At 60.8% G+C, this 114849-nt stretch carries 103 protein-coding genes, 1 tRNA gene, 2 pseudogenes and 1 riboswitch (2 of these 107 running past the window's edge); of the genes and pseudogenes, 43 read left to right on the top strand and 63 right to left on the bottom strand.

Going from position 1 to position 114849, the window contains the following annotated elements; translation table 11 throughout:
• Both RPE78_RS07440 and RPE78_RS07435 read right to left on the bottom strand, forming a co-directional pair.
• A protein-coding gene (locus tag RPE78_RS07440; RefSeq protein WP_406720198.1) for an MBL fold metallo-hydrolase crosses the window boundary here: on the bottom strand, positions 1 to 626 show its 5' portion. Its footprint begins 430 nt before the window's first position; only the first 626 of its 1056 coding nucleotides appear in the window; its start codon is at positions 624 to 626; its stop codon lies off the left edge, out of view.
• The gene (locus RPE78_RS07435; protein WP_406721630.1) at positions 623 to 2347 is read right to left on the bottom strand and encodes an acyl-CoA dehydrogenase family protein; all 1725 of its coding nucleotides are present in this window, start codon (positions 2345 to 2347) and stop codon (positions 623 to 625) included. The genes RPE78_RS07440 and RPE78_RS07435 overlap by 4 nt, the downstream gene beginning before the upstream one ends.
• A gap of 135 nt (positions 2348 to 2482) precedes the next feature.
• On the opposite strand from RPE78_RS07435, the gene RPE78_RS07430 reads away from it, so the two are divergent.
• Positions 2483 to 3445, top strand: coding sequence for an L-threonylcarbamoyladenylate synthase (locus tag RPE78_RS07430; RefSeq protein WP_406720197.1), 963 nt, complete (start codon positions 2483 to 2485; stop codon positions 3443 to 3445).
• A gap of 39 nt (positions 3446 to 3484) precedes the next feature.
• Here RPE78_RS07430 and RPE78_RS07425 read toward each other — a convergent pair whose 3' ends face one another.
• Positions 3485 to 4045: a YqgE/AlgH family protein gene (locus tag RPE78_RS07425; protein WP_339108864.1), complete on the bottom strand. Its 561-nt coding sequence runs from the start codon at positions 4043 to 4045 to the stop codon at positions 3485 to 3487.
• Between the two features lie 190 nt (positions 4046 to 4235).
• Between RPE78_RS07425 and RPE78_RS07420 the strand changes: the two genes are divergently transcribed.
• The gene (locus tag RPE78_RS07420) at positions 4236 to 5153 is read left to right on the top strand and encodes a protein-disulfide reductase DsbD domain-containing protein (protein WP_406720196.1); all 918 of its coding nucleotides are present in this window, start codon (positions 4236 to 4238) and stop codon (positions 5151 to 5153) included.
• On the opposite strand, the gene RPE78_RS07415 is transcribed toward RPE78_RS07420, so the two are convergent.
• From RPE78_RS07415 to RPE78_RS07405, 3 genes are all read right to left on the bottom strand, one after another.
• Entirely contained in the window at positions 5154 to 8459 is a 3306-nt protein-coding gene (locus tag RPE78_RS07415) for an efflux RND transporter permease subunit (RefSeq protein ID WP_339108862.1), read from the bottom strand.
• A gap of 1 nt (position 8460) precedes the next feature.
• Complete coding sequence (locus RPE78_RS07410) at positions 8461 to 9903, bottom strand: HlyD family efflux transporter periplasmic adaptor subunit (RefSeq protein WP_339108861.1); 1443 nt, start codon at positions 9901 to 9903, stop codon at positions 8461 to 8463.
• A gap of 100 nt (positions 9904 to 10003) precedes the next feature.
• The gene (locus tag RPE78_RS07405; RefSeq protein WP_406720195.1) at positions 10004 to 10858 is read right to left on the bottom strand and encodes a uracil-DNA glycosylase family protein; all 855 of its coding nucleotides are present in this window, start codon (positions 10856 to 10858) and stop codon (positions 10004 to 10006) included.
• Between the two features lie 146 nt (positions 10859 to 11004).
• Between RPE78_RS07405 and RPE78_RS07400 the strand changes: the two genes are divergently transcribed.
• On the top strand, positions 11005 to 11850 hold the full coding sequence (locus RPE78_RS07400) for a prephenate dehydratase (RefSeq protein ID WP_339108859.1): 846 nt from the start codon (positions 11005 to 11007) through the stop codon (positions 11848 to 11850).
• Between the two features lie 205 nt (positions 11851 to 12055).
• Here RPE78_RS07400 and RPE78_RS07395 read toward each other — a convergent pair whose 3' ends face one another.
• Together RPE78_RS07395 and nudC are read right to left on the bottom strand one after the other, a co-directional pair.
• A complete protein-coding gene (locus RPE78_RS07395) occupies positions 12056 to 12529 on the bottom strand; it encodes an SRPBCC family protein (RefSeq protein ID WP_339108858.1) in 474 nt (157 codons plus the stop codon).
• A 69-nt stretch (positions 12530 to 12598) separates the two neighbouring features.
• Positions 12599 to 13558 carry an NAD(+) diphosphatase gene (nudC, locus tag RPE78_RS07390; protein WP_406720194.1) on the bottom strand — a complete coding sequence of 320 codons (960 nt, stop codon included), beginning with the start codon at positions 13556 to 13558 and terminating at the stop codon, positions 12599 to 12601.
• Between the two features lie 196 nt (positions 13559 to 13754).
• Between nudC and RPE78_RS07385 the strand changes: the two genes are divergently transcribed.
• Complete coding sequence (locus RPE78_RS07385) at positions 13755 to 15689, top strand: bifunctional 2',3'-cyclic-nucleotide 2'-phosphodiesterase/3'-nucleotidase (protein WP_406720193.1); 1935 nt, start codon at positions 13755 to 13757, stop codon at positions 15687 to 15689.
• Positions 15690 to 15728: 39 nt separating this feature from the next.
• On the opposite strand, the gene RPE78_RS07380 is transcribed toward RPE78_RS07385, so the two are convergent.
• The 4 genes from RPE78_RS07380 to serB all read right to left on the bottom strand — a co-directional run bounded on the left by RPE78_RS07380 (position 15729) and on the right by serB (position 18695).
• On the bottom strand, positions 15729 to 16085 hold the full coding sequence (locus tag RPE78_RS07380) for a hypothetical protein (protein WP_339108855.1): 357 nt from the start codon (positions 16083 to 16085) through the stop codon (positions 15729 to 15731).
• A 12-nt stretch (positions 16086 to 16097) separates the two neighbouring features.
• Complete coding sequence (locus tag RPE78_RS07375) at positions 16098 to 16874, bottom strand: DUF6478 family protein (protein ID WP_406720192.1); 777 nt, start codon at positions 16872 to 16874, stop codon at positions 16098 to 16100.
• Between the two features lie 181 nt (positions 16875 to 17055).
• Entirely contained in the window at positions 17056 to 17706 is a 651-nt protein-coding gene (locus RPE78_RS07370; RefSeq protein ID WP_406720191.1) for a hypothetical protein, read from the bottom strand.
• 116 nt (positions 17707 to 17822) lie between these two features.
• The gene (gene serB / locus RPE78_RS07365) at positions 17823 to 18695 is read right to left on the bottom strand and encodes a phosphoserine phosphatase SerB (protein ID WP_406720190.1); all 873 of its coding nucleotides are present in this window, start codon (positions 18693 to 18695) and stop codon (positions 17823 to 17825) included.
• Between the two features lie 574 nt (positions 18696 to 19269).
• Here serB and RPE78_RS07360 point away from each other — a divergent pair.
• The 4 genes from RPE78_RS07360 (at position 19270) to RPE78_RS07345 (ending at position 25423) form a co-directional block, all read left to right on the top strand.
• Positions 19270 to 20415 carry a phosphoserine transaminase gene (locus RPE78_RS07360; RefSeq protein ID WP_339108851.1) on the top strand — a complete coding sequence of 382 codons (1146 nt, stop codon included), beginning with the start codon at positions 19270 to 19272 and terminating at the stop codon, positions 20413 to 20415.
• Positions 20416 to 20500: 85 nt separating this feature from the next.
• Positions 20501 to 22096 carry a phosphoglycerate dehydrogenase gene (serA, locus tag RPE78_RS07355; RefSeq protein WP_339108850.1) on the top strand — a complete coding sequence of 532 codons (1596 nt, stop codon included), beginning with the start codon at positions 20501 to 20503 and terminating at the stop codon, positions 22094 to 22096.
• A 72-nt stretch (positions 22097 to 22168) separates the two neighbouring features.
• Entirely contained in the window at positions 22169 to 22921 is a 753-nt protein-coding gene (locus RPE78_RS07350) for a metallophosphoesterase (RefSeq protein ID WP_339108849.1), read from the top strand.
• A gap of 285 nt (positions 22922 to 23206) precedes the next feature.
• Positions 23207 to 25423: a response regulator gene (locus RPE78_RS07345; protein ID WP_406720189.1), complete on the top strand. Its 2217-nt coding sequence runs from the start codon at positions 23207 to 23209 to the stop codon at positions 25421 to 25423.
• Here RPE78_RS07345 and recQ read toward each other — a convergent pair.
• Complete coding sequence (gene recQ / locus RPE78_RS07340; RefSeq protein ID WP_406720188.1) at positions 25420 to 27477, bottom strand: DNA helicase RecQ; 2058 nt, start codon at positions 27475 to 27477, stop codon at positions 25420 to 25422. The two genes, RPE78_RS07345 and recQ, sit on opposite strands and share 4 nt — an antisense overlap.
• A 4-nt stretch (positions 27478 to 27481) precedes the next feature.
• The gene (locus RPE78_RS07335; RefSeq protein ID WP_339108846.1) at positions 27482 to 27775 is read right to left on the bottom strand and encodes a YggT family protein; all 294 of its coding nucleotides are present in this window, start codon (positions 27773 to 27775) and stop codon (positions 27482 to 27484) included.
• Between the two features lie 173 nt (positions 27776 to 27948).
• Here RPE78_RS07335 and RPE78_RS07330 point away from each other — a divergent pair, with 173 nt between their 5' ends.
• The 7 genes from RPE78_RS07330 to dxs all read left to right on the top strand — a co-directional run bounded on the left by RPE78_RS07330 (position 27949) and on the right by dxs (position 35285).
• Entirely contained in the window at positions 27949 to 29298 is a 1350-nt protein-coding gene (locus tag RPE78_RS07330) for an MFS transporter (protein WP_406720187.1), read from the top strand.
• 23 nt (positions 29299 to 29321) lie between these two features.
• Positions 29322 to 30218 carry a penicillin-insensitive murein endopeptidase gene (gene mepA, locus RPE78_RS07325; RefSeq protein ID WP_406721629.1) on the top strand — a complete coding sequence of 299 codons (897 nt, stop codon included), beginning with the start codon at positions 29322 to 29324 and terminating at the stop codon, positions 30216 to 30218.
• A complete protein-coding gene (locus RPE78_RS07320) occupies positions 30215 to 31105 on the top strand; it encodes an esterase-like activity of phytase family protein (protein WP_406720186.1) in 891 nt (296 codons plus the stop codon). Before mepA ends, RPE78_RS07320 begins: the two co-directional genes overlap by 4 nt.
• Before the next feature lie 108 nt (positions 31106 to 31213).
• Positions 31214 to 31834 carry a queuosine precursor transporter gene (locus RPE78_RS07315; protein WP_406720185.1) on the top strand — a complete coding sequence of 207 codons (621 nt, stop codon included), beginning with the start codon at positions 31214 to 31216 and terminating at the stop codon, positions 31832 to 31834.
• 387 nt (positions 31835 to 32221) lie between these two features.
• A complete protein-coding gene (locus RPE78_RS07310; protein ID WP_339108843.1) occupies positions 32222 to 32470 on the top strand; it encodes an exodeoxyribonuclease VII small subunit in 249 nt (82 codons plus the stop codon).
• Positions 32471 to 33337: a polyprenyl synthetase family protein gene (locus RPE78_RS07305; protein WP_339108842.1), complete on the top strand. Its 867-nt coding sequence runs from the start codon at positions 32471 to 32473 to the stop codon at positions 33335 to 33337.
• A 19-nt stretch (positions 33338 to 33356) separates the two neighbouring features.
• On the top strand, positions 33357 to 35285 hold the full coding sequence (gene dxs, locus RPE78_RS07300) for a 1-deoxy-D-xylulose-5-phosphate synthase (protein WP_406720184.1): 1929 nt from the start codon (positions 33357 to 33359) through the stop codon (positions 35283 to 35285).
• Between the two features lie 35 nt (positions 35286 to 35320).
• Here dxs and RPE78_RS07295 read toward each other — a convergent pair whose 3' ends face one another.
• The 4 genes from RPE78_RS07295 to mbfA form a co-directional block, all read right to left on the bottom strand.
• Complete coding sequence (locus RPE78_RS07295; protein WP_406720183.1) at positions 35321 to 35938, bottom strand: HAD family hydrolase; 618 nt, start codon at positions 35936 to 35938, stop codon at positions 35321 to 35323.
• Positions 35935 to 36765, bottom strand: a complete 831-nt coding sequence (gene fghA / locus RPE78_RS07290) for an S-formylglutathione hydrolase (protein WP_406720182.1) — start codon at positions 36763 to 36765, stop codon at positions 35935 to 35937. The genes RPE78_RS07295 and fghA overlap by 4 nt, the downstream gene beginning before the upstream one ends.
• Before the next feature lie 11 nt (positions 36766 to 36776).
• Positions 36777 to 37691, bottom strand: a complete 915-nt coding sequence (locus tag RPE78_RS07285) for an AEC family transporter (protein ID WP_406720181.1) — start codon at positions 37689 to 37691, stop codon at positions 36777 to 36779.
• 63 nt (positions 37692 to 37754) lie between these two features.
• Positions 37755 to 38732 (bottom strand): iron exporter MbfA, encoded by a 978-nt coding sequence (gene mbfA / locus RPE78_RS07280; protein WP_339108837.1) that lies wholly within the window; start codon positions 38730 to 38732, stop codon positions 37755 to 37757.
• 151 nt (positions 38733 to 38883) lie between these two features.
• Here mbfA and RPE78_RS07275 point away from each other — a divergent pair, with 151 nt between their 5' ends.
• Positions 38884 to 39564, top strand: coding sequence for a hypothetical protein (locus RPE78_RS07275; RefSeq protein ID WP_339108835.1), 681 nt, complete (start codon positions 38884 to 38886; stop codon positions 39562 to 39564).
• Between the two features lie 13 nt (positions 39565 to 39577).
• On the opposite strand, the gene RPE78_RS07270 is transcribed toward RPE78_RS07275, so the two are convergent.
• Entirely contained in the window at positions 39578 to 40501 is a 924-nt protein-coding gene (locus tag RPE78_RS07270; RefSeq protein ID WP_406720180.1) for a rhodanese-related sulfurtransferase, read from the bottom strand.
• Positions 40502 to 40636: 135 nt separating this feature from the next.
• On the opposite strand from RPE78_RS07270, the gene pncA reads away from it, so the two are divergent.
• The 3 genes from pncA (at position 40637) to RPE78_RS07255 (ending at position 43346) form a co-directional block, all read left to right on the top strand.
• Positions 40637 to 41230, top strand: a complete 594-nt coding sequence (gene pncA / locus RPE78_RS07265; RefSeq protein WP_406720179.1) for a bifunctional nicotinamidase/pyrazinamidase — start codon at positions 40637 to 40639, stop codon at positions 41228 to 41230.
• Positions 41231 to 41297: 67 nt separating this feature from the next.
• Entirely contained in the window at positions 41298 to 42605 is a 1308-nt protein-coding gene (gene pncB, locus RPE78_RS07260) for a nicotinate phosphoribosyltransferase (RefSeq protein WP_339108832.1), read from the top strand.
• Between the two features lie 76 nt (positions 42606 to 42681).
• Positions 42682 to 42824, top strand: a riboswitch (FMN riboswitch).
• A gap of 75 nt (positions 42825 to 42899) precedes the next feature.
• Positions 42900 to 43346 (top strand): 6,7-dimethyl-8-ribityllumazine synthase, encoded by a 447-nt coding sequence (locus RPE78_RS07255; RefSeq protein ID WP_406720178.1) that lies wholly within the window; start codon positions 42900 to 42902, stop codon positions 43344 to 43346.
• 124 nt (positions 43347 to 43470) lie between these two features.
• On the opposite strand, the gene RPE78_RS07250 is transcribed toward RPE78_RS07255, so the two are convergent.
• The 4 genes from RPE78_RS07250 to arfB are packed head-to-tail and all read right to left on the bottom strand — an operon-like array spanning position 43471 to position 46366.
• Positions 43471 to 44958, bottom strand: a complete 1488-nt coding sequence (locus tag RPE78_RS07250) for an inorganic phosphate transporter (RefSeq protein ID WP_339108830.1) — start codon at positions 44956 to 44958, stop codon at positions 43471 to 43473.
• A gap of 59 nt (positions 44959 to 45017) precedes the next feature.
• Positions 45018 to 45479 (bottom strand): NUDIX hydrolase, encoded by a 462-nt coding sequence (locus tag RPE78_RS07245; RefSeq protein ID WP_406720177.1) that lies wholly within the window; start codon positions 45477 to 45479, stop codon positions 45018 to 45020.
• 43 nt (positions 45480 to 45522) lie between these two features.
• Entirely contained in the window at positions 45523 to 45951 is a 429-nt protein-coding gene (locus RPE78_RS07240; RefSeq protein WP_406720176.1) for a hypothetical protein, read from the bottom strand.
• Complete coding sequence (gene arfB / locus RPE78_RS07235) at positions 45944 to 46366, bottom strand: alternative ribosome rescue aminoacyl-tRNA hydrolase ArfB (RefSeq protein WP_406720175.1); 423 nt, start codon at positions 46364 to 46366, stop codon at positions 45944 to 45946. Before arfB ends, RPE78_RS07240 begins: the two co-directional genes overlap by 8 nt.
• A 181-nt stretch (positions 46367 to 46547) precedes the next feature.
• Between arfB and RPE78_RS07230 the strand changes: the two genes are divergently transcribed.
• The 4 genes from RPE78_RS07230 to RPE78_RS07215 all read left to right on the top strand — a co-directional run bounded on the left by RPE78_RS07230 (position 46548) and on the right by RPE78_RS07215 (position 51250).
• Entirely contained in the window at positions 46548 to 47258 is a 711-nt protein-coding gene (locus tag RPE78_RS07230; RefSeq protein WP_339108826.1) for a type 1 glutamine amidotransferase, read from the top strand.
• Positions 47255 to 48607 (top strand): glutamine synthetase family protein, encoded by a 1353-nt coding sequence (locus RPE78_RS07225; RefSeq protein ID WP_406720174.1) that lies wholly within the window; start codon positions 47255 to 47257, stop codon positions 48605 to 48607. The genes RPE78_RS07230 and RPE78_RS07225 overlap by 4 nt, the downstream gene beginning before the upstream one ends.
• 11 nt (positions 48608 to 48618) lie before the next feature.
• Positions 48619 to 49923: an NAD(P)/FAD-dependent oxidoreductase gene (locus RPE78_RS07220; RefSeq protein WP_406720173.1), complete on the top strand. Its 1305-nt coding sequence runs from the start codon at positions 48619 to 48621 to the stop codon at positions 49921 to 49923.
• A 142-nt stretch (positions 49924 to 50065) separates the two neighbouring features.
• On the top strand, positions 50066 to 51250 hold the full coding sequence (locus RPE78_RS07215; RefSeq protein WP_406720172.1) for a DegT/DnrJ/EryC1/StrS family aminotransferase: 1185 nt from the start codon (positions 50066 to 50068) through the stop codon (positions 51248 to 51250).
• Between the two features lie 61 nt (positions 51251 to 51311).
• On the opposite strand, the gene RPE78_RS07210 is transcribed toward RPE78_RS07215, so the two are convergent.
• Positions 51312 to 52751, bottom strand: coding sequence for an aldehyde dehydrogenase family protein (locus tag RPE78_RS07210; RefSeq protein WP_339108822.1), 1440 nt, complete (start codon positions 52749 to 52751; stop codon positions 51312 to 51314).
• 184 nt (positions 52752 to 52935) lie between these two features.
• Here RPE78_RS07210 and RPE78_RS07205 point away from each other — a divergent pair, with 184 nt between their 5' ends.
• Complete coding sequence (locus tag RPE78_RS07205; protein WP_406720171.1) at positions 52936 to 53592, top strand: peroxiredoxin; 657 nt, start codon at positions 52936 to 52938, stop codon at positions 53590 to 53592.
• Between the two features lie 60 nt (positions 53593 to 53652).
• Here RPE78_RS07205 and RPE78_RS07200 read toward each other — a convergent pair whose 3' ends face one another.
• The 11 genes from RPE78_RS07200 to rbfA form a co-directional block, all read right to left on the bottom strand.
• Entirely contained in the window at positions 53653 to 54489 is an 837-nt protein-coding gene (locus RPE78_RS07200) for a glycosyltransferase family 2 protein (protein ID WP_339108820.1), read from the bottom strand.
• On the bottom strand, positions 54482 to 55267 hold the full coding sequence (locus RPE78_RS07195; RefSeq protein ID WP_339108819.1) for a hypothetical protein: 786 nt from the start codon (positions 55265 to 55267) through the stop codon (positions 54482 to 54484). Before RPE78_RS07195 ends, RPE78_RS07200 begins: the two co-directional genes overlap by 8 nt.
• A gap of 19 nt (positions 55268 to 55286) precedes the next feature.
• The gene (locus RPE78_RS07190; protein WP_406720170.1) at positions 55287 to 56288 is read right to left on the bottom strand and encodes a rhamnan synthesis F family protein; all 1002 of its coding nucleotides are present in this window, start codon (positions 56286 to 56288) and stop codon (positions 55287 to 55289) included.
• 228 nt (positions 56289 to 56516) lie between these two features.
• Complete coding sequence (pnp, locus tag RPE78_RS07185; protein ID WP_406720169.1) at positions 56517 to 58661, bottom strand: polyribonucleotide nucleotidyltransferase; 2145 nt, start codon at positions 58659 to 58661, stop codon at positions 56517 to 56519.
• 287 nt (positions 58662 to 58948) lie between these two features.
• Positions 58949 to 60397: a sodium/proline symporter PutP gene (gene putP / locus RPE78_RS07180; protein WP_339108816.1), complete on the bottom strand. Its 1449-nt coding sequence runs from the start codon at positions 60395 to 60397 to the stop codon at positions 58949 to 58951.
• A gap of 289 nt (positions 60398 to 60686) precedes the next feature.
• Positions 60687 to 60956: a 30S ribosomal protein S15 gene (rpsO, locus tag RPE78_RS07175; RefSeq protein ID WP_339108815.1), complete on the bottom strand. Its 270-nt coding sequence runs from the start codon at positions 60954 to 60956 to the stop codon at positions 60687 to 60689.
• A 126-nt stretch (positions 60957 to 61082) separates the two neighbouring features.
• Positions 61083 to 62027, bottom strand: a complete 945-nt coding sequence (locus RPE78_RS07170) for a calcium-binding protein (RefSeq protein ID WP_406720168.1) — start codon at positions 62025 to 62027, stop codon at positions 61083 to 61085.
• A 105-nt stretch (positions 62028 to 62132) separates the two neighbouring features.
• Positions 62133 to 62651 carry a DUF1643 domain-containing protein gene (locus RPE78_RS07165; protein WP_406720167.1) on the bottom strand — a complete coding sequence of 173 codons (519 nt, stop codon included), beginning with the start codon at positions 62649 to 62651 and terminating at the stop codon, positions 62133 to 62135.
• 53 nt (positions 62652 to 62704) lie between these two features.
• Positions 62705 to 63607, bottom strand: coding sequence for a tRNA pseudouridine(55) synthase TruB (truB, locus tag RPE78_RS07160; protein ID WP_406720166.1), 903 nt, complete (start codon positions 63605 to 63607; stop codon positions 62705 to 62707).
• 88 nt (positions 63608 to 63695) lie between these two features.
• Complete coding sequence (locus tag RPE78_RS07155; protein WP_406720165.1) at positions 63696 to 64469, bottom strand: phosphodiester glycosidase family protein; 774 nt, start codon at positions 64467 to 64469, stop codon at positions 63696 to 63698.
• Positions 64450 to 64875: a 30S ribosome-binding factor RbfA gene (gene rbfA, locus RPE78_RS07150; protein WP_339108810.1), complete on the bottom strand. Its 426-nt coding sequence runs from the start codon at positions 64873 to 64875 to the stop codon at positions 64450 to 64452. Before rbfA ends, RPE78_RS07155 begins: the two co-directional genes overlap by 20 nt.
• Positions 64876 to 65020: 145 nt before the next feature.
• Here rbfA and dapB point away from each other — a divergent pair, with 145 nt between their 5' ends.
• On the top strand, positions 65021 to 65827 hold the full coding sequence (gene dapB / locus RPE78_RS07145; RefSeq protein WP_406720164.1) for a 4-hydroxy-tetrahydrodipicolinate reductase: 807 nt from the start codon (positions 65021 to 65023) through the stop codon (positions 65825 to 65827).
• Positions 65828 to 66053: 226 nt separating this feature from the next.
• Here dapB and infB read toward each other — a convergent pair whose 3' ends face one another.
• From infB to pip, 5 genes are all read right to left on the bottom strand, one after another.
• On the bottom strand, positions 66054 to 68582 hold the full coding sequence (gene infB / locus RPE78_RS07140; RefSeq protein ID WP_339108808.1) for a translation initiation factor IF-2: 2529 nt from the start codon (positions 68580 to 68582) through the stop codon (positions 66054 to 66056).
• Positions 68579 to 69211, bottom strand: coding sequence for an RNA-binding protein (locus tag RPE78_RS07135; protein ID WP_339108807.1), 633 nt, complete (start codon positions 69209 to 69211; stop codon positions 68579 to 68581). The genes infB and RPE78_RS07135 overlap by 4 nt, the downstream gene beginning before the upstream one ends.
• Before the next feature lie 21 nt (positions 69212 to 69232).
• Positions 69233 to 70855: a transcription termination factor NusA gene (nusA, locus tag RPE78_RS07130; protein WP_339108806.1), complete on the bottom strand. Its 1623-nt coding sequence runs from the start codon at positions 70853 to 70855 to the stop codon at positions 69233 to 69235.
• The gene (gene rimP, locus RPE78_RS07125; protein WP_339108805.1) at positions 70855 to 71448 is read right to left on the bottom strand and encodes a ribosome maturation factor RimP; all 594 of its coding nucleotides are present in this window, start codon (positions 71446 to 71448) and stop codon (positions 70855 to 70857) included. The genes nusA and rimP overlap by 1 nt, the downstream gene beginning before the upstream one ends.
• Before the next feature lie 184 nt (positions 71449 to 71632).
• Positions 71633 to 72604, bottom strand: coding sequence for a prolyl aminopeptidase (gene pip / locus RPE78_RS07120; protein ID WP_406720163.1), 972 nt, complete (start codon positions 72602 to 72604; stop codon positions 71633 to 71635).
• A 66-nt stretch (positions 72605 to 72670) separates the two neighbouring features.
• On the opposite strand from pip, the gene ubiG reads away from it, so the two are divergent.
• Positions 72671 to 73414 (top strand): bifunctional 2-polyprenyl-6-hydroxyphenol methylase/3-demethylubiquinol 3-O-methyltransferase UbiG, encoded by a 744-nt coding sequence (ubiG, locus tag RPE78_RS07115; protein ID WP_406720162.1) that lies wholly within the window; start codon positions 72671 to 72673, stop codon positions 73412 to 73414.
• Here the strand turns inward: ubiG and RPE78_RS07110 are convergent, their stop codons facing one another.
• Positions 73415 to 74557 (bottom strand): type III PLP-dependent enzyme, encoded by a 1143-nt coding sequence (locus tag RPE78_RS07110; RefSeq protein WP_339108802.1) that lies wholly within the window; start codon positions 74555 to 74557, stop codon positions 73415 to 73417.
• A 233-nt stretch (positions 74558 to 74790) separates the two neighbouring features.
• Here RPE78_RS07110 and RPE78_RS07105 point away from each other — a divergent pair, with 233 nt between their 5' ends.
• The 3 genes from RPE78_RS07105 to RPE78_RS07095 all read left to right on the top strand — a co-directional run bounded on the left by RPE78_RS07105 (position 74791) and on the right by RPE78_RS07095 (position 80482).
• Positions 74791 to 75222 (top strand): Lrp/AsnC family transcriptional regulator, encoded by a 432-nt coding sequence (locus RPE78_RS07105; protein ID WP_339108801.1) that lies wholly within the window; start codon positions 74791 to 74793, stop codon positions 75220 to 75222.
• Positions 75223 to 75336: 114 nt separating this feature from the next.
• Entirely contained in the window at positions 75337 to 77298 is a 1962-nt protein-coding gene (locus RPE78_RS07100; protein ID WP_406720161.1) for a bifunctional 2',3'-cyclic-nucleotide 2'-phosphodiesterase/3'-nucleotidase, read from the top strand.
• A 79-nt stretch (positions 77299 to 77377) separates the two neighbouring features.
• Positions 77378 to 80482 carry a valine--tRNA ligase gene (locus RPE78_RS07095; protein WP_406720160.1) on the top strand — a complete coding sequence of 1035 codons (3105 nt, stop codon included), beginning with the start codon at positions 77378 to 77380 and terminating at the stop codon, positions 80480 to 80482.
• 73 nt (positions 80483 to 80555) lie between these two features.
• Here the strand turns inward: RPE78_RS07095 and gyrB are convergent, their stop codons facing one another.
• From gyrB to mutM, 9 genes are all read right to left on the bottom strand, one after another.
• Positions 80556 to 83006, bottom strand: coding sequence for a DNA topoisomerase (ATP-hydrolyzing) subunit B (gyrB, locus tag RPE78_RS07090; RefSeq protein WP_339108798.1), 2451 nt, complete (start codon positions 83004 to 83006; stop codon positions 80556 to 80558).
• Positions 83007 to 83110: 104 nt separating this feature from the next.
• The gene (locus RPE78_RS07085; protein ID WP_406720159.1) at positions 83111 to 83731 is read right to left on the bottom strand and encodes a LysE family translocator; all 621 of its coding nucleotides are present in this window, start codon (positions 83729 to 83731) and stop codon (positions 83111 to 83113) included.
• Positions 83728 to 84159: a VOC family protein gene (locus RPE78_RS07080; RefSeq protein WP_406720158.1), complete on the bottom strand. Its 432-nt coding sequence runs from the start codon at positions 84157 to 84159 to the stop codon at positions 83728 to 83730. Before RPE78_RS07080 ends, RPE78_RS07085 begins: the two co-directional genes overlap by 4 nt.
• Positions 84156 to 85211, bottom strand: a complete 1056-nt coding sequence (recF, locus tag RPE78_RS07075) for a DNA replication/repair protein RecF (protein WP_406720157.1) — start codon at positions 85209 to 85211, stop codon at positions 84156 to 84158. Before recF ends, RPE78_RS07080 begins: the two co-directional genes overlap by 4 nt.
• Before the next feature lie 27 nt (positions 85212 to 85238).
• Positions 85239 to 86357, bottom strand: a complete 1119-nt coding sequence (dnaN, locus tag RPE78_RS07070; RefSeq protein ID WP_339108794.1) for a DNA polymerase III subunit beta — start codon at positions 86355 to 86357, stop codon at positions 85239 to 85241.
• A gap of 127 nt (positions 86358 to 86484) precedes the next feature.
• Positions 86485 to 87882, bottom strand: a complete 1398-nt coding sequence (dnaA, locus tag RPE78_RS07065) for a chromosomal replication initiator protein DnaA (RefSeq protein WP_339109460.1) — start codon at positions 87880 to 87882, stop codon at positions 86485 to 86487.
• Positions 87883 to 88363: 481 nt separating this feature from the next.
• Entirely contained in the window at positions 88364 to 88630 is a 267-nt protein-coding gene (rpsT, locus tag RPE78_RS07060; RefSeq protein WP_339108793.1) for a 30S ribosomal protein S20, read from the bottom strand.
• Between the two features lie 196 nt (positions 88631 to 88826).
• Positions 88827 to 89603, bottom strand: a complete 777-nt coding sequence (locus tag RPE78_RS07055) for an enoyl-CoA hydratase (RefSeq protein WP_339108792.1) — start codon at positions 89601 to 89603, stop codon at positions 88827 to 88829.
• A gap of 85 nt (positions 89604 to 89688) precedes the next feature.
• Positions 89689 to 90534, bottom strand: coding sequence for a bifunctional DNA-formamidopyrimidine glycosylase/DNA-(apurinic or apyrimidinic site) lyase (mutM, locus tag RPE78_RS07050; protein ID WP_339108791.1), 846 nt, complete (start codon positions 90532 to 90534; stop codon positions 89689 to 89691).
• Positions 90535 to 90620: 86 nt separating this feature from the next.
• Between mutM and ubiE the strand changes: the two genes are divergently transcribed.
• Both ubiE and ubiB read left to right on the top strand, forming a co-directional pair.
• A complete protein-coding gene (gene ubiE, locus RPE78_RS07045; protein WP_339108790.1) occupies positions 90621 to 91373 on the top strand; it encodes a bifunctional demethylmenaquinone methyltransferase/2-methoxy-6-polyprenyl-1,4-benzoquinol methylase UbiE in 753 nt (250 codons plus the stop codon).
• Position 91374: 1 nt separating this feature from the next.
• Positions 91375 to 92904: a 2-polyprenylphenol 6-hydroxylase gene (gene ubiB, locus RPE78_RS07040; protein ID WP_406720156.1), complete on the top strand. Its 1530-nt coding sequence runs from the start codon at positions 91375 to 91377 to the stop codon at positions 92902 to 92904.
• Here ubiB and RPE78_RS07035 read toward each other — a convergent pair whose 3' ends face one another.
• Together RPE78_RS07035 and RPE78_RS07030 are read right to left on the bottom strand one after the other, a co-directional pair.
• A complete protein-coding gene (locus RPE78_RS07035; RefSeq protein ID WP_339108788.1) occupies positions 92905 to 93573 on the bottom strand; it encodes a flagellar hook capping FlgD N-terminal domain-containing protein in 669 nt (222 codons plus the stop codon).
• A gap of 13 nt (positions 93574 to 93586) precedes the next feature.
• Positions 93587 to 95614: a flagellar hook-length control protein FliK gene (locus RPE78_RS07030; RefSeq protein WP_406720155.1), complete on the bottom strand. Its 2028-nt coding sequence runs from the start codon at positions 95612 to 95614 to the stop codon at positions 93587 to 93589.
• Between the two features lie 110 nt (positions 95615 to 95724).
• Between RPE78_RS07030 and RPE78_RS07025 the strand changes: the two genes are divergently transcribed.
• The 8 genes from RPE78_RS07025 to RPE78_RS06990 all read left to right on the top strand — a co-directional run bounded on the left by RPE78_RS07025 (position 95725) and on the right by RPE78_RS06990 (position 100340).
• Positions 95725 to 96030, top strand: a complete 306-nt coding sequence (locus tag RPE78_RS07025) for a rod-binding protein (protein ID WP_406720154.1) — start codon at positions 95725 to 95727, stop codon at positions 96028 to 96030.
• Positions 96023 to 96367, top strand: coding sequence for a hypothetical protein (locus tag RPE78_RS07020; protein ID WP_406720153.1), 345 nt, complete (start codon positions 96023 to 96025; stop codon positions 96365 to 96367). The genes RPE78_RS07025 and RPE78_RS07020 overlap by 8 nt, the downstream gene beginning before the upstream one ends.
• A gap of 225 nt (positions 96368 to 96592) precedes the next feature.
• A complete protein-coding gene (locus RPE78_RS07015) occupies positions 96593 to 97489 on the top strand; it encodes a flagellin (RefSeq protein ID WP_406720152.1) in 897 nt (298 codons plus the stop codon).
• 23 nt (positions 97490 to 97512) lie between these two features.
• On the top strand, positions 97513 to 97956 hold the full coding sequence (gene flaF, locus RPE78_RS07010; protein ID WP_406720151.1) for a flagellar biosynthesis regulator FlaF: 444 nt from the start codon (positions 97513 to 97515) through the stop codon (positions 97954 to 97956).
• The gene (gene flbT, locus RPE78_RS07005; RefSeq protein ID WP_339108782.1) at positions 97953 to 98357 is read left to right on the top strand and encodes a flagellar biosynthesis repressor FlbT; all 405 of its coding nucleotides are present in this window, start codon (positions 97953 to 97955) and stop codon (positions 98355 to 98357) included. The genes flaF and flbT overlap by 4 nt, the downstream gene beginning before the upstream one ends.
• Complete coding sequence (locus RPE78_RS07000) at positions 98354 to 99166, top strand: DUF1217 domain-containing protein (protein WP_339108781.1); 813 nt, start codon at positions 98354 to 98356, stop codon at positions 99164 to 99166. Before flbT ends, RPE78_RS07000 begins: the two co-directional genes overlap by 4 nt.
• A 423-nt stretch (positions 99167 to 99589) precedes the next feature.
• Positions 99590 to 99665: transfer RNA gene (locus RPE78_RS06995), tRNA-Ala, on the top strand.
• Positions 99666 to 99833: 168 nt separating this feature from the next.
• Positions 99834 to 100340: an AAA family ATPase gene (locus RPE78_RS06990; protein ID WP_406720150.1), complete on the top strand. Its 507-nt coding sequence runs from the start codon at positions 99834 to 99836 to the stop codon at positions 100338 to 100340.
• On the opposite strand, the gene RPE78_RS06985 is transcribed toward RPE78_RS06990, so the two are convergent.
• The 9 genes and pseudogenes from RPE78_RS06985 to RPE78_RS06945 all read right to left on the bottom strand — a co-directional run bounded on the left by RPE78_RS06985 (position 100283) and on the right by RPE78_RS06945 (position 109550).
• Positions 100283 to 100441, bottom strand: coding sequence for a tyrosine-type recombinase/integrase (locus RPE78_RS06985; RefSeq protein WP_406720149.1), 159 nt, complete (start codon positions 100439 to 100441; stop codon positions 100283 to 100285). The genes RPE78_RS06990 and RPE78_RS06985 overlap by 58 nt on opposite strands.
• Before the next feature lie 51 nt (positions 100442 to 100492).
• Positions 100493 to 101914: pseudogene (locus RPE78_RS06980) on the bottom strand (contractile injection system protein, VgrG/Pvc8 family).
• A gap of 382 nt (positions 101915 to 102296) precedes the next feature.
• A complete protein-coding gene (locus tag RPE78_RS06975; protein WP_406720148.1) occupies positions 102297 to 102704 on the bottom strand; it encodes a hypothetical protein in 408 nt (135 codons plus the stop codon).
• A 30-nt stretch (positions 102705 to 102734) separates the two neighbouring features.
• Positions 102735 to 102830 (bottom strand): annotated as a pseudogene (locus RPE78_RS06970) (alpha/beta fold hydrolase); the annotation flags it as partial.
• Between the two features lie 818 nt (positions 102831 to 103648).
• Entirely contained in the window at positions 103649 to 104746 is a 1098-nt protein-coding gene (locus RPE78_RS06965) for a flagellar basal body P-ring protein FlgI (protein ID WP_406720147.1), read from the bottom strand.
• A complete protein-coding gene (locus RPE78_RS06960) occupies positions 104746 to 105759 on the bottom strand; it encodes a flagellin (RefSeq protein WP_339108759.1) in 1014 nt (337 codons plus the stop codon). Before RPE78_RS06960 ends, RPE78_RS06965 begins: the two co-directional genes overlap by 1 nt.
• Position 105760: 1 nt before the next feature.
• On the bottom strand, positions 105761 to 107215 hold the full coding sequence (flgK, locus tag RPE78_RS06955) for a flagellar hook-associated protein FlgK (protein ID WP_406720146.1): 1455 nt from the start codon (positions 107213 to 107215) through the stop codon (positions 105761 to 105763).
• A gap of 33 nt (positions 107216 to 107248) precedes the next feature.
• A complete protein-coding gene (locus tag RPE78_RS06950) occupies positions 107249 to 108580 on the bottom strand; it encodes a flagellar hook protein FlgE (protein ID WP_406720145.1) in 1332 nt (443 codons plus the stop codon).
• A gap of 127 nt (positions 108581 to 108707) precedes the next feature.
• Positions 108708 to 109550 carry a flagellar motor protein MotB gene (locus RPE78_RS06945; protein WP_339108756.1) on the bottom strand — a complete coding sequence of 281 codons (843 nt, stop codon included), beginning with the start codon at positions 109548 to 109550 and terminating at the stop codon, positions 108708 to 108710.
• 144 nt (positions 109551 to 109694) lie between these two features.
• Here RPE78_RS06945 and RPE78_RS06940 point away from each other — a divergent pair, with 144 nt between their 5' ends.
• Genes RPE78_RS06940 through RPE78_RS06925 form a run of 4 tightly spaced genes read left to right on the top strand, consistent with a single transcriptional unit; the run spans position 109695 to position 113543 of the window.
• Entirely contained in the window at positions 109695 to 110309 is a 615-nt protein-coding gene (locus RPE78_RS06940; protein WP_406720144.1) for a paraquat-inducible protein A, read from the top strand.
• A complete protein-coding gene (locus RPE78_RS06935; protein ID WP_339108753.1) occupies positions 110306 to 110923 on the top strand; it encodes a paraquat-inducible protein A in 618 nt (205 codons plus the stop codon). The genes RPE78_RS06940 and RPE78_RS06935 overlap by 4 nt, the downstream gene beginning before the upstream one ends.
• Complete coding sequence (locus RPE78_RS06930) at positions 110920 to 112941, top strand: intermembrane transport protein PqiB (RefSeq protein ID WP_406720143.1); 2022 nt, start codon at positions 110920 to 110922, stop codon at positions 112939 to 112941. The genes RPE78_RS06935 and RPE78_RS06930 overlap by 4 nt, the downstream gene beginning before the upstream one ends.
• A gap of 8 nt (positions 112942 to 112949) precedes the next feature.
• A complete protein-coding gene (locus RPE78_RS06925) occupies positions 112950 to 113543 on the top strand; it encodes a PqiC family protein (protein WP_339108751.1) in 594 nt (197 codons plus the stop codon).
• Positions 113544 to 113600: 57 nt separating this feature from the next.
• Here RPE78_RS06925 and RPE78_RS06920 read toward each other — a convergent pair whose 3' ends face one another.
• Both RPE78_RS06920 and RPE78_RS06915 read right to left on the bottom strand, forming a co-directional pair.
• Positions 113601 to 114152 carry a flavin reductase family protein gene (locus RPE78_RS06920; protein WP_339108750.1) on the bottom strand — a complete coding sequence of 184 codons (552 nt, stop codon included), beginning with the start codon at positions 114150 to 114152 and terminating at the stop codon, positions 113601 to 113603.
• 390 nt (positions 114153 to 114542) lie between these two features.
• Positions 114543 to 114849: the 3' portion of a hypothetical protein gene (locus RPE78_RS06915; protein ID WP_406720142.1), read on the bottom strand. It continues 71 nt past the right edge of the window; only the last 307 of its 378 coding nucleotides appear in the window; its start codon lies beyond the right edge, outside the window; its stop codon occupies positions 114543 to 114545.

Here is a 114849-nt window from a genome sequence, read left to right as displayed (position 1 = left end):
ACCAAATCCTCGCTCCAGAATGTGGCATGTTCGGGCGCGTGGCCATGCCCCATCCGCACGGTCCAGTCGCGCCCCGCCATGCGCAGCACCTCGCCCTCAACCAGCCGCCGGTAGCCCAGCGGCAGGGGGGCCGTGCAATCGGCGAAGTTGAACGGGCGCTCCGCCAGCCGTTTGGCCAGAATATCGGCCCGCATTCCGGCGGCCTTCCAGAAAGCCACCGTCTGCGCGTCGGGGCGTTCCTGCACATCAAGTTGCAGCATCCGTGCCATCAGCCAAGCGGTGCGCGTGGTCCAAAGCTCGGCCCCCTGCGCCTGCAACCAGCCCGCCAGCCCGATATGGTCCGGATGATGATGGGTCACCACCACGCGGCCAACCGGCTTGGACGAAAGCGGCCCCTCCAGCAGCGCCTGCAGGGCCGCGCGACAGGCAGGGCGGTCGATGCCCGTATCGACCAGCGTCCAGCTGTCCCCCTCGTCCAGCGCATAGCCGTTCATATGGTCCAGTGCCATCGGCAGGGGCAGGCGGAACCAGTAGACATCAGGCGCCACCTCGCACAGCGCGCCCTGTTCGGGGGGCGTGGTCCAAGGGTAGCGCAGCGAGCGGGGGCGGGTCTCGGTGTCGTTCATAGCCCCAAATCTGAAAGCGAAAGCGCCCGAAGTCCAGAGGCCGCCCGCATCGCGGCCAGAGCCGCCGCATGGCGTGGCAGCACCCGCCCGATATGGATCGCGGCCAGAGCCAGACGGGCCGGATCGGCCAGAACAGCCTCAAGATGCGCCCCCGCCCCCAGCACGAGGGCAAGCGCCTGCAACATATCATGCGCACATGCGGCCCGCATCTCGGGCGGTTGGCCGACCAGCCAGTCGACAGCCTCGGCCACGGCCTCGGCCGCTTCCCAGACCGGCTCGGCCAGATCGGGATGGTCCGGGCGTGCCCGTGCGGCCAGATCCTGCACCTCCTGCAACAGAAGGCCGGCCATCTGCCCCTCATCGCGCATCTTGCGCCCCACCAGATCCAGCGCCTGAATGCCGTTGGTGCCTTCATAGATCGCACTGACCCGCACATCACGGAAAAACTGCGCCGCCCCAGTTTCCTCGACATAGCCCATGCCGCCATGAACCTGTATTCCCGCATCAGCCGCCCGCATGCCGGTTTCAGTGCCATAGGCCTTCACGATCGGGGTCAGGAATGCAGCGCGCGCCATCCAGTCCGCAGGGGAAACGGGCTCTCCCCCAGCCGTCTCACGTGCAAGGGCACCGCTTTCGGACAGGCGCGCCATATCCAGCGCCACCCCCGCCTTCAGGGCCAGCGCCCGTGCGGCAAACAACTCGGCGCGCGCCTCTGCCAGCAGCCTGCGGATATCGGGGAAGGCGATAAGCGGCTGCCCCTGCACCCGCTCGGCAGCAAAGGCCGCCGCTTTCTGCACCGCCGCCTCGGCCACCCCGATCCCCTCGACCCCGACCGACAGGCGGGCATTGTTCATCATGGCAAACATGGCTGCCAGCCCCTGCCCCGCCCCGCCCACGATCCAGCCCTTGGCCGCATCGAAAACCATGACGCAGGTCGGAGACCCGTGCAGCCCCATCTTGTGTTCCAGTCCCGCAACATGCAGGCGGTTGGCCTCGCCTGAAGCGCCCTGTTCGGCGGGCAGGTACTTCGGCACCAAAAACAGGCTGATCCCCTTGGTGCCCGCAGGCGCATCGGGCAGACGGGCCAGAACCAGATGACAGACATTCTCGACCAGATCGCTATCGCCCCAGGAGATAAAGATCTTCTGGCCGGTGATCTCGTAACTGCCATCGGCGCAGGGCATCGCCCTTGTGCGCAGATCGCCCAGATCGGAGCCCGCTTGTGGCTCTGTCAGATTCATCGTCCCCGACCATGTGCCAGACACGAGCTTTGGCAGATACAGCGCCTTCTGGGCCTCGCTGCCATGATGGTGCAGGGCTTCGATCTGACCCTGTGTCAGCATCAGTTTCAGATGTAGCGCCATATTGGCACCGGCCATCATGTCATTGACCGCCAGTCCCAGCGCATTCGGCAACCCCATACCGCCATACTCCTGCGGGGCCGCCAGCGCGATCCAGCCCCCTTCCGCCAAAGCGGCATAGGCTTCGGCAAAACCGCGCGAGGTTTTCACCTGCCCATCGACAAGATGCGCCGGATCGAGATCTCCGGCACGGTTGCTGGCCGCAAGCACCGTATCCGACAGCTTCGCTGCCTCGCTCAGGATCGACGCGACAAGATCGCCGGAAAGATCCCCGAAAGGCCCGGCCCCGTAAAGCGCTGGAAAAGATGTCAGGTGATTTAGGATAAAGGCGATATCTCGGGCCGCCGCGCAGTAGGTCATCATTCCTCCCTCTCCTGCAACAAACGCAGCCCGCTTGGCATTTGAGGCGGACCGGCTTATGCACAGGACAACACAAAGCGAAGGTTATCGCCTTCCCCCTCCTCAGCAATCAAGACGCTACGTCAGATACATCCGATGCCCCTCACGACCGAATTGCTTGCCCCAACCACCGAAGGCTATGCCCGCGCCGCCCAATATCTTGGCACCGGCGCGCTTGTGGCCTTTGCCACAGAGACCGTCTACGGGCTGGGCGGCGACGCCCGGAACAGCGCGGCAGTCGCGGCGATCTACACCGCCAAGGGGCGGCCAAGGTTCAACCCGCTGATTGTCCATGTGCATTCGGTCGAAATGGCCGAGCGCTATGTCACGATCCCCGATGCCGCGCGCCCGCTGATTGCGCGCTACTGGCCGGGGCCGCTTACGCTGGTCTTGCCGCTGCGCCCCGATGCGGGCATCTCCGATCTGGTAACAGCCGGACTGGAGACACTGGCGATCCGCATGCCCGCCCATCCGGTCGCACGCAAGCTTTTACAAGCATTTGACGGCCCCGTGGCGGCCCCCTCGGCCAATCCGTCAGGCCGAATCAGCCCGACAACCGCCGCCCATGTGATGGACGGGCTGTCCGGCAAAATCGCGGCTGTGCTGGATGGCGGGCCCTGCGATGTGGGAGTGGAATCGACCATTCTCTCGCTCGATCCTCTGGCCCTCCTGCGCCCGGGCGGACTGGCTCTGGAAGAGATCGAGGCCTGTCTTGGCCGTGCCCTTCCCACGGGCGGCGATAGTGACAAACCCAATGCGCCAGGCCAGCTGAAATCGCATTACGCGCCGGGGGCTGCGGTGCGGCTGAATGCCCGTGCGCGCCAGAGCGGGGAAATCTGGATCGGCTTCGGCCCCGATTGTGCGGGGGCCGAGTTCAACCTATCGGAAAAAGGCGATACAACCGAGGCAGCAACCCGCCTGTTCGGCCTGTTACGGCAGGCCGACAGGCTGGCGCAGGAAAAAGGCGCCAACTGCATTGCCGTGGCGCCGGTGCCGGTGACGGGGCTCGGGCTGGCGGTCAATGACCGTCTCGACAGGGCCGCTGCGCCGCGTCCCTGACCTGCGGCCCCAAACCAAACCCAGTATCAGGCCCCCTTATTAGGCATGCCCTGCGGTTGCGGATAAGGTGCGCGGATCGATCCCCATCGTATTAAGCGCGCGCACCCATTTATTGGCGTAATCGCCCGACAGGGCCAGATCGGCATCGCCATCGGCAATCAACCAGCCGTTATCAAGGATTTCCTGCTCGAGCTGGCCCGGCCCCCAACCGGCATAGCCAAGCGCCAGAACGGCGCGATCCGGCCCGTTTCCTGCGGCGATATCTTCAAGAATATCCCGCGTTGCGGTCATGGCCAGTTCGTCACTGACTTCCATCATCGGACCACCACCATCCCATTCGGTGGAATGCAGCACGAAGCCGCGACCGGTCTCGACCGGCCCGCCGAACAGAATCGGACGATCTCCGCTTTCGTCGGTGGCCGTCATGGTGATGCCGAGCTGTTCCAGCAGATCCGGCAGGTCGGGCTTGGGCAGCGGTTTGTTGACGATCAGCCCCATTGCCCCCTCTTCCGAATGGGCACAGATCATGATCACCGAATGCTCGAAACGCTGATCCCCCATACCGGGCATTGCAATCAAAATCTTGCCGCTCAGATCCATCGGGGCCTCCTCGTGCCATGTCCATCGCTACCGTGACGCCTATCGGATGACAGACCGCCTATGTCTTTTAACCAAACTGGAGTGCAAAAGATCCAGGTTCAAGATGGCAATGTTGCCAAAAGGCCGCCATCAGAGCAGTTGGCGCGTTTGTGACTTCCCGAAAGCGCCTCGGGCGCGATAAGCGAAGATCATGAGCATTCGGTCAAAACTTACCCGTTTGGGGCCTCGTTTCGGGCTGTGTCTGGGCGCGCTCGCGCTGGTTTCCGGCGCGGGAGATCGCACCTTCGCGCAAGATCTCGAACCGATGCCCGCGTCCCTGCCGGCCGATGCGCCGACGGGCCTGCCCATAGGGCTCGACAGGGCCGAGGTGCTTGATGGCTGGCAGACCAGCGACGGCACGCGCATGGCGGCAATCCGCGTGACGCTTGATCCGGGCTGGAAAACCTATTGGCGCCACCCCGGAGATGCGGGAATTCCTCCCAGTTTCAGCTTCCGCGCCTCCAGTAATCTCAAGGATGTGAAAATCTATTGGCCTCGGCCCGAGGTTTTCACCCAAAGTGGCACAAGATCAATAGGTTACAAAGACCAGATGATCTTGCCGATAGAGCTGTCCCCGATTGATCCCACCCAACCGATCCGGCTGGATGCCGATCTGGATCTGGGGATCTGCCACGATATCTGTGTGCCGGTCTCGCTGGAACTTGACGCCGATCTGGTAGGGCCGGGACGCCGCGATCCGGTGATTTCCGCAGCCCTGCAGGCGCAGCCGCAGAAAGTCGCCAGTCGGGCCAGTTGCCAGATAGAGCCGATCCGTGACGGGATGCGGGTCACCGCCCGCCTGCCTGTCAGCAGCCTGCCCTCCAACAACCAGCCCTCCAACAACCAGCCTGCGGGTCAGCCCCCGCATCAGGTGGCCCTGTTCGAACTGCCCTCGCAGCCGGTCTGGGTGTCTGATTCGCGGATGAGCCTCGAAAATGGCGCGCTGGTGGCCACCGCCGATTTCGTCCCCCCCGATGCCGCGCCATTCGATCTTGACCCGAAGGATCTGCGGATCACGGTTTTGGACAAGACCCATGCCATCGAAATGGACGGCTGCGCCAGAATGTGATCAGCGCTGCCGCCGCGTGCGCCATGCCGCCACGGCCAGCGCGCCCAGAATGAAGGGCGTGTAGACCAGCCAGCTTTGCGCCAGGCTCCCGCCCGCCAGAAGCACCGGCCCGAAGGCCAGCCCGAATCCCGCAACGATCAGCCCGACCCCCAGCCAGAGCGCCCCCGCCAGCCGAGGGGCCTTCAGCCCGCGGCGCGTCGATGCGCATAGTCGCGCGATATCGGCCTGAATAGCCAGCACCGCCGGCACCAGAAGCAGCACGATCACCATGCCGAAGCCAAGTCCGTAAACCAGCGTGATCACTGTGGATTTCAGAAACTGCGCCTCGGCGCTGCCTTCATAAAGCAGCGGCGCAAGCCCGAGCACGGTGGTCAGCGTCGTCAGCAGAACAGGCCGCAGCCTGTCGGCCACCGCATCCACGATGGCCGGTCGCAATCCGCGCGTGCGGGCATAATCATCCACCGTCGAAATCAGCACGATGGCATCGTTGATGATAATCCCCACCATCCCCAGCCCGCCGACCACGGCAAACATCGACATCGGGAAATCCCAGATGTAATGGCCCCAGACCGCGCCCACCAGACCGAAGGGGATCACCGACATCACCACCAGCGGACGCGCCCAGCTGGCCAAGATCCATGCCAGCACGACATAGATCCCCAGCAGACACAGAACCAGCCCGACCTTGGCATCCGCCATAAAGGCGCGCTCGTCCGCAGCCTGCCCCGTTTGCAGCCATGTCACTCCCAGCCGCTGCGCGATATCGGGCAGGATACGGGTCTGCATTTCGGTCAGGATGGCATTGGCGCGTTCGGGGTTGTCTTCGGAAATATCGCCCGTCACCTCGACCTGCCGTAGCCCGTCATCGCGGCGGATGGTGGAAAACCCCGCCTCGCGGCGCACCGTGACAATATCGGACAGGGGCACCCACTGTCCGTTCGGGCTTTGCAGCAGCATCCGGTCCACGAAATCGGCGGTCTTCTCGGCATCGGGCAGCTCGACACGGATCGAGGCAGAGCGCACGCCATCGGGATAGGTTGCGGCCTCGGTGCCGTTCAGACGGGCGCGCAATTCCTGCCCCAGCGTCTGGGTATCAAAGCCCAGCGCCTGCCCCTGCGGGGTCAGCGCAAGGATCAGATCCTCTTTGTCATAGGCCAGATTATCCTCCAGCGCCGAGACCTCGGGATAGACGGCAAGGGCGGCTTTCAACGCTTCGGCGGCCTCCTTCAGCACGCGGGTTTCCGCGCCGGTAAACTGCACCGAAAGGCTGTCCCCCGCAGGGCCCGCACGGAAACTGCGGAAGGCCAGCTCTTCCAGCATCGGATCATCGGGAAGGTGTTCCTGAAGGCGGCGGATGAAATCGGCGCTGCTATAGGGGCGCAGATCCTGATCGATCAGCTCGATCGAGATCGAGCCCAGCTGGTCGCTATCCTTGGTATCCGCCGAGGCCAGATCCCGCCCCGACGCGCCGCCGATCTGGCCGATCACATAGGTCACCGGATTGCGGCCATATTCGGCCTCGTATCCGGCAGCGACACGGCTGACCAGATCCTGCAATTCCCCCATCACCGCAAATGTGTCCTTTCGCGTGGTGCCGTTGACCATTGCGAAGGCCCCCGACACGCTCGAGCGTTCTGGAGGCGCGAAAAACCGCCATTGCACCTGCCCCGTCCTTAGCAGGAACACCTGCACCGCCAGCAGCAGCACCGCAAAGGCCAGCACCGGATAGCGCGCATGGATGATTCCGCGCAGCAAGGGGCGCATCACCTTGCGCCGGAACCAGTCCAGCCCGCGATTGGTCACCCGTGACGGCGCATCATACCAGCGCGGCTGACCCAGATGGGTCAATGCGTGATACATATGGTTGGGCAGGATCAGGAAGCATTCCACCAGTGACGCCGCCAGCACCGCGATCACCGTCAACGGAATATCGACGATCATATCGCCCATCCGCCCGCCAATCACCACAAGCCCCGCAAAGGCGATCACCGTGGTCAGGGTCGAGGCGAAGACCGGCGCAAGCATCCGGCGGGCACCGTTTTCAGCGGCAATCGCGGGGGCCTCCCCCAGATGGCGGGCACGGAAATCGGCATGTTCGCCCACCACGATCGCGTCATCGACGATGATCCCCAAAGTCAGGATCAGTGCAAAGAGCGACATCATGTTCAGCGTCATCCCCGAAACATACATCACCGCCAGCCCCGCCGCGAGCGAGGCCGGAATCCCCATCGCCACCCAGATCGCCGTGCGCGCATTGAGAAAGAGGAACAGCAGCACCAGCACAAGCACCAGCCCGATCACGCCGTTATCGACCAGCAGATCGAGCCGCGCGACGATCTGCTCGGTCCGGCTGCGCACAAGGGCGATGGTTGTGCCTGCGGGCAGGTCGGGGCGCATTTGCGCGACCACCTGTTCGACCTTGCGTTGCAGGGCAATGGCATCTCCCTGCGCGGAACGGGCGACATTGAGTGTCATGGCGGGGGTCTTGCCCACATAATAGGCGCGGTCGCGCGCCGCCCCCTCGACGCGGATCTGCGCCACATCCCCCACGGTCAGCACAGCCCCGTCGGCATCGGTGCGGATCACCAGATCGCGGATCTGCCGCGCCTCGCGCCGCTCTTCGCCTGCCCGGACCCGCGAGGCTCCGGAGGCCACATCCCCCGCAGGCGTCGCATCGGCAGCCGCCCCGATAACCGAGATGATCTGCGTCAGGCTGACATTATGCGCCATCAGCGCGGTGGTCGGCACTTCGACCACGGTCTGCGGGGCTGCCATGCCCGATAAGGTGGTGCGCGTCACGCCCTGCGCATAAAGCCGCACCATCATCTCGTCGGCCAGACGGCCCAGCTGTTCGGGCGCCAAGGGGCCGGTGATAACCACATCGGTCACCGTATCCCGCCAGACGCTCTGGCGGATCTCGGGCGTTTCGGCGGCCTCGGGCAGATCGCCTGCCAGCTGGATGGCGTTTTCCACATCATCCATCGCGCGGCCCATATCCCAGCCGGGTTCGAATTCCAGTTCGATTTCGGCACGCCCCTCGCGGGCCGTGCTTTCGCTCGAGGCGACCCCCTCGACCGTCAGCAGCGAGGGCTCCAGCACCTGCACGATCGCGCGGTCCACATCTTCCGGCCCCGCCCCCTCCCATGTGACCGTCACATCAATCTCGTCGGTGACGGTATCGGGAAAGAATTGCGCCCGCAGTTTGGGCGCGGCAAAGACACCGGCACACAGCATGACCACCAGCACGATATTGGCCAGCGTGGCATGGCGGGTAAACAGGCTGATCAGACCACGCGGCGCGGGCATCTTAACCCCCTGCCTGTTCAAGCCGCGCCACCATCGCCGCCGGAACCCGTTCCTGCTGCAACTGCGCCAGCAATCCGGCGCGGTCGGGGCCGCTCAGCGTGGCATCCTTCTGCACCACCGCCACCAATGCCTGACGCCGCGCAGGGGTCAGATCGATCATGCTCTGATCCAGCGATGCTCCCTGATCCAGCGGGCGCAGCTTGATCCCCTGTCCCAGAAGCGGGCTGCGCCGCGCCACCACCTGCGTGCCCTGCGGCAGATCGGAGCGCACCAGAATGGTATCGCCCTCGCGCCGCAGGATCCGGGCCTGCGCGCTATACAGGCGGTTCTCGTGATCCAGCGCCAGAAGTGCGCCATTGCCATCCACCGCCTGCGCAGGCAAACGCGCGACATGCTCCAGCAGCGGTTCGTCCAGCGTGACGGTCACGAAATCCCCCGGACGGAACCCCCGCGCGCTCTGGAGCTGGGCATAAAGCAGCCGCCCCGCCGTGCCGGTTTCCACAGCCGCTCCGACCCGCAGCAGCTTGGCCGCCGAGCGCACCTGCGCATCCGCAGTCTCCAGCGCCACCTGCGCGGTCAGGGGCAGCACCTCGCCCTGTGCATCGGTCAGACGCAAAAACTGGCTGGTCGATACCCGAAACGAGACTTCCAGCGCCGAGGGGTCGATCAGTTCCCCGAGCATCTCGTTGACCGAGACCAGCCCCCCCTGCACCACGCTGACCGCCGCCAGATTGCCATCAAACCCCGCCCGCAGCGTGGTCAACGACAATTCGCGTTCGGCTTCGGCCAGATCGATGCGCGCGCGGCTGAGCGCGGTTCCGGCCTGATCCAGCGTGGCCTGCGCCTGCGACAGCGCCGACCGGCGCGACAGGACGGCCTGATCGGCGGCGGAAGCGGCAAGCTCGGCCTCTTCGGTCACCGCCGCAGAGCCGATGCCGCGCGCATTCAGATCCAGCTGGCGCTGCAAGGCCTTCTGGCGCAATCCCGCCTGCGCGCGGGCGGCTTCCAGATCATCGCCCGCAATCGCCAAGGCCCGTTCGGCCTGCGCCAAGGCGGCTTCGGCTTCGGTACGGCTGGCCACGGCACTGTCGCGCACGGCCTGCGCCTGTGCAGGATCAAGCTGCACCAGAACATCCCCCTTACGCACCATGCCGCCATCTTCGAACGCCGGCGCAAGTGCGAGGATCGTGCCCGCCGCCGAGGCCCGCAATTCCAGCCGCCGGTTCGACCGGATCTCGCCATAGGCGACAAGCTTGGGCTGAAGATCCCGATAATCGAGCGCAACCACATCGGCGGCGAAGATGCGCTCTGCCGCAGGCGGCGGCCTATGGCCCTGCCCCTCGGCGGAAGGCGTGGCCCGCATCAGCGCCACAGCACTTCCCAAAAGACCGAGAGTCAGCGCAAAAAGGAAAATTCCGCCAAGGCTGCGTGAAAGAAAATGCATCTCTATGCGTATCCGGGGCTATGGGCGAGGTGGGCTTATAGTGCCAGCCTTTCGCCTTTAGGGATAGATATATCTGCATGGGAATACGGGCAAAATTGTCCTAGCCCAGACTGTCCAGCTTGGCCCGCAGCGCCAGAAGATCGGCCCATGAGTCGCGCTTGGCCTCGGCGCTGCGCAGAAGCTGCACCGGCGAGAACATCGCGATGGCGGGCTTGCCGAACGCCTCCGACCACTCGCCGCGCAGGCGGGTAATGCCGCGCCGTGCCAGCCCCGCCGAGCAGGCGGCATTGCCCATCAGCACCACGACATCCGGATCGACCAGCTCGACCATCCGCGCCAGAAACGGACGCATCATCGCGATTTCCGATGCCTCGGGCTCACGCTGCCCCGGCGGACGCCACGGCAGGACGGGAGCCAGAAACAGCGCCGCCGCCCTATCGGGCGTGTCGCGCCGCAACCCGATGGCGGCAAACATCCGGTCCAGCATATGCCCCGAACGGCCAATGAAGGGCCGCCCCGCACGGTCTTCCTCGCGGTCGGGCGCATCCCCGATGATCATGACGCGGGCCGCCTCGGGCCCTTCGGCACGCACGGTGCAGCGCGCGCCCTTGCGCAGATCGCAGGTCTCGAAACCGTCCAGCGCCTCGTGCAGATCGGCCAATGTGCGCGCCTGCCCTGCCGCCTGCCGCGCAAGCCCGACCTGATCGACCTTCGGCGGGGCCTGCCGCTGTGGCAAAGCCGTCGCCTGCGATGCGGCCAGCATGCCCGCCGTAGCTGCCGCACCCGCCGGAACAGGAGCGGGAAGATCGGGCTTTGCCAGACGGTCGGGCAAAGCATAGCAATCCATCGCCAGATCGCCCTGTGCCTCGTCCGCCCCCAGCTCGCACAGCCATTCCAACGCCGCCAAAGCGGCATCATAGCTAAGATCGGAAGGCGAGAGAACTTCAGGCGTCATGCGGCGCATCTTAATCCTGCAGGCGGGTCCGGTAAATACCCCTCCTGCCGCCCTGCCGCACGCGCCGCGTGCGGGACATGCGCGTTTTCCCTTTTCTTGCGGGCGATCTGGCGCTAGGCACCATGCAAACAGACAGGAAGATCCCGATGACCAAGACCGGAAAAATCGCCTTTCAGGGCGAGTTGGGGGCCTATTCCCATCAGGCCTGCCATGATGCCCTCCCCGAAATGGACCCCCTGCCCTGCCGGACCTTCGAGGATGCGATCGAGGCCGTGCGCTCGGGCGCGGCGGATCTGGGGATGCTGCCGGTCGAGAACTCGACCTATGGCCGCGTGGCCGATATCCACCAGCTTCTGCCCTCGTCGGGGCTGAAGATCATTGGCGAAGCGTTCGTGCGGGTACATATCAACCTGCTGACCGTGCCCGGCACGAAGCTGGAAGAGGTCACATCCGCCATGTCGCATACCGTGCTTCTGGGGCAGGTGCGCAACTTCCTGACCACCCATAACCTGCATCGCATCGTCGGCGCGGATACCGCAGGCTCTGCCAAGATCGTGGCCGAAAAAGGCGATCCGAGCATCGCCGCGCTGGCGTCGGAACTGGCGGGCGAGATCTACGGGCTGGATGTTCTGGCCCGCCATATCGAGGATGCCTCGAACAACACCACCCGTTTCCTCGTGATGTCGCGCATGCCCGATTTCGAGCGCCGCGCCGAGAAGATGATGACCAGCTTCATCTTCCGTGTCCGCAACATTCCGGCGGCGCTGTATAAAGCCTTGGGCGGCTTCGCCACCAATGGCGTGAACATGACCAAACTGGAAAGCTATATGGTGCGCGGCCAGTTCACCGCGACGCAGTTCTATGCCGATATCGAGGGCCACCCCGAGGACCCCAATGTGAAACTGGCGCTCGAAGAGCTGTCCTATTTCACGGATATGCTAGAGATTCTCGGGGTCTATCCGGCCGATCCGATCCGTCAGGAAATCGGCTGATCACAGAGCCTATCACATTTTTCGGGGCCTGTTTTTTGGCCCTGAATTTTTGCCCCTGAACTTTCGGCCCTGATTTTTCGGGGCCGGTTGGTCGGGTCGGCTTCGGGCCGCCTCGGGATAGGCAAAAGCGTGAAACAGGCAAAGGACAGGGCACAAGGAAAGGGCGGGCAAACCTGCCCTCCCCTACGTCGGGTCGCGCTGTTTTTCAGTCCTGATCGGGGGCCTCGTAACGCGCCGCAATCTCGCGGATCTGCTTGCCGACGCGGTCCGCGAATTTGCGGTCAAGGCTCGACCGGCCCAGCTTGGCCGATTGCAGCATGAGCCGCGCCCCCAAAGTGCGCGGACGGATATCCAGACCGACCTGCAAACGGGTCCGGCTGCGCGACAGCGCCGTCAGCAGAATCACGGTTTCGACCTGAAAACTGGATGACTGCCCGGAAAGCGCCACCACCTCGGGGCGCTCGAAACGGGTCACCTCGGCCTCCAGCTTGCGCATTTTGCCTCTGAGCCTGAACTCGATTTCCCAGCTTACCCCTTTGCCCGGAAACTCGAGCTGGTCGGTCCGGCGCAGCTTCACACCCCGCTCGCGCGCCGCCTCTTCCATTGCGTCGAACTGGCTCAACTCGTCGAACACGAACTCGACGGGAACAGAAATATCTTCTCGGGTCGAGAATTTCATCCGACACTCCTGGAAGGCAGCACCAAGCAAAAGGTGACACTGATCATGACGTTAGGGCTGATCTAGCCGTCAATCGAGCCGGTCTGCAAGCCATTCCCGCATTAACCACCCCGCAATCGCACCGGGTCGTGGCGCACGTATCACGCTGTCACCGCCCGCCATAATCCGCAGCAGCCTTTCACGGCTGACCCAAAGCGCATCCTCGATTTCCACCGGATCGGTCATGATCTCGCGGCTGGTCGCTTCGGCGCGGCACCCCATCATCAACGAGGCTGGAAAGGGCCAGGGCTGCGACGCGACAGGCCGGACCCTGCCGGTGCGGATCGCGGTTTCCTCATAGACCTCGCGGCGGACCGCCGCTTCGACGGTCTCTCCGGGCTCCATGAACCCCGCAAGACAGGAATACATGCCCTCGGGCCAGTTGGGATTGCGCCCCAGAAGCGTGTCATTGCCTTGGGTGACCAGCATGATCACGCAAGGATCGGTGCGCGGAAAATGATCCGCCCCACAGCTCGGGCAATGGCGCTGCCACCCCGACTGCACGATCTCGGACGCCGCCCCGCAGGCCGCACAGAACCCATGACTGCGATGCCAGCCCAGAATCCCGCGCGCGGTTGCCGCAAGCTCTGCCTCCAGCGGCGGCAGGCCCAGCATCACATCGCGCAGATCCCGCAAGGCGACCGCGTCGGACAGGACGGGCATGTCCTGTATGTCCTGCGCAAACACGGGCTCTCCCCGTGGCCCGCCCGCCCCGAGAAACACCCGCGCGCCGAGAGCCTCCGACATCAGCGGATGATCCGGCGGAAAAAGCGCCAGACGGGGGGCCGCATCGCCTGCCGCGTCCCCGTCTTGTGTGCACAACACCTGCCCGTTGCACATCAAAAACCCCCGCGCGCCCGTCATATCGGGGCCAGCGCGCCTGTGGGCGGCACGATCCAGACCGCTGCCCGCAAAGGCCAGACCGGGGTGTCTATCGTAGAAAAACGGCCCTTCGGCGACAAGAAAGCGGTCTGGAAACGGGGCTGGCATTGCGAAAATATCTCGATCTTAAGGTTGCTGCTGCATTAGGCTTGCCTAAGGTTAGAAATTTAGTCCTTAATCGTCAAAGAAGTATAGCCGCACCTGACCTAATGACAGCGACGACGCGCATCCCGGTTCAGCAAGTAAACGTGTTTTTTAAGTGACGTAAGGGGCGGCGCAAGATCGCCCGGACGAAAGGAGAGCGATGTCCTCGCACGCCGAAACTCCGTCGCATGCCGAGCGGCCCGCTGCGGTGGTCAGACTGCGTCTGCTGGCGACCACCGACCTGCACGGCCATATCCGTGGCTATGATCTGTTTGCCGACAGGGAAGACACCGGTTGCGGCCTGTCCCGCGTGGCCACCCTGATCGAACGGGCCCGCACCGGCTGCCCCAATACGCTGCTCTTCGATAATGGCGACTTTCTACAGGGCACACCGCTGACCGAATATTGGGCGCGCGACCGTCAGGGCCGCGCAGACGCCCCGCATCCGGTGATTGATGCCATGAACGCGCTGGCCTATGACGCCGTCGGGCTTGGCAATCACGAATTCAATTACGGGCTGGACTTCCTGACACGCAGCCTGCGCGATGCCCGTTTCCCCTGTCTGTCGGCCAATGCCCTGCGCCTGCGCGCCCCCCGCCCCGAAGAGGACGTGCCCCTGACGCAGGCGCATGTCGTGCTGGAAAAAGACCTGCACGACGAGAACGGAGACCTGCGGCGGGTGCGTATCGGGGTGTTCTCGGTGCTGCCGCCGCAATTCATTCTTTGGGATAGCGCCATTCTGGCAAGCCGCCTGCAAAGCCGTTCCATCATCGAGACGGCCAGGGCGCAGGTGGCCCAATTACGGGCACAGGGCTGCGATCTGGTGATCGCATTGGCCCATACAGGCATTGATCCCCTTGCCAGAGCCGATGATCCCACCTGCGAGCATGCCGCCACCCTGCTGGCACAGATCGACGGGATCGATGCGCTGATCGCAGGGCACGACCATATCGCCTTTCCCGGCCCCGATGTCGCGCCAAGTGCAGATGTGGACCCCGTGGCAGGCCGGCTCTACGGCGTTCCGACGGTAACACCGGGCCGCTTCGCCAGCCATCTGGGCCAGATCGATCTGGATCTGGTGCAAGGGGCGCGGGGGTGGCAGGTTGCTGCCTCTTGCGCAACCCTGATACCGGTGGCGCAAGAGCCCCCCGTGCCCGAAGCCGAGCGGATTGTCACGCGCAATGCCAAGGCCCATGCCGAAGTGCAAAGCTACACATCGCGGCGCGTGGCACGGCTGGACGTGCCGCTGCACAGCTATTTCTCGCTGGTGGGCCCCGATGCCGCACTCAGTTTCGTGGCACAGGCGCAGCGTGACCATGTGCAGAGCCTGCTTGCGGACCGCCCCGAGGGCGAGCTGCCGCTGCTATCGGCCGTCGCCCCGTGCAAATCGGGCGGGCGCGCGGGGGCGGACTATTACCTTGATATCCCGCCCGGCCCGCTAAGCATCCGCCATCTCAGCGAGATCTATCTCTTTCCCAATATCGTCACCGCCGTGGTCATTGACGGCAAGGGGCTGAAAAGCTGGCTGGAACGCGCCAGCATCATCTTCAACACCATTGCGGACGGGACACGGGGGCTGCCCCTGATCCGGCCCGAGATCCCCGCCTATAATTTCGACATCATGCTGGGCGTCACCTACGAAATCGACCTGTCCGCCCCGCCCGTCTTCGACCTGCACGGCATGCAGACCACCCAATCGCGCGGACGCATCCGCAACCTGTGCTATCAGGGGCGGCCCGTCGATGACCGGCAGAGCTTTGTGGTGGCCACCAACAACTACCGCTCGGCCTTTGCGGGACAGTTTGCCGGTCTGGATGGCCTCAGGGTGGATCTGGGCCCCGATATCGCCTCGCGCGATGTGCTGATCCGCGCCGCACGCGCGTGGGACACGCTGCATCCCGCCGCCATCCCCATCTGGCAGTTCCGCGACCAGCCCCAGACATCGGTCACGATGGTCACCGGCAAAGGCGCGCTGGCCTATCACCGCCAGATGGAAGATTTGGGGATGAGCCTGCAAGACACCCATGCCGATGGCACAGTCACCCTGTGCAAACAGCTCTTTTACGCGGATGCCTGCACCGGCACTCTGGGCTAGCCTCCCTGCCGCCCACCAGCAGCGCCCATCAGGACGGGATCAGCCCTCGTGGCTTTGGCGGCAATGGTCGCGGAAGGCGCGCTTGAGCAGATCCAGTTCGGCCTGCAACCTGTCCACCTGCGCGGCCAGATCCGGCACGAGCATCTCGCCCGCCGCAATGGACAGGCTGGCCACAACACCGCTTTCGGCATCCGACAGCAGCAGGCTTTGCGTGCCGTCTTCCAGCAGATCGACCGGAAGCCCCTGACGCAAGCGCCAGCGCCCGTCCCCGAGATCGGTCCAGTCCCCCTCGGCCAACACTGTCGCACGGTAGGACGCGGTCAATGCGGGGCGCATGGCGGATTGCAGCACCACCACCCATTCTCCGGCCTGCAAACGGGAATACTCAACAATCATCAACAGACTCCTTTAGAGATCGGCGCGGGGATGGCGCAGCAAGGTCAGATCCTGCAAGGTGATTTTGTTCATTGCCGGTGCCTCGAAAATCAGGTCGATCCACGCCTTTTCAAGGCGCTTCTCGTTCAATTTGGTATAGGCCAGATCGAACTGCACCACACCGCCGCCAACCGGCATCTGGCTGACAAGCTGGTCACTATTGGGACCATGCTGGATGTTGAAACGGCAATAGACGGGACGCGCCTCTTCCATGCGGACATCAAGGCCCAGTTGCACGAGATGGTGCAAACGGAAGCCCTGCACAGCCTCGGGCGGAAGATCGACCACCAGCGACAGGAAACTGCCCTGAAAGCCGAAAACCTCCAGTTCGGCCCCGAAGGGGGAAGGTCTGCCGCTATTGCGGATCTGCCGCAGGGAAAGCTGCTGCAGCGGGCAGTCGTGAAACAGCGTCAGATCCTCGCCCAGACAGCACCCGGATGCCGCGCCCACATAGGCCTGCGGCGCCACCGGCATTGAAAAGGCCTGCGGTCGCCACGCCCAGTCACACCCCAAGGGCCGGTCGATGGCATCGGCGGCATTAAAACGCTGCTCTGTCTGGCGGTCGATCCGGCCCAGAAGCCCCGAAGCGGTCGCGGCCATAGACCCGGCCTTCTTGCGCAGCAGCGCCAGATCCTCGCCGGTCATATCCGGTGCTGTTGCCGCACAGTCATGCCAATGCTTCATCACGCGGCTATATGCCAGCCGGTTCAGGAGACCGCCCTGAGCCTGCCCAACCTGCTTCTGCCCCATTTCAAAACCCGTTTTTGTCTCGCCAGACACATAATAGCCGGCGTCATGTCTAAAATCTTTGCGCAGCGTCAAGACTGCGCCCGCAAGACCAAAAGTGCAAGCTGTCTTCTGGCGGATATGCAGGCTCCGCAGGTCCCCATTACCGCATCATATCCCCGTGCGGGAGCGCCCGCAGACCCGCTTATTGCGCCGGTTTGGCCTGCCCTGCACTGGCGGCATGGGCTTTGGTCGCCGCTTCGGACCGGCCGACAAATTCTTTCAGCAATCGCAACTGTGCGGCATCGCTCATGGGTTGCGAGCGCAGCGCCATTACCGACAGCGCTGTCAGATGCCCGTCAAGCGAGGTCACGCCGCGCCAATACTCAGCGGTGACAGGAAATTCTTCGGCCAGCGACCTGTCGCGCACCTTCAGAAGCAGAAGATCGCCCGAAACCTGCGATTTCAGGATATCGACATCATCGCTGCGGCCCGAACGCGCAATCGCCGCCTGTCCTGCCGCCGAACGGAAGAAGGCCTCGATCATCGGGAACCGCTTGGTGATCGAGCCGGTCATTTTCGGCCCGACCGTCGCCGATAGCATGGCCGGATGGGGGGCCGAGGCATGGGTCGCGTCATTGGTCACCGCCGCGCAATCACCGAACAGGATGACGTTATTCTCTGCCTGCCCCGGATGCCCCTGCCCCGCCACACAATAGCCCGCCGGTGCACTGAGCACGGTATCTCCGGCGATGACGGTGCCTGTCGCCTGAGGGCCCATTGTGGTCTGGCAACCGGCAAGAGCCGAAGCCACAAGCGTCACACACAAACCGAGCTTCACACGAGACATCGCCATATTGCCACCTTTCCGGAACACAGAGCTTACGCAAGGCTTAGTAACTACCGGCCCAAAGAGCAAGTTCCCCCACAGCCCTGTGACAGCCCCCGCCGGAACGGAGGCGAAAGACCGCCTCAGGCAAACTCCGCCTGTGCATAGCCTTGCAGATACAGCAGCGCCGAAAGGTCACCGTGATTGATGCGGATGTCGCATTGCGCCGCGACCGAGGGTTTTGCATGCAGCGCCACGCCAAACCCTGCCAGTTGCAGCATGCCCAGATCATTGGCCCCATCCCCCACCGCCATCACCTGATCCGCCGACAGCCCGAGCCGCGCGGAAATCTCGTGGAACGCCTGCACCTTGGCTTCACGGCCCAAAATCGGCAGGCCCGGCTTGCCAGTCAGCTTGCCCTCTTCGACCAGCAGCGTATTGGCGCGGTTTTCGTCAAAGCCCAAAGTGGCCGCGATACGGCTGGTGAACGCCGTGAACCCGCCAGACACCAGCGCACAATACGCCCCGTCGCGCTTCATCGTCGCCAGCAGGGCCGGACCACCGGGCATCAGGGTGATACGGGTGTCGATGACCTCAGCGATCACCGTCTCGGGCAGGCCAGCCAGCAGCCCCACACGTTCGGTCAGAGCGCCTTCGAAATCCAGCTCGCCATTCATTGCCTTGGCGGTGATCTCTTTCACACGTGCCCCGACACCCGCCACATCGGCCAGTTCGTCGATACATTCCTGCTGGATCATGGTGCTGTCCATATCGGCCAGCAGCATCTTCTTCTTGCGGCCTTCCGCCGGGATCACCACAAGGTCGATCCCCAGTGCCTGCAGGTCCGCCCAGACGGTCCAGCGGTTATCGGGGATCACCTCCATCGGAAATTCGGCAGCGCACCCCTCGGCCAGCCAAGTGACCTCGCCTCCCCCCCACGCATTACGCAGCGCCACAAGTGTGGTTTCGTCAAGCTTGGGCGTTTTCGGGCAGGTCATGAGAAGGGCGACGAACATAGCTAGATCTCCGGATCACAGGGTTGGGGGCGCTATAGCGCAAAAACAACCGCCGTTTCCAGCCCCGCCCGCACCGCAAAAGCCCGATCCGCATGATCCGCGCCAACCGCCCCGCTTCTCGCGGTTTTGCCCCTGTTAGAAGCGTTAGGAGCAGATAGCAGATCGGTCCTCTTTTCCGAGGCCGTTTCCGACGCGCGACCCGAACCCCAGACCCGAATCGCAGCCCCGAGGCGTATAGCCGCCACTCGACCGGCACGTGCGGCACTGCCCGCCGCCTCTCCGACGGGGTCCTCTCCTTGGATCAGCGCGCTTCCCCTTTGGCAGGCTCGCAGCAGGTTTGCCGGAAGGAATCAGAGAGTATCAGGCCTTCGGTCACGCCCGCGAAGGGCCGCCGCTGCGCCTGTGTCGGTTTTGCGCCACAACGCCTCACATTTTACGGTTTTCTCTTGTCCCGAAGCGACATTTTTTGCGGTCGATACGACTTTGTCACTTGCATGAATCAAGGTGCAGGCGTAAGTCCCAACGCGGGACACCCCTCCCCAACGAGGGGCGTTTATCTGAGAGGATACCAGATATGGCTATTGAAGCACCGGCTACGCGGCCGGCAAATCCGCGTTTTTCTTCGGGCCCTTGCACGAAGATCCCCGGTTTCTCCCTCGACATGCTTGCCGACGCGCCTCTGGGCCGTTCGCACCGCGCAGCTGTTGGCAAAGCCAAGCTGAAAGAGGCGATCGAAACCACCCGTGAAATTCTCGGCGTTCCGGCAGATTACAAGATCGGCATCGTTCCGGCTTCCGATACCGGCGCCGTCGAAATGGCAATGTGGTCGCTTCTGGGCGCACGCAAAGTCACCATGTGCGCATGGGAAAGCTTCGGCTCGGGCTGGGTCACCGATGTCGTGAAGCAGCTCAAACTCGATGCGGATACCAAAACCGCCGATTACGGTGATATCGTCGATTTCACGACCGTCGATTTCAACACCGACGTCGTCTTCACCTGGAACGGCACCACCTCGGGTGTGCGCGTGGCCAATGGCGATGCGATCCCCGCCGACCGCGAAGGCCTGACCATCTGCGACGCCACCTCGGCGGCTTTTGCAATGGACCTGCCGTGGGACAAGCTCGATGTCACCACCTTCTCCTGGCAGAAAGTGCTGGGCGGTGAAGGCGGTCATGGCGTTCTGATCCTGTCGCCGCGCGCCGTCGAGCGTCTGGAAAACTACACCCCCGCATGGCCGATGCCGAAGATCTTCCGCATGACCAAAGGCGGCAAGCTGATCGAAGGTATCTTCAAAGGCGAGACGATCAACACGCCCTCCATGCTCTGCGTCGAGGATTACATCGTTGCGCTGAACTGGGCCAAATCCATCGGTGGCCTCGAAGGGCTGATCGCCCGCGCCGATGCCAATGCGAAAGTGGTCTGGGATTTCTGCGCCGCCAAGCCGTGGATCGCAAACCTCGCCAATAACGCGGCAAATGCCTCCACCACCTCGGTCTGCGTGAAATTCACCGATGACCGCATCAAGGATGGGGCAACCTTCGCCAAAGCCGTTGCAAAACGTCTGGACGCCGAAGGCGTGGCACTGGATGCCGGTGCCTATCGCGATGCGCCCGCCGGTCTGCGGATCTGGTGCGGTTCCACGGTCGAGAAAGCCGATCTGGAGGCGTTGATGCCCTGGATCGAATATGCCTTCGAAGCCGAAATCGCAGCGCAAGCCTAAGCGTTCGATCTTTCTCTGAACCTGAGGTGGGCAGTGCTTTGCCCACCCGTTTTCCCAGATTTCAGAAAATTCAAGGAGCCCGCACATGGCCCCCAAAGTTCTCGTCTCTGACAGCCTGTCGGAAACCGCCGTCCAGATCTTCCGTGACCGTGGCATCGAAGTCGATTTCGAACCCAAACTCGGCAAGGACAAAGACAAGCTGGCCGAAGTGATCGGCAAATATGACGGCCTTGCGATCCGTTCGGCCACCAAAGTGACCGCGAAACTGCTGGAAAACGCGACCAACCTGAAGGTCGTGGGCCGCGCAGGTATCGGCACCGATAACGTCGATAAGGAAGCCGCTTCGAAAAAAGGCGTGATCGTCATGAACACGCCCTTCGGCAACATGATCACCACCGCCGAGCATGCCATCGCGATGATGTTCGCCGTGGCGCGCCAGATCCCCGAAGCGTCCGCCTCGACCCACGCGGGCAAGTGGGAAAAATCGAAATTCATGGGTGTCGAGCTTTCCGGCAAGACCCTTGGTGTGATCGGTGCCGGTAACATCGGTGGCATCGTCTGCGACCGTGCCCGCGGCCTGAAAATGAAGGTCATCGCATTCGACCCCTTCATGAGCCAGGAAAAAGCCGACAAAATGGGCGTGGAGAAAGTCGAGCTTGAGGATCTGCTCAAGCGCGCCGATTTCATCACCCTGCACGTGCCGCTGACCGAGCAGACCAAGAACATCCTGTCGCGCGAGAACCTCGAGAAGACCAAGAAAGGCGTGCGTATCATCAACTGCGCCCGTGGTGGTCTGGTCGATGAGGAAGCGCTGGCCGATCTGCTGAAATCGGGCCATGTTGCCGGTGCCGCGCTGGACGTGTTTGCCGAAGAGCCCGCGACCAATAACGTGCTGTTCAACCTGCCCAACGTCGTCTGCACGCCCCACCTTGGCGCGTCCACGACCGAAGCGCAGGAAAACGTGGCGCTGCAAGTCGCAGAGCAGATGTCGAACTACCTGCTGGACGGCGCTGTCGAGAACGCGCTGAACATGCCGTCGATGACCGCCGAAGAAGCCAAGGTCATGGGCCCGTGGGTCAAGCTGGCACAACATCTGGGTGGCTTCATCGGTCAGATGACCGAAGATGCGATCAAGGCGATCAACATCACCTATGACGGGTCGGCCGCCGAGCTGAACCTCAAGGCGCTGGATGCGGCCGTTGTGGCCGGCATCATGAAAGCCAGCCAACCGGAAGTGAACATGGTCTCGGCCCCCGCTCTGGCGAAAGAGCGCGGCATCCAGATCTCGACCACGTCGCAGACCCAATCGGGCGCTTATGATGGCTACATCAAGGTCACCGTCGTGTCGGAAACCAAAGAGCGTTCGATCGCGGGCACCGTGTTCTCTGATGCCAAGCCGCGCTTCATCCAGATCAAGGGCATCAATATCGATGCCGAAGTGGGCGAGCATATGCTCTATACCACCAATGAGGATGTCCCCGGTGTGATCGGCAAGCTGGGCACGCTGCTGGGCGAACATGGGGCAAACCTTGCCAACTTCACCCTTGGCCGCGCGAAAGCCGGCGGGGAAGCCATCGCCATTGCCTATCTCGACGAAGCCCTGAAACCGGAAACGGTCGAGGCCATGAAAGCCACCGGTATCTTCAAGCAAGTAAAACCGCTGGAATTCATTCTCGGCTGAGCCATAATAGGTTCATGAACGCCAAGGCCCCTGCGACCCGCGGGGGCCTTTTTCATTTGTAAGGAAAGAACTATGCGCGCCTATGCCATCGGAGACATTCACGGACATCTCGACAAGCTGAAGATTGCGCACGATCTGATCGAGCAGGACCGTGCGGCCTTTGGCGACCAGTCCGCCCCTGTGATCCATGTCGGAGATGTTGCCGACCGTGGCCCCGAGAGTGCCGGCGTCATCGATTACCTGCTCAACGCGATGCGGGCGGGGAAAAACTGGGTGGTACTGAAAGGCAATCACGACAGGATGTTCTCGATTTTCATGAACGACCCTTTCGACGCCGATCCGATGCTGCGCAAGGATCTGACATGGCTGAACCCACGATTGGGCGGCAATACCACACTGGCCTCCTATGGCGTGCCCAATGCCGATGAACGCCCCGCCGATATCGTCCATGCCGAGGCGCTCCGGATGGTTCCCGAATCGCACCGGCTCTGGCTGGCCAGCCGCCCCAACCACTTCATCTTCGGTGAATTGCTTTTTGTGCATGCCGGCATCCGTCCGGGGGTCAGCATCGGCAACCAGACCGAAGACGATCTGTGCTGGATCCGCAAAGGCTGGCTGGAAGATACCAGCGATCACGGCATGCTGGTGGTGCATGGCCATACCGCAATCGATCAGGTGACGCATTATGGCAACCGCCTCAACCTCGATAGCAGTGCGGGCTATGGCGGCCCTGTCTCGGCAGTGGTGATCGAAGGCCGCGACGCATGGCTGCTGACCGAAAACGGGCGGCAACCGCTTGTTCCGGTTGCCACTATCGCCGCCTGACCGCGGTATATCGCGCGCGGCCGCTCCGAAGGCGGGCAGGATACAGAATCGCCCGGGGCCGAAACCGGGGCCTGTCCTGACGCGGCGATACTGCCGCCGCGTCAATATGCCAACGGTCATGTTGAGCCCGTTATACGCAGGCTGTAAAACCGCAGGATTTTCTCCTTAAGGTAGAAATTTGTGAGGGATTTTCTATAGCTGGCCCGCGATCAGCCTTAAGGATTAAGCCTAAATTTACTGGACGTCACCAAGATGCTGGTCGAACGGAATGGGGACTGAACCAGCATGCCGACAGGCACCAGAAACACGATCGCTGACAAGCTGGCTCAGGAGCGTCGCGCCCGTCTGGCGGCGGAACGGCTGCTTGACCAGAAGAAGCGTGAACTGTTTACGGCCAATCAGAAACTGGCATTGCATGCCCGCGCCCTGTCCGACCAGATCGTGGAGCAGCGCCACGGCCTGACCCGCGCCCTGACGGAAGCCGCCTCTTTGAAGGGCGAGAACCATCGCGTGATGGATGATCTCGCACGGGCCAATTCCGTTGCCATGATAGCCCAACGCAGGCTGTGGGACGCGCTTGAGACGATTCCCGACGGGTTTGCCGTCTATGACGCCGATCTGCGGCTGGTGGCCGCCAATAAGGTCTATCTGGATTTCTTCGAGGGCGAAGTGGCCATCGCTGCGGGCGTGACCTACGATTCGGTGCTCAATATCGTGGCCAAGCACCGGATGGTGGATCTGGACGGGCGCGACCCTGCCGACTGGCATCATGACATGATCGCGCGCATCCGCCGCAATCCGATCGAACCGATCACGATCATCACCCGTAAAGGGGCCCATATCCGGCTGATCGACCGGTGGGGCGAAGGCGGCGATCTGGTCTGCATCGCGCAGGATATCTCGACCCATGTCAGCCGCGAAGCGGAACTGGAAGAGGCACGCGAAAAGGCCGAATCCGCCAATCGCGCGAAATCGGCCTTCCTTGCCAATATGAGCCACGAGATCCGGACGCCGATGAATGGCGTGGTGGGCATGGCCGAACTGCTGACCGAGACAGAGCTGACAGAGGATCAGCGTCTTTATGCGGAAACCATCCGCTCTTCCGGCGAGGCGCTGCTGACGATCATCAACGATGTGCTCGACTATTCCAAGATCGAGGCGGAGCGCCTGAAGCTCTATCCCGAGATTTTCGATCTGGAGCGGTGTGTGCACGAGGTGACCATGCTGCTGCAACCTTCCGCACGCGACAAGAAGCTGAGGCTTCTGGTCGATTACGACATGTTCCTGCCGACACGATTCGTGGCCGATCCGGGGCGTATCCGCCAGATTCTGACCAATCTTCTGGGCAATGCGGTGAAATTCACGCTTAGCGGCCATGTGCTGACGCGCGTGGTCGGGATAGAGCGGAAGCAGAATAATTACGAGCTGCATATCACCGTCGAGGATACCGGCATCGGCATCAATCCCGAACAGATCGACCATGTTTTCGGCGAGTTCAATCAGGTCGAAAGCGAAACCAACCGCAAGTTCGAGGGCACGGGGCTTGGCCTTGCCATCACCAAGCAGTTGATCGAGATGATGGGCGGCGAGATCTGGGTCGATAGCGAGCTGGGGCGCGGTTCGTGTTTCGGGTTCAAGATTCTGGTGCCCGCCGCCGAACCCGCGCCGCATGTCTCGACCCCCGGTCCGCCGATCACGCTGCGGGCCGCGCTTGTGGTCGATGATCTGATGGTCAACCGTGTCATTCTCGAACGGCAGCTGGAAACCTACGGGCTGAAGGTGACATTGTGCCGGAACGCACAGGAAGCGCTGACCGCTTTCGACAGGGGCGCGAAATTCGACATTATGCTCAGCGATTTCCGGATGCCGGATATGGATGGCCTGCATCTGTGCCAGACCTTGCGGCAACGCGGCGTGAAGATTCCCGTGGTGCTGCTGAGTTCGGACCCCGATGCGATCACCCCCGAAGAGGCCCACGCGGCCCAGATCGAATGTCTGGAAAAGCCGGTGCTGCGGTCGCATCTGTTCCGCACCTTGCAAAACCTGTCGTATCCGGTTGCAAGAACGGTGCCACCGCCCGCGCCGCCGCCCCCTGTCGGCCAACGCAAGATGCGCATCCTCGCCGCCGAGGATAATCGCACCAACCAGCTCGTTTTTGGCAAGATGGTGAAAGATCTGCCCATTGATCTGGTCTTCGCCAATAACGGTCTGGAAGCGGTCGAGAAATGGCAAAGCTTCCAGCCCGACCTGATCTTCATGGATATTTCCATGCCCGAGATGGATGGCAAGGAAGCCACCCGCCGCATCCGGTCTCTGGAAAGCGGCAGCCACGTGCCGATCTGCGCCCTGACGGCCCATGCGATGGACGGCGATAGCGAGGGCATACTGGCCTCGGGTATGGATCACTATCTGACCAAACCATTGCGCAAAACGGCGATCATCGACCATATCGTGGCAAATTGTCCCCCGACCGCACAGTCGCTACAGGACGGGGCTGCCTAGGTCTCGGAAATAAGCTGCAGGAAGGCGGCACCGAAACGGTCGAGCTTGGCGTCTTCCAGACCAAGCCGTTCCAGCCCCTTCAGGTCGCCTGGCCGCATCTCGGCAATCTTGCGCAGCAACGACGAAGACACGCTCAGCATCCGCCCTGTCCCGTCCTCGCCACGCTCCAAACGGAGTTGCTCTGCCAGCAGCGCATCAAACAGAGGTCCGGCCTGACGCCCCGCCAAAGCACGGCGCGCGGGATGCATTTTCTGCATCTCCTCACCCACCAGCACCTCAAGGAATGCCGTGCCATAGCTTTCCAGCTTTTTGGCTCCCACCCCGTTGATCCGCGCCATCTGGTCCAGCGTTTGCGGACGGGCCTCGACCATCTCGATCAGGGTGCGGTCGGGGAAGATCATATAGGCCGGAAGCCCCGCCGCCTCGGAAAGCGCCCGCCGCTTGGCCTTCAGTGCCGACAGCAGCGGCGCGTCCTCCTCGGACACAAGCGCCTTGACCACCGTCTGCTTTTTCGCCCCGCGCACAGGGTCACGCCGGAAGGTGATCTGTTCCTCGCCGCGCAGGATCGGATGCGCGGCCTTGGTCACGAATAACGCGCCGTGACGTTCGGCATCGGGGCGGATCAGGTCATGCCCCATCATCTGCCGGAAGATCGCCTGCCACTGCGGGCGCGTCCAGGCCTTACCCACCCCGAAGGTCGGCAGGCGGTCATGCCCGCGCGAGGAAATGCGCTCGTTCGACTGGCCCAGCAGCACCTCGATCAGATACTGGCTGCCATAGCTCTGGTCGCAGCGCAGACAGGCCGACAGCGCCATCCGCACCGGCTCGGTCGCATCGAACAGATCGGGCGGAGTGTCGCAGATATCGCAGTTGCCACAAGGGCTTGCCTCTTCACCGAAATAGGCCAGCAGCCTCTGGCGGCGGCAGGCGGTAGCCTCGGCCAGCCCCAGCAGCGCATTCAGCCGCCCGTGATCGGCGTCCTTGCGTTCGGGCGGCGCAAGCCCCTCGTCGATCTGGGCGCGGCGGATGCGGATATCGTCGGGGCCAAAGAGGGTCAGCGTCTCGGCAGGAGCGCCATCACGGCCCGCGCGACCGATCTCCTGATAATAGGCCTCGATGGATTTCGACAGATCGGCATGGGCCACCCAGCGGATATCGGGCTTATCGATCCCCATGCCGAAGGCCACAGTCGCCACCACGATCAGCCCGTCTTCCTGCTGAAAGCGCGTCTCGACCGCGCGACGGTCATCGGGGTCCATGCCGCCGTGATAATAGCAGGCCGTATGCCCCGCCTCGTTCAGCGCCTGCGCAAGGCTCTCGGTCTTTTTGCGGGTGGCGCAATAAACGATACCCGACTGGCCCTTGCGCGCGGCGGCAAACTGCAGGATCTGCCCGCGCGGCTGGTTCTTGGGCTCGAACGCCAGATGGATATTGGGGCGGTCAAAGCCGCGCAGGAAAGTCTCGGGCGCCTCGCCGTCAAACAGCCGCGTGACCATCTCGGCGCGGGTTTCTTCATCGGCGGTGGCGGTAAAGGCGGCCAGCGGCACCTTCAGATCGCGGCGCAACTCCCCGATGCGCAGGTAATCGGGGCGGAAGTCATGGCCCCATTGGCTGACGCAATGCGCCTCGTCCACGGCAATCAGCCCGACCCGCGCACGGCGCAGCAGATGCACCGCCCCGCCCGAGGCCAGCCGTTCCGGCGCCATATAGAGGATCTTCAACCGGCCTTCGTCGATGGCACGAAAGACCTCTTCGGTCTCGTCCTCGGTATTGCCCGAGGTCAGGGCGCCGGCCTCGACCCCCGCCTCGCGCAGCGCCCGCACCTGATCGCGCATCAGGGCAATCAGCGGCGAGATCACCACCGTCAGCCCCTCGCGGCACAGCGCGGGGATCTGGAAACATAGGGATTTGCCACCGCCCGTCGGCATGATGGCCAAAGTATTGCGCCCCGCCATGACGGAGCGCACGATTTCTTCCTGTCCGGGACGGAATTCGCGGAACCCGAAGATATCGGTCAGGACTGCATGACAGTCGGGCAGCGTGGCCTCGACCATCGGATCAATACCCGTAGAAGAAGCCCGCGTTATTGATCAGCGCGCGCTGCAGGATCATCAGGATCACGAAAGCCACCAGCGGTGCCAGATCAAGACCGGGAGTATTGGGCAGAATGCGGCGGATCGGCGCATAGATCGGCTCCAAGAGCGAATTCAGGCCATACCAGATCTGGCGGACCATCTGCTGGTTCAGGTTCAGGACATTGAAATTGATCAACCAGCTCATGATGATGTGGACAATCATCACAAACCACACAATATCCAGTATAAGATTGAGCGCCTGAAACAGCGTGACCATATGCAAAAGACCTCCGGCTGGGTGAGTAACTACCTATGCGAGCCGCAGTCATCTTGCAACCTTGCAACGCATGCCCGTGATATCGATTTTCGGTAAATTCTTCCGGGCAGAATGCTTGCATCGCCGGTATCATGACGCTTTACGCAGTCCCGTTACCATTCAAGAGGTCTCTCATGCAGCGCGACAGGAAAGCTCTCTGGGGCTGGTTTTTCTTCGACTGGGCCAGCCAGCCCTATAACACGCTTCTGCTGACCTTCACCTTCGGCCCCTATATGAAGACGCTTCTGGGCGATGGCAGTGTGGCGCAGGCCGTCTGGGGCTATGGCATTGGCGCGACAGGGGTGGTGATTGCGCTGGCCTCCCCCTTTCTGGGGGCGGTCGCCGATAGAAGCGGGGCCAAACGCCGGTTCCTGTGGCTGTTTTCCGCGATGTATGTGCTGGGAGCTTCCGGCCTGTGGTGGGCCATTCCGCAGGATTACAGCCTGCTCTTTATCCTGACGAGCTTTGCGATCGGGCTGATCGGCATGGAATTCGCGACCACCTTCACCAATGCCTACCTGCCCGAGCTTGGCCCCCGCAGCACATTGGGCCGGATCTCGGGGGCGGGCTGGGCCTTCGGCTATGTCGGCGGGCTGATCCTGCTGATCCTGATGCTGACCCTGTTTCAGGCCAGCCCCGAAACCGGCCATACCCTGATCGGGCGCGCCCCGATCTTCGGGCTGGATGTCGGCAGCCGCGAGGATACGCGCATCGTAGGCCCCCTGACGGCGCTATGGTATGCGGTCTTCATGATCCCGTTTTTCCTCTGGGTGAAAGACCGCCCGAAGCCGGATGCCCTGACGATCAGGGCAGCCGTGGCGCAAGGCTGGCCCAACCTGCGTATGACGCTCGGGTCGCTGCCCAAGCGCCCGAGCCTGATGGCATGGCTGGCGGCGTCGATGCTCTATCGCGACGCGCTCAACGGGGTCTATGTCTTTGGCGGGCTTTATGCAGCGGGCGTGCTGGGCTGGTCGATCACGCAGATCGGCATCTTCGGCATTCTCTCGATTATCGCAGGTGCGATCTTCGCATGGCTCGGCGGGCGCGCGGATGACGGGTTCGGCTCCAAACCGGTTATCATCGCCTGCCTGCTGATACTGATCGCGGCGGTGCTGGGCATCATCTCGATTACCCCCGATCATGTTTTCGGCCTGCCCGTCACAGCGGAGTCCGCAGCCCCCGATATCGCCTTTTTCGTTCTGGGCTGCGTCATCGGCGGGGCAGGCGGTGCCCTGCAATCGGCCAGCCGCGTGATGATGGTGCACCAGTCCCCGCCCGAGCGGATGACCGAATATTTCGGCATCTATGCGCTCTCGGGCAAGGCCACCGCATTTATCGCGCCGCTGTCCATCGGAATCGTGACCTCGGTGACGGGGCAGCAATCTCTGGGCATCACCCCGGTTTTGGCACTTTTCGTGGCGGGGCTTGTGCTGTTAAGCTGGGTCAGACCGACGGCCACCGCCTCTGCCCCCTCTCGTTCGTAAAACAGGACATTCCGCCCGTGCAACTGTCTCGTCTTCTTCCACTGGTTCTGGGGATCTCTCTGGCCTCCGGCCAGATGGCGCAGGCCGAACCGCTTGCACGGCAGCTGTTCGGTGCCAAATCCACCCCCACCACCCAAGCTCCCGCCGCTGTGGGGTTCTATTCCAAGGGCTGTGCTGCGGGTCTGGCCACCATGCCCGAAAGCGGCCCGACATGGCAGATGATGCGCCTGTCGCGCAACCGCTATTATGGCCAGCCCGAAACACTGGCCTTCCTACAGGATCTGTCGCGCTATGCGGCCACCCTGCCCGGCTGGTCGGGGCTTTATATCGGCGATATCGCACAGCCTCGCGGTGGCCCGATGACCGGCGGCCATGCCAGCCACCAGACAGGGCTGGATGCCGATATCTGGATGCTGCCGCCCAAACGGCTGACCCTCAGCCGTGCCGAGCGCGAGAAAATCTCGTCGATCTCCATCCGCACCGCTGACCAGACGCGGACCAATGGCAACTGGACCCCCGCCCATATGGCATTGCTGAAGGCCGCCGCCTCCGACCCGCGGGTGGACCGGATCTTCGTGGCCGCCGCAGCCAAGATCGCCATGTGCAATGCGGCGCCGCGTGGGGACCGCGCGTGGTTGCAGAAAATCCGCCCCTATTGGGGGCATAACACCCATTTCCACGTGCGGCTGAAATGCCCGCCCGGTGCGAAATATTGCGAAGCCCAGACGCCGACCGTGACCCAGCTCTCCAAAGGCGGCGACGGCTGTGACGAGACGCTGAACTGGTGGGTGACCGAAGCCCTGCACCCGACCAAACCCGCCGCCCCGCAAAAGCCCAAAGGCCCTGCACCGCGCACGGCGAAAACCTATACGATGGCGGATCTTCCCGCCCAATGCCGGACGATCCTATCTGCGCAATGAAACCTTTCCTTTTCACCCTGATCGCGCTTTGCCTCGCCTTGCCGGCAAAAGCGCAAACCGCAGGGCCCGCCGAATTCCTGCAGACCTATGTCTGGAAAGTCGACCACCCGCAATTCGGCGGGTTCTCCGGGCTGGAACTGACCGAAGACGGGCGCGAACTGGTCACGCTGTCGGACCGGACAAGCCTCTGGCGTGCCACGATCACCCGAGACGCATCAGGCAAGATCACAGCGGTCAGCCCCAGTGCCAATCCGCTTACCCTGCATGACAATCACGACCGCCCGATGACCGTCTCGCGCGGTGATTCCGAGGGGTTGGCCCTTGCCCCCGATGGCGGCGTCTATGTCTCCTTCGAGGGCGACCTGCCGCGTATCGATTATTATGCCAAAGGCTCCAGCAAGGCGGTGCCGCTGCCACGGGCGGCCGAGTTCCGGCATCTTCAGGCCAATGCCTCGCTGGAGGCGCTCGCGATCGACGGACGCGGCGCGCTTTACACCCTGCCCGAACGGTCGGGGCGCTCGGGGCGGCCCTTTCCGGTGTTCAAACTGGCCGATAGCCGCTGGTCGCGCCCCTTCTCCATCGCCCGCGAGGGGGAATGGCAGGCCGTGGGCGCAGATTTCGGACCGGACGGGCGCTTCTATCTGCTCGAACGCGATTTCTGGGGGCTTCTGGGTTTCCTGACACGGGTCGAGGTATTCGAGGTCAGGGATGGCAAACTGGGCCAAGGACAGGTTCTGCTACAGACCACAGCGGGCCATCACGACAATCTCGAAGGGCTTTCCGTCTGGCGCGATACAGAAGGGTTCATCCGGCTGACAATGATTTCGGATGATAATTTCCGCATGCTCCAGCGCACGGAAATCGTCGAATACCGTCTTCCCAAATAAGCATGACCCACGTTTTTTCTTGACCGCAAGGACGGCGAGGCGGTATGCGCGCCTATCGTCCGGCACATCGGACCATGTCTCCGCTACCATGTAAAAACGGTCAAAATCATGAAACACTTCCTCCCTGGCGTTCTCGCTATGGCCATCATTGTCGTGGCCTCCAATATTCTGGTGCAGTTCCTGTTGGGCGACTGGCTCACTTGGGGCGCGGTCACCTATCCTTTCGCCTTTCTCGTCACCGATCTGATGAACCGCTTCTACGGCCCCCGACAGGCGCGCCGCGTCGTTCTGGCGGGGTTTGTCACCGGCGTCCTGTGCTCGCTGATCGGCAGCCAGATCGAAGGCCAGTTCGGCCCGCTCGTTTCGGTGCGCGTCGCCATCGGGTCGGGGTCGGCCTTCCTGCTGGCACAGATGGTGGATGTCGCCATTTTCGACCGGCTCCGCAGCGGCAGCTGGTGGCGCGCACCGCTTGTCTCCTCGCTGATCGGATCCTGTCTGGATTCCACGATCTTTTTCTCGATGGCCTTCGCGACCCAGCTCGCCTTCATCTGGCCTGCCGATGATGTCTCATGGGCCAATGAGACCCTGCCGGTTTTGGGCGTCGGACCGATGGCACCGCTTTGGGTTTCGCTTGCGATTGCAGATAGTTCGCTCAAGTTTGCCTTATCTTTGATCGCCTTGCTGCCTTTTAAGGCAGCTGTCACGAAACTATCACCCAAAACAGCATGAATTAACTTGTCATAAACCAAATCTGTGCCACCTTTGAGTTATCGGTAACGCAATGAAAGGAGGTGATCCAGTGTCTAGAGTGATATTGGAGAGAGGTATCGGGACATTCAGGGGGGCCGAGGCCTGAGGGCAATCCCTAAGGCAATTTGAACCCTGGGTGGGCTCCGTTTCGGATCGTCTTCAGACCCCTAACCGGACCATCTCCTTAGAACTCGGGGGCCGTCTTTCTCAAGACGGCCCTTCAAGTTGCTTCCCCGCCAGGCTTTGCTTTGGGCGGGGTTTTGCTTTTTAGCGCCCTCGCCTTCCCTCATCGCACCGCTTTCCCCTTATGGGGGCTGGACCCGCGCGGCATTTGGTGGCATCCCAAGCCCAACGAAGGAGTGGGCAATGACCGACGTGACACGCGATGTTTCCGCAATGAGCTTCGAAGAAGCGATGAAGGAATTCGAGCAGGTCGTGAACCAGCTTGATCGGGGCGATGTGCCTCTTGACCAGTCGATTGCACTATACGAACGCGGTGCCGCGCTGAAAGAGCGCTGCGCTACCCTTCTCAAGACGGCGGAAGAGCGCGTCGAGAAAATCACGCTGGCCGCCGATGGCACCCCCGCTGGCACGGTGCCGACCGAAGGGCTGTAAATGTTCACCGACCGTCTGACAAATGTCCAAACCGCCGTGCAAGCGGCGCTTGACGCGCATGTGGCGCAATATCCGGCAGGCCAGCTGCGTGACGCGATGCATTACGCGCTGCAGGGCGGCAAGCGGCTGCGGGCGTTTCTGGTGCTGGAAGGGGCTGCCATTTTCGACATCCCGACCGAGAAAGCCATGCCTGCGGCCTGCGCGGTCGAGGCGCTGCACGCCTATAGCCTTGTCCATGACGACATGCCCTGCATGGATAACGACGACCTGCGCCGCGGCATGCCGACGGTGCATGTGCAATGGGACGAGGCCACCGCCGCTCTGGCAGGCGATGCGCTCCAGACAATGGCCTTCGAACTGCTGACCAGCCCTGCGCTTGGCACCGCAGAGACCCGTATCAGGCTGGTGGCCGATCTGGCGCAGGCATCTGGTGCGGAGGGCATGGTGTATGGTCAGGCGCTGGATATCGCCGCCGAGACCGCCCCGACCCCGCTGACCATCGAACAGATCATAGAGCTGCAGGAAGGCAAGACCGGCGCGCTGATCGGCTTTGCCGCGAAGGCCGGTGCCGTGCTTGCCGAAAAGGACCCTGCGCCTTTTGCTGCCTATGCCAAGGCTCTGGGCCTTGCTTTCCAGATTGCCGATGACATCTTGGATATCGAGGGCAATGAGGATCTGACCGGCAAGCGCCTGCATAAGGATGCCGAGGCCGGTAAAGCGACCTTTGTGTCGTTGCTGGGGCTTGCGGGCGCAAAGACCCGCGCCACAGAGCTTTGTGACCTCGCCATTGCCGCCCTTGCCCCCTATGCGCAAGGTGCCGATAGCCTACGCGATCTCGCGCGCTTCACCATCGCGCGCAAACACTGACGAAAGCGGATAGCCACAGATGAGCGACCTCCCGCAAAACCAAGCCTCGACCACGCCCGTTCTGGACCGTGTGCGCCTGCCTGCCGATATGAAGGGCCTCAGCGACCGCGAGCTGATCCAGCTGGCCGGAGAGCTGCGCCGTGAAACCGTTGCGGCCGTGTCGGAAACCGGCGGCCATCTGGGAGCGGGTCTGGGGGTGGTCGAACTGACCGTGGCGCTGCATGCGGTCTTTGACGCCCCGCGCGACAAGATCATCTGGGATGTGGGCCACCAGTGTTATCCGCATAAGATCCTGACCGGACGCCGCGACCGTATCCGCACCCTGCGGATGGAGGATGGGCTGTCGGGCTTTACCAAACGCTCGGAAAGCGCCTATGACCCCTTCGGCGCGGGCCATAGCTCGACCTCGATTTCGGCGGCTGTGGGTTTTTCCACCGCGCGCGAACTCGGGGCCGAGACGGGCGATGCGATTGCGGTGATCGGTGATGGCGCCCTGACCGGAGGCATGGCCTTCGAGGCGCTCAACCACGGTGGCCATCTGAAGAACCGCATGTTTGTGGTGCTGAATGACAACGAGATGTCGATTGCGCCGCCCGTCGGGGCTTTGTCGACCTATCTGACGCGGCTCTATTCGGAATCGCCCCTGCAGGACCTCAAGGAGGTCGCCAAGGGTGCCGCCCGCGCCTTCCTGCCCGAGCCCTTCAAGGAAGGAGCGAAACGCGCCAAGGAGATGCTCAAGGGCATGGCCATGGGCGGGACGCTGTTTGAAGAGCTGGGCTTTACCTATATCGGCCCTGTGGACGGACATGATCTGGAAAGCCTGCTGCCGCTGTTGCGCACGCTGAAGGCGCGCGCCCGCGGGCCGGTGCTGATCCATGCGCTGACCAAGAAAGGTAAGGGCTATGCGCCTGCCGAAAGCCGCCCCGATGGTGGCCATGCGACCGCGAAGTTCAACCTTGCGACCGGCGAGCAGAAGAAGGCACCGTCGAATGCGCCCTCCTACACCAAGGTCTTTGCCGAGGCGCTGATTTCCGAGGCCGAGCGTGACGAGAAAATCGTCGGCGTCACAGCCGCCATGCCCGATGGCACGGGACTAAAGGAATTCGGAGCGCATTTCCCGCGCCGGATGTTTGATGTGGGCATTGCCGAGCAGCATGCGGTGACTTTCTCGGCGGGGCTTGCGGCCTCGGGGATCAAGCCCTTCTGCGCGATCTATTCGACCTTCCTGCAGCGCGGCTATGACCAGATCGTGCATGATGTGGCGATCCAGAAGCTGCCGGTGCGTTTCGCGATTGACCGCGCGGGGCTGGTGGGGGCCGATGGCGCGACCCATGCGGGCGCCTTCGACACGGCCTTTCTGGCGAACCTGCCCGATTTCGTGGTGATGGCGGCAGGCGACGAGGCCGAGCTGGTGCATATGGTGGCGACCGCTGCGGCCATTGACGACCGTCCCTCGGCCTTCCGCTATCCGCGTGGCGAGGGCATGGGTGTGGATATGCCCCAGCAGGGCGTGCCCTTGGAGATCGGCAAAGGCCGCATCATTCAGGAGGGCGTGAAGCTGGCCATCCTCAGCTATGGCGCGCGCCTGTCGGAAGTGCTGAAGGCCAGCGAGGCACTGCGCGCGCGCGGCATCGTTGTGACCGTGGCCGATGCGCGCTTCTGCAAGCCTTTGGACAAGGATATGATCTTGCAGCTTGTGGCCGAGCATGAGGCCATTCTAACCATCGAGGAAGGCGCGATTGGCGGCTTCGCCAGCCATGTGCAGAACTTCCTGATGGAAGAAGGCGTGTTTGATCGCGGGTTCCGTTTGCGGTCGATGGTGCTGCCCGATGACTTCATCAACCATGCCTCGCCCGAGAAGATGTATCAGGTGGCGGGCATGAATGCCGCGCAGATCGAGGCGAAGGTCTTGGAGATGATGGATATTTCCGTGGCCAAGCGGGCCTGATGAAAGACAACGGCCCCTTTACGGGGCCGTTTGTTTTAGCGCGCTTCTTCAGGCGTCAAAAGCCCTTCTACCACCAGCCTGTCGGCCCATCCCTGAGGTGTGGTGAAGAGGTGGGTTTGCCAGCCGCGTGCCTTGGCCGCCGTGATATTGTCGGAGCGGTCATCGGCAAAGAGAAGCGCCTCGGGGGCCACGCCGCAATCCTCTTCCAGCATCTGGTAGATTTTCGGATCGGGTTTGATCACCCCCATATGGCCCGAGATATAGCGGCGGTCGAAGTCCTGCAGGAAGTCGTATTTCTCTTCTGCCATGGCGAAGGTGCCGATGCCGAAATTGCTCAGCGCGAAGACAGGGATACCCTTGGACCGCAGGGCTCGCAACAGGCGGACGGATTGCGGGATCGCGGGGCTGGCCATCTGCAGCCAGTCGGCGTTCCAGCGCAGGATCTGCTCGCGCCACTCGGGGTGGCGCTCGGCCAGTGCCGCGCAAAGCTCGGGAAGGTTGCCGCCCTTGTCGACGGCATCATTCATCGCATGCAGGTCGACCTCGGCAAAGAGGCGCTTGCGGTCTTCGGGGTCCATGAAGGTATCGAAATGGCGCTCGGGTTGCCATTCGATCAGCACGTTGCCGATATCGAATACGACGGCCTCGATCATTTCCACAGCGCCTCGGCATGGAAGGCCAGATGGTCGGCCATGAAGCTTTGCACGAAGAAATAGCTATGGTCATAGCCCTTCTGCATGCGGAAGGTGCCCTCTTGGCGGCGCGCCATCATGGCTCCGGCCAATGCTTCGGGGCGCAGCAGGTCAAGGAACTGGTCAGAGGCGCCCTGATCCACCAGAACCGGCCCGTCAAAGCCCAGTTCGGTCATCAGATGGGTGCTGTCATGATCAAGCCACGCGGCCTCATCCGTTCCCAGATAGGCACCCAGCTGCTTGCGGCCCCAGTCGCTTTGCGTGGGCTGAGCGATGGGGGCAAAGGCCGAGACCGACCGGAACCGCCCCGGAAGGCGCATCGCTAGGGTCAGCGCGCCATGCCCGCCCATCGAATGGCCGGTGATCGACTGGCGGTCGGGGTCGATGGCGAATTCCGACAGCAGGAGCGCAGGCAGCTCTTCTGCCACATAGTCCCACATGCGGAAATGCTTGGCCCAAGGGTCCTGCGTGGCATTGACGTAAAAGCCCGCGCCCTGGCCCAGATCATAGGCCTCGTCATTGGCCACGCCTTCGCCGCGCGGCGAGGTATCGGGGAAGACCAGCCCCACACCATGTTCCGCCGCCCAAGCCTGTGCGCCCGCTTTGGTCATCGCGTTCTCATGGGTGCAGGTCAGCCCCGACAGATACCACAAAAGCGGCACGGGGCCGTCTTCGGCCTCTTCGGGCAGGAACAGGCCAAAGGTCATCTCGGTGCCCGTGGCCTTCGCATCATGCGCATAGACGCCTTGCACGCCCTCGAAGCAGCGGTTTTCGGAAATAATGCGCATGGCACCCTCTCTTATTGGACCCAGTGCAGAATGACTGGCAGCGTTAGAATACTGGCGGCCGTTGACACGAAGATGGCAGCAGAGACCCGCGGCGCGCCGATGTTATAGTTTTGCGCCAGCATGTAGACATTTCCCGCGACAGGCAAGGAGGCGGTGGCCACCATCACCCCCGCATCGAAACGGTCCACGCCAAAGACGAAAAACGCCGAAAGCGCGATCACGCAGGGATGCAGTGCCAGCTTGCAGACCGACAGCCACGAGGCAGGGCCAAGCCGGTTCAGCGTCAGCGCCGCAAGGCTGGCCCCTATGGCAAAAAGCGCACCTGGGGTGGCGGCGGCACCCAGCATGGTCACGGTCTGGGACAGCCACTCGGGGATCGGCAGGCCGGAAGCCGACCAGATAAGCCCCGCCGCCATCGACACCACCATCGGGTTTTTCACCACGCCCAAGGCAAGGGGCCACATAGCGACCCGCCCCGTGCGGGCCGCGCTGATCACCACGGTAAACAGCACCGAGAATACGATCAGATCGACGCAGAGCACCATGATGATGGCCGGCACCGCCGCCGGCCCCAGCACGGCGGCCAGCATCGGCACGCCCAGAAAGCCGGTATTGCCGATCATCGCGGTCTGCGCCTCGATGGTGGACATATCGGTGGCCTCGCCGCGCAGCTTTGCCACCGCGAAAGCCATCAGCCAGATACAAAGCGATCCCGCAAGATAGGCACCCATAAAGCGGGCCTGAAACACATGGCTGATCTCCAGCCCCGAGGTGAAGTCGAACAGCATCGCCGACAGCGGGAAGAAGAAGATGAATTTCGTCAGATAGGCCGTTGCAGCGGGCGGGAAAAAACCGATGCGTCCGGCAGACCAGCCAAGCCCGATCAGGGCGAAAAACGGAAGCAGCTGCAGGAATATCGCGAACATAGCATGTCGCTAGCACGGCTTTCGCAAAATCGCCAGCCTGTCCATCATAAGCCTGCTTGGCGCTTAGCCGCCGCCGATCAGCACACCTGCGGCAAAGACCAGCGCGCCGCCCAGCACCACTTGGAAAACCGCTCGCAGGAAGGGCGTCTCCATATAGCGGTTCTGGATCCAAGCAATCGCCCAGAGTTCGACAAAGACCACCATCATCGCGATGATGGTTGCGGTCCAGAAATCGGGGATCAGATAGGGCAGCGCATGGCCCAACCCGCCCAAAGCCGTCATCACCCCCGAGGCCAGACCGCGCTTGAGCGGCGAGCCACGGCCCGAGATCACCCCGTCATCATGGGCGGCCTCGGTGAAGCCCATCGAGATCCCCGCCCCGACCGAAGCCGCAAGCCCGACCAGCAGCGTGGTCTTCGGGTCCTGCGTGGCGAAAGCGGTGGCAAAGATCGGCGCCAGAGTCGAGACCGACCCGTCCATCAACCCCGCCAGACCGGGTTGCACCCAGGTCAGCACGAATTGACGATGCGCCGCGCGGTCTTCCTCGGCACGGGCGTCGGGGGTCAGATGTTCTTCCACAAGATGCTCGGCCGTGGCTTCATGCCCCGCCTCGGCAGCGGCAAGATCGCCCAGCAGCTTACGGGTCGTGGCATCGGTGGCACGTCCGGCAGCAGCGGTATAGAAACGCTCGGCCTCGCGTTCCATCGCGGCCGCTTCCCCGCGCATGGCGTCCAGCGACATGGTCTCGGCCATCCAGACCGGCTTGCGCGAATAGAACCCCGCGATATGTTCGCGCCGGATCAGCGGGATCACCTGACCGAACCGCGCCTGATGTGTTTCAATCAAACGGCGGCGGTGTTCGTCTTCCTCCAGTGCCATCCCGTCGAACACCTTGGCCGAGGCGGGAAATTCCGCCCGTAGATGCTCGGCAAACTGACGGTAGATGCGGGCGTCATCCTCTTCCGACGAAATCGCCAGCGCGAGGATCTCCTGCTCGTTCAGGTCCGAAAAGCGGCGACGGTTACCGAGGAAGGAAAACATGGATGCGGCCCTCAACTTTAGAACAGTTCTAAGGTAGGCGAGGCGCAGTTCTTTGCCAAGACCGAAAACCTCACAGGCCCTATTTTACCTTCTCTGCCCCTCTGTCGAGTGCTAAAGACGCCGTGCTTCATAACAAACCACGGATTTTAAGATGAAATCTTTGACACTCGGCCTTGGCGTCTGGTTGCTGGTCGCCATTGCGACCACCATCGGGATAGGCCTGCTACCGGTCGATTTCACGCATCACTTCGATTATTTCAACAGCCCTGGCGAGGCCGTCGTTGCGATCTTGGGCGTTGTCGCCTTGCCCGGTGTAATCGCTGCGGGGATAACGTTTACGCTTGCCGCAAACCGCCGCCCCGATGTCGCCTGTATCTTGGGGACATGCGGCGTGAGCATCTGCCTAGCCAGCATATCGCTCGGCATAGGTTATAGCGCCTATTACCATCTTACGGGAGACATTCCGACCCCTATCGCCATCATCCTGTTTCTGACATTCTGGCTATGCCTCTATGCAGGCTTTTTCTTCAGCCCGATCATGCGGCTTGACGATCCGGCGATCAGCGCTGCCAACTGGCGCAGGCTAATCAGCTTTGTAGCAATCTGTGTCGTGTTTTTCGTTCTCGGCCTCGTCAGCAAAGACACGCCATTCGAACTTATTCACAGAGCAATCGCCGCATTGGGCGTCAACAGCCTCCAACCCGTGGAAAAATCCTCGATCGATATCGGGGCGGCGCTGACCATTGCCTTTGGCGTGGAAACAGGGCTGGCTTGGGCGCGGCGTTACGAGGCGGCGCAAGGGGCGGCGCAAGGGGCGGCCAAGGCCGCCTGAGGCCGGAAGGGGATCAGACCTCCGAGGCCTCTTCCCGACCGATATGGCGTTCGCCGCGGGCCTTCGCCAGCTGGATCTGGTGCTCGCGCTCGCGGAAACGGGCGCGGTCTTCCGGAGAATACTCGCCCACGCAATGGTGACATTGCACGCCCTGCTCGAATTCGGGGCGGGCGCGGTCTTCGGGGGCAAGCGGGCGGCGGCAGGCATGGCAGACCTCGCGGTGCTTGCCCTGCTCCAGCCCGTGGGTCAGCGCCACACGCCCGTCAAACACGAAGCAATCGCCTTCCCAGAGGCTGTTTTCCTTGGGCATCTCTTCGAGATATTTCAGGATGCCGCCCTTCAGGTGGTAGACATCCTCGACACCCTGCCCGATCAGATAGTTGGTCGATTTCTCGCAGCGGATACCGCCGGTACAGAACATCGCCACGCGCTTGTTGTGGAAACGCTCGCGGTTCTCTTCCCACCATTTCGGGAAATCGCGGAAGGTCTTGGTTTTGGGGTCCACAGCGCCTTTGAACGTGCCGATATCGACCTCGTAATCATTGCGCGTATCGATCACCACAACATCAGGCGCCTGAATGAGTTCGTTCCACTCTTCTGGCGTGCAGTAATTGCCGACCGAGGCCGTCGGATCCACATCCGGCTGGCCCATCGTCACGATCTCTTTCTTCAGCTTCACCTTCATCCGCAGGAAGGGTTCTTCCTCGGCGGTGCTTTCCTTCCAGTCCAGATCGGCACAGCCCGGAAGCGCGCGCACATGGGCGAGCACGGCATCGATCCCTTCGCGCGAGCCGGCGATGGTGCCATTGATCCCCTCATGGGCCAGCAGAAGCGTGCCCTTGACGCCCTGCGCCTGTGCCAGCGCCAAGAGCGGGCCACGGATGGCGGCCAGATCATCGAATCGGGTGAAGTGATAGAGTGCGGCTACGATATACATGCGCCTGCGTTTACTGCCTTGAGCCCGCTTCAGGCAAGCCTGATATAATCTGTATTACGGCCACAGCTTTTCCGTGCCAGTTGACCCTTGGCCCAGCGCCGCCTAGCCTGCCTGACACAACAGCGGAGCCCTCTCATGACCACAGCCCTGATCGTCATCGACATGCAGAACGACTTCTGTCCGGGCGGCAAACTTGCCGTTACTGCAGGCGACGAGATTGTCACAGAAATCAATGCGCTGATGGGCGAGCATGACGTGACCGTACTGACGCAGGACTGGCATCCCGCCGACCACCAATCCTTTGCCTCGAACCACGGGGCCGATCCCTATTCGGTGGCGCACATGCCTTATGGTCCGCAGGTCCTGTGGCCGGATCATTGCGTGCAGGGCACGCAAGGCGCGGCGTTTCACCCCGATCTGGCCACGGATGCCGCCGATCTGGTGCTGCGCAAGGGCTTTCGCCCCGCGATCGACAGCTATTCGGCCTTTTTCGAGAATGACCGGACCACCCCCACCGGCCTGCATGGCTATCTGCAAGAGCGCGGTGTGACGGATCTGACCTTCTGCGGGCTGGCTCTGGATTTCTGCGTCGCTTGGTCCGCGCTGGATGCGGCAAAGCTGGGCTATGGGGTCCGCGTCCGGCATTCGGCCTGCCGTGGCATCGATCTGGACGGCTCACAGGCGGCGGCGCTGGGCCGGATGGAGGCGGCGGGCATTCGGCTTACCTGACCCCCGGCTCTTGCCAAGTGCCTGATTTATCGGTTTAGTCCCTGCCATAACGAGGGAGGGGCCGAGTATGGTCGATATCGCGACGCGCGTTTATAACCACAAGTGGAAGATCGACCCGATCATCCGCTCCCTGATCGACACCGATTTCTACAAGCTGCTGATGTGCCAGTCGATCTTCCGCAACAGCCCCGATACGGTGGTGCGGTTCTCGCTGATCAACCGCTCGAAAGACATCAAGCTGGCCGAGCTGATCGACGAGAATGTCCTGCGCATGCAACTGGATTACGCCCGCTCGCTGAAACTGTCGCGCGGGGAAAGCACATGGCTGCGCGGCAATATGTTCTATGGCAAGCGCCAGATGTTCCGCCCCGACTTCATGGAGTGGTTCGACAACTACCAGCTGCCGGAATATGACCTACAGGTCAAAGACGGCCAGTACGAGCTGACCTTCGAAGGCCGCTGGCATGAGGTCATGCTTTGGGAAATTCCCGCGCTGGCAATCCTGATGGAGCTGCGCTCGCGCGCGATTGTCAACCAGATGCGCCGTTTCGAGCTGCAGGTGCTCTATGCCCGCGCGATGACCCGCATCTGGGAAAAGATCAATGCGCTCAAGGATCTCGAAGGGCTGAAAATCGCGGATTTCGGCACGCGCCGCCGCCATAGCCATCTTTGGCAGGACTGGTGCGTGCAGGCGATGCTGGAAGGTCTGGGCGACAGTGCGGCGGGCGGGGCCTTTACCGGCACCTCGAACTGCCTGATCGCCATGCGCCGCGACATCGAGGCGGTGGGCACCAATGCCCATGAACTGCCGATGGTCTATGCCGCCCTGGCCGATACCGACGAAGCGCTCAAGCAGGCCCCGTACAAGGTGCTTGCGGACTGGCACGAAGAGCATGACGGCAACCTGCGCATCATCCTGCCCGACACTTACGGCACCGAAGGCTTCCTGCGCGATGCACCAAGCTGGCTGGCAGGCTGGACCGGCATCCGTATCGATAGCGGCGATCCGGCCCCTCTGGCCGAGGCCGCGATCCGCTGGTGGGAGTCGAAAGGGGAAGACCCGCGCAAGAAGCTGGTGATCTTCTCTGACGGGCTGGATGTCGAAGAGATCCGCAAGCTGCATGGCCAGTTCCACGGGCGGGTCAAATGCAGCTTTGGCTGGGGCACGCTGCTGACCAATGACTTCCGCGGCTTCGTGCCGGATGACGGGCTGGCTCCGTTCAGCCTTGTCTGCAAGGCGATCTCGGCCAATGGCAAACCGACGGTGAAACTGTCGGACAATCCCAATAAGGCGATGGGCCCGCTCTCCGAGATCGACCGCTACCGCCGCGTGTTCGGCATCGGCCAGCAAATCGCGCGCGATGTGATTGTCTGACCGTAAATGCATGACAGGCTGTGCAATTCAGCCACAAGCTGCCTCTTGCACCCGCCCGTGAAACGCGCCACTTTCGCGCTGTTCTCAGGGCGGGGCGAAATTCCCCACCGGCGGTAAGCAGCAGGTCTGCAAGCCCGCGAGCGCCCTCACCAAGAGGGGTCAGCAGATCGGGTGCAATTCCCGAGCCGACGGTCATAGTCCGGATGGAAGAGAATGTGTCAGGCGCGCGCCCTTCGCGAAGCGTTCTGGCATGTGATCGCCTTGGGTGACGTGTTGTTGCGAAAGGAGATCCAGATGACACCCACCCGTTATGCTTTCGTCAAAGCGCAGTGGCATGCCGATATTGTCGATCAGGCACTGAAAGGATTTCACGAACTGATCCCTGCCGATCAGGTTGACGTGTTCGATGCGCCGGGGGCGTTCGAACTGCCCTTGGCCGCCAAGAAACTGGCCCAAACGGGGCGCTATGCCGCCATCGCCTGTGCGGCCTTCGTGGTGGATGGCGGGATCTACCGTCATGATTTCGTGGCCCAGACCGTGGTCGACGGCCTGATGCGCACCGGCCTTGAAACCGGTGTTCCGGTCCTGTCGGTCTCGCTGACCCCGCATCACTATCAGGAAACCGACCACCACAACCGGATCTACAAAGACCATTTCGTGCAGAAAGGCCGCGAGGCGGCGCAGGCCGCTCTGGGTGTCACGACGCTGCATGACCAGCTTGCGGCGCTTGCAAAGGCCTGAGCGGCCTGCGCCACACGCCCCAGCAGGGTCTGGCCGTAATACTCTGGCTGGAATACTCTGGCCCCGCACATGGAAAAGACGCAAGCGGGGCTTGCGTCTTTTGCGTTTCAGGCTGTGGCCGCGCTCAGGCGACCAGCGTCAGCAGCAGATAGATGCCGATGGCAAGGACCGCCGAGAAGGGCACGGTCACCACCCAAGCTGCGGCCACCTGCAGGATATGCGCGCGGCGCACCAGAAGGCGGCGCTTGCGTTCTTCGGGCGGCACAGGCTTGCCCTTTTGCAGCGCACCGGGACGGGCGGCCCGACGCTGAGCGTGGAACTCACGGTAAAAGCCCACGCCGAAGATCCCGCCGACAGCGATATGGGTCGAGCTGACCGGCAGCCCCAGCCAGCTTGCAACGATGACGGTGATCGCCGCCGACAGCGCCACACAGAAGGCCCTGACCGTGTTGAGCTTGGTGATCTCGGAGCCGACCAGCTTGATCAGGCGCGGCCCGAACAGCAGCAGACCGAAGGAGATCCCCATTGCGCCCACCAGCAGAACCCAGAGCGGCAGACCGACCGAAGACGAGATAGACCCCACCTCGACGGTATGCACGATGGCCGCCAGCGGCCCGACCGCATTGGCCACATCATTGGCCCCATGCGCAAAGGACAGCAGCGCCGCCGCCGCGATCAGCGGGAAGGAGAACAGCGTCTTGACCGACTTCTTGCGGTTTTCCAACCCTTCGGACTGGCGCCGGATCAGCGGGATCGAGATCAGCCAGCAGGCCACGCCAAACCCGACCCCCAGCAAGCAGGAGACGTTGAGCGGGATCGGAAACACATGCTTGAGGCCCTTATACAGGATATAGGCCCCGAAAGCGCCTGCCATGATCCCGTTCCAGACCGGCACCCACCGCCGCGCGGCCTGAATGCGCTCTTCGACATCCAGCATCTGGCGGCGGATCACCGCAAGAAAGGCCGCCGCAATCACCCCGCCCAGCACAGGCGCAATCACCCAGCTGGCCGCGATCCGGAAGATCATCGTCCAGTCGATCGCATGGAACCCTGCCGCCATCGCCCCTGCCCCGACGACACCGCCCACGATCGAGTGGGTGGTCGAGACCGGAGCCCCGATCCATGTCGCAAGGTTCAGCCACAGCGCCGCCGCCAGCGACGCGGCCATCATCACCCAGATATATTTTGTGGGATCTTGCAGCGCGAGCGGGTCCACAATGCCTGTGGCCACGGTTTTCACCACATCGCCGCCCGCCAGAAGCGCCCCGCTGGTCTCGAACACGGCGGCAATTACCAGCGCGCCCAGCATCGGCAATGCTTTGGAACCGACCGCCGGCCCCATGTTGTTGGCAACGTCATTGGCCCCGATATTCAGCGCCATATACGCACCGATCGCGGCCCCGACAACCACAACCCCCTGCCCCGGCCCGGCCCCCATCAGCAGCGCGGCCACAAGCCCCGCCAGACCGATAAAGGCCAGCGCAATTCCCGGTGCAACCAGACTGCGCGACACATGCTGTGCGCCATGCTCAAGACGCCCGAGCCGCTTCAAATCGCGGTCAAGCGTCTTCCACTGGTTTACACCCTTGCCGTCTTGTTCGTTCAAAGACATGAATCCGCCACAAAACTGTTACATTCAGGGGCGGGCCATAAAAGGGACGCGGCTAGAAATCAACGTTTGATACTGGTCAATGACAGAATTATGTCAGACAGCCCCTCTTCGGCAACGGCCTGTGCCGCTGCTTCCGGTGCAAACCAACGCCGTTCGCGCTCTCCGGCTTCGGGGAAATCCGGCGACAGTTCTGCCTGCGACAGATGGAACACGGCCACCTCCACAGCAATATCCAGCCCGCTATCCAGCCCCTTGTCATAGGTGAAATAGCCAACCGCCCGCTCGGTGATGCGCCCGCGGGCCCCTGCCTCTTCCCATGCCTCCTGTGCCGCCGCCCCCGAAAGCGACCGGCCACGCATCGGCCACCCTTTCGGGGTCACCCAGCGCCCCGTCCCGCGCGAGGTAATCAGCAGGACTTCGGTTTTTTCGCCGCGCCCGCGCGTGCACAGCGCCGCCACCTGCAAGGCGGCAGGGCGACGGCCCAGAAGGCTGCCCAGCACATCCATCAGGCGGCGGATCATGACCTTTCCCTTTCCGCTTGCGTCGGTTCCTGCCAGAGCCGCCCTACCATGCGGCCCCCGCAGGCGCGATGTCCAGCAGCACCTCGGAGATCATCTCGACCAGCAACGCCGCATTCTGCAGGGAAAACCCTGCGCTGGGGCGCAAGGACAACCGCGCCCCCTCCGGTACAGGCAGCACCAACAGGTGTTCCAGCAAGCCTGCCCGCAGCTGTCGGGCCTTCTCCGCCCCGTCCGGCGGTGCGAAAACAAGGCCGATCTCTGCCGGTGCAGGGTCAATCATGATCCCCCGAAACGGCAGCGCCGCCAGCCGGACGGCCAGAAAGGCCAGAACCTGCGGGTCCACCGCAACCGCCCCGTCCCCCTTACGGTCCAGCTCCTCACCATAAAGCCCGTCACAACAGAGATAACGGGTCTGCGCCGCATCCCAGCCCCAAGGGCCATCACGCCGGATCAGAGAGACCGCCTCACTCATCGCCACCCACCTTTCCTCGTAGGGCCTTCACCTCGCCACGGATCGTTTTGGCCTTCAGCCGCCGCCGCTGACTGCCCTTGGTGGGCTTGGTTGCGATGCGGCGCTTCGGACGATGGGTGGCCGCCAGCACCAGCTCGGCCAGCCGTTCGCGCGCCAATTCGCGGTTGCGCGCCTGCGAGCGGGTTTCCTCGCAGCGGATCAGCACCGCCCCGTCCTGTGTCCAGCGCCGCCCTGCAAGCGTTTTCAGCCGCGCCTTCACCATCGCGGACAGGTGCGGCGAGCGCTCCGCCTCGAAGCGCAATTCGACCGCCGTCGAGACCTTGTTCACATTCTGCCCGCCCGGCCCTTGGGAACGGGTGAAGCTTTCGGTGATCTCCCAGTCGGCAATCGAAATCGTATCGGTGATTCTCAACATGGCGCGAAGGTAACGCGCCTGACGGCAATAGAAAGGCCCAAGCCGCGAAAACTGCGGATATCGCGGGCGGACCACCTGCCCCGCCAATTATCAGAACGATGCCCGAGACACGCCCCCCGCGACAGCCCTTGCCGCCACCGTCTTGCAGCACTAGGCTCGGGATACCGGCGATATCGCCTCAATGAATGGTTTCTACATGCTGATCGGCATTCTCAAGCTCGGGCCTATGGCCGAGCCGCTTCGCGAAAAACATGGCCAGTATTCTGACATGTTCCAGCGCCTCTTCTCCCGCTACGATTTCACCTATCGCATCTATGATGTGGACGAAAAAGGCGAACTGCCCGCCCGTCCCGATGAATGCGATGGCTGGATTCTCAGCGGCTCGAAATACGGTGCCTATGAAGACCACGCCTTTATCCCGCCGCTCGAAGCGTTCATCCGCAAGGTCGCGGCCTCGGGCGTGCCGATGGCGGGGATCTGCTTCGGGCACCAGATCATCGCACAGGCACTGGGAGGCAAGGTCGAGAAATTTGCAGGCGGCTGGGCCGTGGGCGCACAGCATTACCTGATCGACGGCACCCCCGTCACGCTGAACGCATGGCATCAGGATCAGGTGACGCAGATGCCGGAAGGCTTCGACTGTGTGGGCAGCAATGACTTCTGCCGCTATGCCGCAATGGTCAAGGGCAACCAGATTTTCACCATCCAGCCGCATCCCGAATTCGACGATGCGCTGATCGGCGATATGCTGGCCACCCGCCGCGACGGACCGATCCCGAATGCGCTGATTGACGCCGCCGAAACAAAACTGGACGAAAGCAAGAATTCGTCGGCCATCGCCGACCGCATCGCACAGATGTTCCTTGCCGCAGAAAAAAGGAAAACCGCATGAGCGACTGGATCAAGAAATGCCCGCAGGCCGCGCAGGACTATCTGGAAGGCCGGCGGCTGGACGAGGTCGAATGTATCGTCCCCGATATCGCGGGGGTTGCGCGCGGCAAGGCGATGCCTGCCTCGAAATTCGCGCATCAGAAACATTTCTACCTGCCGAACTCGATCTTCCTGCAAACCATCACCGGCGAGTGGACGGATAACCCCTCGGGGGCCTTTACCGAACCGGATATGATCCTTGAACCCGATTATTCCACCGCCACGGCCGCGCCCTGGACCGCCGACTGGACGCTGCAGGTGATCCATGACGTCAAAGATCAGGCCGGTAATCTGGTGCCCATCGCGCCGCGCAATGTGCTCAAACGGGTGGTCGATCTGTATAAGGCCGAAGGCTGGACGCCGATTGTCGCGCCCGAGATGGAATTCTTCCTTGTGGCGCGCAATACCGACCCCAACCAGCCGATCATCCCGCCGATGGGCCGCACAGGGCGGCGCGCTGCGGCCAAACAGGCCTATTCGATGTCGGCGGTCGATGAATATGGCAAGGTGATCGACGATATCTATGACTTTGCCGAGATGCAGGGGTTCGAGATTGACGGCATCCTGCAGGAAGGCGGCGCGGGCCAGATCGAGATCAACCTCGCGCATGGCGATCCGATCGAGCTGGCCGACCAGATCTTCTTCTTCAAACGGATGATCCGCGAGGCGGCGCTGCGTCACGACTGTTTCGCCACCTTCATGGCCAAGCCCATCGAGGGCGAGCCGGGGTCGGCCATGCATATCCACCAGTCGGTGATCGACACCAATGGCAACAACATCTTCTCGGACGAGAAGGGCAACGAGACGGAAACCTTCCTGCATTGCATCGGCGGGCTGCAACGTCACCTGCCTGCGGTCATCGGGTTGCTGGCGCCCTATGTGAACAGCTACCGCCGCTACATTCCGGATTTTGCCGCCCCCATCAACCTTGAATGGGGCCGCGACAACCGCACCACGGGCCTGCGCGTGCCGATCTCCAGCCCCGCTGCGCGGCGGATCGAGAACCGGCTGGCGGGGATGGATTGCAACCCCTATCTGGGGCTCGCGGCGACGCTGGCCTGCGCCTATCTGGGCATGAAGGAAAAACAGCTGCCCCGCCCCGAATATCTGGGGGACGCCTATTCCGGCACCGACGAGCTGCCTGCCAACCTCGGCGATGCGCTGGACCTTCTGGCCGGTCACGACCCGATCCGCGATGTGCTGGGCGAAGAGTTCTGCATTGTCTACGAGGCCGTCAAACGCAATGAATACAAAGAGTTCCTTCAGGTCATCAGCCCGTGGGAACGCGAACACCTGCTGCTGAACGTCTGACAAGGCCCCCGATGAACCTGCTTTTTGCCAATGATACCACGGGCGAACATGCGCCCAGCTATTACGCCGCCACCGCTTTTTCCGACAAACGCCGCCCCAAGCTGCGCGGTGCGGAAAAAGCGGATGTCGCGATCATCGGTGGCGGGTTCACGGGGCTGTCGGCGGCCCTGCATCTGGCCGAACGCGGCTATTCGGTGCGCCTTGTCGAGGCGCATCGGGTGGGCTTCGGAGCCTCAGGGCGCAATGGCGGGCAGGTCGGCTCCGGCCAGCGGCTGGAACAGGACGATCTCGAGGCCGCCTATGGCCACGAGATGGCGCATCGGCTGTGGGAATTCGGTCAGGAAGCCAAAGGCTTGGTCAAATGCCTGATTGCCGCGCATGATATTCCGGTGACCTTCCACGAGGGCATCGTGCATGCCTGCCTGCACAAGCACGAGGTCCGCCATTCCCACCATATGGCCGAGAAACTCTCCCGCGATTACGGCTATGATCTGGTCGAACCGCTGACCAAGAGCGAGTTGCAGGAAATCCTGCCCTCCGACCGCTATAAAGGCGGCGATATCGACCGCGGTGCCGGACATCTACATCCGTTGAACTTTGCCCAAGGGATTGCCCTTGCCGCCGAAAAGGCGGGGGCGGTGCTTTACGAGGAAAGCCATGTTCAATCGGTGGAAACGGGGCCAGAGGTCACCATCACCACCGATGACGGCGTGCTGCGGGCGGAGTATCTGGTGCTGGCCTGCAACGGCTATCTGGGCGATCTCAAGCCCAAGGTCGCGGCCCGCGTCATGCCGATCAACAATTTCATCGTCGCGACCGAGCCATTGGGCGCGCGGGCCTCGGAGGTGCTGCGCGAGCATGTCGCCGTGGCCGATACGAAATTCGTGGTCAATTACTGGCGGCTTTCGGAAGATAACCGGCTGCTGTTCGGGGGCGGCGAAAGCTATGGCTACCGTTTTCCCGACATCGTGAAAACCGTGCGCAAACCGATGCTTGAGGTCTATCCCGGCCTCAAGGATATCCGGATCGACTATGCATGGGGCGGGACTTTGGCAATTACCATGAACCGCATGCCCGCCTTCATCCGCCCTGCAGGCGATAACATCCTGTCGGCCTCGGGGTTTTCGGGGCATGGGGTCGCAATGGGGGTGCTGGCGGGGCGGATCATGGCCGAAGCGATCAGCGGTCAGGCCGAGAAATTCGACATTTTCGCATCCCTGAATGTTCCGAAATTCCCCGGTGGCGCGATGCTGCGCAGTCCGCTTCTGGCAGCCGCGATGACATGGTATGCGATGCGCGACCGGCTGGGCCTGTAACGGCCCCACCAGCAACGCCCCCGGCCAGAAGGGGAATTTGCTGCGGCTCTTGTAAGCCTGCACACGGGTTGACACATTAGTTTCACTTGGCCTTAGCATACTGCTCGGGCAATGAAGCTGCAAATTGTGTCAGGAGACCCTCATGCCACGCGATGCACAGATCGCCCCCAACTGCTATGACGCCGAGCCGATCCCCGAAGCCGCCCGCGCCGAGATCGACCGCTTGCTGACCACGGGAGACCTGTTCCGCTATACCTCCGAAGGCTCGCCTGTCGCGCGGCTCGAAGAGGCCTTTGCCGCCCATATGGGGGTCCGCTATGCGGTGGCTGTGTCCAGCTGTTCGCAGGCACTGTTTCTGGCGATGAAGGCGCTGGATCTGCCTGAGGGCGCGCGGGTTCTGGTGCCGGCCTTTACCTTTGCCGCCGTGCCCTCGGCCATCGTTCATGCGGGCGGCGTGCCGGTTCTGGTCGAGGTGGGCGAGGATTTCCGCATCGACCTAGAGGATTTCGCCGCCAAGATCGCAGGCGCCGATGCCGTGCTGATCAGCCATATGCGGGGCCATACCTCGGATATGGATGCCATCATGGAACAGGCCGAGGCGCATGGCCTGCCGGTGATCGAGGATGCCGCCCATAGTCTTGGTACCCGCTGGCACGACCGCAAGATCGGCACGATCGGGCGCATTGGCTGTTTCTCTTTCCAAAGCTACAAGCTTCTGAACGCGGGTGAAGGCGGGGTGATGATCACCGATGACCCCGATCTGGCCGCACGCGCCATCATCATGTCAGGCGCCTATGAGCATAACTGGAAAAAGCACTCGGGCCTGATGACGCGCTGCGAGGCGTGGCAGAACAAGCTGCCGCTCTATAACTGCCGGATGCAGAACCTGTCGGCGGCGATCCTGCTGCCGCAGATCGGCGAGATCACCCGCCGCGCGCGCGATGGGCTGCGCAACCATGACCATGTGGCCGTCCGTCTGGGAGAAAGCCGCTGGCTGAAGGTGCCGCCTGCGCTGGCGCCTGAAACCCGCGCGCCGGATTCGCTGCAATTCCTACTGGCAGGGGAATGGAGCGACGACGAGGCCCGCGCCTTTCAGGCCGAGGCCAAGGCACGGGGCGTGTCGGTGTCTGTCTTCGGGCTATCGACCGATAACGCCCGCGCCTTCTGGAACTGGCAGTTCTTGGGCGATCTGCCCGAGCTGCCCAAGACCCGCGCCATGCTGGTGCGCGCCTGTGACATCCGCCTGCCCGCGCGGCTGACGCAGCCCGATCTGGAGTTCATCTCGGAGGCTCTGCTAGAGGCCGTGGCCCAAGTCAAACCCGCCTGAAGAAAAAGCCGGAGCGTGAGGCTCCGGCTTTTCACTTTTTCAGACCAGATATCCGGCCCGATTATTCGGCAGCATAGCCCGAGATCGCGATCACGTCGCAGAACTCTTCGATGCCCCAGCGCCCGCCTTCGCGCGCACGACCCGAGGCCTTGATCCCGCCGAAGGGCGAACCCGCCCCGCGTGACTGGCCGTTCAGTTCGATCATGCCCGCCTGAAGCTGCATGGCCATGCGGCGCAGACGCTCAGGGTCTTGGGTCTGCGCATAGTTGGTCAGCCCGTATTCGGTGTCATTGGCCACCTTCACGGCCTCTTCTTCCGTATCGAAGGGCATGATCGACAGCACCGGTCCGAAGATCTCTTCGTTCATGATGCTCATATCCGGCGTACAATCAGCAAAGACCGTCGGGCGGACATAATAGCCGCGGTTCACACCCTCGGGCAGACCCGGACCACCGGCCAGAAGGGTCGCGCCCTCGGCAATGCCCTTCTCGATCAACCCTTGGATCTTGTCGTATTGCGACTTGTTGATCACCGGACCGATATGTTTGCCATGCTCGCGCGGGTTGCCGACCTTGGTTTCCTCGGCCACTTTCTTCGCGATTTCCAGCGCTTGCGGATAGATCGCGCGCTCGACCAGCATACGCGAGGGCGCATTGCAGCTTTGGCCGGAGTTGTTGAACATATGCTTCACGCCACGTTCCACAGCCGCATCATCGGCATCGGCAAACACAAGGTTCGCGCCCTTGCCACCCAGCTCAAGCGCGACGCGCTTCAGCGTCTCGGCGGCGTTTTTCGAGATCGCACGGCCTGCGCGGGTCGAGCCCGTGAAGGAGATCATCTCGATATCCACATGGCCCGAAAGCGCGGTGCCCACGCCCATGCCATCGCCGTTCACAAGGTTGAACACGCCTGCGGGGATGCCTGCCTCATGCACGAATTCAGCGAAGAGCATCGAGCTGAGCGGCGCCTCTTCCGAAGGCTTCAGCACCATCGTGCAGCCCGCCACAAGCGCCGGAGCCACCTTCAGCGTGACCTGATTCATCGGCCAGTTCCACGGGGTGATCAGACCCACAACGCCAATCGGCTGATAGCCGATCATCGCGCCCGGCGTGCCATCGCCCAGCGGGTGCAGCCACTCGAAGGATTTCGCCGCCGTCAGGCAGTTGGTGATATGGCTGATACCGGCACCGGCCTGCGCGGCGAAGGCCAGATCGATCGGCGCGCCCATTTCAAGGCTGATCGCCTCGGCCATCTCCTGCTGGCGGGCCTTATAGACCTCGAGCAGACGCTCGACATAGGCGATACGCTCGGCGGGGGGCGTCGCGCGCCATGCAGGCAGCGCGTCCTTGGCGGCCTTGACGGCGACATCGACATCGGCACTGGTGCCAAGGCTGATAATGGCGCAGGCTTCTTCGGTGGACGGATCAATGACGTCGTGGTCGCGCGGGGCCAGCGGCGCAACCCATTCACCATTGATGTAAAACTGACGTTTCTCGATCATGAGCAGACTCCTATTTCGCGCGCAGCCTGTCTGAAAGCGGCCAGAGACGCAAGGGACCGAAAGCGCATTCCGCCATGCAAAGCGGGAATAGAGCCGTGCAAATTTGCGCAATTCAATGGCACAGGCTGGGCAAAGCCGGAGGCTGCGCCTATATCTGGGGCAGAGATTTCAGATGGAGGACTCTATGGGACTGCGCATCAACGATATCGCCCCCGATTTCACCGCGCCTTCGACCGAAGGCGAGATCAAGTTTCACGATTACATCGGCGATGGCTATGTCGTGCTGTTCTCGCATCCGCGTGACTTCACCCCTGTTTGCACCACCGAATTCGGCGCTGTCGCACAGTTGGCCGATGAATGGGCCAAGCGGAACACCAAGGTTATCGGTGTGTCGGTGGACACGGTCGAAGAACATGTGAAATGGAAAAACGACATCGAGTCCTTCTCGGGCGCGAAAGCCGGTTTCCCGATCATCGACGACACCTCGCTCAATGTGTCGAAAGCCTATGACATGCTGCCCGCAGATTTCTATCTGCCCGAAGCCAACCGCACCCCCGCCAATACCGCGACCGTGCGTACCGTCTATATCATCGGCCCCGATAAGAAGGTCCGCCTGACGATGACCTACCCGATGTCGGTGGGCCGCAACTTCGCCGAGATCCTGCGCGCGCTGGATGCTGTTCGGGCAACCGATGGCGTGCCGTTTGCCACCCCCGCAAACTGGGTGCCGGGGCAGGACGTGATCGTGGCGCTTTCGGTGTCGGATGACGATGCCAAGGCGAAATACGGCGATCTGGATATCAAGCTGCCCTATCTGCGTTTCGCAAAACAGCAGAACTGAAACACGGCACATGGTTTGAAAAAGCCCGCATCGATATGCGGGCTTTTTTATGGTCTTGGCTCAACTGCGCGGCTCGGGCAGGCCGTAATGGCCCATCATGCCCGCGATTGCCTGATCATTGCCCCGCGTCTCTTCGTTGATATTGAAGGACTTCAGGCTGACCTCCTGCGAGCCCGGCCATTCGATGATCCGCGTCCGCCCCCCGACATGCCGGATCAGCGTGCCCTGCATCCGTGCCATCCAGTAAAGCCAGACATCATCGGCCATCGGCGCGAGCGTCATGAACAGCTCTTTGCGCGTCACATCCTTATACAGGCTATGGGGCGGGTAAAGCACCCCATGCACCCCCGTCAGAAACACATCCGCGGCGCTTTCCGTTTCCGAGATATTCTTTTGCCACGCGCCATAGGGCAGAGGCTGCCCGTCCCTAACCGTAAACCGATGGGCGCGGTGCACCATGATCTGGCGCGGAGACGCCTTGGCGGCCTCGACCAGCCGCTCCAGCCAGTCGCGAGGGTAATAGACATCGTCATCGAAGGTCACGATGGTCGCTTCCGGATAGGCCAGAAGCGTCGGGATGATCTTCATATACGAGCGCAGGAACTCGTGGCTGCGGATACTCAGTCCCGGCAAGGCACGGATGGCAGGCGGCAGTTGTTCTTCATGGCCGGGTTCCAGCCACAAGATAACCTCGTCAGGAGCAACGCTCTGCGTCAGGATCGAGCGCAGCGTGATCTCCAGCGAGCCGAAACGTGGCGGATAGCTGGTCAGCGACACGATCAGGCGCCCCGCCAGCCCATGCGGCCTGCCCTGCCCCTTGCGAGACAGAACCTCGCGCCGTGCCTTGGCCACGCGCCTGCGCCATTTCAGATAGCGAAACCAGTTCGGCTCAGCCATTCGGGGCCTCCCATGCCTGTTTCAGCCAAGAGACATCCCCGATCCGGCGATACCATTTCCCGCCCCGCCCGTTCAGCGCATCGGTCATTTTGGGATTGCCCGCGAAACAGACGATCTTGGCGCCCTCCGGCAGCGTGGGATCGGCCAGATAGCTTTTCAGCCCGCGCGGCACGCAATCATTCTTGAAACTCACGCACCAGCCCTTGGGCCAATAGGCCAGATGACCATGCTTTGCCAGTTGCGCCGACTGGAACTGCTGGCTGATCTCGTAATCACGGGTCGCGGCCTCGGGATCGGCCAGATAGGCGTCAAGGATATAGCTATGCGCGCCGATTTCGTAACGGAAGACCGAGCTGTTGCCGACCGAATGCAGGAAGGCATCGCGTTCGGCATTCACCTTGCGCAGGGGCTTGTGCCGGAAAAGATCATCGTCGCGGATGATGCGGAAGGGGCCGTCCAGCTCGAAAAACGCATCGAGCGGCCCCACGATCACCTGATCAAGGTCGAGAAACAGCGCCGTCCCCGATAGCCCTGCCAGATCTTCGCGAAACAGCGCCAGCTTGCGCCAACGGGTGTCGGTCTTGCCCTTCGCCAAGCCCAACTCGGGCAAAGGCAACGCCTCGATCCGGCTGTCCAGCCCCGAGGCATCATCGGTAAAGCAGATGAACCGGTGCGGGCGGCCCAAATGCTGCCGCACCCCCGCCGCCAGCCGGTTGACATATTCGGGACCATAGAGCGTGCCCCATTTCATGGTGAGGATCAGCACCGGATCGGTCATCCCGCTCTCCCTAGAGATTTCAGTTCTTGTCCCAGACCGCGACCTCATCGCGGATTGCGGGCGGAAACTCGGCTTCCAGCCCCAGTTCAAGGATCTTGGCCCGTGCCCCGATCATTTCAGCCACCCGCTGTTTTTTCAGGAAAGGAAAGCCCAGAGACCGCATCACATAGGGATGCAGCGCCGTAGAAAAGACAAAAAGATTGGTTGCCTCGATCTTGTCGCTCAGCGCATCACGGATCTGAAGCGCGGTCATATCCCCCCGCTCGAGAAGCGGCTGGATAATCCGCGCATCATGGCGCTTCACGCTGCATTGCAGGCGCAAGATCGCGTCCATCATCTCTTCATCGTCGAGATTGATCAGGAAATCGCGCACCTCTGCCCAGCTATGCAACCCGCCAACGCTGAAACCGAGATCCGCAAAATGGTTGGCAAGTTTCAACTCGCGCATCTTGATCACAAGGCGCTTGTCATTAACGATCGACATCTTGCGCCAATACCGGTCAAACCGCGGGTCCTGCACAACCTTCTGCGAGAAGCGGAAGAAATAGGACTGCACATGGGTCCGGTGATGGTTTCCCGCCTTCCGGTGCCGCCAGTCCAAATCGACAAACAACCCCCAGACATCTTCGGGCGCAGCACGGCTTTGGTCGATCACATCGGAGTCTTCCGAAAGCGGGAACCACATACTGTCATTCATGACATAGAGGTTGCGCGGGGCCATCTTGCGGTCGAGAACCTGCAAGACGCCCTCGCGATAGCCACCGAAATCATAGCCGATATTCGGGCGCTCCACGATGAGACGGGTCAGCGGGGAAAGCTTTGCCTTATCGGCATCGGAGATCTTGGTATTCGAGACCAGAACCACCGACAGCCCCTGCTTGGCCAGCCAGTCGAGTTGCCAATAGGTCGACGCCAGAATGCCTTTAGGCTGATAGACCAGCAAAACGACCACATCCTGCGTTGCGACCTGCTGCCCTTCGATCACATGGACCTTACGACTGCGCTGCAAATCACAGATCATGCGCGTCACATGCCCCCAATAGGGCATGAACTTGAAATAAATCTGACGCCCGAGCCGTTTTATTTCACGAACAAATTTTTCCGAGGGGGTTTTCTTGGGCGGCAAATAGGATGTCTGCGTCACTGTCCTGCTCCACAGGCCATTGCACGAAAGCGCGCGGGGCAAAGGGCCTGAAATAGTAAATGAGGGGCATGAACCACGCCCCTCACAATCATCGAAAAGCGCAGATCAGTCTGCTTTTTCTTCTTTTTTCTCCGGCGCGATTTCTTCGCCGGTTTCTTGGTCGACCATCTTCATGCCAAGGCGCACCTTGCCGCGATCGTCGAAGCCCAGCAGTTTGACCTTCACCTCTTGACCCTCTTTGAGGATATCCGAGGGGTGGTTCAGGCGCTTGTTGGCGATCTGCGACACGTGGACGAGGCCATCACGCTTGCCGAAGAAGTTCACGAAGGCGCCGAAATCGACGAGCTTCACGACTTTACCGGTGTAGATCTTGCCTTCTTCCGGCTCTGCCACGATCGAATAGATCATGTCATAGGCCTTCTTGATGGCCTCACCATTGGCCGAGGCGATCTTGATGATGCCGTCGTCATTGATGTCGACCTTCGCGCCCGAGGTTTCCACGATCTCGCGGATGACCTTACCGCCCGAGCCGATCACTTCACGGATCTTGTCAGTCGGGATCTGCATCGTCTCGATGCGCGGTGCGTGCTCGGAGAACTCGGTGCGGCCCGCGGACAGCGCCTTGTTCATCTCGCCCAGAATGGTCATACGGCCGTCTTTGGCCTGCGCCAGAGCCTGCTCCATGATCGCGGGGGTGATGCCTGCAACCTTGATGTCCATCTGCAGCGAGGTGATGCCGTTTTCGGTACCCGCCACTTTGAAGTCCATATCGCCAAGGTGGTCTTCGTCACCCAAGATGTCGGTGAGGACCGCATAGCGACCGTCGTCTTCAAGGATCAGACCCATCGCAACGCCTGCCACCGGAGCTTTCAGCGGAACGCCCGCATCCATCATCGACAGCGAGCCGCCGCAGACCGAAGCCATCGAGGACGACCCGTTCGATTCGGTGATCTCGGAGACAACGCGGATGGTGTAGGGGAAGTCGGTTGCTGCCGGCAGCACCGCTTGCAGCGCGCGCCATGCCAGCTTGCCGTGACCGATTTCACGACGGCCCGGCGAGCCCACGCGACCAACTTCGCCCACCGAATAGGGAGGGAAGTTGTAGTGCAGCAGGAAGTTCGAGCGGTAGTTGCCTTCCAGCGCGTCGATGATCTGCTCGTCATCGCCGGTGCCCAGCGTGGTCACGACCAGACCTTGGGTCTCGCCACGGGTGAACAGAGCCGAACCGTGGGTACGCGGCAGGATGCCCACTTCCGAGGTGATCGGACGCACGGTGGTTTTGTCACGACCGTCGATACGAGCGCCACCATTGATGATGTCACCGCGCAGGATGCCCGATTCCAGCTTTTTGATTGCCGAACCGAGATTCGCATCTTCGCGATCTTCTTCCGACAGCGCGTCCTTGATGGCGGTCACGGCAGCAGAGATCGCGTTCGAACGCTCTTGCTTGTCCTTGATCGCGAAGGCGGCGCGCATCTGGGTCTCGCCAGCCGCTTTGACCTTGCCATAGAGCTCGTCATAGTTCGGCGGAACGAAGTCGAAGGGCTCTTTTGCGCAGGCTTCGGCCAGATCGATGATCAGGTCCAGAACCGGCTGCATCGCGTCATGGCCAAACTTGACCGCGCCGAGCATTTCTTCTTCCGACAGCTCGTAAGCTTCGGATTCCACCATCATAACGGCGTCTTTGGTGCCTGCGACAACCAGATCGAGGCGCTGCTCGGGGTTGTTGCGCAGTTGGGTCATGTCCTCGCATTCGGGGTTGAGGATATATTCCCCATCCACGAAGCCAACACGGGCCGCTGCGATCGGGCCCATGAACGGCACGCCCGAGATGGTCAGTGCCGCCGAGGCCGCGATCATCGCGACGATATCGGGCTCGTTGACCAGATCGTGGCTCAGCACGGTGCACATGACCAGCACTTCATGCTTGAAGCCCGGAACGAACAGCGGGCGGCAGGGACGGTCGATCAGACGCGCGGTCAGCGTCTCTTTTTCCGTCGGGCGTGCTTCGCGTTTGAAGAAGCCACCCGGGATCTTACCGGCTGCGTAATATTTCTCTTGGTAGTGAACCGTAAGCGGGAAGAAATCTTGACCCGGCTTCGGTGCCTTGGCGAAGGTCACATTGGCCATGACCGAGGTTTCGCCCAGCGTGGCGATCACGGTTCCGTCGGCCTGACGTGCCACCTTGCCGGTTTCCAGCGTCAGGGTCTCTTCGCCCCACTGGATGGATTTTTTCGTAACGTTGAACATTCAGCGTATCCTGTCTGGAAACCTCACAGGCGTATCCCGTGGGCTCCCGTTTGCATGGCGGCCCCATTGCCGCCGCCCCTCTATCCTGTGCATGTGCCCCGGGGGCTCGGGCGTCACGTCTCAGATGCCTCGCCTCATACAGGAAAATGCGGCTTATGAAAAGCAATCCTTGCATGCCCTCTGCCGCTCTTCGGGAAAGGCGGCTGCCAACGTTCCCCGTGAAACATTGCCCCAATGAAAAAAGCCGCAGCAAATGCCGCGGCCTTTTCCTTTTTCTGTGTCGCGCCTTATTTTGCGCGGTATTCGCCGGCATCCCGTGTGATCAGCGTCACCACGACAATAGCAACGAAAGCCGCCACAAACCCCGGAATGATCTCGTAAAGACCGGTCGACGCCGCCAGACCCGAATAGATCCAGAAGATCACCGTTCCGGCACCGACAACCAGACCGGCCAGCGCGCCTGCCCCGTTCATGCGCGGCCAAGTCAGCGCAAGGATCACCAGCGGGCCAAAGGCCGCACCGAAACCGGCCCAGGCATTGGACACAAGCCCCAGCACTTCGGAGCCCGGATCACGGGCGATCCAGATCGCGACCGCGCCGACAAGAACCGTCGCCAGACGCCCGACATTCACCAGAGCGCGGTCAGAGGCGGTACGATTGAGCACGATGCGGTAGAAATCTTCCGAGATCGACGAGGCCGAAACCAGAAGCTGCGAGGACACGGTCGACATGATCGCCGCCAGAAGGGCTGCGTAGAGGAAGCCGGTGACCAGCGGATGGAACAGCAGGTTCGACAGCAGGATGAAGATGGTCTCGGGGTCATCAACGGTGATGCCGTTGCGCTCTACATAGGCGCGACCGAAGATCCCCACGCCGATCGCCCCTAGCAGCGAGATTGCCATCCAGCCCATGCCGATATTACGGGCCTTCGGTACATCCGCGACCGAGCGCACAGCCATGAACCGCACGATGATATGCGGCTGGCCGAAATAGCCCAGCCCCCATGCCATCGCCGAGAGCCAGCCGATTGCGGTCAGGCCATGCGTCATCGACAGATAGCCCTCCTGCATATCCGACAGGCGTGCCGCAGCCTGATCAACGCCATTGCCCTGCCCCATATACAGGATCACGGCAGGCATGATGATCAGCGCCAGCATCATGATGAAGCCCTGCACGAAGTCGGTCAGCGACACGGCAAGGAAGCCACCGATGACCGTATAGACCAGAACGATGCCCAGCGTGATGCACACGCCCACCATATAGTCACCGCCGAAGGCACTGGCATAAAGCTTGCCGCCGCCGACAAGGCCCGACGCCGTATAGACCGCAAAGAACACCACGATGATGATCGCGGACACCATGCGCAGCGCGGTGGCATGGGTCGGGAAGCGGTTGGCAAGGAAAGCCGGAATGGTCAGGCTGTTGGAATAGCGCTCGGTCTGCTCGCGCAGGCGCGGTGCCACGATGATCCAGTTGAACAGCGCCCCGATGAACAGGCCGATGCCGATCCAGGCTTCGACCAGACCCGATGCGTAAAGTGCGCCCGGCAACCCCAGCAGGAGCCAGCCGCTCATATCCGAAGCGCCCGCCGACAGGGCTGCAACCGACGGCGGCAGATCACGGCCACCCAGCATATACTCTTCGGAATTCGATGTGGATTTACGCCATGCGTAAACGCCGATGCCCAGCATCAATGCAAAATAGGCGATGAGACTGATCCAGATACCGATACTCATCAATTCCCCCTCTGTTTTTCGTTACGGGTCTCTTGCACGGACCAGCCAAAAAACGAAGAAAAAAGACATAACACACAGCTAGATCATGCAAATAAGTCAAATAGACCATATGGCACATTCACATTGGTCACTATGATCAGATATTGGGCTGATTTGGTCGATTTGCACTTTTGTCAAAATGCCAAAATTTTCAGCATATCTTTGCATAATGATTCGCCAGACCGCGCAAAAAGAAAACGCCCGCTGAAACCAGCGGGCGTCCCGATCCTTACAGACCAGCGCGAGGCGCTTAGCGACGGATACCCAGACGCTCGATGAGCGATTGGTAACGTGCTTCTTCTTTGCCCTTCAGGTAGTCCAGCAGCTTGCGGCGCTGAGCAACCAGCATCAGAAGGCCACGACGCGAGTGGTTGTCCTTCTTGTGGGTTTTGAAGTGCTCGGTCAGGTTGGCAATACGCTTGGTCAGGATTGCAACTTGCACTTCGGGCGAACCGGTGTCGCCTTCTTTGGTTGCATATTCTTTGATCAGGGCGTTCTTGTCTTCGACGGTGATCGACATCGGAATCTCCTTGGTTAAGGGTGGGGGCACAAGCCGGGATGTCGTCCAGCAGGGTCCATAAAACACGCTCTCTTGCAAAAGCGATGGGCGCCTTTACACCGAATCCGCTCAAAAATAAAGGGGCAATCAGCCAAAGCCGGTCTGCTGTTCGAAAACAGCGCGGGTAACCAGTTGCAGATCTTCCAGCGAGAGCCCCTCTGCCCCCTGCACCTGCGCCACGCGCTGGCCGTCAAGCGTCACCCATGTGCCCTGTGCATCCTCTTCCAGTGTCAGGCTGGGCGAAAGCGACTGCGCCGGATCATAGACCACAAGGAGACGGTCCTCTTGCGCATCGAAATCGGAAATCACGGCAGGGCGATCGGCTGAAATCCAGGACCCGAGTGCAAAACTGTCCGCATCTTCCCCGCCAGAGAGGCTGTCGCCGCTGCCCGCCACAAGCGTGTCGGCCCCCGTGCCGCCATTCAGATAATCCGCGCCATCCTGATCCTCCTCGGGATCGGACGCACCGATCAGAAGATCATCGCCGCCATTGCCATCCAGCTCGTCCGCACCGGCCCCGCCATGCAGCGTATCCTGCCCCGCCCCGCCTTGCAGGACATCATCGCCCGCGCCCCCCGAAAGGAGATCATCGCCTTCGCCGCCCTGCAGACAATCCTCGCCCGCCTCACCCGACAGCGTGTCCTGCCCCGGCCCGCCACGCAGAAGATCCGCCCCGTCCGCGCCCCGCAGGCTGTCATCGCCACGCTCTCCCGACAGAGTGTCCTCTCCCGCCTCGCCCCAAAGGGCGTCATCGCCCTCGCTGCCCCAAAGCTGGTCGTCGCCCGCACCGCCATACAGGCTGTCATTCCCGCCATAGCCGTTGATCTGGTCATCGCCCCCGGCCCCGCTGACATGGTCATCCTCCGCACTGCCGGACAGGATCTGGTCTTCGGCCACCGCATCGGCCAGAGCCTCGTCCGCTTCGGGAGCGGCAAGATGGTCCTCCTCCGTGTCCTCCGAACGGTGACTGCCCACAAAAGCCGCCCCTGCACCGGCCATCAACAGACCGACCAACCCTGTAAAGAACAACATCCCATTCTCCTCGCGGCACCTGCGCGCGAGAACATTACAGCAACACCCGCAGATTCCCTAAGGGCAAAATAAGCGGTGGTGATGAAAAATCCACGGATGGTTAAGTCAGGCCCAGAGCACCGGCTGCTGCGCATAACCGATATAGAGCGGATGTTTCGGCGCACCGGCCTGCGTCAACCCAAGATGATAGAGCGCCCGATCCGCCCCGCGCAGCAGCGCCTCCACCGCCGCTCCGCGCCCCAGATGCGCCCCATGCGCCCCCCATGCGCAGATCACACGATCCTGCGGGCCGGACACCCAGTCGAGGCTCTCCAGAATGGCATGGTCGTTTTCGGGGCCGACAGGGTCGGGCTGGGCGCGCATCACCTTGGGATCGGTCGCGCGATAGGCGAAGATATTGGTCACCCGAAAGGCACCAAAGCCCAGAACACGCGCGCGCCTCTCGCAGCGTTCGACGGTCGGGTCGTTCTGCACCTCGGTCGCGGTCGAGGGGTTGAGCATGACAAACAGCGCCCTCGGCCCCTCGGGGTCCCAGACACGGGTGAGAAGATAACGATACTGCTCGTCGTCGGAATAGACCGCCACCGAGGCCGCATCGCCTTTCAGGAATTCACGCGTGATCATGGGGCATCCTCTCGCCAAGGAAAAGGCCGGAGGAGATCCACCGGCCCGTCAGGTTACAGGTTGAACACGCGGCTCGGGTGCAATTCGCCCGCCTTGTAGACCCCCACGGCCAAGGGCACGCCCTCATAGGACACCCAAGCCTCGTCGCCATATTCGCAGGCCGAGGCCAGAACCATGCCCGGATTGCCATTGCGCAGACGGACCGCGCCATCGGGGGTGCATTTCAGCTCGGGCAGGTCGGCCAGACCAATCTCCAGCGGCAGGACCTTGGCATCAAGCTCGGGCGTCTTGGCAAGCTGGTCAACCTCGTCAAGGCTGACCCCCTGCGCTGCCTCGAACGGGCCGGACCATTCGCGCCGGAGCCAGAGCACATGGCCCAAGCACCCCAGCGCCTGCCCCAGATCGCGGGCGATCGAGCGCACATAACCGCCCTTGCCACAGACCATCTCAAGCTCGATCGTATCGGCATCCACGCGCGAGACCAGTTCGAGGCTCTCGACCCAGAGGGGGCGCGCGGCCAATTCCATCTCCTCGCCCTTACGGGCCAAGGCATAGGCACGCTCGCCATCCACCTTCACGGCGGAAAACTGCGGCGGTACCTGCATGATATCGCCGGTGAATTGCGGCAGAGCGGCACGGATCTCGTCATCGCTCGGGCGCGTCTCGGAGGTCTCGATCACCTCGCCCTCGGCATCATCGGTATTGGTGGCCGCCCCAAGACGCACCTGAAAACGGTAGCATTTATCGGCATCGGTAATATAGGGCACAGTCTTCGTGGCCTCGCCCAGAGCCACGGCCAGAACCCCCGTTGCCGCAGGGTCCAGCGTGCCCGCATGGCCCGCCTTCTTCGCGCCAAGCGCCCAACGCACCTTGTTGACAACGGATGTCGAGGTCATCCCCGCAGGCTTGTCGATGATCAGCCAGCCCGAAACATCGCGACCTTTTTTACGTGCCATTGCCTTGTCCGCCCTTCGCTTGCGCCCGTTTGCAAGGCGTCCTGCTAGCCGAAGGGGGACGGATGGTCAACCGGCCCCTATCCGGCCCTTATTCAGACTGTAATGCAGCAGGCTTGGCCGCGCGCACCAGCCCGACAATCGGCCCCATCGGCACACCGAAATCGGCGCGGTTTTCCGACGGATCGACCAACCGCGAGATCTTGCCATCGAAATAAAGCGCATTGCGTGCGCCCAGCTTGTCGCGGAACAGGCGCGCGAACAGGTGGAAGTTCACCGGCGTTTCGGAAATGGCGAACCACGCTTGCTGGCCATCGGCAGACACACCCACCCCGTTACGGATGTTCAGACTATCACTGTCGGGCAGAAACTTCGGATGCAGAGCCCCGTCGATCACCAGCATCGGCCCCGATTGCGTCGCGTATTTGCACGCGGGCGGATTGTCGCGATAGCTGCGCGATTCGATAACCTGCAGCCGGTCCTCGCCGATGCAGAAAACCCCGTTCGGCAGCAGGCCGAAATTGCCCGGCCCCTCGGAGGTCACAATCGGACGTTCTTCCCGCCCCTGCTCCACGAACAGCCCCACGGGGCGGCGATCCGCATGATACATGCCCGCATTCATCGCGAAGGCCAGAACCTCGTCCGGCTTGAGCTGCTCGGTCAGGCGGTCGGGCGTGCCGATCAGCGCGCCCTGCGGATCATTCCACCACAGCCGCAGATCATCGCCAGCCTCCGCCTCGCAGACGGTAAAGACGGCCGAGTCGAACTCGACCCGATGGCACGGGTCATCGGAGGCCGCCAGAACCGGCCCCGCCCCCATTGCCAGAACTCCCAGAAAGGCGAGTTCAGTCCAGATCTTCGTCATCTTCGTCATCGTGACGGGCCACATCGCGCTGCACCTTCTCATCCGAGAACAAACGGCGGGTTTCATCCATGCGGTCATAGGTCTCGTCCAGACGGAACCGCAGATCGGGGGTGAATTTCAGGGTCAGGCTCTTGCCCACCATATGGCGGATCTCGCCCTTGTTGCGGGCCAGCGCCTTGATCAGGCCTTCCTCGCCCTTGCCGCCCAGAGGGGTAACATAGGCGGTCGCGACTTTGAGATCGGGCGAACAGCGCACCTCCCCCACCGTCACGGACACGCCGGACAGGTCGGGATCATGCACATCGCCGCGCAGCAGGATGTCAGACAATGCACGACGGATCAGCTCGCCCACGCGGAGCTGCCGTTGAGAGGGCCCTTCGGCCGAAGTGAAGCGGTTCTTTGCCATACTCCGCACATACTCATTTGCCGCGTCTCGTGCAATGGCCGCGTGGCCCCTGTGCGCGGCGCAAGGTCGCATGAGGCTTTGCCAAGCCCCTGCCCGCAGGATAAGCAAGAGCCCAACTGAAAGGCCAATAACGAAAGAGAGAACCATGGGTGAACTTCCGGGCATCGTCATCACCGGCGCGTCGGGCCGTATGGGGCAAATGCTGATCCGCAGCGTCGTGGCGTCGGATAAGGCGCGCCTTGTGGGCGCGGTCGTGCGGGCGGGCCATGACTGGGCCGGCCGCGATCTGGGCGCGCTGATGGGCGTGGGCCACGGCGTCGTGGTGACCGACGATGCGCTTGAGGCCTTTGCCAAGGCGCAGGCGGTGATCGATTTCACCACGCCCGAAGCCACGCTGGAATTTGCCGAACTGGCAGCCCAGGCCCGCGCGACCCATGTGATCGGTACCACGGGCTTTACCGACGCCCAGCTCGAGGCGCTGAAGCCTGCCGCCTTCCACGCCGTGCAGGTGCGCGCAGGCAATATGAGCCTTGGGGTCAACCTGCTGACCCAGTTAACGAAAAAGGTTGCTCAGGCGCTGGATGAGGATTGGGATATCGAGGTGATCGAAGCCCACCATAACCGCAAGGTCGATGCGCCCTCGGGCACTGCGCTGATGTTGGGCGAGGCCGCCGCCGAAGGCCGTGGCATCACGCTTGCCGACCATAAGGAATCGGGGCGCGACGGCATTACAGGTGCGCGCGAGAAAGGCGCCATCGGGTTTTCGGCCATTCGTGGCGGCGATATCGTGGGCGAACATGACGTGCTGTTTGCCGGCATGGGCGAACGGATCGTGCTGCGCCATATCGCCACCGACCGCGGCATCTTTGCCCGTGGCGCGGTGAAGGCCGCGCTCTGGGGGCAGGACAAAGAACCCGGTCAATATGACATGATGGATGTGCTGGGGCTTTAAGCCCCATGCGAACCGCAAGGCGGGCCAATCTGCCGCATGGTGAGACCCAAAGCAGGCCCGTTTCGCATCCGCTTCCCGATAGGTACTCTTCGGGCTGGCGGGCATCGGGCCTGCCCCGCCCCTGAGCAACAGACGGGGCCTCGCAACGGCCTTTGCCACCGGATCCACGCGCATAAAAAAGGCGGCCACGCGGGCCGCCTTTTTCTTTTGGATCTCAGACCGCCGATCAGAGCGAGCGTTCGATCTCTTCGCGCTCGAAGATCTCGATCACATCGCCGGGGCGGATATCTTCGTAGCGTTCGAACGCCATACCGCATTCCTGACCGGAAATGACTTCCTTGACCTCGTCCTTGAAGCGCTTGAGCGTCTTCAGCGTGCCTTCGTGGATCACCACGTTGTCGCGCAGCAGACGCACGCCAGCCGAACGGCGGGCAACGCCTTCGGTGACCAAGCAGCCTGCGACCTTGCCGACGCCGGTGACCTTGAAGACTTCCTTGATCTCGGCATAGCCGATGAAGTTCTCGCGGATCTCTGCCGACAGAAGGCCCGATGCGGCCGCTTTGATGTCATCCACCAGATCATAGATGATCGAGTAATAGCGGATCTCGACACCCTTCTGGTTGGCCGAGCTGCGTGCCGGCGCATTTGCACGGACGTTGAAGCCGATGACCGGTGCCTGACTTGCTTCGGCCAGACCGATGTCGGATTCGGTGATCGCGCCCACACCCGAATGGATGACACGCACGCGCACCTCGTCGTTGCCGATCTTTTCAAGCGCCTGAACGATAGCCTCGGTCGAGCCCTGCACATCGGCCTTGACCACAACGGCCAGTTCCGAAACGCTTTCATCGGCCTTGGCTTTCGCCATCAGCTGTTCCAGCGTGGTGGCGGCACCGGCTGCGGCACGTTTGTCCTTGGCCGCCGAGATACGGTAATCCGCGATCTCGCGGGCCTGTGCCTCGGTTTCGACCACGTTGAGCACGTCGCCTGCTTCCGGCGTTCCGTTAAGGCCAAGCACCTCGACCGGAACCGAAGGGCCGGCTTCATCAACACGGTCGCCGCGGTCGTTGATCAGCGCGCGGACCTTACCCCATTGCTCGCCCACAACGAAGATATCGCCGCGTTTGAGAGTACCATGCTGCACCAGAACGGTCGCAACCGGACCACGGCCCACATCGAGCTTGGCCTCGATCACCGCACCCTGCGCCTGACGGTTCGGGTTGGCTTGCAGTTCCAGAATTTCGGCCTGAAGCGCGATGGCCTCCAGCAGGGTATCAAGCCCCTTACCGGTCTTGGCCGACACTTCAACCGTCTGCACGTCGCCGCCCATCTCTTCGACAACAACGTTATGCTGCAGAAGCTCGGTGCGCACACGCTGCGCATTGGCCTCGTGCTTGTCGATCTTGTTGATCGCCACGATCATCGGCACATTCGCCGCTTTCGCGTGGTTGATCGCCTCGATGGTCTGCGGCATGACCGAGTCATCCGCCGCCACGACCAGAATGACCACGTCGGTCACATTCGCACCGCGCGCCCGCATCGACGTGAACGCCGCGTGGCCGGGGGTGTCAAGGAAGGTCAGAACCGACCCGCGCTCGGTGGTCACCTGATAGGCACCGATATGCTGCGTGATCCCGCCCGCTTCGCCCGAAACGACATTCGCATTGCGGATCGCATCCAGAAGCGAGGTCTTGCCGTGGTCAACGTGGCCCATGATGGTCACGATCGGCGGACGCGGCTGGAGGTCTTCCGGCTTGTCCTGAACCGTGTCGATCACCTGTTCCACATCCGAATCCGACACGCGGACGGCGCGGTGGCCGAACTCTTCGATCACCAGCTCTGCGGTGTCGGCATCCAGCGGTTGGTTCGCGGTCACCATCATGCCCATTTTCATGAGCGATTTGACAACATCCGCGGTGCGCTCGGCCATACGGTTGGCCAGTTCGCCCACCAGAATGGTTTCCGGCAGCTGGACATCACGCGCCTGTTTCTCGGCGCGCTGCGTGCCCATGCCCTTCTGGCGCTGACGTTCCTGCTTGCGCTTCATCGACGCGAGCGAGCGCTGACGCCCCTCGGTGCCCGAAAGCGCTTCGTTCAGCGACAGCTTGCCTGCACGGCGGCTGTTATCCTTGGCCGCCTTGCCGCGTGCATCCCGCTCGTTGCGATCACGCTCGCGGTCGGTCTTGCGCGGACCCGAGGCCGAAACGCCCTTGGTCTCGGCACGGGCTGCGGCTGCTTCGGCCGCAGCGCGGTCTTGCGGCGCGGCAGGTGCGTCGGCCTTCGGTGCCTTGCGGACCTCTTCTTTTTTCTTGGCGCGCAGTTCGGCCTCGCGTGCTTTACGCTCGTCCTCTTCCGCTTTCAGGCGCAGCGCTTCTTCACGCTCGCGCTCTTCTTTCTCTTTCGCTTCCTGCTCGGCACGGCGACGCTCGCGCTCTTCCTCGCGGGCCTTTTCCTCGGCTTCGCGGGCAGCGGCCTCTTCGGCCTCACGTGCTTTTGCAGCCTGCAGCGCCTTCAGGCGGCGCTCCATCTCGGCATCCGAGATGCCTGCAGGGCGTTTTTTAGGGTCGCCCAGATTCGGGCGCGAGCCGGAGGGCTTGCCACCGGCCGCCGCGGCCGCAGGCTTGTTCACGACCCGTTTCTTGGTCTTGGTTTCCACCACCACGCTCTTGGTGCGCCCGTGGCTGAAGCTTTGCTTCACCGAACCGGGGCGTGCGCCACCAAGACCGAGGGTTTTTTTGCCGTCCGTATCGCTCATGCCGTCTTCGTATCCTTACTGGCAGCCGCTTTGCCGCCGTCCTGCCTGCGCATCCCCGCAAGCCTTGCCGCTTCTGTTATGACACGCGGAGTGAGTCCACCAGAACCAAGCGCGCCGTGTATTGCACGATCGCGCCCAAAAGCCAAACCCAATTCCGCGCTGGTCAGACAGCCGAACCATCGGCCGCCCTCGGGGGTCCAGAGCTTACCCTTCCCGCGCTCCGATCCATCGGAGGCCTGGAAGAGCACTTTTGCCCGACCTTCCGCGAGCCAGCCCTTGACCTTTTCAAAGCCACAAACGGCTTTGCCAGATTTCCTGACCAAGGAGATAAGCTCAACCACGCGATGTGCAAGGGCCTCTTCGACAAGATCTGCCAGATTATCCGGCACCTCCGCCTTGGCCTTTGCCCCGCGGGAGAACAATCCCTTGGTTGCAGCTTTCTCGATCACCTCGCGATCCGAGGTCACCCAGATACCCCGACCTGGCAGCTTTTCTGCCACATCGGGATAGATCAGACCGTCCGGCCCCAGCACGAAACGCACAAGCCCGGCCTTGGGCTGCACGTCTTGCGTGACGATGCAGCGCCGTTCCGGCTCGTCATTTACTTTGTCTCGCCCACCACGGCTCATGATCGGTCTGATCCCCTTCTCTTAGGCCTTGGGCTCTTCGCCCTCGGCCGCATCTTCTTCTGCGGCATCCGCCTGTGCTTCCAGCTCGGTCGGGTCAACCCAGCCCAGCTGCACACGTGCGGTCATCACCATATTCTGCGCATCTTCCAGCGACACATCGAAGGATTCCAGCAGACCGTCATCCTTCTGGCGCTTGCCATCGACGGTGGTCCAGCCACCGGCCAGCTCCCAGTCGGCGCAGGTCGCGAAATCTTCCAGCGTCTTCACGCCGTCTTTCGCCAGTGCCTCGACCATCGGTGCGGTCAGGCCCTCGACCTCGAACAGGCTGTCCTCGGCACCAAGCGCGCGGGCGCTCTCGATGGCCTTGCGATTGAGCTCTTCGATATAGTCACGCGCGCGGGCCTGAAGCTCCTCGGCGGTGCCTTCGTCGATCCCCTCGATCGACAGTAGCTCGTCGCTTTCGACATAAGCCACTTCTTCGAGGTTCGCAAAACCTTCCGCGACCAGAAGCTGGGCGAAGAACTCGTCGATATCAAGTGCATCCACGAACAGCTTGGTGCGCTCTGCGAATTCGGCCTGACGGCGGCTCGATTCCTCGGCCTCGGTCATGATGTCGATATCGAGACCGGTCAGCTGCGAGGCCAGACGCACGTTCTGACCGCGGCGGCCGATGGCCAGCGACAGCTGTTCGTCAGGCACAACCACTTCGATCTTCTGGGCTTCCTCGTCGAACACCACTTTCGACACTTCTGCCGGTTGCAGCGCATTCACAAGGAAAGTCGCGGTGTCTTCGTTCCACGGAATGATGTCGATCTTCTCGCCCTGCAGCTCGCCCACGACGGCCTGCACACGGCTCCCGCGCATACCGACGCAAGCGCCGACGGGGTCGATCGAGTTATCATAGGAAATCACGGCGATTTTCGCGCGCGATCCCGGATCACGGGCCACGGCCTTGATCTCGATGATGCCGTCATAGATTTCCGGCACTTCCATCTTGAACAGTTCCGCCATGAATTGCGGATCGGTGCGCGACAGGAAGATCTGCGGGCCACGGGTCTCGCGGCGCACGTCTTTCACATAGCAGCGGATACGGTCGCTCGGGCGGTAGGATTCACGGCCGATCTTCTCGTTGCGGCGCAGGATGCCCTCGCCACGACCGATATCGACGATGATATTGCCATATTCCTCGCGCTTGACCACACCGTTGATGATGGTGCCCTTGCGATCCTTGAATTCCTCATACTGGCGGTCACGCTCGGCTTCGCGCACGCGCTGCAGGATGACCTGCTTGGCGGATTGCGCGGCGATACGGCCCAGATCGACAGGGGGAACCTCGTCGATGATCTCGTCCCCGATCTCGGGCTCGGCCTTATATTGCTTGGCCTGCTTGACGGTCAGCTCTGCCTGATAGTTCTCAAGCTCCTCATCCGCCACAACGGTGCGCACACGGGTGAAGGTCGCGCGACCGGTCTTGCGGTCGATATGGACGCGAATGTCCATTTCCGAGCCGTAACGGGACTTTGCCGCACGGGCCAGCGAATCTTCCATCGCCTCGATCACCAGATCGGGGTCGATCATCTTTTCGCGGGCCACGGCCTCGGCGGTCTGCAGCAGTTCAAGCTGGTTGGCAGAGGTGATTGCCATCACTCTTTCTCCTCGTCGGAAGCATCCGTATCCGTTTCGATCTCGTCGAATTCGGTCTCATCAATTGCGCCAGAGGCCTTTTTCTGGCGCAGCATCTCGTCAATCAACTCGTCGGTCAGCACAAGTTTCGCATCCGACAGCCAGTCGAATTGCAAACCGATGGTCACCGGCTCGCCCTGCTCTTCGATCTCGAGCAGAACCTCTTCGCCTTCCGTCCCGCGGATGAAGCCCTTGAAGCGGCGACGCCCGTCGATCATCTCCGACGTCTCGACCTTGGCCTCATAGCCTTCCCAGACATCGAAATCCTTCAGACGTGTCAGTGGGCGGTCGATACCGGGGGAAGACACTTCGAGGTGGTAATTATCCTCGATCGGGTCTTCCACATCCAGCACAGCACTGACAGCCGTCGAGATCTTGGCGCAATCATCCACGATGATGCCACCCTCGGGGCGATCTGCCATGATCTGGAGCGTTGCCGTCTTGCCGCCCTGCAGGCGGATACGAATCAACTCGAAACCCAGCCCCTCGATGGTGGGCTGAACAATATCTGCCAGACGCCGGTCGATGGCGGTCTTTGCGATGAGGTCGGTCATGTCCGTCCTTCGTTGAAAGCCTTGACCCGAAAACAGAAAAACGGGCCAAGCGGCCCGTTGCATAGGTTCGGTGGATGCCGAGCCAAGCCCGACACGCCGCTGTTGGGCAAGTCTATAACCCATCGCGGGCTTGTTTGCAAGCGTTTCGCGCAAGCCCCGCACATACGCCTTACAATCGCCACGCTCAGCGCCGCAGCCTGTCCATGATCCCCACAAGGCTTTGGGTAATCCGCGGCTCCGACAACGCATGTCCCGAGGCGGGCACCATCTGCAACTCGGCCAGCGGCCAGTTCTGCGCCAGACGCCATGCCGAATAGGGCGGGCAGATCATATCCATACGGCCCTGCACGATCATCGTCGGGATATGCTCGATCTTGTGACGGTCGCGCAGGATCTGGCCATCTTCCTCAAGGAACGCCTGATTGGAAAAATAATGGTTTTCCAGCCGCGCGAAAGCACGGGCGTAATCGGCAGGGGCCTCGCCCATATGGCCGTCGGTATCCACCGAGGCCAGCGCGTTCTCCCACATCGTCCAGATACGGGCATGGCGGGCCTCGGTCACATAATCGCCACTGAAGAGCCGCTTGTGATAGGCGGCCACCATATCGCCCCGCTCCTCTTCGGGGATCGGCTCGCAGAACCGTTTCCACAGATCGGGGAAGAACTGCCCCGCTCCCCCGCCATAGAACCAGTCGATCTCGCGCGCCATCGCCAGAAACACCCCGCGCAGCACGAGTGCGCGCACATGGTCGGGATGCGTCTCGGCATAGATCAGCGCCAGAGTCGCCCCCCAGCTACCGCCGAAAACGATCCAGCGTTCAATACCCAGAACCTGCCGAATCGCCTCGATATCGGCGACCAGATGCCATGTCGTGTTATTCTCGACCGACGCCTGCGGCTTGGACAGCCCGCAGCCGCGTTGGTCAAACAACACGATCCGGTAATGCGCGGGGTCAAAGAACCGCCGCATCGCAGGGCTGCATCCGCCCCCTGGCCCGCCGTGAAACACCACCACGGGCACCCCATGCGGATTGCCCGATTGCTCGATATACAGCTGATGACCATCGCCGACGTCCAGCATACGCCGGTCGAAAGGCTCGATCGGCGGGTAAAGATAAGACGTCGGTTGGCGTTTTTGACCTGCAGTTCTATCCATGATCAGACTATATAGCGCAAAACGGTGCTCCACCACGGGGCAGAGGCAGATATTTCGAGGTAAGCCATGTCAGACGTGAAATCGACCATCAACCCTGACGAAGTTGCCAAATTCGAGGCTATGGCCGCCGAATGGTGGGATCCAAACGGCAAATTCCGCCCGCTGCACCAGATGAACCCCTGCCGGTTGGACTATCTGACCACGCAGATCGCCACGCAATTCGGCCGCAACCTGCGCGATGCACGCCCTTTTGAAGGGCTGCGCATCCTCGATATCGGCTGCGGCGGCGGGCTGCTGTCGGAACCGATGGCACGGCTGGGTGCCACGGTGGTGGGGGTGGATGCCGCCGAGGGCAACCTGCCCGTGGCGCGTCTGCATGCCGAGCAGTCGGGGCTGGAGATCGACTATCGCCACGGCACCGCCGAGGCGCTGGCCGCCGATGGCGAAGCGTTCGACGTGGTTCTGGCGATGGAGATCGTCGAACATGTGGCCGTGCCGCAGGAGTTCATCGACACCTGTGCGGCGCTGGTAAAATCGGGCGGGATGATGTTTGTCTCGACCCTCAACCGCAATGCCAAAAGCTATATGTTCGCCATTGTCGGCGCCGAGCGGATCCTGAAATGGCTGCCCAATGGCACGCATGACTGGGCCAAGTTCATCACGCCCGACGAGCTGGAGGATATGGTCCTGAACGCGCAGCTGGATATGGTCGACCGCAAGGGCATGGTGCTGAACCCGATCACATGGCGCTGGTCCACCTCGGCACGGGATCTGTCGGTGAATTACGTCACCACCAGCCTGAAAGCCTGATCACACCAAGCTCAGGGCCGTGACGATCTCCATTTTGCCGAAGCCGCTGAAATGGGTGTTGGTCACGGCGCTATAGGCCCCCATGCCGTGGAAGACGATAAAGTCTTCCTCGGCCAGATCGTCGGGCAGTGCCAGCTTGCCCGGCAGGCGGTCCACAGGGTCGCAGGTCGGACCAAAAATCATCCGCGGCAAAGGTGCGCCCTCACGCTTGCGGCCCTCGGGATCATAGACGGCCAGACGCTCGATATTGCCCACCAGAGGCAATTCGGCAAGGCCACCGTAAATCCCGTCATTCAGGAACACATCGCCGCCATCGCGCAGGGCTTTCACGCGGGTGATATGGGTGAAAGCATCGCCCACCAGCCCCCTGCCCGGCTCGCAGACCAGCGCGGGGCGGCTCTCGCCGAAAGCCTCGCCCGTCGCCTGCCCGATCGTGGTAAAGATCGCCTCGAGATTGGGGGCCGGGCCGGCCTTGCGGTGGTTCGGGAAGCCGCCCCCCACATTCAGCCGGTAGAGCCGCACGCCCGCCTGCCCCGCGATAGCGGCCGCCGCGCGGATGAAGCGGTCCCAGACCATCGGGTCGGTCACCTGCGAGCCGGGCTGGAAGGTCAGCGAGGGCCTGAACCCCGCCGCCTCCACCTCGCGCAGCAGATCAACCGCCAGTTCCTGCGTCGCGCCAAACTTGGCGGTCGGGTTGTAATTGCCAGCCTCATCGGCCAGTTTGAACCGCACCGAGATCTCGCAATTCTCATAGGGCACCAGCGCGACCAGCTTGGTCAATTCGCTCCGGCTATCGACCGACCACGCCCTGACGCCCGCCGCAACGGCATGGGCGATCTCGGCGCGGCCCCGCACGGGATTGTGGTAATGCAACGCACAGTTGGGCGCGAGACGGCGGATCAGGTCGATCTCGTCGGGCGCGGCCACATCAAATCCACGCAGCCCCGCTGCGGCGAGGTTTTCAATCACCATCTCGGCAGGGTTGGATTTCACGTCATAGGTCACAAGCCCCGGAAAGCCGCGGATAAAACGCACCGCCGTCTGCTGCAACATGGCGGGCGAAAACACCAAGACCGGATGATCGGGCTTGTTCACACGGATGATTTCGGACGGATTGCTCCAGATTGTCTTCGACACGCCCATCGGCTTTCCTCGCACAATGAGTGGCAGCCACCTCTTGCCCTGCGCGCGGCCTTTGGCCCCGCATGGGTTGGGAAAGCGCTTACGCGGTTTATCCAACCAGACGGGCCTCTCGCAAGGCTCCGCCTGCCTCTGTGTCGCGCCATATGGGGCCAAAACCTTGTCATGGAAAGACCAAATCTGTAGCCTATCTTCGTTAAACTGACGGCTTTCACGACAAAAATGGCAGGCAGGCGATGGATGAGCTGGATCGTGCCCTTCTGGGGCTTCTTTCGGGGGATGCGCGGCTTTCCCTCTCGACCGTGGCGCGGCGGCTGAAGGTGGCGCGCTCGACCGTGCAGGCGCGGCTCGAGCGGCTGGAATCCGAGAAGGTGATCGTGGGCTACACCGTCAAACTGGGGGAAGCCGCCCGCAGCCAGCGCCTGCGCGCCACCGCCCTGCTGGAGATTGATCTGAAGGTCCAACAGGCCATTCTGGGACGCCTCAAAGCCATCCCCGAGATCGAGCGCATCGTAACCTGTTCGGGCCGGATCGACCTGATGGCACAGATCGCCGCCGATACCACAATGCAGCTTGACCGTGTACTGGACCTGATCGGCGAGATTCCGGGCGTGCTCAATTCGGAAAGCCTGATCCATCTGACCACAAAGCTGGATCGGGCGGTCTAATTTTCGCGCATCGCGACGGGCGCGCGCCCGCTGACGCCACGTGCAGCGCGCATTTGTCGTGAAACCGCAGGGAAACTGCGCCAGTTTAAGGGCAAGATCACGAAAGGACCCGCCATGACCGGAATTTCTCGCCGTTATTTTCTGGCGGCAAGCGCCGCAACCGGAGCCTATCTGGTCCACCCGTTCAAGGCCGAAGCCGCCGCCGGACAGATCCATCTGCGGCTCATCGAAACGACCGATATCCATGTGGCCATCGACCCCTATGACTATTACGGGGACAAGCCCGATGACACGCAGGGGCTGGCGCGCACGGCGACCCTGATCGAAAGCCTCAGGGACGAGGCCGAGAACACCCTGCTGCTGGATAATGGCGACCTTTTGCAGGGCAATCCGCTGGGGGATTACATCGCGCATCGGAAAGGGGTGGGCGATGACGTGCACCCGATGATCAAGGCGATGAATATTCTGGGCTATGATTGCGCGACCCTGGGCAATCATGAATTCAATTACGGGCTGGAGTTCCTGCAGGCCTCTTTGGCCGATGCCGCCTTTCCCTTCGTATGCGCCAATGTGGTGGTCGGCCCCGAACTGGGGCAGATCCCGACGCAGGACGAGACCCTCTTTCCGCCCTATTACGTCATGGATCGCGGTCTTGTAGACGGGGCGGGCGAGGTGCATGAGGTCAAGATCGGGGTCATTGGTTTCGTGCCGCCCCAGATCCTGCAATGGGACGAGGCCAATCTGAAAGGCCGCGTGTCGGTACGAGACATTGTTGCGGCAGCTCGGGCATGGGTGCCCAAGCTCAGGCAGGACGAAGGCTGCGATCTGGTGATCGCGCTGGCCCATACCGGCATCGAGGGCGGCGGCTATACCGCAGGTATGGAAAACGCCGCGCTGTATGTGGCCGAGATCGAGGGCATTGATGTCGTCCTGACCGGCCATCAGCACCGCGTCCTGCCCGGCCCCGATTACGAGGGCATCGAAGGGGTAGACGCCCAGAAAGGCACCTTGGCCGGAAAGCCTGCCGTGATGGCAGGGTTCTGGGGCTCGCATATGGGGCTGATTGATCTGATGCTCGAAAAGCAGGGCGACAAATGGCAGATCGTGAGCCATACCTCGGAAGCGCGCCCGATCTACAAGCGCGAAGACCGCAAGGCGGTGGCGCTTGTCGGGAGCCTGCCGATCATCCTTGATGCGGTCGAGGCTGATCACGAGGCAACGCTGGCCTATATCCGCGCGCCCGTGGGGAAGACCTCGGCACCGCTTTACAGCTATTTCGCGCAGGTGGCCGATGATCCTTCGGTGCAGATCGTGTCACAGGCGCAAAGCTGGTATGCCGCTGATATGCTGAAGGAAACCGCCTATAAGGATCTGCCGATCCTCTCGGCGGCAGCACCCTTCAAATGCGGCGGGCGCGGCGGGCCGGACTACTATACCAATGTCCCCGAAGGCCCCGTGGCCATCAAGAATGTGGCGGACCTTTATCTTTATCCCAATACTTTCCGCGCGCTGAAGGTCACGGGGGCCACTGTGGCCGACTGGCTGGAGCGTTCGGCTGGGGCCTTCAACCAGATTACGGCGGGCGCACAGGACGCAGCGCTGCTGAACCCCGATTTCCCCAGCTATAATTTCGACGTGATGGATGGGGTGACCTATAGGGTCGACCTCTCGAAGCCCTCGAAATTCGACAGCGATGGCAAGCAGATCAGCGAGGGTGGGCGCATCATAGATCTGATGTTCAACGGCAAACCCATCGACCCCGAACAAGAGTTTATCGTGGCCTCGAACAACTATCGTGCAGGCGGCGGCGGAAATTTTCCGGGCATCGAGCCCTCGAAAATCATCTTCGAGGGGCCGGATACCAACCGCGACATCCTTCTGCGCTTTATCCAGAAGGAAGGCACGATCAACCCCTCGGCCGATCGCAACTGGGGCTTTGCGCCGATGGCTGACACCACAGTCACCTTTGCCTCCGGTCCGGCAGGGCGCGCGTTCATGGAGGCGGTGAAAGGCGTGCAGATCGCGGATGCGGGCGAGGCCGAGGGGGGATTTGCGCTTTATCGCATCACGCTCTGACACATTTGCCCTGCGTCAAAGGCTTTTCCTCGCGCCTGCCCCACGTTAAAGAGGGCCAAGCCTTAAAAGGATCAGACCCATGCCGATGGAAAAGAATTTCAACGCCGCCGAAGCAGAACCCCGCATCTCCGCCAAATGGGAAGAGGCAGGCGCCTTCAAAGCAGGCGCCAATGCCTCGCGCCCCGAAACCTTCACCATCATGATCCCGCCGCCGAACGTGACCGGCGCGCTGCATGTGGGCCATGCGTTCAACAATACCATTCAGGATATTCTGGTGCGCTGGCACCGGATGCGCGGCTTTGACACGCTCTGGCAGCCGGGTCAGGACCATGCGGGCATCGCCACCCAGCTGATGGTGGAAAAAGAACTGGCCAAAACCGGCCAGCCGGGCCGCCGCGAGCTGGGCCGCGAGAAATTCCTCGAGAAGGTCTGGGACTGGAAGGGCAAATATGGCTCGACCATCGTGGGCCAGCTGCAGCGCCTTGGCTCGTCCTGCGACTGGTCGCGCAATGCTTTCACCATGGCAGGCGCACCGGGGGACCCGCGCACCGGCCATGAAAACAGCCCCAATTTCCACGATGCCGTGATCAAGGTCTTCGTGGATATGTATAACAAGGGCATGATCTATCGCGGCAAGCGTCTGGTCAACTGGGACCCCCATTTCGAAACCGCGATCTCGGACCTTGAAGTCGAGAATATCGAAGTCGCGGGCCATATGTGGCACTTCAAATACAAGCTGGCCGGCGGCGAGACCTATACCTATCGCGAGAAGGACGAAGACGGGAACGTCACCTTCGAGGAGGTCCGCGACTACATCTCCATCGCGACCACCCGCCCCGAGACCATGCTGGGCGATGGCGCCGTGGCCGTGAACCCGAAGGACGAGCGCTATGCGCCCATCGTCGGCAAGATGGTGCATCTGCCGCTCTGTGACCGTCTGATCCCGATCGTGGCCGATGAATATCCCGATATGGACTTCGGCTCGGGTGCGGTGAAGATCACCGGCGCCCATGATTTCAACGATTATCAGGTCGCCAAACGCTGTAACCTGCCGATGTATCGCCTGATGGATATGCAGGGTGCGATGCGCGCCGATGGCCTGTCCTATGACGACTGCGTAGCCCGCGCCCGCGAGATCGCAGCAGGGGCCGAGGCCGGTGAAATGGAGATCGACAGCCTCAACCTCGTGCCCGAGAAATATCGCGGCATGGACCGGTTTGAGGCCCGCAAGGCGGTGATCGACGATATCAATGCCGCAGGTCTGGCGGTGACCATCGAGAAGATCATCACCGATGACGAGGGCAATGAGGCTGGCCTTTGGGTTCCTTACGTCGAGGACAAGCCGATCATGCAGCCCTTCGGCGACCGCTCCAAGGTGGTGATCGAGCCGATGCTGACCGACCAGTGGTTCGTCGATGCCGAGAAGATCGTGGGCAAGGCGCTGGACGCCGTGCGCGATGGCCGCACCAAGATCATGCCCGAGTCGGGCGAAAAGACCTATTTCCACTGGCTGGAAAACATCGAGCCGTGGTGCATCTCGCGTCAGCTCTGGTGGGGTCACCAGATCCCCGTGTGGTACGGGCTTGACCTCTCGGCGCCGGAATTCCGCGATGACGAGGGCGATGGCGATCTGGACGAGGTTGAACTGGGCCGCCTGCTGAATGAAGGCGGCATGCTGCACCGTGGTGACATCCATCATTGCGCCGCCGATTTCGATGCGGTGACCGAACTCTTCCGCGATGCCAATGCCGATCTGCCCGTGCCGCTGTCAGCGGCGCGTGTCGTTGAAGTCGCCGACCGTAAGGCGGCGATGGAGACGCTGGCGGTATCCTTGGCCGAATATAACGTCTCTCAGGACCCGACCCATCTGGTCTATCCGGTCTGGCGCGATGGCGATGTGCTGGATACGTGGTTTTCCTCGGGTCTCTGGCCGATCGGCACGCTGGGCTGGCCGAATTGGGACGAGAGCACCTCGAAATACTTCCCGACCGATGTTCTGGTCACCGGCTTCGACATCCTGTTCTTCTGGGTCGCGCGCATGATGATGATGCAGCTCGCCGTGGTTGATCAGGTGCCCTTCCACACCGTCTACCTGCACCAGCTTGTCCGTGACGAGAAGGGCAAGAAGATGTCGAAGACCACGGGCAATGTCATCGACCCGCTGGAAATCATTGACGAATTCGGCGCCGATGCGCTGCGCTTTACCAATGCGTCCATGGCGGCTCTGGGTGGCGTGCTGAAGCTGTCGAAAGACCGTATCGCAGGCTATCGCAACTTCGGCACCAAGATCTGGAACGCCACCCGCTTTGCCGAGATGAATGGCGTGTTTGAGGGTGCGCCGGTGGCGATGCCCGCGCCGACCCATACGGTGAACCGCTGGATCGTGGGCGAGGTCGCCAAGGTCCGCGAAGAGGTCGATGCCGCCTTTGACACCTATCGTTTCAACGATGCGGCCAATGCGCTTTACGGCTTTGTCTGGGGCAAGGTCTGCGACTGGTATGTCGAATTCGCCAAGCCCCTGTTTGACGGCGAGCATGCGCAGGAAACCCGCGAGACCATGCGCTGGGTTCTGGATCAGGCCTATGTCATGCTGCACCCGATCATGCCCTTCATCACCGAAGAGCTGTGGGAGCTGACCGGCGAGCGCGCGAAGCTTCTGGCCCATGCCGATTGGCCGACCTATCGGGCGGCGGATCTCGTTGACTCGGCAGCCGATGCCGAGATGAACTGGGTGATCGCGCTGATCGAGGAAATCCGCTCGTCGCGGGCACAAATGGGCGTGCCGGTCGGGCTGAAACTACCGATGATTCTGGCCGAGGCCGACGCCCCTGCCCGTGCGGCGCTGGCCAATAACGAGGCGCTGATCCTCAAGCTGGCGCGTATCGACAGCATCACCGAAGGGCCGATTGGCAAAGGTGCGATCTCGATCCCTGCGCATGGCGCGCTCTTTGGCCTGCCGCTGGAAGGGGTGATCGACGTCAAGGCCGAGAAAGCCCGTCTGGAGAAAGCCTTGGCCAAGATCCAGAAAGAGATCGGCGGGATGGAGGGTCGCCTGAAGAACCCGAAATTCCTCGAGAAAGCCGATGCCGAGGTGATCGAGGAAACCCGCGGCAATCTGGCGCTCCGTCAGGAAGAGGCGGATAAGATTGCCGCAGCCGTCAAACGCTTGGCTGAACTGGGGTAAAACAAAGGGCCGGATCTTCCGGCCCTTCCCTTTGAGAACACCAAAAAAGCGGCCCCGAGAGGCCGCTTTTTATTTAGAAATCAAGGTTTTCAACGTTCAGCGCGTTTTGCTGGATAAAGTCGCGGCGGGGTTCGACCACATCGCCCATCAGCTTGGTGAAGATGTCATCGGCCTCGGCCACATCATCCACTTTCACCTGCAACAGCGTCCGCGCCGAGGGATCCAGCGTGGTTTCCCACAGCTGCTCGGGGTTCATCTCGCCCAAGCCTTTATAGCGCTGCAAGGACAGACCTTTTTCGCCCTCTTGCAGGATCGCGTTCAGAAGTTCCAGCGGGCCGTGGATCAGCTGGTGACGGTCCTTGCGGTGCAGACGGGCGGGCTTGCCATAGATGTCCTGCAGCGCCTTCGTATGCGCGCCAAGGCGGCGGCTTTCACCGGCGCGCATGACCTGACCATCCAGCGTGCGGACCTCTTCGACACCGCGCAGAATGCGGGTCAGGCGCAGCCCGTGATCTTGGGTCTGACGGCCCTGCCAGCCACGCTCGTATTCCAGCGCGACCAGATCCAGACGGGCGGCCACAGCATCCGCCGTGCCCTGCGCGTCATTATCCAGCACGCCCGGCACCATCGCACCGGCGATTGCGGCCTGTTCAAGGATGTGGCGCGGGTAAAGCGTCGGGAAGGTGCCAAGGATACGCTTGATCACGCGAGCCTCTTCGACCACACGCTGCAGGTCATTGCCGACGATTTCTTCGCCCGTGCCCAGCTTCAGCACAGCCCCCTCAACCCCTTGGGCAATCAGATAATCTTCCAGCGCGTTCTGGTCCTTGAGGTAAACCTCGGACTTGCCGCGTGCGACCTTATACAGCGGCGGCTGCGCGATATAGAGATAGCCGCGTTCGATCAGTTCCGGCATCTGGCGGAAGAAGAAGGTCAGCAGCAGGGTGCGGATATGGGCGCCGTCGACATCCGCATCGGTCATGATGATGATCTTGTGATAGCGCAGCTTGTCGATGTTGAATTCATCGCGGCCAATGCCGGTGCCAAGCGCAGTGATCAGCGTCCCGATCTGGTCCGACGACAGCATCCGGTCAAACCGCGCGCGTTCCACGTTGAGGATCTTACCACGCAGCGGCAGCACCGCCTGATTTTTCCGCTCGCGCCCCTGTTTGGCCGAACCACCTGCGGAATCCCCCTCGACGAGGAAGACTTCGGACAGAGCGGGGTCTTTTTCCTGACAATCCGCCAGTTTCCCCGGAAGCGAGGCGACATCCATCGCCGTCTTGCGCCGCGTCAGCTCGCGCGCTTTGCGGGCGGCTTCACGGGCAAGGGCTGCCTCGATGATCTTGCCAACGATCTGCTTGGCCTCGGCGGGATGCTCTTCGAACCATTCGCCCAGCTTCTCGTTCACGAGGTTCTCGACCGCAGGCCGAACCTCGGAGGAGACCAGCTTGTCCTTGGTCTGGCTGGAGAATTTCGGGTCCGGCACTTTCACCGACAGCACGCAGGTCAGGCCTTCGCGGGCGTCATCGCCGGTAAAGTTGACCTTTTCCTTTTTGGCGATGCCTGACGACTGCGCGTAATTGTTGATGGTGCGGGTCAGCGCGCCACGGAAGCCCGCCATATGGGTGCCGCCATCGCGCTGGGGGATGTTGTTGGTAAAGGGCAGCACGGTCTCGTGGTAGCTGTCATTCCACCACAGCGCGACCTCGACGCCAATGCCGTTCACCTCACCGATCATATAGACAGGACTGTCCATCACAGCGGTCTTCGAGCGGTCGAGATATTTCACGAATTCCCGCACGCCACCGTCATAATGCAGCTCGGACTTCAGCGGCTCGGCGGGGCGCTCGTCTTCGACGATGATCCGCACGCCCGAATTCAGGAAAGCCAGCTCGCGCAGGCGTTTTTCCAGCGTTTCAAAGCTGTAATCGAGGTTCGAGAAGGTGCCCTCGGGGTCGGTTTCCTTGTTCGACGCAAGGAAGCGCACCTCGGTGCCGCGGCCGCCGACCTCTTCGCCCACAACATGGACATGCTCGACGCATTCGCCCTTTTCGAAACGGGCCTTATAGATCTTGTCATCGCGCCAGACGGTCAGTTCCAGCCAGTCGGAAAGCGCGTTCACCACCGACACGCCCACACCATGCAGACCGCCCGAAACCTTATAGGCATTGCCGTCGGTATCGGTGTTGTTGAACTTACCGCCCGCATGCAGCTGGGTCATGATGACCTCGGCCGCCGAGACGCCCTCTTCATGGTGCATATCGACCGGAATCCCGCGCCCGTTATCGCGCACCGAAACCGAGCTATCGGCGTGGATTTTCACATGCACATAGTCGGCATAATTGGCCAGAGCCTCGTCGATACCGTTATCGACGACCTCATAGACCATGTGATGCAGGCCCGACCCGTCATCCGTATCCCCGATATACATGCCGGGGCGTTTCCGCACAGCTTCCAACCCCTTCAAAACCTTGATGGAATCGGCGCCATATTCGGATTTCTTGACGTGTTCTTCGGTCATGCCTGCTCGTCCTTATTTACGTGCATGATTTATAGAAGTTTCGGGCCACAATGTCACGCCTTAGCCTCAAGTTTCGGGGCTTTCTTACGGGGGATGCAGGGGCTTCAGAGAAAGGCGATCACGATGGCGACGACAATCATCAGGCTGCCGGCAATGCGGTTCAGGCGGGCCATTGCCCGAGGGCTCGAAAGCAGCCTGCGCACCTGCCCGACACAGGCCGCGAGGATCAGATTGCCGATCATGGGAACAAGGGCCGATAACAGCGCGATGGTGGCCACATCCAGCGCCGTCAGCGCATCAAGCGTAAAAAAGCCCGGCACGACGCCCATATAGAACAGGATCGCTTTCGGGTTGCCCAGAATGGCGACGATCCCCACAAGGAAGCCCGCCCAGCGACCGGGTCGGGTGAGAGTGCTGTTTTTCGAGATGCCTGCCTTGGCATGGCGGATCATCAGGCAGCCCATAACGCCAAACATCCCCACCGCCACCCAGCGCAGGATGTCGAGAAAGCCGGTGACATGGCCCACCACCCAACTCATGCCGACAAGGGCAAGGATCGACCAGAAGGCGTCGCCCAACGCCACACCCAGCGCCAGCGGCCATGCGGCGGCAAACCCGCCCGAAACCGTGCGCGCCAGCATGGCCAGCCAGACGGGGCCGGGCGTCAGGAAGACGACAAGAAGCGCCCCCGAATAGAACAGGGCCTGTTGCAGGGTGATGCTCATGCAGGCAGTCTCAGGCTGCCATCGGCCTCAAGCGGCCAGAAGGGGTTCATCGCGATTTCCCAGACATGGCCATCGGGGTCGGCCCAATAGCCGGAATAGCCGCCCCAGAAGACCTTTTCGGGGTGTTTGAGGGCGGTCGCACCTGCGGCCAAAGCGGCGGCGAAGGCCGCATCCACATCCGCCTCTGTGTCGAAATTCTGGGCCAAAGTGACCGCGCCCGTGCCCAAGGAGGCGCCCTCGCGGCCCTGATCCTTGGCCAGATCATCGCGCCCGAAGAGTACAAGCCCCTGACCATGCATCTGATAGAAGGCCACGCCCTCCTGCTGCGCGGCAGGCACCCAGCCAAGACGTGCGTAAAAGGCGCAGGACGCGGCAAGGTCTGCCACGCCCAAGGTGATCAGCGTGACGCGCTGCAGGGGGTAGGTCATGACACTTCCTCCAGAATCGAGGTCGCGGCATCCTCCAAGACCTGCAAATACTGCCCACGCGGGCCCAAAGCGTCAAACAACGCGCGCTCGGTGCCCGTCATGAACACCTGCGCCTTCAGCGCGCAGATTTCATCGTAAAGCGCAGCACGGCGGGCGGGGTCCAGATGGGCCGAGACCTCATCCAGCAAAACGATGGCCGGTGCCCCGTCGATGGCACGGGCATTGGCCAGCACCAAAGACAGCAAAAGCGCCTTCTGCTCGCCCGTCGAGACCTGATCGGCGGGCATGGATTTGGCGCTATAGATCGCCTGAAGATCGGCGCGATGCGGGCCTTCCAGCGTGCGTCCGGCCGCCATATCGCGGCGGCGGGTTTCGGCCCAGTAAGCCGGAAGATCCCCGACATCATCGCCAGTAATCGACAGATCGGCGGCAGGAAAGGCCGTTTGCGCCGCGTCCTGGGCCTGCGCGATACGAGCCAGCGCGGCGGTCCGCGCGCCACGGATATCGGCTGCGGCCTCGGCCATACGGGCCTCAAGCACCTGATACCAATGGGCATCCCCTGCCCCGTCTTTCAACAGACGATTGCGTTCGCGCATGGCCTTTTCATAGGCCAGACTGGCTTCCGCATGATCGGGAAAGAACGACAGGGTGATCCGGTCCAGAAAACGACGCCGTCCTTCGGGGGCCTCGATCCACAGACGGTCCATCGCGGGCACCAGCCACTGGATACGCACCAGCCGCCCCAAGGCCGTCTGCGGCACAAGTTTCCCATCCACCCGCACCTGACGCGGCTGGGCGGGGGCGGCTTCTGTCAGGATATCGTGACCGGAAAGCTGCGCGGTGATCTTCCAGCCGACAGCCTCTGCGCGGCGCATCAGGTCAGGGGCCTGCGCACGGCGCAGCCCGCGGCCCGGAGACAGCAGGGAAATGGCCTCGAGAATATTGGTCTTGCCCGCCCCATTGGCCCCGAAAATCGCGACAGGGCGTGTATCAGGGGTCAGAACGGCACGACGATGCGACCGGAACTGATAGAGGCTCAGGTCCGATAGCATCGCGGGAATTCTTGAAAAACGCGGATCTTACACACGCATCGGCATGACGACATAGACCGCCGATGTATCGCCACCTTCGCGCATCAGGGTCGGGTCGCCCGAGGAATTGAACAGGAAGACGGCATTCTCGCGGTCGACCTGATTGGCGATTTCCAGCAGGTATTTCGCGTTGAACCCGATTTCCAGACGCTCGTCGGCATAGGCCACGACCAGCTCTTCCTCGGCGGCACCGGCATCGGGCGCATTGACCGACAGCACCAGCTTATCGGCATCCAGCGTCAGCTTCACCGCACGCGAACGTTCCGACGACACAGTCGCCACACGGTCCACCGCCTTGGCGAATTCGCTCGCATCCACTTCCAGACGGCGGGTATTGCCCATCGGGATGACGCGCGTGTAATCGGGGAAGGTGCCATCGATGACCTTGGAGGTCAGCGTGATGCGCGGCGTGGCGAAACGCACCTTGGTTTCCGAGACAGACACCTCGATCGGGGTCTCTTCATCATCCAGCAATTTGCGCAGCTCGCCCACGGTCTTACGCGGCACGATCACCCCCGGCATGCCCTCGGCACCCGCAGGAAGCGGCGCATCGATGCGGGCCAGACGGTGACCATCGGTCGCGACCGCGCGCAGCATCTGGCCTTCTTCGGCGGTGGCCACATGCAGATAGACGCCGTTCAGATAATAGCGGGTCTCTTCGGTGGAGATCGCGAAACGCGACTTCTCGAACAGGCGCTTCAGCTCGCCCGCCTTGGCGGTGAAATTCGCAGTGTAATCCGAGCTGGCCATCACGGGGAAATCCTCGCGCGGCAGCGTCGCCAGCGTGAAACTCGACCGGCCCGCCTCGATCACCAGACGCCCAGACGCCGGATCATCCATCAAGGTCACCAGCGCCCCATCGGGAAGTTTGCGCACGATTTCATGCAGCATCACGGCAGAAACGGTCGTAGCACCCGCCTTTTCGACCTGCGCGGGAGCACGGTCAACCACCTCGATATCGAGATCGGTCGCACGGAAAGAGATCGTGCTTCCCTCGGCCTCGATCAGCACATTGGCCAGAATCGGGATCGTGTTACGGCGCTCGACAACCGATTGCGCTTGCGCGACGGCTTTCAACAGCTCTGCGCGTTCGATGCTGATCTTCATTTCAATCCCTCACGGCTGTCCGGACCGTGACGTTACCATCTAAGACACCGGACACAAGATTTTTTGCGACAATCACTCGCAAAGCCCGACAGGTCAAGAGACCCGCCCGTTTTCCCGCAGATTTTGCTTAGTTTTCCAGAAGACGGCGCAGAAGATCGATATCCTCCGCCAGCTGGCGGTCATCGCCCTTCAGCTCTTCGATCTTGCGGATACCATGCATGATGGTCGTGTGATCACGGCCACCGAACCGACGCCCGATATCGGGCAGCGAGCGGGTGGTCAGCTGCTTGGACAGATACATCGCCACCTGACGCGGACGCGCGATGGTGCGCACGCGCTTCGGCCCGATCATATCGGCCAAGCGGACGTTATAATGTTCGGCCACTTTGCGCTGGATCTCTTCGATGGTGACCTTGCGGTCCGAGGTGCGCAGGATATCGGTCAGACATTCCTGAGCCAGATCGAGCGTGATCTCGCGGCCCACCAGCGAGGCGAAGGCGAAAAGACGGGTCAGTGCGCCTTCCAGCACGCGCACGTTGGTCGAGATGCGATGCGCGAGGAATTCCAGCACGCCATCGGCAATCATCAGGCCCGGATATTGCAGGCGGTAGTTTTCGGTCTTGGTCTGCAGGATACCAAGGCGGAGTTCGTAATCGGTCGGGTGCAGGTCCACCACAAGGCCGCATTGCAGGCGCGATTTGATCCGCTCTTCCAGTTCCTTGATCTCGCCCGGCGCGCGGTCGGCGGAAATCACAATCTGCTTGCCCTGATCGACCAGCGCGTTGAACGTGTGGAAGAATTCTTCCTGGGTCGAATCCTTGCCCGCGATGAATTGCACGTCATCCACCATCAGCACATCGACCGAGCGGAACATCTCCTTGAAATCCATGATCTGACGCTCGCGCAGGGCCTGCACGAAACGATACATGAATTGCTCGGCCGAGAGATAGAGCACGCGCAGATCGGGGCGCTTGGTCTGGAGCTCGTGGGCGATGGCATGCATCAGGTGCGTCTTACCAAGACCGACGCCACCGTAAAGGAACAGCGGGTTGAAGGTCACCACGCCGCCTTCGGCCACACGACGGGCCGCGGCATGGGCCAGCTCGTTCGGCTTGCCGACCACGAATGTGTCGAAGGTAAAGCGCTGATCCAGCGGTGCACCGGGAAGATCATCGTCCTGCGTCTGGGCAAGACGCGGCTTGATCGAGGCAATACGGGGCGAATTGCTGACAGTGGTGGCCTGCGCAACAGGATTGGCGGAATTGGCCGGACGGATCATCGGTGCCGTGGACACGCGCAGATCGATACGTTCGACAATGATCCCGAATTTGCGCAGCTCGTTCTGGATCGCTTCGGAAAAGTTCCGCTGGACCCAGTCACGCATGAATTTCGTCGGTGCTTCAAAGGCGGCGATGCCGTCTTCGACTTCAATGACCTTCAGCGGTGCAATCCAGGTGAGGAAGTTGTTCTTCCCAACGCTTTTCTGGAGTTCATCACAGACCCGCCCCCAAGTATCTTCGGTCATCATTCTTGCCCATTTTTATCACACCATTAGACCAACCTCTCTCGGAAAATACGACCCAACACGCCAAACACATTTTGGCGCGTGGTGCATTTTCTGCACTTAGGACAAAGCTACCCGGCCCGCTAAAGCAGACTTCGACAGAGTCGAAATGTGGGAGGTGGCAGTCCTCCAGCATCGGAATCGCATCTTTCCAGCCTGTATCGTCCGGTTGTTATCCTTGTCGTGGCAGACGTTATTGTCCGGTCCGGCTAGGTTAAGATGCGTCAGTCCCCCGAGGCGACGTTGATCGCTCAGTGAAACTACCCCGCCCCGCTAACGAGTCGCAACAGAACTTCACGCTTGACTCCTGATTGCGTGAATCGAATCTGCCACAAAGATGTCATGTTGCATTTCGGACATATCATGACCTTGAAAACATTATGAAAAACAAAAAAGGCGCCAGAAATGGCGCCTTTTTATCTTGTCTTGAAAAGGGAATCGCTTAGGCGTTCAGGGCCTTCACGCGTGCCGCCAGACGGGACACTTTACGCGAGGCGGTGTTCTTGTGAACCACGCCTTTGACAACGCCACGCATCAGTTCCGGTTGCGCCACTTTCAGAGCTTCCTGAGCCGCTGCGTAGTCGCCCGAAGCAATAGCTTCCTCGACTTTACGGATGAAGGTACGGATGCGCGAACGACGGGCTTTGTTGATGTCGTTGCGACGCTCGTTCTGACGTGCGCGCTTTTTGGACTGGAGCGTATTTGCCATGTGTGTTTCCACTTTCGGGTTTGTTACAATATCTGTTGCACGACAAAACCCGGGCACACCAGTGAACCGGTCGATTCTAGCCTAAGCGGGCTCCACGCGCATGTGAAGGCTGCCTATAAGGCAATTCTGTCCGCTTGGGAAGCCCCAAATGCAAAGCCGGACCCAGAGGCCCGGCTTCAGGAACGAATGGCCGCTCTTATTTGTCGCGGAATTGCGGCTCGCGCTTTTCAAGGAAGGCCGCCATGCCCTCTTTCTGGTCTTCCGTTGCAAAGAGCGCGTGGAACATGCGTTTTTCGAACAGAAGCCCTTCACGCAGCGTGGTTTCGTAAGAGCGGTTGACTGCCTCTTTGACAACCATTGCGGAAATCTGGGATTTTTCGGCGATCTTGGCTGCGGCGGCCATCGCTTCGGAAACCAGTTTGGCGGCAGGCACCACGCGGCTGACCAGCCCTGAACGCTCGGCTTCTTCGGCATCCATGAAGCGCCCCGTCAGATGCATGTCCATCGCTTTGGATTTGCCGACGAAACGGGTCAGACGCTGGGTGCCGCCGATACCGGCGCAAATGCCGAGATTGATCTCGGGCTGACCGAATTTCGCGTTATCGGCGCAGATAATGAAGTCGCACATCATGGCCAATTCGCAGCCGCCGCCCAAGGCATAGCCGGACACGGCCGCAATCACCGGCTTGCGGGTGCGCAGGAAATCCTCGGTCGTATCGCCGAAGAAATCGGCCTTGAACATGCCGACGAAGCCCTTCTCGGACATCTCTTTGATATCGGCACCGGCGGCAAAGGCCTTCTCGGAGCCGGTGATGACAATGGCGCGGACCTTGTCATTCGCGTCAAGGCTCGACAGCGCGTCGCCCAGCTCCCCCAGCAGAACGGAGTTCAGCGCATTCAGCGCCTCCGGTCGGTTCAGCCGGACGAGGGCAACATTATCTTCGATCTCGACGATCAGCGTCTGGTAGGCCATGTGGCAGCGCCTTTCCTTTTCATCAGATCGAAGTCCTAACAAAACCGGCCCATATATCAAGTCAACTCTCACGCCCGTGATGGGTTCAGCGCTGGCAATGCGCACAATAAAAGCTGGATCGCCCCGATTGCACGATACGGAGCACAGGCTGCCCGCAACTGCGGCAGGGCTGCCCCTCGCGGCCATAAACCTTGAACCGGTGTTGGAAATATCCAAGCTCCCCATCCGCCTGCCGGTGGTCGCGCAGCGATGAGCCGCCCGCGTCGATCGCCTCTGCCAGAACCTCGCGGATGATTGCGACAAGAGGCCGCAGCCGCTTCTCGGCAATCTGGCGCCCCTGACGGCGCGGATCTATGCCTGCGCGGAACAGAACCTCGCAGACATAGATATTGCCAAGCCCCGCAACAATCGCCTGATCCAGCAAGAGCGTCTTGATCGGGCTGGCCCGTCCGCGCAGCTTGGTCGTCAGGTAATCCTCGCTCAGCTGGTTGCTGAAGGGCTCCGGCCCCAGTTTTTCCAGCAACCAATAGCTGTCCTCGGCCTCGGTCGGAAACAGATCCATCGCCCCGAAGCGCCGTGCATCGTTGAAGGTGACGCGCCCGCCGCCCTCCATATGGAAGACGATATGGTCGTGTTTCTGGGGCGTCGGGTGGTCGATGACAAAGTCACCCAAAGCCACGCCCGAGACCAGCATTCGCCCCGACATGCCGAGATGGATCAGCAGCGTCTCGCCACGGTCCAGATCGGCAAGGATATATTTCGACCGCCGACGCAACCGCAGCACCCGTGCGCCGGTCAGCCGCGCGGCCATATTCTCGGGCAGCGGCCAGCGCAGATCCGGACGATTCACCTCGGCTTTTTCAATTATGCGGCCTTCCATTGCAGGCAGAAGTCCGCGTCGGACAGTCTCTACTTCGGGAAGTTCGGGCATTGTGATCCCCCTCGCGCATTGTCACTTCTGAAACCGCCCCTATAAGAAGGGATAGATCAGACGAACCTCAAGGGGCCACGGGACAGATGACCGCAGAGCAAAGCAAAACGACCCATTTCGGCTTTCAGACCGTGGATGAAAGCCAGAAGGCCGGAATGGTGCATGGCGTATTTTCGCGCGTGGCGTCGAAATACGATATCATGAACGACCTGATGAGCATGGGCATCCACCGTATCTGGAAGGATGCGATGATGGACTGGCTTGCGCCGCGCCCGGGTCAGAAGCTGTTGGATGTGGCGGGCGGCACCGGCGATGTGGCTTTCCGTTTCCTTGGCCGCGCGCCGGGGGCCACGGCAACCGTCTGCGATATGACCGAATCGATGCTGATCGAGGGCCAGAAACGCGCCGAGGCCGAGGATATGGCCGAGCGTCTGGACTGGATCGTGGGTGATGCGATGGCCCTGCCCTTCGAGGATAACGCCTTTGATGTCTACACGATTTCCTTTGGCATCCGCAATGTGACCCGCGTTCAGGAGGCACTGAACGAAGCCTATCGCGTCCTCAAACCCGGCGGTCGCCTGATGGTGCTGGAATTCAGCCAGATCCCCAATGACCTGATGCAGAAGGTCTATGATCTCTATTCCTTCAACATCATTCCGGTCATGGGGCAGATCGTGGCCAATGACCGCGACAGCTATCAATATCTGGTCGAATCGATCCGCAAATTCCCCGATCAGGACACCTTCCTGTCGATGATCCGCAAGGCGGGCTTCGAACAGGCCAGCTATCGCAACCTGACTATGGGCATTGCGGCGCTGCATTCGGGCTGGAAGATCTGAGATGCGGGGGCCGATCAATATCTGGCGCCTGATCCGTACGGGTGCGACCTTTATCCGCTCGCGCGCCATGCATACCGTGCTGGAGGCGATGGATGCGCCGCCACGTCTGCGGGCAGCGGCCTATGCGATTTCGGCTCCTTTTGCGTGGCTTGGTTATAAAGGGGATCCAAACCTCCCCCCGGTCACGCGGGCGATCACGGCGCTTGGACCCGCATATATCAAGTTCGGCCAGATCCTTTCGACACGCGCCGACGTTGTCGGGCCGGAAATGGCCGCCCAACTGCGTGTGTTGCAAGACCGTCTGCCGCCGTTTTCGACCGCGCTGGCAAAGCGGACAATCGAGGAAGAGTTCGAGCGCCCGATTTCCGAGATGTTTGCAGAATTTTCCGAGCCGGTAGCAGCCGCGTCGATTGCGCAGGTCCATCAGGCAACGTTGCTGCGTAATGGCGAGAAAGTGGCGGTCAAAGTCCTGCGTCCCGGAATCGAAAAAGCTTTCCGCCGTGATCTGGATGCGTTTCATTTTGTGGCAAAGTTCATCGAACGTTTTTCGCGCGCGTCGCGCCGTTTGCGTCCGACGGATGTGGTGAAGCATTTCGAACGCACCGTGATGGGCGAGCTGGATCTGCGTATGGAAGCCGCGCGTGCGTCGCAATTTACCGCCAATACGGCGGGTGATGCAGGCTTTTCGGTGCCCAAGCCCATTTGGGATATGTCGAGCCGTCGTGTGATGGTGCTGGATTGGGCCGAAGGCGTGCCGATGGGCGACCCCGAAGCGATCAAGGCGGCAGGGCATGATCTGGTGGGTCTGTCGGAACGGATCTTGCAGCTTTTCCTAAGCCACGCGTTGCGCGACGGGTATTTCCACGGCGATATGCATCAGGGCAACCTGAAAGTTGCGCCAAACGGTGATATCGTCGCCTATGATTTCGGGATCATGGGGCAGATCGATGAATATACCCGCCGTGTCTATGCCGAGATCCTGATCGGGTTTATCCAGCGCGACTACCGTCGTGTGGCAGAGGTACATTTTGAAGCGGGATACGTACCCGCAGATCGCGATGTGAACGAATTCGCACTGGCACTCCGTGCGGTGGGCGAGCCGATTTTCGGGATGGATGCGAGCCATATTTCTATGGCGCGACTTCTGGCCTATCTATTTGAAGTAACAGAACGTTTCGGGATGCCGACGCGGACGGAGCTGATCTTGCTCCAGAGGTCTATGGTGGTTGCGGAAGGGGTGGCACGCTCGCTCAACCCGTCGCTGAATATGTGGCAGGCGGCCAAGCCTGCAGTCGAGACCTATATCCGCGAAAACCTTGGCCCCAAGGCTGCGTTGCAGGATGTACAACGGGCCGCAAAAGTCATTACGCGCTACAGCTCGCGCTTCCCCGACATGTTGAAAGCCTCGATCGAACGGCATTCCGAACCTCAGGATGCCGCCCCCGCCGATAAACCGCTGCACCCCGCCATTTGGGCAGGGATAGTTGCGGCGGTCTTTGTCGGGGGGGTGGCAATAGGCTTGATTACCTGATCAGCTGGATGGCGTCCGGAGGCCGGTGATATCGGAACTGGAAACCGTTGCGCCAGAGGCCATAACCAGTTCCGTGCCGCTATCGGTGACGCGGGCCTCGACAATCCGCCCGTAAGCCGGAGCCGTTTCGGTCGCGATCAGATCGCTGCCGGAATAGCTTTTCAGTTGGAAGCTATAATTGCCATATGCGGCCGTTGTGCCATCCGATTGCGTGCCGTCCCATTCTACAAAGTCATTGGTGATATCGACGGCACCGCTATAGACGGTGTTTCCATAGCTGTCTTTCACCGTCAGCACCGCAGAATCCGCACCGCTTGCCGGATCGGTTTCGACAACCACCGAGTTGCCGTAATAATAGACAGGCTCTTCCGTCTTGCCGTCCATACCCACCCAATTGGCCAGTTCGGAAATGCCCATCTGTCCGATCGAACCGGCAATCGTTTCCAGCAACTGATTGGTCTGAACCTGCTGCTCTACCCCCGAGAAGGTGGCGAGTTGCACAGCATAATCTGTACTGTCCATCGGGTTAAGCGGATCTTGGTTCTGCATCTGGACCGTGAGCATTTCAAGAAATGTCTGATAGTCCGTGCTTGCAAATGTATCCGCGCTCGCCGTGGTCGAACTGCTTGTCGACGTTGTCGAGGACGTCGCGCTTGTTACGGTTGTCATGAAAAATCCTCTGTCACATTCTGAGATCCAGCCCCCCCAGCAACGAGCCGGAGGTGCGTGAGGGATTAAGATCGTTTGAAACAGGTCCCATCGTGAACGCTGTCTGTGTCCCGCGTTCAGCACGGATACGGTCGACTTGCTCGGCAAGTTCTTGGGAGTTTTTCCCACCCTGCCCCTGATCGGTAAAATTCAGATTTACATCGGTATAGCCAAGCTCCCGCAGGTCGCGGCTGAGCATATCGGCATTGCGTCGCATCAGATCGAGGGTCTCGGGCCGGTCTGCATAGATCATGACGGACATGCCCTGATCGCTATGATGCAGGACCATGCGTACTTTCCCCAGCTCTTCAGGCGCAAGAGTGAGCTCGACCGAATCGTCCGAGCTATTGCTCAATGCGCGGGTAAGTTGCTGCGAAATGTTGTGCGCCGTAGCTTGCTGTAATGCAGGTTGTGCGGTTGCGGGACCCGACGTCAGATGGGTCGTACTGGTGGCGGACAGGGTGAAGCGCAGTTGCTCGTCTTCCGTCGCCTCAGCCCCCTCTGGCGAGATCACCTGCATCTCTGCCGCTGCATTTTGCAGACTTGCCGGTGGCGCGGTCGTGGCGGCCGAGGCGCTGGTGACCGCGAAGGCGGTTTCAGGTTTGACGGTTGCCGGCGCGCCGGTCGTCATTGGTGTCTGCACACTGTCGGCATGGATTTGCTCGCGGATCTCCTTACGGGCCGTAACATATTTTTCGGCCCCCATCTGCACGTGAGCCGCGGTTTGCATGGCAAGCGACGGCTGCGTAACGGCGGCTGTGCTGGCCTGTGCCTGCGGCGTCAGATCTGCCGTGCGAGCATCGGTATCGCGTACCGCCTGCGAATCGCCCGTCGCTTGCGCAGCCTCTAACGAGACCTGTGGCGCGGTAGCGGGGCCGGCTGTCCGCATCGGAGCACCGGATTGGATCTTCACCTCCCCCTCGGGTGCTGCCTGGTCTGTTCCTGTCGAGGGCACCTGCGCAAGCTCGATACGTTCCGGTACCTCCAAAAGGGTCATCCCATCGGGAAGGGCGACGCTGCCGTCCTGCGGTTTTTGAGCCGTAGCGAGTTGCGACGTAGCCTGGGCCGGGCTCGACGTAACAGACAAAGGGGCTGCAGATTGCGAGATATGCGAAGCCTCGGTCGCGTGTCGTGGGAACGCGGCTGCGGTTCGAGATGCTTCCTGCATATCCTCTCCTTGCATAGCAGCGAAGGGCACGGTCTCGGACGCGGCTTTAACGTCCGAAAGTCGCGCGCCCCCCCCAGAGGCTGGATCATTCGCACTCTGCGCAGGAGCTTGGCGCACATCAGTGCTATCTGACGCGGCAATCGTCGCCTGCTTTTCGTGATGGGGAACGGACATATTCTGGAGCGGAGCGCTCTCTGGCTGTGTCAGAGCGACTGCCCTATCGTCGTCCCCAAACGCATTGGCAGGTTGTTGGTCCGCCCCTGAAACTGAGCCCAGCATGGACATCGTTTGCTCGGACGCGACCAGATCGCTCTGCGTGGTCAGAGATGCGGCTTTCTGCGGCTCTGCCCCCTTTGGATCAGGGTCATTTTCCGCATTAAATGTCTTGGAAGGTGCCGCCTGTTGGACTTGCAGAACGGGCGCGGGGGCAATCACGTCACCGGACGGCGCGGCTTCCAAAGCGTCCGTATCTGCCGCATCTTCCGCCTGAGCGGGAAGAGCAGAAGAGGCCGGTTCTGCAATCTCTGTCTTTGGTTCGGGCAGCACTTGCGCAGAAGGCTCGGAGGCATCGCGCAACATTGGCTGGACATCGGCTCTGACCGCAGTCACGGTGCCATCCGCACTTCGACTTTTGCCTTGCGCTAGCGTGGGCATATCTTTTGCACGCGCCCCTGCGGCTTCTGCCGGAGCCGCGCCACCTTGAGCATATGCTGAAAATTCTGCGAAAAACTCGGAGCCGCCTTCTGTCTTTGCGGCCTGGGCCGAATCGGTGCCAGCTGCTTGTCCCTTTGCTGCAAAGGGGAACTGCGCTGCTAATGAGTCAAAACTGGTCATGATCCTCAAGACTTCTGCCTATGATGATCTGCATATTGCCTCAATGAGGTTACCGCTTCTTTACCGCAAGCTGGCAAAAAGGGGTGAATGCGAATGATGCGGAGAATCCCATGCAAGTCACACAGACAGGATTGCCCCTCTCTATAGGGAGTTCCCAGACGCCCCGTGTGGTCAGTGCTGAAACACAAGAGAAAATGCACAAAACGGCGCAGGCGCTGGAAGCGAGCTTTTTGTCCGAAATGCTGAAATATACCGGCCTGGGCGAAAATAAGTCTGAATTTTCAGGGGGAGTCGGTGAAGAACAATTCTCGTCTTTCCTGCGGGAAGAACAAGCCAAGGAGATGGCGAAGGCTGGTGGAATCGGCCTTGCCGAAACAATTTTCAACGCAATGCTGAAGAGGGCCCAGAATGGCTGAGAAAGATGATGCCGTGATTGAAGAGCTGATTGATCTTCTGCGAATCGAGCGTGACGTAATCCGGAAGGCAGAATTTGATGCGATGGCGGATATCGCCGCGCGCAAAGAATCGCTCCTGCTACAGGTGAAAGATATTCCAGCGCAAAAACTGCGGCGTGCACATGAGATGTCGCGGCAGAATCAGCACCTGCTGTCGGCGGCACTGAAAGGGATACGGGCCGCGCAGATTCGTCTCTCGGCGATCCAGAAAGCGGCGCATAGTTTCGGAAGCTACGATAAATCTGGTCGTCCGCAGAGGATTGTTGGCACGCAGGGATCTATAGAGAAGCGCGCGTAAACCATTTTAATCAAATGCAATCTATCTAGGGCCGGCCACAGTGCCGGCCTTAGCATTTCGTTAGGGGAGATAGTGCAAATATGCCCCTGCATCCAGTGAATGGGTGGCGCGCTCCGGGAACCGGGACGCATGTGTCAGAAGGACCTGTGCACTCGCTCCGACAAGATGTCGGGCGGTTTATAGACACCTTCGCGCAAAAGCGCACATATCTGAGGACCCAAAACTATGTCCAGCATTCTGACCAACAATGGCGCAATGGTTGCACTTCAAACCCTGAAGTCGATCAACTCCTCGCTGAATGATACCCAGTCGGCCATCTCGACCGGTAAGGATATCAACTCGGCAAAAGATAACGCGTCCGTTTGGGCAATTTCGAAAGTGATGGAGTCGGATGTTGCCGGCTACAACGCAATCGAAGACTCCCTGTCTCTTGGCGAATCGACCGTTGCTGTTGCCTCCACCGGGGCAGAGCAGATTGTCGAAAAGCTCAAAGAGATCAAAGAGAAAGTTGTTTCGGCAACCGGCGAGAATGTCGATAATGACAAGATCTCGAGCGAAGTCGATGAACTGAAGAGCCAGATCCAATCGATCATTGGTGCTTCGCAGTTCAACGGTGCGAACCTGCTCGACAGCTCGACGGTAACTACCGGTACTTCTGCTACCAACGGTATCACCGTCCTGTCATCGCTTGATCGCGACAATACCGGTGCAGTTACTGCGTCCAATATCACTGTGGCCTCGGCAGATTTCACCGACAAGTTCACGACCACGGGTGTAACGGTTGGTACGGGCACTAGCGCAGCGACCTACAAACTCGCGGATATCAAAGTTGATACTTCTAGTAATGCAGAAGGTTCTCTGGACGCGATCGAAGCTCTGATCGACACCGCAACGGCCGAAGCCGCTAAGTTGGGTGCATCGTCTGCCCGTATTACCGACCAGAAAGACTTCATCTCGAAGCTGTCTGACTCGGTGACCTCGGGGATCGGTTCGCTCGTCGACGCCGATATGGAAGAGACCTCGGCGCGTCTGCAGGCTCTGCAGGTTCAGCAGCAGCTGGGCACGCAAGCTCTGTCGATTGCCAATCAGGCGCCTCAACAGCTCCTGTCGCTGTTCCGTTAATGAGCATCTGAGGGGCGCAGCATATGCGCCCCTCAACCACCTGGCAAAATGCCGGGGTTTTAAACTTGCAGCCACAGGAAGGGCTTCTCGTGAACGCTTATGCTCAGGCCAAAACGGCCTATTCCACTCCAAATCAGGCTATTCGTACCGACCGAGATATCGAATACGAAGCCATCGCGCGCATAACAAGCCGTCTTCGCGGCGTGTTGGGCAAAGAGCTCGAAAAATTCCCGGATCTCGCTGACGCTATTAATCGCAACCGCAAGCTCTGGAAAATTCTTGCGGAAGATGTTGCAACCTCAGGAAATGGTTTGCCTGACCTGCTGCGTGCACGGATTCTTTTTCTCCAAAAATTCACCGATGCGCATAGCTCGAAGGTTCTGGCGCGCAAGGCGTCGGTTGCCCCTCTCATCGAAATAAACACTGCCATCATGCGTGGCCTTCGACCGACTGGAGGCGCTAAGTGAGTGGTTTGGTTCTAAAACTCGCTCCCAAAGAGCGTGTCCTCATCAACGGTGCCGTAATCGAAAATGGTGACCGACGGTCTCGTCTGGCCATTATGACGCCCAATGCAAACATTTTGCGCCTGCGCGATGCCATCCATCCCGAAGAGGCAAATACGCCCGTACGGCGTGTGTGCTATGTTGCCCAGCTCGTGCTTTCCGGAGATAACAATCCGGAAGAAACAAGAATGCAACTTCTGCGGGGTATTGAGCAACTGAGTCAGGTCCTCACGGATCACGACAGTCGTACGCAACTTGCAATCGCTACGAAATCTGTTCTTGAAGAGCAGCATTATCAAGCGCTTAAAGCGCTGCGTAGCTTGCTTCCAAGGGAGGAGCGGCTTCTGGCCGCCGCGCGCCAATGACCTATCAACCCATTGTCCCATTAAGCGGTTATGCAGGCTGGAAAGTCTTGACGCGGACAATGGAGACGCAGAAGGCAGCTTTTACTGCCTCTGCGACGGTTCAAAGTGATGAAGAATATTTCCGAGAAAACATCGGAAATATTTCTTCCGCAGAAGAATTGGTGTCTGACTACAAGCTATTGAAGGTTGCTCTTGGCGCTTTCGGTCTTGATGATGATATTCAGAACAAGTTCTTTATCAAGAAAGTTCTCGAAGAAGGCACAATTAGCGAGGATGCTTTTGCCAACAAGCTAACGGATAGTCGCTATTCCGACCTTGCAAGCGCATTCGGATTTGATTTTACGCCTCCGAATACAGCCCTGAGTAGCTTCTCGGATGAAATCCTAACGCAATACGAGGACCGCCAGTTTGAGTTGGCGGTTGGCGATAGTGATGAGACTTATCGATTTGCTCTCAATGTACAGCGCGAACTCCCAGAGTTAGCCGCAGAAGACGGCTCTGAGAATACGAAATGGTACACAATTATTGGCAATGAAGCTCTCGCAACTGTCGTCCGGACTGGTTTGGGCTTACCGGAAAGCGTTGCTTCTCTCGATGTTGATCAACAGTTGACCGTTTATAAACAAAAAGCGCAGCAGGTTTTTGGTTCTGACGATGTATCTCAGTTCACAGACAGTGAAAATGTCGAAAAACTCATAAAATACTACCTGTTACGAGAGCAAGTAATGAATGGTAGTACCGCTACAAGCTCAAGTTCCATAGCCTTAACACTGCTTCAAAATGCATCGAGTTTTTCCGCGCGATTCTAAAAATATATGATCTCATTCGGAATTATATGAAGATCGGCTACACTGTGCGAGGAAGTTCCTTGAACTTAGTGGGAATTGTTTTCCACCACAAGCTTTAGGATGCTCATCAGAGAAGAACGGACAGCGCCGTATCTCATATGCGTGGGCGACTTCCACGTCAGTCACATGGAAAAGTGCCAAGGCGCGCCGCGCAAATGCGCTACGGTTCGCGCCAGATATCCTCCGCACCTAGGTGATGCGGATTGTTTGCATACATCTGCTCCTTCAGAACTGACGCAAACTCTCAGTTACAGGGAGCAGTTTTGCGAGAGGCAGAATCAGTGGTACATTGTGTACAATTTAAAAAGCAGATCGACGATCTTTTTCTCTTGCTCCTACCGGAATTCCCCCCTAAGAGATGCTCAAGCAAAGCAATTTGCTGACGGGGCCTTAGCTCAGCTGGGAGAGCGCTTGCATGGCATGCAAGAGGTCAGGGGTTCGATCCCCCTAGGCTCCACCAAATATAATTGAAAAGTACCAGATAGTTCTGCCTTTATCGTCAGAGGATTTGCCTCTACCGCGCAGACGAGTGCTGTTTTCCTTACGAAAATCCATGCTGCCTTGATCAGCGCTTACGGCGCGTTGATCGCCTCGCAGCCTTTCCCCCAGTCAAACCCGAGGATGCCCCATGAGCGACCGTTTCTTCGTCGTGACGGGCGGCCCCGGTGCGGGCAAGACTAGCCTGATCATCGAGCTTCCCCGTCGCGGCCTCCACACAATCCCCGAATCCGGCCGCGCGATCATTCTCGAAGAATTGCAGCGCGGCGGAGACGCCCTCCCCTGGGCCGATCGCCTTGCCAATGCCGAACGAATGCTGGAGCAGGACCTGCGCGCCTACAGCGCCGCACAGGCACTCTCAGGCGCCGTGATCTTCGACCGCGGCATCCCTGATATCTTGGGCTACCTGACCCTCTGCGGCCTCCCCGTGCCGCCCCACGTCGCCGCAGCAGCCAAGTCAGCCCGCTACAACCGTCGCGCCTTCCTGGCGCCGCTCTGGGATAAGATCTTCCCGCAAGACAGCGAACGCAAACAGACTCGCGCCGAAGCCGAAGCGACCTGTGCCATCACACGGGAGACCTACACCGCGGTCGGATACCAAATCACGGAGTTGCCACGCGCCGCCGTCCGAGTGTAGTGCGCTGTGTGCCGGGGGTCTCGATGGCCCAGGTAATCCTGAATGACCCGCAGATCGCGGCCCTTGTTTGCCAAGGCGAAACCGCAGGAATGGCGAAGCATAAGGATGTCAGTTGGATCGCCGTGAAGGTCGGTTCCTCTTGGTATCCCGCCTTAGCGAACCAGCCGGGATTTGAGGGCATTTCCTACGACGAATTGCGCGAGGGCACGCGTGACATACCGGGCAGCGGCTTTCGGGCAGCATATCTCCTTGGATGGGCAGGTTTGGCAGATAGCCTTCAGGCACCGGTATTTCTTTCGCCCACCAGTATCCTGCCCCCGGTTCGGATCGGAATAGTTGCGTCTGAACTGTTTGAGGGCATGGCCCTCAGGGCAGATATACTGATCATTCTTCTCGTCCCACTGGAAGTCCGAGCGGGAGAAAGTGCCATCGGTCCGCTCCGACTTGTCGATCACCGGGATGAAGGGAATGATGCTACGCTTCTCGACCAGCCAGCCCAGGTTCTCGGCATTGCCGTAGGCGGTGTCGGCGGCCAGCCAGTCCGACTTGATGCCAAAGCGTTTTTCGGTCCTGTCCAGCATCGTGCGCGCAGCTCCGACCTCGGCCTGGCGGATTGCCCGGTTCAGCGGGGAAACGATCCCCCGGATCGTTTCCTGTTCCGCTTCACCCTCAACGTCCATGATCACCGAGCTCTTGGTGTCGATCAGGTAGTTGGTGGCATAGGCAAAATAGGGGCGACTTTCCTCGGCGCGGGTCCATTGTGCTGCCGGATCGGACTTGGCCACGAACTTGGGCTGGACAGGCGATGCCGCGCCAAAAGCAGCGTCATCCAGTGTCTCCAGATATTCCCGTGCAGCCCTGTTGCCGGCTTCGCGTGCGGCCTCGGGGCTCCAGTCTTCCGCTGCGATAGACCGGATCTTGTTGGCATCAGCCGAGATCAGGCTCGCATCGACTGCAAAACCCTCTCCGGCGACCAAGTCTTTCTTCAGGCAACGCTCGACCGTGAAGGGCACGGCGCCGATGGTCGCATGGGCCTCGACGGCATCGCTAAGAACCATCTCATGCGCGCCCTCGGAATGGGTGAAGTGATAGCTGATGCCGTGGCGATCCATCATCCGCGTAGCAAAGGCCATGTCGGATTCGCGGTATTGCACGGTATATTCCAGCTCGGGGTAGTCGTTCGCCAGATTAACCGTCAGCTTGCCCGCATCCGAGTAGTTTCCCAAAAGCTCGGTCAGGAGCTCGACCACGGTTTTATTATGGAAGATCCGTTGGTTGCGGCGCAGGCTGGCCAGGAAGAACCACGGCTAAAGGCGCAGGCGGTACTTGTGCCCGTTATCGCCGGTGCCCAGCCAGCGGGCCTCGGTCACGATCCCGTCGAAATACTGGTCACTCCCCTCGCGGGTGACAAGCGCGACACTTGCATGCGTCCCGATCAGCGCGTCGAAATCGACATCCGCCGAAGAGGCCAGACAGTCCACCTGATAGTCGAACAGAGCGTTGATATAGTCGGTCCCGTCAAACCGCTGCAGCACCAGAACATCCGAGCCAAGAACAGTGGTAAGCCGCCCCATACGGGCATCCTACGAGAAAAATACAGACATAATAAGAGCCAGTGATGAAATGGATGCACAATAAATTACGCACAACCATGACTACCGCAAGACACATGACGTTGATTTAGCGGTTGGCGGCTGGCTAAAGTAGAAATCCGGCGAATTCTTGCCGCGCCTAAAGCGGACACTCGTGGGGCCTTGTAGGAACGGCCGCAACGGGCCGACATGGTGTCGCGACCCTCCTGCTGGGATCGCCGCGCCACCGCATGACCGGTTTGAGCCCAAACTGCTTATCTAAGTGGTGGTCACGAGGGGGCGCGCACCGTTGTGCTTTATAACTATAGCGATTGCTTCCCAGAGCGCCTCTGGAGCCTCATGCAGCGGATAATGTCCGGCACCGTCAATAGTCGTGCAGGTTAGCAGCTCGACCGCAGATCCGGTCAATCCGGCTTTGTAATCGGACATATCCCCCCCCCTCGAAAGCACCTCGCACATATAAGACTGGGGTCATAACCGGAGCGTTCCATCCCGCGTTATCCAAGGCATCCTGCCTGAATGCCCGGTAGAGCTCAACCCCCTGATGCAGCGCAGATTCAGTGGCATAGCTGCGCACATATTCCGAACGCATTTCCAGTGTGATCGCTTCCGGCCGCTGCGCATAGTCATAGAAGTAATCGAAATAAGGCGCGATATTTCCCGTGATCAGCCTTTCTGGCAGGTCAGGAATGGCATTGAAGGCGAAGTGCCAAAGATAGGGGGGCGCCAAAACCGCATTCCACGGTGCCAGACCGGGAATGACCGTGTTCATGATCACCGCCCCGCTCAATTGGGGAAACTGTCACAGATACGCATAGGCAATCATCCCGCCGACATCGTGGCCGATCAAAACAACGTCGCTCAGTCCGAGCGTTTCAATGAATTCATGAATGACCCCAGCTAGAAATGCCTTGCTTCAATTGGAGGCCTCAAACGCTGATTTCCAAATACCTGGCAAATCGACGGCGATACAGCGACAACTGTCGGAGGCTCGGCTCATCAGGGCATAACAAGATGAGGCGTCTAACGGCCAGCCATGAAGAAAAACGAGCGTAGGCCTGTTGGCTTCTCCCGTTTCGATGAAATGAAGCTTGGCTTGAGAGAGAGCAACTGTGTCTTCGTGCTGATGAAGGCTGGCCCGAGGCCTCGCCGCTATGGAGCAATCTATGGATCTTTTTTGACATGGCTTGCTCAACGACATGAAGATCCGGCCTTCACAGGCGTGCGTCGGCTAGTCTTCGAGTACATCGTGAAAACATATCCTGTTCCCTTTGGCAGCAATCTACTGCGCATACGCGTGGATACACAGTTTGTGTACCCCCTCCAGAAAGGCGCGAGGGCGTTCGGGATCGACGAACGAATGCTTCACCGATGCGCTGATGGCTGCAATGATGCTTCGCCGTGGCGGTGGCAGAGGTCCGTCAATGGATCCAGTGAAAAGCCTGATGGATCGGGCAGCGTGGCGATGGTAGTCTCTGACATGTGGCATATCCCTTTCTCGGCTGAGAATTGACGCGTCTGAACACAGCCGTCACATGCCGCCCCTCAGGGCATCACCAACTTTCACGCGTTACTCCAATCACCAAGCCCTAAGCACATCCAGAAAATGCTGTGCTGTACCGCAACAGGGCTGCGCGATTAACCAGCCACTACACATCAAACAATCATACGGCAACTCATCGCCAATCTTTAGGACACCCCCAATAGGGATTTCTATCAATTTACCACGAATTCTGCGTGTAAGGCACCTGCTGCATTGATACTTTTCAGGATATCAATCATGTCACGCGGAGAAACTCCCAGAGCGTTCAGGCCTGCAACCACTTCCGAAAGGGAATTTCCGCTGGGGACTTCTGCCATTTGAATACCAGGTTCCTCGGTAATTGAGGCCTCTGTACGCGGGACAACAACCGTTTGCCCCTCTGCAAACGGGTTGGGCTGCACCGCAACAGGCGCTTCTTGAACGCGCAACGTCAGATTGCCTTGGCTCACAGCGACCCGCGAAATGCGGACATTTTCTCCCATAACAATCGTACCAGAACGCTGATCGACAACTACACGCGCGCGCTGCTCGGGCTCTACTTCCAAGTTTTCGATACGACTCATGACATGCGCCGTAGAACGCTGTCCTGTTTGCGCAATATTAAGGGTAACAGTTCCTGAATCTTGCATTGCGGCGACATTTCGCCCGAACTCAGTATTGATTACAGCCTCGATTCTATTCGCAGTCGTGAAGTCAGGCGTCCTGAGAGCAAGGCGAAGACGATCCAGACTGTTAAATTCAAATGCGATTTCACGCTCGACATGAGCGCCAGAAGGAATCGAACCGGATGTCGGCACTCCCTGAGTTACAGTAGCCGCGTCCCCCTGAGCCGTCGCACCACCCGCGATGATCTCCCCTTGCGCCACAGCATAGATTTCGCCATCCGCAGCTTTGAGAGGGGTCATAATCAAGGTACCACCAAGAAGGCTGGTTGCATCGCCAATAGCCGAAACCGTAACATCAATGGAACTACCTGCGCGCGCGAAAGGGGGCAATTCAGCAGTTACCAGAACGGCCGCAACATTTTTGGGCCGAGATGTTTCCCCGGTAACGTTAACGCCCAAGCGCTCAAGTACGTTTGTCATAATTTCTTCGGTAAAAGGTGCATTCCGCAAGCCGTCGCCAGTGCCGTTGAGGCCGACGACCAAGCCATAACCAACGATGTCATTGCCACGGACACCGTCAAATTCGACCAAATCCTTAATCCGAATTGGAGAAGCCCAAGACAACGACGGGATCAAGCATAGGATTAGAAACAGAAAAATACGCATCAGATATAGTCCGCCAAGGTCAGCTGAGAAAGACGCGAAGTAATCTCATACAGTGTTTCAAGTTGGTTCTGCGCCGCGATTAAGGCTGTCGACGTCTCGTAAGGCTCTGCGGTAATCAGATTATTCCTTGCAATTTCCAAACTGCTGCTCTCGGCATCATTTCGGGTTGCCGCACTTTCGATTTGCTCTTCAGCCGCACCGATGCTGCTGCGAGACGCCGACATTTCAAGCGAGGCAGCACTAAGCACCGATCCGGCTTCAACCATCAGCGCCGAACGTGTCTCGTCACTCAGCGTACCGTCATCATTGGCAGCGATACGGGCGAGCATGGCGCCCTTCAAGGATTCCCGAATCTCGGATGATTGAGCAGTCACTTCGAGCTGAATCGATTCGTTTTCAGACACTTTCACCGCACCAAGTGGATCTCGTGACCCTTGATAGGATTGATCCAGATAGCCGCCCCCACCTGCCGGCGCATCGAAAAATGCCTCTACTGCAGCGATAATTCCGGCGCTTGTTGTGTCTCCTCCAACCGCCGTCATAACCTGACTATACATCTCGTCAGCATCAACAACCGGTGGTGTATTGGTTGCGGCACCACTAAAGACAAAGCGTCCAGCAACCGAACTATTTAACGCGGAAACAATCGTTGAGAGGCTAGTTTTTGCTTTTGTAGACAATGTCTCAAGCGAGGTCGGGTCTCCGGAGGAGCCGATCGAGATCATGTCAGGCCCGAAATTAATCGCATAATCCTGGATCGTGCCAAGCGCGTTTTGCATCATTTCTGCGGTCAACGAGACCTCGGTCGTTGCAAGCGAATATGACTCGAGATTATCCAAGCTACGCGTAATTGCCGAAAGCTGCGTAAAATCGCCGCCGACGGCTTTACCAACATCGGATTTCAGGCCGGTCGTAGCCTCCTGGCTAAGCGTCGTTACCAGATTTTTGAGACCGGTATTATGCTTACGCAGCGAATAGACCTGCGCCATATCACCAACAGAATAGTAGCTCATATCAGATCTCCAGAAGCTGCTGCATCAGAGTGTCCAACGTTTGCATTACTTTTGCGTTAGCAGCGTAGGATTGCTCGATTTGAAGCAAAGATTGAAGCTCCTGATCCGTATCGACCCCGAGCGAAAGCTCTTCCTCGACCAATGCATCCTGTTTGGCCGTCGTGTAACTTTCTGTCATCTCGGCGCTTTGGCGGGCAGACGAGTAATTAGACAGCAATTCTGACATTAAACCGGATGCAGAATAGCTTGTCCCACCAAATGCCGAGGAAGACGCCGAACGACTCTCGATCAGAGCGTCAGCGATACCGTTCAGCAAAGTACTATTGCCGACATCGCCTGCAGTACTTGCATAAAGGCCATCGCGAACGCGCCAAACCTCCCCGCCCTCAGACGGGTCAATCAGTTCATTCACCTCGATTCGTCCAGCCAGTCCAAGTTCATCTGTGCTATCAAAAGCGGAACCAGCATCCGTGAAAAAGCCCGCACTGCCAGACGTAATCGTCGTATCGGCACCAGATGCGCCAAGACGCTCGATGAGATCGCGCGCCACAGAATCAATCTGCTCTTGCGCGGCGGGGGCCAGTTCATCTCGCACCTCGAACAAGGCAGACAGCGTGCCGCCTCCCAAAGCCCCATTCGACGTGGTGCTGACCGGCTCGCCATTGATCGTCAGCCCAGAAAGCGTACCGCCTTCCAGAGAAAAATTAGGCGCCATGCGTCCACTGGTGGAATAGCCGATTTCATAGGCCTTACCATCCAACAAGGTCGCACCATTGGTCGAATAAAGTGCAACCTGACCGTTATCCCGTTGATAAACCTGTAACGGCACAATCTCTGAAATCTGATCAATCAGTGCCTGACGCTGGTCCATCAAAGCGGCGGCATCGCGGCCATTGGTCGATGCCTTAAGGATCGCATCATTCAGGTCATCTACCTGCGATAGGGTAGAATTCAACAGATCGACCTGCTTACCGATTTGCTGATCCGCACCTAGACGAATATCGTTGATATCGTCCGACATCGAATTCAGTTGTTCCGCAACCGTCTTGGCCGTGTTCACCACTGTCGTCAGACGTCCGGTGCTATCGGGCGAACTCGCCGCTTCGACCAATGCCGATTCGAAATTTGCCATTTTCGCGGACAGGGAGCTATCACTGGTCGGGTCTCCGATCATATCCTCGATCGAGGCATAGAAATCCGCGACAACGCCCGCTTCGCCGGCAGCCGCATCGGCAAGACGTCGATCCTGGATAAGGCTCTCATTGACCTGACGCGTTACACCATCAATACGAACGCCATAGCCAACGCCCCCGGCAGAGACAGCCGATGTTTCGACTGTCCGCCGCCCATACCCCTCTGTCATCGCGTTCGCGACGTTTGAGGACACAACTTGCGCCATTTTGCTCGAAACGGTCAGCCCCGAAAGCGCATTGGTAAAAGCGGCGGAAAGCGACATCTTCTGTCTCCTTAGAGAGCGATCATCTCAAAATCAGCGTTTAATGTTCGTAGTTTCTTGCAGCATCTCATCCACGGTCTGGATGACCTTCGCATTCGATGAATAGGCACGTTGGGTCTGGATCAGATCCGTCAATTCCTTGGCAACGTCGACAGAGGACCCCTCGCGAGCGTACCCTTCGATTGCACCGGTCGGGCCATCACCGGCATCCCACAAGAAGAAGCTGCCGGATTCACCACTAATCTCGAAAGTCTGGTTATCGTTGGCCGTCAGGCCATTGGCGTTGGGCACATCAACAAGCGGAATTTGGTAGATCGTCCGCGTAAAGCCCGTATCGTAGGTCGCGTTCACATAGCCATTCTCATCGACCTCGACAGTGGTCAGGCTTCCGACAGGAGAGCCGTCCCGCGTCACATTGGTGGGCGAGAAGCTGTCCGAAAGCTGGGTCAGACCATTGGTATCGCCAATTTTGCCGATGGTAAGATCAATGGTCTGCAGCCCTTCCGCGGCAGACAACGTGACCGTGCCATTGGTCGAATCATAGGCCGGCGAGGTGCCGATCGGGGTCACCGACTTCAACGTACCGCCATTGGTCGTCGTGTTATCGAAGACCAAGGTGTAGGATGCCAGCAGATTTTCGTCAGCCGTCGTCGCAGCGTCATCTTCCGTGGCCGAATCGCGCAGCTCCATCGTCCATGTATTCTCGATCACATTGCCACTGGTATCCAGCGCCGGCGTGAAAGTCACATTGAGCGATTCCGATGTCCCGAGGTTGCCGTAATATTCAACGGATAGCGGCAGCGACGTCGTGTCGTCCACATCAACAGCCGGAAGGTTGACACCCAGATTGACCTTCGTGGTGGGGTCACCCGCCGTCTGGTTCGCGTTGATCACCACGGGCTGCAACCCCGAGACCGAATCGCGCGCATAGGTCGGAATGGTCCCGTCGGCATTTGCCGGCCAGCCCAGCAAGACAAGGCCGGTATTGGTTTTCAGAACACCATCCTCATCGGTCCGGAATGCACCGGTCGTGGTCAGTTGGAGCGTCTGGTTGCTTTGCGCGTTCTCAAGAGCCACCTCCGAGATCACCGGCAGGAAGCCGCGCCCCGACACCGCCAGATCAAGCGCATTCGAGGTCGATACCAATGCGCCCTGCTCGTCCACGATACGGGACGTGCTCGCACGGACCCCCCCTGCGGAATAGGAGTTCGCAGTCTGCGACAGCACCATGCTGGAAAATTCTGTTTCAGCACGTTTATAGCCATAGGTTCCGGAATTCGCGATGTTGTCCGAAATGGTGGACAACTTCGTAGAGTTCGCCGCCAGGCCGGCAACGCCTGCGTTAAGCGAGGAGGAAATCGACATTTATGCGCCTTTCTGCTGCTACGTGTCGTTCGATCTCCCGCAGATTTGCCCTAGCCCTCTTAAGATCACCCTAACGAATAAAATTCTCACAGAAATTGTCCCGCAAATTGTATGCGGGACAGCCTGATCACTTTCGTAAAAGGACGATTTCCAGCCGGTTATTGCGGATAGACATCGGAATTTCACTGGCAGGCTTGCGATCTGCAAACCCTGTCACACGCTGGATTCGCCGCTTGTCGAACCCGTCGCCCTGCATCAGCATCCGGACCTGCTGCACTCGCTCTGTCGACAGATCCCAAACGGGATTCTGGCGCAGCATTTCAGGATAGGCACGGGTGAAACCGTTAATCGCCACCTCATTGGGCACCAGATCGAACACCCGTGTGACCATCGCCACCAACTCTTCGAGAATCGGTTCCGGCGTACTGGTATCGGGCGCAAAAAGCGGCTCGTCGGCCAGATCGAAAAACTCCACGATCAGCCCCTCATCTGTCACCTTGGTCACGATATGGCGCGACATCTTGTCGGTCACCATGGATTCGCCGCCGATCCCCATCAGCGCCTCTTCTATTTTCGCCGCCACCTGGTCGAATTCGGCCGCCTCGCTCTCGTCCTTGGCTTCCACACCACTTTGGCCGCGCGCCTGCCGCGCCTCGGTTGGCATATTCATCGACGCACCGGTGCCCATCTGCGCGATCGTCTCTTCGGAAAAGATGGAATCCCCCCCGAAAGAGCCATCGCCGCCACCCGAGATCCGGTTCACCGCAATCGTGGGATTGAAGTAATCCGCAATGCCTTTGCGCTGCTTCTCGGTCGTCGCGTTCAACAGCCACATCAGAAGGAAAAACGCCATCATAGCGGTCACGAAGTCGGCATAGGCCACCTTCCATGCACCGCCGTGGTGCCCGTCCCCACCGGACACCTTCTTGCGTTTGATAATAATAGGGGCCTGATTATCACCAGAGCTCATGCCACCACCTCTTTTCACCCAAGCCGGTTGTAGCAAAGTGATCTTAAACACTGTTTAACACTTAAAATGCGTGACATTTACGCCGCGATCACGTGCACTGCGCTTGTATGCCCACCGCAGCAAGCTAAATTAGCCGACATGAATATGACAGAAGATCACAGCAAGCTTATTGCTTGTCCCCATTGTGATACGCTGCACCATCTCTCGCAGATCGGCGAGGACGAACGCGCGACCTGTGCCTGCTGCGGCACCTTGCTGATTGCTCCGCGCAATCGGTCCTTCCTGCATGTCGTGGCCTTGTCCTTTACGGCGATGATCCTGATGGTTGCGGCGTTCTGCTTCCCCTTCCTGCAGATTTCGGCCCGCGGGCTCACCCATGAAAGCTCGGTCCTCGGGGCGGCCTCCGCCTTCTCGGGCGGCTGGCTGGCCCTGCTTTCGGTGGCCACCGTCGCGCTGATCATCGGGGTTCCGGTTTTCCGCTTCGGTGCGCTGATCTATGTCCTTCTGCCACTCAGCTTCGACAAGAAGCCCTGGCCCAAAGCACGCGGCGTGTTCCGGCTGGCCGAACGGTTACAGCCCTGGTCGATGGCCGAGATCTTCATTATCGGGACCGCCGTCGCCCTGGTGAAAATCGGCGGCCTTGCCACGATCTCCTTCGGACCGGCATTCTGGGCCTTCTGCGCCCTGATTATCGTAATGGCGCTGAAAAACAGTTTCATGAGCAAATGGGTAATATGGGACGCCATCGGGAAGAAATGAGATATCTCTCCGCCACCGATGCAGGGCTGATCGGATGTCAGCAATGCGGGCGCGTCTGGCCGAAGGATCAACAGCGCTGCGGGCGCTGCGGGGCAAAGCTGAAGCCTGTCAATGAGGCATCGCTTGAACGGGTCTGGGCCTTCTGGTGGGCCGGTCTGATTGCCTATATCCCGGCCAATCTCTACCCGATCATGCATACGAAATTTCTGGCCACCGATAGCCCCTCGACCATTATCGGCGGGGTCATCACCCTGATGGGCCACCACAATTACGGAATTGCCGCCATCGTCTTTCTGGCGTCGGTCTGCATTCCCATCGCGAAATTCTTCGCTGTCGCCTATCTGGCCTTCACCGTAAGATCGGGCAAGAAAGACGGCGGGCACAAACGTCTTATGATCTACGAGATCGTCGAATTTATCGGTCGCTGGTCGATGATCGACGTTTTCGTGGTCGCTATTCTTTCCGCTCTTGTCCAACTTGGCTTTGTCGCCTCGATCCATCCGGGTCCGGCGGCGGCGGCCTTTGCCCTCTCCGTAGCACTCACCATGCTCTCGGCCCAAAGTTTCGATCCACGCCTGATCTGGCGTAGCGTAGAAAGACCTGCCTCCGAATGACCGAAGATCCCAAACCCGCCGACCTGCAAAAGACACAGGCCAAGAAACCCATTTGGGCACGACTGTCGCTAATCTGGTTTGTGCCGCTTTTCGCGCTTCTGATCACGCTCTATGTCGCTTGGCACACCTATTCCGACCGCGGCACCCTGATCTATGTCGATTTCAAGGATGCCACCGGTATCACCGCAGGCGAGACCGTGCTGAAATATCGCGAAGTCTCTGTCGGCACGGTCGAGACAGTGGGCTTCACCAAAGATCTTGGCGGGGTGCGCGTCGGCATCAGGGTTCATAATGACGTGGCGAAATATATCGACAAGGATGCCCGTTTCTGGATCGTGAAACCCGAGCTGTCGGCACAGGGGATCTCGCGGCTGGATACCGTCCTGTCGGGCGGCTTCATTCAGGGCTGGTGGGACAACAAGATCAGCGATCCGCAGACCGAGTTCGAAGGGCTCGACAAACAGCCGGTCACCGAAGATCCGAATTCCGGCACGCAGATTATCCTGCGCGCCCGTGACGCAGGTGGACTGGCCGAAGGCGCGCCGGTGATCTATCGCGGCCTCACTGTTGGCAAGATCCAGAACCTGCGTCTGGACGAGGGGGGCAGCGGCGTGTTGATCGATGCGTTCATCAACAAGCCCTATAACGCCCGCCTGACCACCACGACCCGCTTCTGGGATGCCTCGGGGATTTCGGTCAATCTCGGGGCCAACGGGGTGTCGGTCAATATGCGTTCTCTGGCCTCCATCGTGCAGGGCGGGGTCGAGTTCGACACTCTGGCCACGGGCGGCAGCTTCATCCAGAACGGCTTCCCCTACCGCCTCTTCAAAGACGAGAACGAGGCCCGCAACTCCATTTTCGGCGGCGAGTTCTTCGAGCCGGCACGCTATACCCTGCTGTTCGACGAGCCGGTGCAGGGCATCGAGATCGGCACCAAGGTCGAGTTCCGTGGCGTCGAGGCCGGCGAGGTCACCGACCTGTCGATCAAGGTTTCCGAAGACAGCCTCGGCACGAAATTCGCGCGCCAGCAGGTGGTTATCTCGCTGTCGCCCGAGCGTCTGGGGCTGGAGCGCAATACCGACAATGACATCGTGACCCAATTCTTGGAGAACGAGGTGGCAAACGGTCTGCGCGCCCGCATCACCGGCACCGGCCTTCTGGGCCAGACGCTGGTGATCGAACTGACCGATGTGCCCGACAGACCGAAGGCCGAGATGGACACCAAGGCCGCGCCCTATCCGACCATCCCGACCGCGCCGCAGACAGCCAATTCGCTGGCAACCTCGGCCGAGGGCGTGTTCAAGCGCGTCGAGAGCCTGCCCATCGAAGAGCTGATGACATCGGCCACGCAGATGTTCCAGTCGATCACCGCAATCGCGGGGCAGGATCGCACCAAGCAGATTCCCGACGAGCTGGCAGGAACGCTGGGCGAGATCCGCAGTCTGGTCAACGAGCTGAACAAGAATGATGCGGGCAAGAAAGCCAGCGATGCCATTGATAATGTCTCGCAGGCCGCAGATAGCGTGATGACCGAGATCGAGGGCCTGAACGACACGCTGGCCTCGGCCGACAAAGCGGCACAGCGGATCGCGGATATGCCGCTGGGCGATATCGGGGATAAGGTTGACGGGATCCTGGGTGACCTGCGCAAGATGCTGAACACCGATGATGCCGAAGCCCTGCCGCAGAACCTGTCGGATACGCTGCAACAGCTTGCGGGCCTTCTGCGCGAGCTGCGAGAAGGCGGTGTGGCCGAGAAGCTGAACGGCACCCTCTCCGCCGCGCAGGATGCGGCGGGGTCGATCCAGTCGGCCAGCGACCGTCTGCCCGCACTGACCAAGCAGTTGCAAGACCTGACAACGCAGGCACAGGGGCTTGTCGGTGCTTATGGCGACCGCTCTAACTTCAATTCGCAAGTCATGGACACGATGCGTGATCTGCGCCGCACGATTGATGCGGTCGGCTCGCTCGCACGCATGATCGAACGTAACCCGCAAGCCTTCATTACCGGGCGCTGAGGATGGACATGATGATACGTTTTACGACCTTCTCCCTGATTGGTGCCGCGCTGGTAACACTGGCCGCCTGCTCGGACCCGCTGGACACGGCACAATATGCCATTGATCCGGCTCCGGCCAAAGACACGCTGCCCAACCGTCTTGGCCGCGCCGAACTGCGTGAGATCTCGCTGCCCGATTATGCATCGGGACAGGAAATCGCGTTCCAGACGCCGGATGGGGCACTGCGCTCCAGCCCCGACAATATCTGGGCCGATGACCCCAAACGCGCGATGACGCTGGCGCTGGCACGGCAGATTTCCGAGATGTCGGGCGCGACCGTTATTGCCGAACCCTGGCCGCTTGCCTCGGACCCGCAACGCAAGATCGAGGTTCGGGTGGATCGTTTCCTTGCCGCCGCCGACGGGGCCGTACATCTGGACGGGGTCTACTATGTCTCGCCCGCAAGCTATGCGGCTTCCGGCGGCGATACGGTGCGCCGCTTTGATATCACGGTGCCGATGGGAGGGGTCGCGGGCAAAGCCGCAGATCCGGGTCTGATCGCCCGCACCCAAAGCGCAGCGCTCGGCCAGCTTGCCGCGCAGATTGCCCAGATGAAATAAACAAAGGCCCCGATTGCGGGGCCTTTTTCCATCAACAAGCGCGAAACCCGCCGCTGTTCAGACCTTCTGGAAGGTGCCGAAAGCCCCATGTGCAAAAAGCATGGGCGTCCCGCTGCCCGTGGCAAAACGCATTACGCGCCCGATGATGATCGTATGATCACCGCCTTCATGCATGGCCTCTGTCACGCAATCGAAACGCGCATGGAAATCGGGCAGCACGGGCACATCTTCCGCATTCAGGTCATAGCTCAGCCCGTCGAACCCTGCTCCGTTCCGCCCGAAACGTGGAATCAGATCCGCTTGCGCATCATGCAGGACGTGGATCGAAAAGGCCTTGGCAGCCGTGAAATGGGCATGCCGCACCGAAGCCCGCGCCGGAGACCACAAAACCAGCGGCGGGTCGAGCGAGACCGAGGCAAAGCTGTTGGCCACAATCCCCAGCGGACCGGCTTCAGGCTCGTCACGGCGCGCCGTCACGACCGTGACCCCCGTCGCAAAACGCCCCAAGGCCGCGCGGAATGCCCGCATATCCGCCGGATCGGGGGACTGGAGCGCGGCTTTGTTCTGCGCCGCCTCTATGGCCGCATCAATTTTATCGCTTTCCTGCATCTCGACCCTGTTCGCTTGCGTTCCTGAACAGATAACCCGTCCGCTGCTTGACGCAACCCTTTGAATCAGGCCCGGGCCCCTTCGATCCGGCCTTCGCTGCGGCAAACCACCCTCATTCAGCCTGTTTTTCACCACCATAGCGCGTATATGGCATATTTTTTAGGCATATGACCAATTTCACGCCAGCCATCCCCTTGGTTCGTAGCTTTGCTTTGATCTGGGGGGCGGTTTTCGGGAGGATAGTTATACGGAATACACGTTTCCTTCCTTCAAGGCCCCTGCAAAGGGCGCCACAAAGAGCTGCCTGACCGGCGACGGTCCTCCTCCCCCGAAAACGGATCAGGCAGCTCGCCTCCCCTCCCGCACAAAACTCCTGCCCAGAACTCCTGCCTAGAACTCCTGCTTGCGCAGCTTCTCGATCTTGTCCTGATCGCGGATCTGTTCGTCGATCCTCGTCAGTGCCATATGCTGCCCGAAACGCCGTGCCGAACGTTGCCGTGCCTGTTCGACCTGCGCATCCATGGCACGCTTTTCCTGCTCGAGCGCCTCGACCTTGCGCCCCGCCCATGCGCGATAGGATTCGATCATCTTCAGATCGGTCATATCCTGCACCGGCTGGCGCAGGGCCGTGCTGGCCGACTGGGTGATCTCGCCCTGTTTCATGGCCAACAGCGCCTGCGTCTGCTTCAACCGTGCA

Source organism: Thioclava litoralis, from assembly GCF_045278885.1.
Taxonomy (GTDB): domain Bacteria; phylum Pseudomonadota; class Alphaproteobacteria; order Rhodobacterales; family Rhodobacteraceae; genus Thioclava; species Thioclava litoralis.
The sequence above is the reverse complement of the archived record's forward strand: the minus strand, read 5'-3'. Positions and strand labels throughout refer to the sequence as shown.

Bases quoted from the DNA above. Each gene is read 5' to 3' on its own strand.
- RPE78_RS06945 (WP_339108756.1), bottom strand. From the start codon at position 109,550: ATGAGCTCTGGTGATAATCAGGCCCCTATTATTATCAAACGCAAGAAG.
- RPE78_RS06920 (WP_339108750.1), bottom strand. From the start codon at position 114,152: ATGCAGGAAAGCGATAAAATTGATGCGGCCATAGAGGCGGCGCAGAAC.
- dapB (WP_406720164.1), top strand. From the start codon at position 65,021: ATGGGTGAACTTCCGGGCATCGTCATCACCGGCGCGTCGGGCCGTATG.
- nusA (WP_339108806.1), bottom strand. From the start codon at position 70,855: ATGGCAATCACCTCTGCCAACCAGCTTGAACTGCTGCAGACCGCCGAG.
- RPE78_RS07030 (WP_406720155.1), bottom strand. From the start codon at position 95,614: ATGACCAGTTTTGACTCATTAGCAGCGCAGTTCCCCTTTGCAGCAAAG.
- pncA (WP_406720179.1), top strand. From the start codon at position 40,637: ATGACCACAGCCCTGATCGTCATCGACATGCAGAACGACTTCTGTCCG.
- RPE78_RS07230 (WP_339108826.1), top strand. From the start codon at position 46,548: ATGAATGGTTTCTACATGCTGATCGGCATTCTCAAGCTCGGGCCTATG.
- RPE78_RS07400 (WP_339108859.1), top strand. From the start codon at position 11,005: ATGACCAAGACCGGAAAAATCGCCTTTCAGGGCGAGTTGGGGGCCTAT.
- RPE78_RS07385 (WP_406720193.1), top strand. From the start codon at position 13,755: ATGTCCTCGCACGCCGAAACTCCGTCGCATGCCGAGCGGCCCGCTGCG.
- RPE78_RS07190 (WP_406720170.1), bottom strand. From the start codon at position 56,288: ATGATCTGTGATTTGCAGCGCAGTCGTAAGGTCCATGTGATCGAAGGG.
- RPE78_RS07240 (WP_406720176.1), bottom strand. From the start codon at position 45,951: ATGAGTGAGGCGGTCTCTCTGATCCGGCGTGATGGCCCTTGGGGCTGG.
- RPE78_RS07345 (WP_406720189.1), top strand. From the start codon at position 23,207: ATGCCGACAGGCACCAGAAACACGATCGCTGACAAGCTGGCTCAGGAG.
- pnp (WP_406720169.1), bottom strand. From the start codon at position 58,661: ATGTTCAACGTTACGAAAAAATCCATCCAGTGGGGCGAAGAGACCCTG.
- serA (WP_339108850.1), top strand. From the start codon at position 20,501: ATGGCCCCCAAAGTTCTCGTCTCTGACAGCCTGTCGGAAACCGCCGTC.
- pncB (WP_339108832.1), top strand. From the start codon at position 41,298: ATGGTCGATATCGCGACGCGCGTTTATAACCACAAGTGGAAGATCGAC.
- recF (WP_406720157.1), bottom strand. From the start codon at position 85,211: ATGCTATCGGACCTGAGCCTCTATCAGTTCCGGTCGCATCGTCGTGCC.
- RPE78_RS07100 (WP_406720161.1), top strand. From the start codon at position 75,337: ATGACCGGAATTTCTCGCCGTTATTTTCTGGCGGCAAGCGCCGCAACC.
- flaF (WP_406720151.1), top strand. From the start codon at position 97,513: ATGCGCCCCTCAACCACCTGGCAAAATGCCGGGGTTTTAAACTTGCAG.
- RPE78_RS07435 (WP_406721630.1), bottom strand. From the start codon at position 2,347: ATGACCTACTGCGCGGCGGCCCGAGATATCGCCTTTATCCTAAATCAC.
- RPE78_RS06990 (WP_406720150.1), top strand. From the start codon at position 99,834: ATGAGCGACCGTTTCTTCGTCGTGACGGGCGGCCCCGGTGCGGGCAAG.
- RPE78_RS07020 (WP_406720153.1), top strand. From the start codon at position 96,023: ATGGCTGAGAAAGATGATGCCGTGATTGAAGAGCTGATTGATCTTCTG.
- RPE78_RS07205 (WP_406720171.1), top strand. From the start codon at position 52,936: ATGGGACTGCGCATCAACGATATCGCCCCCGATTTCACCGCGCCTTCG.
- RPE78_RS07210 (WP_339108822.1), bottom strand. From the start codon at position 52,751: ATGATCGAGAAACGTCAGTTTTACATCAATGGTGAATGGGTTGCGCCG.
- RPE78_RS07370 (WP_406720191.1), bottom strand. From the start codon at position 17,706: ATGGCGATGTCTCGTGTGAAGCTCGGTTTGTGTGTGACGCTTGTGGCT.
- RPE78_RS07380 (WP_339108855.1), bottom strand. From the start codon at position 16,085: ATGATTGTTGAGTATTCCCGTTTGCAGGCCGGAGAATGGGTGGTGGTG.
- nudC (WP_406720194.1), bottom strand. From the start codon at position 13,558: ATGCCAGCCCCGTTTCCAGACCGCTTTCTTGTCGCCGAAGGGCCGTTT.
- RPE78_RS07095 (WP_406720160.1), top strand. From the start codon at position 77,378: ATGCCGATGGAAAAGAATTTCAACGCCGCCGAAGCAGAACCCCGCATC.
- RPE78_RS07220 (WP_406720173.1), top strand. From the start codon at position 48,619: ATGAACCTGCTTTTTGCCAATGATACCACGGGCGAACATGCGCCCAGC.
- rbfA (WP_339108810.1), bottom strand. From the start codon at position 64,875: ATGGCAAAGAACCGCTTCACTTCGGCCGAAGGGCCCTCTCAACGGCAG.
- RPE78_RS07360 (WP_339108851.1), top strand. From the start codon at position 19,270: ATGGCTATTGAAGCACCGGCTACGCGGCCGGCAAATCCGCGTTTTTCT.
- RPE78_RS07310 (WP_339108843.1), top strand. From the start codon at position 32,222: ATGACCGACGTGACACGCGATGTTTCCGCAATGAGCTTCGAAGAAGCG.
- RPE78_RS07275 (WP_339108835.1), top strand. From the start codon at position 38,884: ATGAAATCTTTGACACTCGGCCTTGGCGTCTGGTTGCTGGTCGCCATT.
- RPE78_RS07135 (WP_339108807.1), bottom strand. From the start codon at position 69,211: ATGAGCCGTGGTGGGCGAGACAAAGTAAATGACGAGCCGGAACGGCGC.
- pip (WP_406720163.1), bottom strand. From the start codon at position 72,604: ATGGATAGAACTGCAGGTCAAAAACGCCAACCGACGTCTTATCTTTAC.
- RPE78_RS07255 (WP_406720178.1), top strand. From the start codon at position 42,900: ATGACACCCACCCGTTATGCTTTCGTCAAAGCGCAGTGGCATGCCGAT.
- RPE78_RS07165 (WP_406720167.1), bottom strand. From the start codon at position 62,651: ATGATCACGCGTGAATTCCTGAAAGGCGATGCGGCCTCGGTGGCGGTC.
- RPE78_RS06930 (WP_406720143.1), top strand. From the start codon at position 110,920: ATGACCGAAGATCCCAAACCCGCCGACCTGCAAAAGACACAGGCCAAG.
- rpsT (WP_339108793.1), bottom strand. From the start codon at position 88,630: ATGGCAAATACGCTCCAGTCCAAAAAGCGCGCACGTCAGAACGAGCGT.
- RPE78_RS07430 (WP_406720197.1), top strand. From the start codon at position 2,483: ATGCCCCTCACGACCGAATTGCTTGCCCCAACCACCGAAGGCTATGCC.
- RPE78_RS07285 (WP_406720181.1), bottom strand. From the start codon at position 37,691: ATGTTCGCGATATTCCTGCAGCTGCTTCCGTTTTTCGCCCTGATCGGG.
- RPE78_RS07320 (WP_406720186.1), top strand. From the start codon at position 30,215: ATGAAACCTTTCCTTTTCACCCTGATCGCGCTTTGCCTCGCCTTGCCG.
- fghA (WP_406720182.1), bottom strand. From the start codon at position 36,765: ATGCGCATTATTTCCGAAAACCGCTGCTTCGAGGGCGTGCAAGGCGTC.
- RPE78_RS07225 (WP_406720174.1), top strand. From the start codon at position 47,255: ATGAGCGACTGGATCAAGAAATGCCCGCAGGCCGCGCAGGACTATCTG.
- RPE78_RS07270 (WP_406720180.1), bottom strand. From the start codon at position 40,501: ATGTATATCGTAGCCGCACTCTATCACTTCACCCGATTCGATGATCTG.
- RPE78_RS07415 (WP_339108862.1), bottom strand. From the start codon at position 8,459: ATGCCCGCGCCGCGTGGTCTGATCAGCCTGTTTACCCGCCATGCCACG.
- putP (WP_339108816.1), bottom strand. From the start codon at position 60,397: ATGAGTATCGGTATCTGGATCAGTCTCATCGCCTATTTTGCATTGATG.
- RPE78_RS06985 (WP_406720149.1), bottom strand. From the start codon at position 100,441: ATGCTTCGCCATTCCTGCGGTTTCGCCTTGGCAAACAAGGGCCGCGAT.
- flgK (WP_406720146.1), bottom strand. From the start codon at position 107,215: ATGTCGCTTTCCGCCGCTTTTACCAATGCGCTTTCGGGGCTGACCGTT.
- RPE78_RS07250 (WP_339108830.1), bottom strand. From the start codon at position 44,958: ATGTCTTTGAACGAACAAGACGGCAAGGGTGTAAACCAGTGGAAGACG.
- RPE78_RS07395 (WP_339108858.1), bottom strand. From the start codon at position 12,529: ATGAAATTCTCGACCCGAGAAGATATTTCTGTTCCCGTCGAGTTCGTG.
- RPE78_RS06950 (WP_406720145.1), bottom strand. From the start codon at position 108,580: ATGTCGATTTCCTCCTCGCTTAACGCAGGCGTTGCCGGCCTGGCGGCG.
- rimP (WP_339108805.1), bottom strand. From the start codon at position 71,448: ATGACCGACCTCATCGCAAAGACCGCCATCGACCGGCGTCTGGCAGAT.
- RPE78_RS07405 (WP_406720195.1), bottom strand. From the start codon at position 10,858: ATGACGCCTGAAGTTCTCTCGCCTTCCGATCTTAGCTATGATGCCGCT.
- infB (WP_339108808.1), bottom strand. From the start codon at position 68,582: ATGAGCGATACGGACGGCAAAAAAACCCTCGGTCTTGGTGGCGCACGC.
- RPE78_RS07195 (WP_339108819.1), bottom strand. From the start codon at position 55,267: ATGACCGATCCGGTGCTGATCCTCACCATGAAATGGGGCACGCTCTAT.
- RPE78_RS06940 (WP_406720144.1), top strand. From the start codon at position 109,695: ATGACAGAAGATCACAGCAAGCTTATTGCTTGTCCCCATTGTGATACG.
- RPE78_RS07110 (WP_339108802.1), bottom strand. From the start codon at position 74,557: ATGGGCGTGTCGAAGACAATCTGGAGCAATCCGTCCGAAATCATCCGT.
- RPE78_RS07055 (WP_339108792.1), bottom strand. From the start codon at position 89,603: ATGGCCTACCAGACGCTGATCGTCGAGATCGAAGATAATGTTGCCCTC.
- RPE78_RS07335 (WP_339108846.1), bottom strand. From the start codon at position 27,775: ATGGTCACGCTGTTTCAGGCGCTCAATCTTATACTGGATATTGTGTGG.
- RPE78_RS07000 (WP_339108781.1), top strand. From the start codon at position 98,354: ATGACCTATCAACCCATTGTCCCATTAAGCGGTTATGCAGGCTGGAAA.
- RPE78_RS07410 (WP_339108861.1), bottom strand. From the start codon at position 9,903: ATGCATTTTCTTTCACGCAGCCTTGGCGGAATTTTCCTTTTTGCGCTG.
- RPE78_RS07155 (WP_406720165.1), bottom strand. From the start codon at position 64,469: ATGACGAAGATCTGGACTGAACTCGCCTTTCTGGGAGTTCTGGCAATG.
- RPE78_RS07375 (WP_406720192.1), bottom strand. From the start codon at position 16,874: ATGGGGCAGAAGCAGGTTGGGCAGGCTCAGGGCGGTCTCCTGAACCGG.
- RPE78_RS07420 (WP_406720196.1), top strand. From the start codon at position 4,236: ATGAGCATTCGGTCAAAACTTACCCGTTTGGGGCCTCGTTTCGGGCTG.
- ubiB (WP_406720156.1), top strand. From the start codon at position 91,375: ATGCGGGGGCCGATCAATATCTGGCGCCTGATCCGTACGGGTGCGACC.
- mbfA (WP_339108837.1), bottom strand. From the start codon at position 38,732: ATGTTTTCCTTCCTCGGTAACCGTCGCCGCTTTTCGGACCTGAACGAG.
- RPE78_RS07245 (WP_406720177.1), bottom strand. From the start codon at position 45,479: ATGATCCGCCGCCTGATGGATGTGCTGGGCAGCCTTCTGGGCCGTCGC.
- gyrB (WP_339108798.1), bottom strand. From the start codon at position 83,006: ATGACCGAAGAACACGTCAAGAAATCCGAATATGGCGCCGATTCCATC.
- RPE78_RS07350 (WP_339108849.1), top strand. From the start codon at position 22,169: ATGCGCGCCTATGCCATCGGAGACATTCACGGACATCTCGACAAGCTG.
- rpsO (WP_339108815.1), bottom strand. From the start codon at position 60,956: ATGTCGATCACCGTCGAAGACAAGAACGCCCTGATCAAAGAATATGCA.
- RPE78_RS06965 (WP_406720147.1), bottom strand. From the start codon at position 104,746: ATGCGTATTTTTCTGTTTCTAATCCTATGCTTGATCCCGTCGTTGTCT.
- RPE78_RS06960 (WP_339108759.1), bottom strand. From the start codon at position 105,759: ATGAGCTACTATTCTGTTGGTGATATGGCGCAGGTCTATTCGCTGCGT.
- RPE78_RS07315 (WP_406720185.1), top strand. From the start codon at position 31,214: ATGAAACACTTCCTCCCTGGCGTTCTCGCTATGGCCATCATTGTCGTG.
- ubiE (WP_339108790.1), top strand. From the start codon at position 90,621: ATGACCGCAGAGCAAAGCAAAACGACCCATTTCGGCTTTCAGACCGTG.
- RPE78_RS07425 (WP_339108864.1), bottom strand. From the start codon at position 4,045: ATGGATCTGAGCGGCAAGATTTTGATTGCAATGCCCGGTATGGGGGAT.
- RPE78_RS07105 (WP_339108801.1), top strand. From the start codon at position 74,791: ATGGATGAGCTGGATCGTGCCCTTCTGGGGCTTCTTTCGGGGGATGCG.
- RPE78_RS07080 (WP_406720158.1), bottom strand. From the start codon at position 84,159: ATGACCTACCCCCTGCAGCGCGTCACGCTGATCACCTTGGGCGTGGCA.
- mutM (WP_339108791.1), bottom strand. From the start codon at position 90,534: ATGCCCGAACTTCCCGAAGTAGAGACTGTCCGACGCGGACTTCTGCCT.
- RPE78_RS07295 (WP_406720183.1), bottom strand. From the start codon at position 35,938: ATGATCGAGGCCGTCGTATTCGATATCGGCAACGTGCTGATCGAATGG.
- RPE78_RS07215 (WP_406720172.1), top strand. From the start codon at position 50,066: ATGCCACGCGATGCACAGATCGCCCCCAACTGCTATGACGCCGAGCCG.
- dxs (WP_406720184.1), top strand. From the start codon at position 33,357: ATGAGCGACCTCCCGCAAAACCAAGCCTCGACCACGCCCGTTCTGGAC.
- truB (WP_406720166.1), bottom strand. From the start codon at position 63,607: ATGGCACGTAAAAAAGGTCGCGATGTTTCGGGCTGGCTGATCATCGAC.
- RPE78_RS07170 (WP_406720168.1), bottom strand. From the start codon at position 62,027: ATGTTGTTCTTTACAGGGTTGGTCGGTCTGTTGATGGCCGGTGCAGGG.
- RPE78_RS07085 (WP_406720159.1), bottom strand. From the start codon at position 83,731: ATGAGCATCACCCTGCAACAGGCCCTGTTCTATTCGGGGGCGCTTCTT.
- RPE78_RS07025 (WP_406720154.1), top strand. From the start codon at position 95,725: ATGCAAGTCACACAGACAGGATTGCCCCTCTCTATAGGGAGTTCCCAG.
- recQ (WP_406720188.1), bottom strand. From the start codon at position 27,477: ATGGTCGAGGCCACGCTGCCCGACTGTCATGCAGTCCTGACCGATATC.
- RPE78_RS07330 (WP_406720187.1), top strand. From the start codon at position 27,949: ATGCAGCGCGACAGGAAAGCTCTCTGGGGCTGGTTTTTCTTCGACTGG.
- RPE78_RS06935 (WP_339108753.1), top strand. From the start codon at position 110,306: ATGAGATATCTCTCCGCCACCGATGCAGGGCTGATCGGATGTCAGCAA.
- RPE78_RS06975 (WP_406720148.1), bottom strand. From the start codon at position 102,704: ATGAACACGGTCATTCCCGGTCTGGCACCGTGGAATGCGGTTTTGGCG.
- ubiG (WP_406720162.1), top strand. From the start codon at position 72,671: ATGTCAGACGTGAAATCGACCATCAACCCTGACGAAGTTGCCAAATTC.
- RPE78_RS07305 (WP_339108842.1), top strand. From the start codon at position 32,471: ATGTTCACCGACCGTCTGACAAATGTCCAAACCGCCGTGCAAGCGGCG.
- dnaN (WP_339108794.1), bottom strand. From the start codon at position 86,357: ATGAAGATCAGCATCGAACGCGCAGAGCTGTTGAAAGCCGTCGCGCAA.
- RPE78_RS07015 (WP_406720152.1), top strand. From the start codon at position 96,593: ATGTCCAGCATTCTGACCAACAATGGCGCAATGGTTGCACTTCAAACC.
- RPE78_RS06925 (WP_339108751.1), top strand. From the start codon at position 112,950: ATGATGATACGTTTTACGACCTTCTCCCTGATTGGTGCCGCGCTGGTA.
- RPE78_RS07200 (WP_339108820.1), bottom strand. From the start codon at position 54,489: ATGGCTGAGCCGAACTGGTTTCGCTATCTGAAATGGCGCAGGCGCGTG.
- serB (WP_406720190.1), bottom strand. From the start codon at position 18,695: ATGTTCGTCGCCCTTCTCATGACCTGCCCGAAAACGCCCAAGCTTGAC.
- dnaA (WP_339109460.1), bottom strand. From the start codon at position 87,882: ATGACCGAAGATACTTGGGGGCGGGTCTGTGATGAACTCCAGAAAAGC.
- arfB (WP_406720175.1), bottom strand. From the start codon at position 46,366: ATGTTGAGAATCACCGATACGATTTCGATTGCCGACTGGGAGATCACC.
- RPE78_RS07035 (WP_339108788.1), bottom strand. From the start codon at position 93,573: ATGACAACCGTAACAAGCGCGACGTCCTCGACAACGTCGACAAGCAGT.